Source organism: Rhizobium sp. BR 249, assembly GCF_047445895.1.
Taxonomy (GTDB): Bacteria; Pseudomonadota; Alphaproteobacteria; order Rhizobiales; family Rhizobiaceae; genus Rhizobium.
The window spans coordinates 111,226-211,151 of sequence record NZ_JARWKX010000007.1 but is presented as its reverse complement, the minus strand read 5'-3'; the positions used below and the strand labels follow the sequence as shown (position 1 = coordinate 211,151).

Sequence of the window (99,926 nt, the reverse complement as noted above, 5' to 3'; positions counted from 1 at the left end):
GTCTCTTTCAATGAAACATCAAGCCCGATATATTGGTCCATGGTTGCCTCCATTCGATGTTTGGGCCCGGTTCCTATCGTGAGCCCGTATTGCCATCTTACCGGGGGCAACCACCCCAGCCAGCCATCATCTGATAAATATGACATGGGGTGATCGCGCCGCGATTACCCCATGTTTTGCGTTCGGAATTGCTCTAGTATCAGGCTGCTGCGTGGACGCCGCGGCGTGCGTCGATCGAATAGGCACCGGCGCCGACGGTGGCGAGCAGGATGTACGCGCCGGCCAGCGTGATGTTCTTCATGACCATGATCTGGTTGAGAATGTTCACGAGTTCCGTGCCATTTGCGTAGGGCAGGTGGAAGGCAAGGCCCGTGAAGACACAGAAGGCGGCGAGCAGCCAGCCGGCAATGCGGACCTGGAAGCCTGTGAGAACCGCAAGGCCGGCCAGCAGTTCGAAAAGGCCTGCGACGTAGGCCAACAGGGTTGCTGCCGGCAGGCCGGCACCGGCGATCATGCCCGCGGTACCGGCAGGATCGGTGAGCTTCATGAAGCCGGAAAGGATGAACATGAAGGAAAGAAGAATGCGGGCAATCAGGATGATGGCGTTCGACATGGATGTTGTCTCCGTTTGAAGGACCTGTGGAGATCTTGGTGCCCCGGCACCGGATGGACCTCGGATACCGCCTATGTCGCCTTTTTTTGCCGTCATGGAAAGATAAACGGGAGTAGATGCTTCGTTCAATAATATGAAACGATGAGATGGTCGCCGCTGCTTGCCTTTGCCGCGCACGGTCTTTTATGGTCGGCTGATAACATGGAGAATCCGATGGCAGATCTTTCCGCATTTCCGATCACGACGCGTTGGCCGGCGAAGAATTCCGACATCATCCAGCTCTATTCCCTGCAGACGCCGAACGGAGTCAAGGTATCCGTTGCCCTCGAAGAGCTCGGGCTCGCCTATGAGCCGCATTATATTTCCTTCGCCGCCAACGAGCAGAAATCGCCGGAATTCGAATCTCTCAATCCGAATGGCCGCATTCCGGCGATCATCGACCCGAACGGACCGGGCGGTAAGCCGATCGGCTTGTTCGAATCCGGCGCGATCCTGCTTTATCTCGCGGAAAAGACCGGCAGGCTGATCCCCGAAGATGCCGCCGGCCGCTATGAATGCATCCAATGGGTGTTCTTCCAGATGGCAGGCATCGGCCCGATGTTCGGACAATTCGGGCATTTCCACAAATTCGCCGCCGACAAGGTCGCCAACAATTCCTATCCGGTGGAACGCTATCGCGACGAGTCCAAGCGCCTGCTCGGCGTGCTCGAAGGCCGCTTGAAGGGCCGGCAGTGGATCATGGGCGATCAATACACGATCGCCGACATCACCACCTTCACCTGGGTTCGCGGCGCCGATATCTTCTATGGCGGCCGCGAGATTCTCGAATATGCGAAATTCCCCGCCGTCTCGGATTGGCTGGAGCGCTGCATCGCCCGTCCGGCCAGCGAAAGGGGTCTTAACATTCCGGTCAAGCCGGAATAACAGGCGGTCAGCCGGAAATACGAAAGGCCGCCCTCGCGAGCGGCCTTTTCTTTTCACTGCCGGCTTTATCGCCTGCTTGTGATCCGGTTTGCGCCTTCCAGCTTGAAGCGCGGGAAGACGAAGACACCTGACATGCTGCCGCTGTATTTTTCCTCGAGCCCGTTCGATTCGCCCATGCAGAAGAGCGGCTGCCGGAAGCCGTTCGGCATGATGATCGTCGTCGAAAAGCAGAAGGAAGAGCAGAGCGTCGCCGCCTGTTCGAACAGTTCCAGCACGTGGCTGCGATCTCTAGTGTCGTAGCAACGGACCAGGCTCAGCAGCCCGCATTCCGGTGTGGAGAGGCCGTGCAGCATCGCGCTCCAGTCGCCGAGGCGAAGCAGGCCGCTCGAAAGATCTCCGGCCCACGGCTCGGAAACGGAAAACTGCGCCAGCATGTCCTGATTTCGATTGTTGTCGTTCAGCGAGGCGGGCATCAAAGGCAAGGCGGCATTGGCTTTGGCGATCTTAAACAAGGCGTTCCCCAGTTCGGATGCGGCTCCCGCCGCACGCTCGGCAAACACAAAGAAACAGGATCATGTAGCCGCGGACATTATGCCCGCGCATCCGGCGATCGTTGCCTCGGCTATCAGGCTTGGGAACCCGATGTCGAAGCCGAATATATACGTATCGCCTTTTCGCACACCGGCTTTGTCTGAAGGGGTTGTTGCTGGCGTGCGTCAATTGCAGCGCGGATTTATAGGAGCTTTTTGACAAACGGCAACGGCTTTTTGAGGGGCGGTTGGGCCTTTGTCTTCTCTGATGCCCCCACATTCTCCCGGCCGTTTCGCCAGAAAATCAGCAAAAATCACCTCTTTTGGCGGTTTAAAAACGTTTTTAATCCCCGGCATGCGGCAGATGGCGCCATTTGCCGCCCATTTCCTCGGACGGGAAAACAGCGGTGACGCAAGCCTGACGAAAGCTTCGAGACCGGCTGACGCACTGCACGGCATAAAATAGTGCGCAACGGATCGAATCGTTTTTGGCCAAAAGAAAAGGGCGACCCGAGGGCCGCCCTTCCTATTCCCGCCGGAATGGGTAGTCAGTGAAGGCTTTCGCCTATCACATCATGTTCATACCGCCAGTTCAGCGCGCTTGACGCGCTGAACCATCTTGGATGATGGGCGGTTTCATGGACGATGCTGTGAGAGGCCGTTGGCCTATCACATCATGTCCATACCGCCCATGCCGCCCATGCCGCCCGGCATAGCCGGAGCGTCCTTCTTCGGCAGCTCGGCGATCATGGCTTCGGTGGTGATCAGCAGCGATGCAACGGAAGCGGCATCCTGCAGAGCGGTGCGAACGACCTTGACCGGGTCGATGATGCCCATGCCGATCATGTCGCCATATTCGCCGGTCTGGGCGTTGTAGCCGTAGTTGTCGCGATCCTTGTCGAGGATCTTGCCGACGACGATCGAAGCTTCGTCACCAGCGTTTTCAGCGATCTGGCGGGCCGGAGCCTGCAGAGCGCGGCGAACGATGTTGATGCCGGCTTCCTGGTCGTCGTTGACACCCTTGGAGGTGATCTTGACGGAGGAACGGAGCAGGGCAACGCCGCCGCCCGGTACGATGCCTTCCTGAACGGCAGCGCGCGTCGCGTTGAGAGCGTCGTCGATGCGGTCCTTCTTTTCCTTCACTTCGACTTCAGTCGAGCCGCCGACGCGGATGACGGCAACGCCGCCTGCGAGCTTGGCAAGGCGTTCCTGCAGCTTCTCGCGGTCGTAGTCGGAGGTGGTTTCTTCGATCTGGGCCTTGATCTGGGCAACACGGCCTTCGATGTCGGACTTGGCGCCCGAACCGTCGACGATCGTGGTGTTTTCCTTGGAGATCGAAACCTTCTTGGCGCGGCCGAGCATGTCGAGCGTGACGCTTTCGAGCTTGATGCCGAGGTCTTCGGAGATGACGGTGCCGCCGGTCAGGATGGCGATGTCTTCGAGCATGGCCTTGCGGCGGTCGCCGAAGCCGGGAGCCTTGACGGCAGCGATCTTCAGGCCGCCGCGCAGCTTGTTGACGACGAGCGTTGCAAGAGCTTCGCCTTCGACGTCTTCAGCGATGATGAGGAGCGGCTTGCCGGTCTGGACGACGGCTTCGAGAACCGGGAGCATGGACTGCAGGTTCGAGAGCTTCTTCTCGTGAAGGAGAATGAAGACGTCTTCGAGGTCGGCGACCATCTTTTCCGGGTTGGTCACGAAGTAGGGGCTGAGGTAGCCACGGTCGAACTGCATGCCTTCGACGACTTCGAGTTCGGTTTCGGCGGTCTTGGCTTCTTCAACGGTGATGACGCCTTCGTTGCCGACCTTCTGCATGGCTTCGGCAATGTCGAGACCGACCTGGCGTTCGCCGTTTGCGGAGATCGTGCCGACCTGGGCGACTTCTTCCGAGGTGTTGATCTTCTTGGCCTTGGCCTGGAGATCCTTGACGACTTCGGCGACGGCGAGATCGATGCCGCGCTTCAGGTCCATCGGGTTCATGCCGGCTGCAACGGCCTTAGCGCCTTCGCGAACGATCGCCTGGGCAAGAACGGTTGCGGTCGTCGTGCCGTCGCCGGCGATGTCGTTGGTCTTCGAAGCGACTTCGCGGACCATCTGGGCGCCCATGTTTTCGAACTTGTCTTCGAGTTCGATTTCCTTGGCGACCGAGACGCCGTCCTTGGTGATGCGCGGAGCGCCGAAGGACTTGTCGATGATGACGTTACGGCCCTTCGGGCCGAGCGTGACCTTCACTGCATCGGCGAGAATGTCGACGCCGCGCAGCATCTTTTCGCGCGCGGTGCGGCCAAACTTGATTTCTTTAGCTGCCATGTTTGTGACTCCTGAATTCGATTTGTTCGGGCAAAGGCCCGTCAGTCATTTCGGGAAAGCGGATCGGCCGATCAGCCGATGATGCCCATGATGTCGGCTTCCTTCATGATCAGAAGGTCTTCGCCGTTGATCTTGACTTCGGTGCCGGACCACTTGCCGAACAGGACGCGGTCGCCAGCCTTGACGTCGAGCGCGACGACCTTGCCGGACTCGTCACGAGCGCCGGAACCGACGGCGACGATTTCGCCTTCCTGGGGCTTTTCCTTGGCGGTATCGGGAATGATGATGCCGCCTTTGGTCTTCTCTTCGGACTCGACGCGACGAACGACGACGCGGTCGTGAAGCGGACGGAAATTGGTGCTTGCCATTGTCTAATCCCTCGATCGAATGACATTCGCGAGCCGGAGCGGCCCACATGGATAAATGTTAGCACTCCTCTGTGATGAGTGCTAGCGCCGAGCATTTAGGGATGGCTCCGAAAGGAGTCAATGAGAGCAATCACGAATTTTTGTGCCGGAATTGTGAAGAGGCCGGAGAATTGTCGGAGATTCCAGCCGAAACCTTCATGAGGTCGACCCTCGCCGCGGCCGTTCGCCATCCGTGATTGCCTGCGGCGAAGAAAATGCCTTGCCATCCCCCTGCGCCTTTGCAATGTCACCGGGGACTGAAAGCAAATCGGGAATTGGGAATGGCCAGGCGGATAGAAAACTTCTCTGAGATCACCGATCACTATGATGTGGTGCTCTGCGATGTCTGGGGCGTCGTGCATAACGGCGTCGATCCGTTCCCGAAGGCCGCCGCAGCGCTGGAAGCCGCCCGCAAGAGCGGTCTTGCCGTCGTGCTCATCACCAATTCGCCGCGCCTGTCCTGGCAGGTGGTCGAGCAGCTGCGCCATATCGGCGTTCCCGACAGCGCCTATGACAGGATCGTCACCTCGGGCGACGTCACGCGCAAATTGATCGCCGAAGGGCCGAAGACCGCCTTTCTGCTCGGTCCCGAGCGCGACAAGGCGCTTCTCGAAGGCATCGGCGTCGAGCGTCGGCCGGCGGGCGAAGCGCAATCGCTCGTCTGCACCGGCTTCTTCGACGACGAGACCGAGAAGCCGGAAGACTACACCGACATGCTTCTGGATTTCCAGGCGCGCGATGTGCCGATGATCTGCGCCAATCCCGACCTCGTCGTCGAGCGCGGCCATCGCATCATCCCCTGCGCCGGCGCCATGGCCGCCTATTACGAGCAGCTCGGCGGCAAGACCCGCATCGCCGGCAAGCCGCACCGGCCGATCTACGAGGCGACGCTTTCGGCCGCCCGCGAGCTTCGCGGCGATTTCCCGGTCGAGCGCGTGCTGGCGATCGGCGACGGCATGCCGACCGATGTGCGCGGCGCCTTGAATTACGGGCTCGACCTCCTCTACATCAGCGGCGGCATCCACGCCAAGGAATACACCCTCAACGGCGAGACCGACGAGGCGATCCTCAACGCCTATCTCGAACGGGAAAAGGCGGCGCCGAAGTGGTGGATGCCGCGCCTTGCATGAAGAGAAGCCAGCCGATGACCGTCTTCCACCGCAATGAAACCCGGGAACCTCTACCCGCCCATCTCAGAGGCGGAGTGATTGCCATCGGCAATTTCGATGGTGTCCACCGCGGCCACCAGTCGGTGCTGAATCGCGCATTGGAAATCTCCAAGGCGCGGGGCATTCCGGCTCTGGTGCTGACCTTCGAGCCGCATCCGCGCACTGTCTTCAGGCCGCAGGCACCGGTCTTCCGGCTGACGCCCGCGCCGCTGAAAGCCCGCATTCTGGAGACGCTCGGTTTCAACGCCGTCATCGAATATCCCTTCGACTATGAATTCTCGCAGCGCTCGCCAGACGATTTCATTCATTCGATCCTGAAGGATTGGCTCGGCGCCTCCGAAGTCGTCACAGGCTTCGATTTCCATTTCGGCCGCGGCCGCGAGGGCGGTCCGGCTTTCCTGATGAATGCCGGCCAGACCTATGGTTTCGGCGTCACGCTGATCGATGCCTTCCGCGACGAAAACGCCGATGTCGTCTCGTCGAGCCATATCCGCGCACTCCTCACGGACGGCAATGTCAGCGAAGTCGCCGGCATGCTCGGCTATCGCTATACTGTCGAAGCCGAGGTGATCGACGGAGAAAAACTCGGCCGCCAGCTCGGTTTCCCCACGGCCAACATGCGCCTGCCGCCCGAGGTCGAACTCGCTCCCGGCATCTATGCCGTCCGCTTCCGCCGCCAGGACGGAACACTCCACGATGCCGTCGCCAGCTACGGCCGCCGCCCGACGGTGACGGAAAACGGCGCCCCGCTGCTCGAAACCTATCTCTTCGACTTCAGCGGCGATCTCTATGGCCAGCTCTGCTCGGTCTCCTTCTTCGGTTATTTGAGACCCGAATTGAAATTCGACGGCCTCGATCCGCTCGTCGCCCAGATCAAGCGCGATGAGGAAGAGGCGAGGGCGCTGCTGGCGGGCGTCGTGCCGCTCGGTGAACTCGATCGGAAACTCTGCTTTTCCTGAGACGACATCAGGCAGGGGATTATCTCAGGCATCAGTAAGAACTCGGCCCGCCTTGGGATCGAATGCGGCGATTTCTTCTCTTCCTTTTCCCGGCAAAAACGCCTATGAACCGGCGCTATGACGAAACTTCGGCTGGCGATCACGATGCGAATTATCGGCCCGGCCTTCCCAGCGCGCTAAGCGGCCGGGAGGTCCGGGTTTTCGGCGCTTGCGAGCAGGCGCTTCCGCCGCCACCTATTTTCACGTCCGTTGCGCCCCTTCCTGGGCCGCCAGAAACGATTGTCACACATGACCGAAACAGCCGAAAAGATCGATTACTCGAAGACCCTCTATCTGCCTGAAACCGATTTCCCGATGCGCGCCGGCTTGCCGCAGAAGGAGCCGGAACTCGTTGCCCGCTGGCAGCAGATGGATCTTTACAAGAAGCTGCGCGCATCCGCCGCCGGCCGCGAAAAATTCGTCCTGCACGACGGCCCGCCCTATGCCAACGGCAACATCCATATCGGCCACGCGCTGAACAAGATCCTCAAGGACGTCATCACCCGCTCCTTCCAGATGCGCGGTTACGACTCCAACTATGTTCCGGGCTGGGACTGCCACGGCCTGCCGATCGAATGGAAGATCGAGGAAGAAAACTATCGCGCCAAGGGCAAGGCCAAGCCTGACCTGACCGAGCCGTCGGCGATGATCGAGTTCCGCCGCGAGTGCCGCGCCTATGCTGAAAAGTGGATCGCCATCCAGGGCGGCGAATTCCAGCGCCTCGGCATCATCGGCGATTTCGAAAACCCGTATCTGACGATGAACTTCCATGCGGAAAGCCGCATCGCCGGCGAACTCTTGAAGATCGCCAAGTCAGGCCAGCTCTATCGCGGCTCCAAGCCGATCATGTGGTCGGTCGTGGAGCGCACGGCGCTGGCGGAAGCCGAAGTCGAGTATCATGACTATGAGAGCGACACCATCTGGGTGAAATTCCCGGTGAAATTCGTCGTGCGTGATGGCGCGGAAGCGAAGTTTCATCTGTTGGATGCATCTGTTGTCATCTGGACTACCACGCCCTGGACGATCCCCGGCAACCGGGCGATCGCCTATTCCTCGCGCGTTGCCTACGGCCTTTACGAAGTCACGGCTGCCGAGAACGATTTTGGCCCGCGTCCGGGTGAAAAGCTCATCTTCGCCGACAAACTCGCCGAAGAATCTTTCGCCAAGGCAAAGCTGCAGTACAAGCGCCTTGCTGACGTGACCGCTGCCGATCTCGCCGGCATCACCTGTGCCCATCCGTTGAAGGGTGTCGGCGGCGGCTATGAATTTGCCGTGCCGCTGCTCGATGGCGACCACGTCACCGACGATGCCGGTACGGGCTTCGTGCACACCGCACCCAGCCACGGCCGCGAAGACTTTGACGTCTGGATGGCGCATGCCCGCCAGATCGAGGCACGCGGTATCGAGACCAAGATCCCGTTCCCGGTCGACGACGGCGGCTTCTACACGTCAGACGCTCCCGGCCTCGAAGGCGCGCGCGTCATCGACGACAACGGCAAGAAGGGCGATGCCAATGATCGCGTCATCAAGGCGCTGATCGAACTCAACGCGCTCTTTGCCCGCGGCCGCCTGAAGCACCAGTATCCGCATTCCTGGCGCTCCAAGAAGCCGGTGATCTTCCGCAACACGCCACAGTGGTTCGTCTATATGGACAAGACGCTGTCGGACGGAACGACGCTGCGCACCCGTGCGCTGAAGGCGATCGACGATACCCGCTTCGTGCCGGCTGCCGGCCAGAACCGTCTGCGCGCCATGATCGAGCAGCGCCCGGACTGGGTTCTCTCACGTCAGCGCGCCTGGGGCGTGCCGATCTGCGTCTTCGTCGACGAGCAGGGCGCAGTACTGCAGGATGACGCCGTCAACCAGCGCATCCTCGACGCTTTCGACGCCGAAGGCGCCGATGCCTGGTTCGCCGAGGGCGCCAAGGAACGGTTCCTTGGCAACGAGCATGATCCGGCCAAGTGGTCGCAGGTCATGGACATCCTCGACGTCTGGTTCGATTCTGGCTCGACCCATACCTTCACTCTGGAGGACCGTCCGGACCTGAAGTGGCCGGCCGATCTCTATCTCGAAGGCTCCGACCAGCATCGCGGCTGGTTCCATTCCTCGCTGCTGGAATCGGCTGCCACCCGCGGCCGCGCGCCTTACGACACCGTTCTCACCCATGGCTTCACCATGGACGAGAAGGGCGAGAAGATGTCGAAGTCGAAGGGCAACGTCACCGCGCCGCAGGAAGTGATGAAGGATGCCGGCGCCGACATTCTGCGCCTCTGGGTCATGACCTCGGACTATGCGGACGACCTGCGCGTCGGCAAGACGATCATCCAGACCAATGTCGATGCCTATCGCAAGCTGCGCAACACCATCCGCTGGATGCTCGGCACGCTGGCGCATGACAAGGGCGAGGTCATCGCGCTCGCCGATCTGCCGGAGCTGGAACAGCTGATGCTGCACCGCCTCTCCGAGCTCGATCAGCTCGTGCGCGAAAACTACGACGCCTTCGACTTCAAGAAGATCGCCCGCGCGCTGATCGACTTCGCCAATGTCGAGCTTTCGGCCTTCTACTTCGATATCCGCAAGGATGCGCTCTACTGCGATGCGCCGTCGAGCCTTCGCCGCCGCTCGGCGCTCTATGTCATCCGCATGATCTTCGATTGCATGGTGACCTGGCTTGCGCCGATGCTGCCCTTCACGACCGAAGAGGCATGGCTTTCGCGCAATCCGTCGGCCGTCTCGGTGCACCTGGAGCAATTTGCCCCGGTGGCCAAGGAATGGCGCAACGATGCGCTGGCCGACAAGTGGAAAAAGATCCGCGCGATCCGCAGCGTCGTGACCGGCGCGCTCGAAATCGAGCGCAAGGACAAGCGCATCGGTTCTTCGCTGGAAGCTGCTCCCGTCGTGCATATCGCCGATGCGGGCCTGCGCAGGGCGCTCGAAGGCCAGGATTTCAGCGAAGTCTGCATCACCTCGGGTATCACGATCGAGACGGATGCCGGCCCGGCCGAAGCCTTCCGCCTGTCCGAAGTGCCTGACGTCGCCGTCGTTCCGAAGCTTGCCGAAGGTGTGAAATGCGCCCGGTCCTGGCGCATCACCACCGATGTCGGCTCCGATCCGGAATATCCCGACGTCTCGGCGCGTGACGCCGCGGCATTGCGCGAACTCGGCATCCACGCCTGAAGATATTTGCCGGGTGAATTGCCTTTATGGCGTTCATCCGGTAAAAGCTGCCTGAAAATGGCCGGATTTTTGCGTCAGGGGGACGGTTGTCCGGTTGGGCAACGATTGCACCGGTGGCTGGAAGGGTTTTCATGTTCGCAACGCATTGGTTCCGTATGGGCGCCTGCCTGTCTGTTGTCGTGGCGGGATGCTCCTTGGTGTCCAGTTGCGCCAGCAGCCCGACCTACGGCACCGACAAGACCGCCATGGAGCAGTTGACCGACGATCTCGGTCAGTCGGTATCGCTGACAGGACCGGACCCGAAGAACAAGGGCGTCAAATATACGCCGCGTCCGACGCTGGTGCTGCCGGCCCAGGGGCAGCGCGAGACCCTCATCGCGCCGCAGCCGACCGTGGCGAATAAGGACAATCCGCAATGGCTTGAATCGCCGGAGGAGACCCGCGCACGTCTCGTTTCCGAGGCCGACGCCAATTCGGACAATTCGAGTTACCGCTCGCCGCTGGCGAGCTCTGCGATCGAAGGCGGCCGGCGCACGACGGAAGCCCAGACCCAAGCCTATCGCGAAGCCCGCGCCCTGCAGAAGGGCTCCTATATCGACCAGCGCCGTTCCATCTCCGATCCGCCGCCCGGCTACCGCACCGTCGACGATCCGGCAAAGCTCGACGATGTCGGCGAGCCCGAGCTCAAGAAGCAGAAGAAGCGCAAGAAGGATGCGGCGATCGCCAATTCCGGCAAGCAGTGGTGGAACCTGCTGCAGTAGCAGCTTTTCCCGGCGTGTAGCCATTGCTTGGTTGCTCAAGTTCATCGACATCACCGGACCAGCCCCTCATCCGCCTGCCGGCACCTTCTCCCCGTAAACGGGGCGAAGGGGAATCGCCGCAGCCTCTCCGTTCCCACCGATCTCTCGCAGGGCACGTCCCCTCGCCCCGTTTACGGGGAGAGGGTTAGGGTGAGGGGCAGCCGTCGGCGCAAGCCGGACGGTAGTGGCTCAAGCAGGGATGACGGTATTGTGCGCAGGCCCTGAGGATTACGGCGTTTCCCTCTTTTGCGAAAAGAACCGTCGTAGCATCACGGCCGATTGGACCTCGTTGATGCCCGAATAGACCTCGGGAACGTGATGGCAGGTGGGCTGCGCATAGAATCGCACGCCGTTGTCGACGGCGCCGCCTTTTGGATCTTCGGCGCCGTAATAAAGCCGCCGGATACGCGCAAATGAGATGGCTGCCGCGCACATGGTGCAAGGCTCCAGCGTCACGTAGAGATCCGCGCCGGCAAGGCGTTCCTGCCCGAGCGCTTCGCAAGCGAGCCGGATCGCGACGATTTCGGCGTGCGCGGTGATGTCTTTCAGCTCTCTCGTACGGTTTCCGGCCCGGGAAACGGCGATATCGTCGACCACGACGACAGCGCCGATCGGCACCTCGCCGCGCTCTTCGGCGGCGCGTGCTTCCTCAAGCGCCATCTCCATGAAACGATTTGTCTTCACGATCGCAAGAATTTCCACTTAACCGCAGATGCGTGACCTGATAGACAGGCCCAAAAGGCAGGCAAACAACAAATGACACCCAAAGACAAGCCAAAACGCCCGGGCGTAAAGCCCTTTTCACGGGATGACAGGCCGAAGGCCGGTTCCAGGACGGGCAGTGCGAAGCCGGCAAAGGCTGCCGCCGCAAACTCGATCGCGGCCGAGGCCGATGGCGAGGCCAAGGCCGAACGCATCTCCAAGGTGATGGCGCGCGCAGGCGTCGCCTCCCGGCGCGACATCGAACGCATGATCATGGAAGGTCGTGTGACGCTGAACGGCACGGTTCTCGAAACCCCCGTCGTCAACGTCACGCTCGCCGACCGGATCGAAGTCGACGGTGTGCCGATCCGCGGCATCGAGCGCACCAGACTGTGGCTCTATCACAAGCCCGCGGGCCTCGTGACCACCAATGCCGACCCGGAAGGCCGGCCGACCGTTTTCGACAACCTGCCGGAAGAACTGCCGCGCGTCATGTCGATCGGCCGCCTCGACATCAACACCGAAGGCCTGCTGCTGTTGACCAATGACGGCGGCCTTGCCCGCGCGCTCGAACTGCCGGCGACCGGCTGGCTGCGACGCTACCGCGTCCGCGCCCATGGCGAGATCAATCAGGAAGCGCTCGACAAGCTGAAGGACGGCATCGCCGTAGACGGCGTGCTCTACGGTTCGATCGAGGCGACGCTCGACCGCACCCAAGGCTCGAACGTCTGGATCACCATGGGTCTGCGCGAAGGCAAGAACCGCGAAATCAAGAACGTGCTTGGCGCGCTCGGCCTCGACGTCAACCGCCTCATCCGCATTTCCTATGGCCCGTTCCAGCTCGGCGACTTGCCGGAAGGCCAGGTCATCGAAGTGCGCGGCCGCACGCTACGCGATCAGCTCGGCCCGCGCCTCATCGAGGAAGCCAAGGCGAATTTCGACGCGCCGATCTACAATGCGCCGGCTGTCGCCGCCGAGGAAGAGGCTGAGCCCGCAGTCCCGGAAAAACGCGAGCGTCCGCGCCGCGAGGTGGACAAGCGCGAACGGGCGCTGAGCCGCCTCGACACCAAGCGCGATGACCGCCGTGGTGGGGCGCGCAAGGATGACGACCGCCGCGACGGCGGCAGGGATGACGACAAGCCGAAGCGCGCCCAGCCGCTCGGCCAGCGCCGCAGCGCCAATGTCTGGATGGCGCCAGGCGCCCGGCCGCTCGGCGAAAAGGCGGCAGCCAAAGCCGCCAAGAATGCGCAGACCGCACGCCGGCGCGGCGAGCAGCCGCAGGCAAAGAGCAATGCTTTCGATCGCATCGAAGATCGTCCGCGCACGCAGATCAACCGCGTACGCGAAGAAGACGGCGAATGGATTCGTTCGAGCGAAGAGCCTCGCCGTAAGGATGAGGGCGAGGGCTTCGGCCGCAAGCGCTCCTTCGGGGATCGCCCCGCCCGCGAAGACCGCGGTTTTGGCGATCGCCCGGCGCGCGGTGAACGCCGCCCCCGGGAACAGGGTGACGAGCGCCCGCGCGGTGATCGTCCTTCGCGCGGGGATCGGCCTTTCGGCGATAAGCCGCGTGGCGACCGCAGGCCGCGTACGGATGGTGACGAGCGTCCTCGTGCTGCCAGAGCCTCAGCCGGAGAAGGCCGTTCGGAGCGTCCGCGCGGCGACCGTCCTTCACGCGGAGATCGGCCCTTCGGCGATAAGCCGCGCGGTGATCGCAGGCCGCGCGAGGATGGCGATGAACGTCCGCGGGCAGCCAGAAGCTTTGCCGGCGAGGGCCGCTCCGAGCGTCCCCGCGACGAAAGATCCTTCGGCGACAAGCCTTCGGGTGACAAGCCGCGTGGCAAGGGTTTTGGGGCCAAGCCCGGCGGGGCCAAGAATTTTTCCGGCAAGCCGAAAGGCGCCAAGTCGGGCGGAGACAGGCCGGGCGGCGACAGGCCTGCGGGCGGGCCGTCCAGAGGTGGTGCGAAAGGAAAGGGAATGACGCGCGGTGCGGATCGTCGGCGGTGAGTTTCGCGGACGGCCTCTCGCCGTGCCAAAATCCAACGATATCCGGCCGACTGCCGACCGGACGCGCGAGAGCCTGTTCAACATCTTGAGTCATGCCTATCCGGAATGCGTCGACGGCACCCGGATTCTCGACCTTTTCGCCGGGACGGGCGCTGTCGGCCTCGAAGCCGTCTCGCGCGGCTGTCGCCACGCGCTCTTCGTCGAAAACAGCGTCGAGGGCAGGGCGCTGCTCTGGGAGAACATCGATGCGCTCGGCCTGCACGGCCGCACGCGCATCCTGCGCCGGGATGCGACCGATCTCGGCAGCGTCGGTAATCTCGAACCCTTCGACGTGCTCTTCGCCGACCCGCCCTATGGCAAGGGCCTGGGGGAGAAGGCGATGGCCGCCGCAGCCGAGGGCGGCTGGCTCCGTTCCGGCGCGATTGCCGTGCTCGAAGAGCGTGCCGACGTTGTGGTTTCCGTTCATCCTTCCTATGTTTTCCTCGAAAGCCGCATCTTTGGCGATACGAGGGTGCATTTCTTCCGGTATCAGCCGCAATAGCGCGGGGGCGGGCGTGCAGCAGCAGGCAGAGATCATCAGTCCGAAACAGCCTGCGGTCAGCGATCTTCCGACGGTCGCGGTTGCCTTCGGCGGCGGCGGCGCGCGCGGGCTTTCTCATATCCATATCATCGAGACGCTCGACGAACTCGGCATTCGCCCGGTGGCGATTTCAGGTTCCTCGATCGGGTCGATCATGGGAGCCGGCATGGCTGCCGGCATGTCCGGCGCTGAGATCCGCGAACATGCGCTGGCGACCGTCGGCAACAAGACGGCCGTGGTCAGCCGCATCTGGGGCCTGAGGCCGGCGACGGTGCGCGATGCCGTGGCGAAGGGTATCCGCATCGGCCAGTTCAATCTGGAGCGGATTCTCAAGGCCTTCCTGCCGTCCGAACTGCCGGCCCGTTTCGAGGACCTGCTGGTCCCGATGAAGGTCATCACGACGGATTATTACGGGCAGAGCGAGGTCATCATCGAAGAGGGCGAGCTGTTTCCCGCACTTGCCGCCTCTTCCGCCATCCCCGCCGTCTTCATGCCGGTGCGCCTGCGCGGCCGGGTGATGATCGATGGCGGCATCAGCAATCCGGTGCCCTATGAACACTTGATGGATCTTGCCGACATCGTCGTCGGCATCGATGTCGTCGGCGCGCCGGAAGGCGACGGCACCCATATTCCGAACCGCATGGAGAGCATCTTCGGTTCCGGCCAGCTGATGATGCAGACCGCCATCACGTTGAAGCTGAAGCTCCGCGAGCCGCACATCTTCCTGCGCCCGACGGTCGGCCGCACCGGCGTCATGGATTTCCTCAAGGCCCGCGAAGTGCTCGCCATGTCCGTCGGCGTCAAGGACGACCTGAAATTCGCCCTCGACCGGGAAATTGAAGCGCGGTTAAAACGCTAAAGAACCTTGCACCGGAGCCATCGTACGCGTCCGGGCGACAGGCACGAGCGGTTCACTGTGCATCGTTTCGGCTATGAGATCGGCATCGTCATTGTCGATTTCGAAGAGACCGAAGCGCAGCCTATAGCCCCAGTTCGATCGATCGCTCGTGAAAGACAGCCGGCCGAGGAGCGGCCGGATCGGTGTTTCTGCGGCTCGCCACCAGGCGACATCTCGTCTCCAGGGGCGGAAGCCGGGGTGAACTTCCACCTGATATGCCTCCGTTTCCTCAACCACGCCAATTGCCGTGAACGCCTGAAGGCGATCCTTGCCGCCAAATGTTTCGGTCGGCGAATAATAGATCACGCGATCGCCAGGCGCGCTTCGCTTAAGCGGAGCGGCCTTGCCATGACAGACTTGCATGAACCCGGCTTCGCGGCCGATGCGAACGTGATTTGCCGATGCGACAGCAATCCAGCTGCGGGACATGTGTCAGTCCTCCGCGACGTTGTAAACGCGCAGGCGATGCCCGTCGGGATCGGCTGCAACAAAGGTACGGCCGAAATCGAGATCGGTCGGCGGCAAAAGGATGGTTGCGCCCTTGCCTTGCCATTCGGCATGAAGCGTATCGACCATATCAGCTGCCGCAACCTTGAAACCGACATCGCAGCCCCCGCCCGTTGCAGCCGGCGCCGGCTCGACGCCCGCCTTACCCCACAGTCCGAGCGCCAGACCGGAGGGCAGGATGAACATGGCGAAGGTCGGGCTGGCCTCAACGGGATCCTGCCCGAGCAGTTGGCTATAGAAGCTGGTGCTTTTCGGCGCGTCTGCTACGAAAAGTAGAATGCTGTTGCTGTCGATCACGGTTCGTCTCCTGTGTGTCGCTCAAGACGACATCTACGGAGACCTGCTGACAGATTCTGGCAGTAGCCTTTTCCCCTTCCGCCTTTCGATCCTCTCAATCTTCCTGGAGTTGATTTAGGCATCCGCCGTTACATCGGCGGTAATCGCCAACGGATCGTCCTCGAAAGGATCGGCGGCGCGTTTCGGCTTGACCAGCGGTTCGGGGCGGACAGGGTGGGAAAACAGCATGTCGCGCCCGGCCTGCAGCCCTTCGGAAACCTGCAGCACCAAACGCGCCTCGTCGCGCTTTCGGATATCCTCGCCGATTTCATAGGCATCGACCTCGGAAACGCCGAGCGCCTCCAGCGTTCGCCGCCCGAAGAGCAGGCCCGATTCCAGCGTTTCGCGCAGCTCGTAGTCGACGCCCTTGTTGCGCAGTTCGATCGAGTGGATGCGGTCGTAGGAGCGCACGTAGAGCCTGGTGTGCGGATAATCCGCCTGCACCAGTTCCACCACCTTGTCGGTGATCTCCTTCTTCTGCGTGCAGACGAGCACGATCTTTGCCCGGTCGATGCCGGCCGAGCGCAGCACGTCCTTGCGGGCGCCGTCGCCGAAATAGATGCGGAAACCGAAAGAGGAGGCCTGGCGGATGCGGTCCGCCGAAAAATCGATGACGGTGACGCTGCGCCCGCCCGCCAGCAGGATCTGGGCGGCGATCTGGCCGAAACGCGAGAAGCCGACCATCAGCACGTCGGCGCCCGCACCTTCGAAATCTTCGTCCAGCTCTTCCTGTTCGTCGCCGCTGAGAAGCCGCTTGGAAAGTGCGGCCCCGATCGGCGTCAGCGCCATGGAAAGCGTCACGACCGCGACCAGCAGCGATGCCGTGCTCGTCGACATCAGTCTGACCGTGCCCGCCGCGGTGAACAGCACGAAGCCGAATTCGCCGCCCTGCGGCAGCAAGAAGGCGATGCGGATTGCATCATTGTGCGCAGAGCCCGAGATCCGGCAGAGCCCGTAGATGATGATCGCCTTGACCGCCATGACGATCGGCACGGCGATGACAACGAAGAGGGCGTTGTCGAAGAGCACATCGAGTTCCAGCGACAGGCCGACGGCGATGAAGAAGATGGCGAGCAGTACGCCGCGGAAGGGCTCGATATCCGCTTCCAGCTCGTGCCTGTAGGAGGACTCGGCCAGCATGACGCCGGAAAGGAAGGCGCCCATCGCCATCGAAAGCCCGGCAAGCTGCATCAGGCTCGCCGATCCCATGACGACGAAGAGCGCGGCCGCGATCATCGCTTCGCGCGCGCCGGTGCGGGCGATGACCTGGAAGAGCGGCGTCAGCAGGTAGCGCCCCATGACGATCATCGCCGCGACCGCGCCGACGGCGACGGCGAAATCGGTAAGCGGCGCATTGCTGCCCTTGTCGCCGCCGTCGAGAATGGTGATCAGCGCCAAGAGCGGCACGATCGCCAGGTCCTGAAAGAGCAGCATCGAGAAGGAGCGCTGCCCGTATTTCGTGTTGACGTCGCCGTCACCTTCGAGGATCTGCATGGCGAAGGCCGTCGATGACAGCGCCAGGCCGAACCCGGCAACGATGCTGCCGCGCCAATCGACGACATGGGAAAACCAGGCGAGCGCGGTCAGCGCCAGCCCCGTCAGCACCACTTGCGCGGTGCCGAGGCCGAAAATGTCGCGCCGCATCTGCCAGAGGCGGCTGGGCTTGAGCTCCAGCCCGATGATGAAGAGCAGGAAGACGACGCCGAGTTCAGCCACGGCGAGGATCTGTTCGCCGTCCGTAATGCCGTGGAAGATCGGGCCGATGACGATGCCGGCGGCGAGATAGCCGAGCACCGTGCCGAGCCCGAGCTTCTTGAAGATCGGAGCAGCGACCACCGCGCCCCCGAGCAGCAGGATCGTTTCGGAAAAGAGGTCGTTTGGCGCGGACATGCTGGCGATTTCTTTCACTGGCGGCGAGCATGCGGGCAGCCCCGAGAAAGAATCGGTCGCGGCGGCCTTGATGCCTGGGAGAGTGCACAATAAATGGAAGCCGAAGGAAAGGCCAAATCATGTCCTCTAAAATCGATTCCTCGACACTTCTTTCCCGCGCAAGTCAATTGATCGATCTGGCAAGGAAGGCCGGGGCCGACGCAGCCGACGCCGTCGTCGTCCGGTCGCGCTCGCAATCGGTCAGCGTGCGTCTCGGTAAGGTCGAGGGAACGGAATCCTCCGAAAGCGACGATTTTTCGCTGCGCGTCTTCATCGGCAAGCGCGTCGCCAGCGTTTCGGCCAATCCGGGTTTCGATCTGCAGGCGCTTGCCGAACGCGCTGTCGCCATGGCGAAGGTTTCGCCGGAAGACCCCTTCGCCTGCCTGGCGGATGAGGCAAACCTTTCGAAATCCTATCCCGACCTGCAACTGCTCGACACCACGGAGGTTTCCTCCGAGATGCTGCGCGAGGCGGCTCTTGCCGCCGAGGCGGCGGCGCTTGCGGTCGAGGGCGTCACCAATTCCTCCGGCGCCGGCGCATCCGCCGGCATGGGCGGCCTCGTTCTTGCCACCTCGCACGGCTTCGAAGGCAGCTACATGGCCTCCCGTTTCGGCCATTCCGTCAGCGTCATCGCGGGCGAAGGCACCGGCATGGAGCGCGACTATGATTTCGACAGCCGCCTCTACTACGCCGATCTCGACGATCCCTCCGAAATCGGCCGCCGCGCCGGCGAGCGGGTGGTCAAACGCATCAATCCGCGCCAGGTGCCGACCGGCAAGAACGTCACCGTCGTCTTCGATCCGCGCGTTGCCCGCGGCTTCGTCGGCCATATCGCCGGTGCGATCAACGGCGCCGCCGTCGCCCGCAAGACCAGTTTCCTGCGCGACAAGATGGGCCAGCAGGTGCTGAAATCAGGCCTGTCGATCACCGACGATCCGCTGATCGTGCGCGGCCCTTCCTCACGCCCCTTCGACGGCGAGGGCGTGTCCGGCGAGCGGCTTGTCATGATCGAGGACGGTGTTCTCAAGCATTGGTTCCTCTCGACCTCGACCGGCCGTGAACTCGGTCTCGAAACCAATGGCCGCGGCGTGCGCGGCGGCACCGCCGTTTCGCCTTCCTCCAGCAACCTTGCCCTGGAACCCGGCGACGTCTCGCCGGAGGAGTTGATCCGCAGCATCGGCACCGGTTTTTATGTCACCGAACTGATCGGCCACGGCGTCAACATGATCACCGGCGAATACAGCCGCGGCGCCACCGGCTTCTGGATCGAGAACGGCGAACTCACCTTCCCGGTTTCCGAGGTGACGATCGCCTCGAACCTCAAGGACATGTTCATGCGCCTGACGCTCGCAAACGACATCGACCGCAAGTTCGGCGTCGCGGCCCCCACCTTCGCGATCGAAGGCATGACGCTGGCAGGGCGATAAGGAACGAGTAGACGGATGAGCGATACGGAAAAGGCTCGCTGGCAGAGCGATCTCGCGTTGATCGTCGAGGCGGCGAGAGAGGCGGGCGCGGTCGCTTTCGGTTTCTTCAACCAGTCCCCGGAGGTCTGGTGGAAGAACGAGGACCGTTCTCCCGTCAGCGCCGCCGATTTCGCCGCCAACAAGACGCTTGAAACGATCCTGCGCAAGGCCCGCCCGGATTATGGCTGGCTGTCTGAGGAAACCGAGGACGATGCCGACCGCCTCTCGCGCGAGACGCTGTTCATCGTCGATCCGATCGACGGCACGCGCGCCTTCCTCGGCGGCCAGAACGTCTGGTGCGTCAGCGTCGCCGTCGTTCATCGCGGCCGGCCGGTCGCCGGCGTGCTCTATGCGCCGGCGCTGGAAGAGCTTTATGAAGCCGTCGAAGGCGGCGCGGCGCTGAAAAACGGCTTGCCTTTCACGGTCTCCGACGCCGGTCCGGAGGAGACGAGCCGCATTGCGATCGGCGAAGACCTGCTGAAAACCTTTCCGCCGGCGTTTCGCGACCGGGTCATGCGCCATAAACACGTTCCCTCGCTTGCCTATCGCATCGCCATGGTGGCGGATGCCCGTCTCGAAGGCACCTTCGTCAAGGGCAATTCGCACGATTGGGATCTTGCCGCCGCCGATCTGATCCTTAGCCGCGCCGGCGGCGGTCTCGTCGATCTCGCCGGCAGGCCGATCCTTTACAATCGCGCCGACGTCACCCACAAGGTCCTCTGCGCGGCCCCGATCCCCCGCATCCGTGAATTCCTCGCCGCCTTTGCGGAACGACGAGACAGTTGACGTTTCCGTCAAAATCCCGCAGATGGAGTGGCGGAGGAGACTAGGCAGAAAGAGAACAAGAAAATGACTGACTCCGATGACAAGAAGCAGCTTTTGCACCTCGTTTTTGGCGGCGAGCTGGAAAACCTCGATGACGTCCAGTTCCGTGATCTGAGCGGTCTCGATATCGTCGGCATTTTCCCCGATTACGCCACGGCGCTGACCGCCTGGAAGGCGAAGGCGCAGCAGACGGTCGACAATGCGCATATGCGCTATTTCATCGTCCACATGCATCGTTTGCTCGATCCGCAGGAAAAGGCCAAGGGCAACTGATCTCAGCAGATGCTGCCGGCCAACCGCTCCTCAAGCGGGGATTTCGTGCACCGGCCGTCGGACGGTCGGGTTGTTTGACGCATTCTGAACAAAATGATCGGCCATTCCGGCCGCAACGATAATTGGGGAATGGGGTTGATGTCGATCGCTTTGGATCGGAGGCTGGCGCAATGAGCTCCCGGATGGCGCGGTTCGGTCTGAGCGCATATCGTCTGGCGGGAACCGTGGCCTCCCCGGTCGTCGGCCTCTATCTCACCTACCGCACGGCCAAGGGCAAGGAAGACCGCGCCCGTCGCCTGGAGCGCTTCGGCTATCCGAGCGCCAACCGGCCGCAAGGCCCGCTCGTCTGGTTCCACGCCGCAAGCGTCGGTGAAACCAACGCAGTCATCCCGCTGATCCGGGAAATCCGCCGCCGCGATATCCATGTCATCCTGACGACAGGCACGATCACATCGGCCAGGCTCGCCGCCGAGCGCATCGGCAGCGAAGCGATCCATCAATATGTGCCGCTCGACCTGAAACCCTCCGTCAGCCGCTTTCTCGATTATTGGCAGCCCGATTGCGCCATCATCGCCGAATCCGAGATCTGGCCGGCAACGGTGCTGGAACTCGGCCGCCGCCGCATTCCTCAGATCCTGGTCAATGCCCGTATGTCGGACCGCTCCTTCGCCCGCTGGCGCCGCCGCCCGGCGATCGCCGAGGCCCTCTTCGAGAACCTCGCCCTTGTCATCGCCCAGTCGGACGTCGATGCCGAACGTTTCCGCGATCTCGGCGCCGTCCCGGTCATCACCTCGGGCAATCTGAAGGTCGATACCGACGCACCGCCCTATGACAGCGCTGTCTTCGCCCGCTACAAGAAGCAGATCGGCGAGCGCAAGACCTGGGCGGCGATCTCGACCTTCGACGGCGAGGAGAATGCCGCCGGCATCGTCCATCGCGCGCTGAAGGAGCGCGATCGCCAGTTGACGATCATCGTGCCGCGCCATCCCGAGCGCAGCGACGAGATCGAAGCGGCTCTCGTCAAGCAGGGACTGAAGGTCGCCCGCCGCACCCGCGACGATGTGTTGTCGGCCGATGTCGATATCTTCCTCGGCGATACGATCGGCGAAATGGGCCTCTATTTGAGACTGACGGAAATCGCTTTCGTCGGCCGCTCGCTCTTTGCCGAAGGCGGTCAGAATCCGTTGGAACCGGCCATGCTCGGCTGCGCCGTCCTCTCCGGCGGCAATGTGCAGAATTTCCGCGAGGCCTATCAGAAGCTTGCCCGCAGCGGCAGCGCCCGCATGGTGCGCGATACCGAAATGCTGGCCAAGGGCGTGCACTACCTGCTGACCAATGACGAAGCCCGTCGCAGCATGATCGAGGCCGGCATTACCGCCGTGCACGACATGCGAGGCGCCTTGTCTGCGACGGTGAGGGGGCTGGAGCCCTATATCAATCCGCTCACCGTCAAGGCGCGGCTGTTGCCGAAGGCCATGGCTCAGGTCTGAGGAGGCACGATGTCGGCCGCAACTGGTATCAAAGGCATTCTCTTCGACAAGGACGGCACGCTGCTCGATTATGACGAGAGCTGGCTGCCGGTAAACCGGGAGCTCGCCCGCATCGCAGCCAAAGGCGATCAGGCTCTCGCCGACCAGCTGCTTGCCGCCTGCGGCATGAATCCCGAGACCGGCCATATCGTTCCCGACAGCCTGCTCGCGGCCGGCAATACGAGACAGATCGCCGAAGGCCTCGTGGCCGCAGGTTCCATGGTCGATGTCGACGAACTGACGGTCCGCCTCGACGACCTCTTTTCCAGCGCCGCCCAGTTTTCCGTGCCTGTGACCGACCTGGCAGGCTTCTTCGCCCGGCTGCATCGGCGCGGCTTCCGGCTCGGCGTCGCCTCCAGCGATAATGAACGTTCGATCCGCCAGACGGCCGATCGTTTCGGTTTTGCCCAGTATGTCGATTACATCGCCGGCTACGACAGCGGATTCGGCACCAAGCCGGAGCCGGGAATGCTGCTCGGCTTCTGTGCGGCGACCGGCCTCTCGCCTGAAGAGATCGCCATGGTCGGCGATAACAACCACGATCTCCACATGGGGCTGAATGCCGGCGCCGGGTTGAGGATCGCGGTGCTGACGGGCACCGGCTCCCGGGATTCGCTCGCGGCGGCGGCCCATCATGTGCTCGACGATATCACCGGTATCGAGACGCTGCTGCCGGACCTGCAGCCGGCCTGATCGTAAGGGCTTGCATTTTCATCGATTTTGACCTCTCAATCCGGTCGGAAAACGGAAATTCTGCCGGCAGGGGAGCGGGACGGCAAAATGATATCAGAAGCGCCGCCGTTCTGGTGGAGGAAAGCCGATTGGCGGGCCTGGCTGCTATCGCCGCTTTCTTTTCTGTACGGCCGTATCGCCGGCCACCGCATGGCCCATGCGCGGCGCGCCTCCGTTCCCATTCCGGTCATCTGTGTCGGTAATTTCACCGTCGGCGGCGCCGGCAAGACGCCGACGGCGCTCGCGATCGCCCGCGCCGCCAAGGCGAAGGGTCTGAAGCCCGGTTTTCTCAGCAGGGGCTATGGCGGTTCGCTCGATGTGACGACGGTGGTCGATCCCGATCATCACCGGGCGGTCGCCGTCGGCGACGAGCCATTGCTGCTTGCTCAGGAGGCATTGACGGTGATTTCCCGCAAGCGTGCCGACGGCGCCCGGCGCCTGGTGGCGGAGGGCGCCGATCTCATCATCATGGATGACGGTTTCCAGAGCGCCCGGCTGGCGATCGACTATGCCCTGCTCGTCATCGATGCGACCCGCGGCCTCGGCAACGGCCATATCGTGCCGGGCGGGCCGGTGCGCGCGCCGATCCGCCAGCAATTGCGGCATGCGACGGCCCTGCTGAAGGTGGGAGGGGGCAATGCCGCCGATGGGATCGTGCGCATGGCGGCGCGGGCAGCCAAACCCTATTTCACCGCATCGCTGAAGGTGCGCGGCGACAATACGCTTGCGGGCGTCAAGGTGCTCGCCTTCGCCGGCATCGCCGATCCCGCCAAATTCTTCCGTACGGTCGAATCGCGCGGCGCCGAGATCATGGTCGCCAAACGCTTCGGCGATCACGAGCACCTGACCGAGGAGGAGATCGACGATATCCTGACGACCGCCGAAAGCCAGGGCCTGCTGATCGTCACCACCTCCAAGGATTTCGTCCGCCTCTCCGGTCATCCCGGCAAGGCGAAGCGGCTCGCGGAAAAAAGCCGGGTGATCGAGGTCGACATGGTGTTCGAGGATCACCTCGCTGCAGGCCTGATCATCGATCGGGCGATCGTCGCCTGCCGCGAGCGGCGCCTGCGGGAAATGAAAGCCGGGAGCAAGCCCAGCAAGAGCGCATAGCGGTTTGCGTCCGGACTGCGTTAACGCCGCTGGTTCGGCAGCACCCCGGCGCGTTTGTCGGCCTCGAGCGAGGCGCTCACGTCGGCATAGGGCTCCTGCCGGGCGACGCTCCAGTAGCGCAACTCGTCGAGCGGGACATGTTTCCCGGTCATTGCGCAGACGACATAGGAGCCGGGCGAGAGAATCTGGAAGTCGCCATCGAGATACCGGATCTTCGCTTCGCGGTTTCCGTGTCCTTCGAACAAATTCATGCGCTCCGTTCCCTGCAGTCTTTCATCAATCTGCCATACTCCCGGCAAGGCCATTTTTCCAGCTTTTTCAGCTCCGGCCGAAAAGCCGTTCGATATCGCTGAGCTTCAACTCGATATAGGTCGGCCGGCCGTGATTGCACTGGCCGGAGCCGGGCGTCACTTCCATTTCTCTCAGCAGCGCGTTCATCTCCTCCGGCCGCAGCCGCCGTCCGGAGCGCACCGACCCATGGCAGGCCATGGTCGCCGCCACATATTCGAGCTTGGCCGAGAGGCCCGAGGCCGTATCCCATTCGGCGATCTCGTCGGCAAGCTGGCGGATGAGGCCGTGCGCATCGACCTCGCCGAGCATTGCTGGCGTCTCGCGCACGGCAATCGCCCCGGGGCCGAAACGTTCGATCGCAAGGCCAAGCTCGGCAAGCTCCGCCGCATGCGGCATCAGCCGGTCGCAATCCTCTTCGGGAAGATCGATGATCTCGGGGATGAGCAGCACTTGCGAGGCCAGCCGCTTGGAATGCAGCGCCTTGCGCATCGCCTCGAAGACTAGCCGCTCATGTGCGGCATGCTGGTCGACGATGACCAGGCCGTCTTCGGTCTGGGCGACGATATAGTTGGCGTGGATCTGCGCCCGTGCAGCGCCGAGCGGATATCGGGTGACTGTTTCGGGGGCTGCCGGCGCGGCGGCAGGCTGCGGCTCAGTCCGTGCCGTCGGCGTCGTAAGCCCGTCGAAGGAGGCTTGAGGCCGTTCGGCGAAACCGGTTACCGGCTGATAGGGACGGGAAGGTGAGGTCTCGGCCGACCATGGCGCCGACGGCCGCTGCACATGCGGCTGGAAGCCGGGGCGGAAGGAGCGCAGCATGTCGCTCGCCCCGGTCGTTGCCGCACGGCTGCCGTCGCGCGCCAGGGCCTCGCGGACCGCGCCGACGATCAGGCCGCGCACGAGGCCCGGGTCGCGGAAGCGCACGTCGGATTTCGCCGGATGCACGTTGACATCGACCAGCGCCGGATCGAGCGTGATCGACAGCACCGCGACCGGATAGCGCCCTGATGGAATCGTTTCGGCATAGGCGCCGCGGATCGCCGAGAGGATCAGCTTGTCCTGCACCGGCCGGCCGTTGACGAAGGCATATTGGTGGGCGGAGTTGCCGCGATTGAAGGTCGGCACGCCGGCAAAGCCGGTCAGCGAGACCTCCTCGCGCACGGCGTCGAGCGCGATGGCGTTGTCGCGGAATTCCTTGCCGAGCACCTGCGCCATGCGCGCCAGATGATCCTCGCCGGTCGCGGGAAATTCCAGTGTCGTCCGATCCGAGCCGGAGAGTACGAAGCGCACGGCAGGAAAGGCGATCGCCATGCGTTTGACGATCTCGGTGATGGCGCCGGCCTCGGCTTTTTCCGTTTTCAGGAATTTCAGCCGGGCGGGCGTGGCGAAGAACAGGTCGCGCACTTCGACGGTCGTGCCGGGATTGGCTGCTGCCGGCCTCAAATGCATGATCTTGCCGCCGGCAATGGCGATCTCATTGCCGCCTGCGCTGTCGCGCCTGCGGCTTGCGATGCTGAGCCTTGCAACGGAGCCGATCGAGGGCAGCGCCTCGCCGCGGAAGCCGAGCGTGCGGATATCCTCGAGCGTCTCCGATATTTTCGAGGTGCAATGGCGCCGGACCGCCAGTTCCAGATCGGCCGCATCCATGCCGGAGCCGTTGTCGCTGACGCGCAACAACGCCTTTCCGCCGCCTGCCGTGGCGATCTCGATGCGCGTCGCACCGGCATCGAGCGCGTTTTCGATCAGTTCCTTGGCAGCACTCGCCGGCCGTTCGATGACTTCGCCGGCGGCGATCTGGTTGATGAGCGTTTCGGAGAGCTGTCTGATGGCCATGGGCTATTTTCGGGGATTCGCGGGCTGGAGGGAAGGGGTCTCGGATCGCTTTGCCAAACTGCGATTCCCCAGCTTTCTCAAATTTGGGGATTGGTAGTGTTAAGCCGGTTTTAACATAAAAATGGCATTTCTAATCACACACCTCCGGAAGCCGCGAAATCGAACAGATGTGGGACGAAATGGAATGAGTGCCGGCTTCGAAAAGGCGGACACGTCATCAGAAACCGACGGGACTCTCGCCGGGGCCGATCTCCAGACGGCGCTTTTCGATGCGGTGTGCGACAGCCTTTCGGCGGCCTTCATCATCTACGACAAGAACGATCATCTGATCTTCGCAAGCCGCCAGACCCTCGAATTCTTCCCGCTGCCGCCCGAGATGCTGAAACCGGGCACGCGGCTTCGCGATTTCCTCGGCGCGGTTTACGACACTGGCATCCGCCAGCAGTATGATGTCAGGCAGGGCGGTTCGTTGAGCCGCGAGGACTGGCTGTCGCAGAAGATCGCCTCACATTGGCGCGAGCGCTTCGATGCCGTCGAGCGCCATGGTCCCGACAGCTGGGTTCGCTTCGTCAAACGCAGGCTGCCGAGCGGTTACGGCGTCACCGTGATCTCAGACATGTCGGAGGACAAGAAGCGCGAACAGCAATGGCGCTCGGACCTGGAGCGTGTGCAGCTGACCGAGGACATTCTCGACAATCTGCCGTTCCCGCTTTTCGTCAAAGACCGCAACCTTACCTACGTCGCCGTGAACCTCGCCTTCTGCGAGAAATATCAGACGAGCGCCGACGAGGTGCTCGGCCGCAAGAGCGGTGATCTCTTTTCGCCTGAGATCGCCAAGCGGTTCGAGGAAAGCGATCGTCACGTGCTGGAAACCGGCGAGATGTCCGTCGCCCGCCAGCGCCAGATTTCCCGCGACGGCACCGAGCGCGACATCGTCAGCCGCAAGCATCGCATCGGCAAGCCCGGCCGCTACTTCCTGGTCTCCACCACGCAGGACCTGCCGCGCGACGGCGCCGATCTCGATGAGTTCGATCGGGCGTCCGCAATCACCACGTCAAGCAATCAGAGCTACCGCCGGGCCTATCTGCCTGCGCCGAGCGCGGCCGAGCGGCGCGAGCCGGCGGCGATGGAAGCGATCGTGCCGGAGAATTTCTCCGGCCGGAAGATTCTCGTCGTCACCGCCGATCTCGCCGCCGAGACCGCCGCCTTGCGCACATTGTCGAAATACGGCTTCGAATCCTGCGCGGTGCGCGGCGAGGACGAGGAGGAGCGGTTCCTGGAAATCGCCACTTCCTCCGGCATTTCGCTCGATCTTCTGATCATCGACAACCAGATGGGAATGCGCTGCCTCGAACTCGCCGAGCAATACGGCATCCCGACGCTCGTCATGGACGGGTTCCAGATCGCCAACGAACTCACCTTCCAGATCGCCCGCCATTTCAACCGCAACAGCCGGGGCGCCGGCGGTTCGGATACGGATTGGGAAATCAGCATTTCCGACGAAGTCACGGGGCTGCAGGTTCTCGTGGCCGAAGACAATGATATCAACCAGATCGTTTTTTCGCAGATCCTCGAAGGGCTCGGTTACCGCCACATGATCGCGGCGACCGGCGACGAGGCCGTGCGCCTCTGGGCCGAACATCGGCCGCAGATCGTACTGATGGATATTTCTCTGCCGGGTTTCAACGGCTTCGAGGCCGCGCGTCTCATCCGGCAGATGGAGGAAACCGGCGGCGGGATACGCACGCCGATCATCGGCGTTCTCACCCAGGCCTTCGAGCGCGACCGCGCCGAATGCGTCAAGGCAGGCATGGACGACGTCATCATGAAGCCGGTCAGCCCCGATATGCTCGAAATGGTATTTCAAAACTATCTGATGGAAGAGGCTGCACGGGCGCGAAACTGACGAACATCCGTCAACTCCCCAGATTTTGGGGCGCTCCGCGCCGCGACGGCCGCTGATTTACTATCGAATTGTTAAGATATGGCGGTCATTCTTTATGCGGCTGCGGAGGAAAAGCTCAGGTTTGGATGATGAAGTCGGCGGAAACAGCTTCTTTCCTGACCGTGAGTCAGAACGAGCTTCAGGCAATGGCCTATACCGATCCGCTGACCGGATTGGGAAACAGCAACCGTATGCGGGAGAAGGTCCTGCAGATTTCCGCCGAGCGCGCCAGCGACCCGGCCCCTTTTACCATCGGCATTGCCAATCTCGACAGCTTCAAGCCGATCAATGATCTTTTCGGCTCTGCGGCGGGTGACGAGATCCTTTGCCAGGTGGCGCATCGCCTCAAGGCCTGCATTCCCGACGGTGCGCTGGTCACGCGCCATGATGGCGATGAATTCGCCTTCGTGCTGCCGCTGATCTTCGAGCGGGCGAGTGCCGAGAAATTCGGCCAGATGATCCGCGAGGTGCTGTCGGCGCCCTATGACCTCGGCGACCGCAACGTCCGCCTTTCCGCTTCCTTCGGCTTCGCCATCTATCCCTTCGCCGGAGAAGATTGCGAAGAGTTGCTGAAGAGCGCTGAAACCGCGCTCTACCGCTCCAAGCGCCGCGGCCGCGGCCAGATCACCGTCTATTCGCGCGAAATCGCACAGGAAATGAAGCGAGCGACGCAGTTGGAGCAGGCGCTCAGAAACGCCATCATATCAGACGCGATCGACGTGCATTTCCAGCCAATCGTCTCGCTGTCCAACAATCAGGTCCTGGGCTTCGAGGCGCTTGCCCGCTGGAACGATCCCGATCTCGGCTTCGTCTCGCCCGGCGTCTTCGTACCGCTCGCCGAAGAGCGCGGCTTCATCGATGCGCTGTCGGAGGCGCTCTTGCGCAAGGCTGCGGAAGCGGCGCTTTCCTGGCCGCGCGAACTCTTCCTGTCGTTCAATCTCTCCTCCGCGCAGCTGATGGATCCGGGCACGAGCAGCAGCGTCCTGTCGATCCTCGGCCGCGTCGGCTTTGATCCGCATCGCCTGGAGCTGGAGATCACCGAGACCGCGGTGATGGGCTCGGCCGACACCGCTCACCGCATCATCGCCGATCTGCGCGCCGCCGGCGTGCGCATCTCGCTTGATGATTTCGGAACCGGCCAGTCGAGCCTCGGGCGCCTGCGTGACTTCATCTTCGACAAGATCAAGATCGATCGCGCCTTCGTCTCGCGTATCAATTCCGACCGCGCCTCCGAACACATCATCAAGGCGATCCTCGCCATGTGCGAGGGTCTGGAGCTGGAAGTCGTGGCGGAAGGCATCGAGGATTATACAGAAGCAGTGAAATTGCGCACGCTCGGCTGTGGCATGGGCCAGGGCTATCACTTCGGCCGTCCAGCGGATGGTATCGCCACGCTGCGCTTCCTGCACGAAAACTATTACGACGCAACGCTCGCGGAGCGTGCCAGCGCATAAGGCCAACTTTCACATAAATAAAACGATGGCGCCCCTAGGAGCGCCATCGTCTACGCTATACTACCGTGCACGGGTTACTTAGGCGTGGTCGAGCCGGTCGCCGTGGTGTCGGTGCCCGTCGCGGCCGGAGCCTTCTCAGCCGACTGCATTGCCAGCGTCTTGAACTCAGGTGCGGCCTTCAGCGATTCAGCCGTTTCATCGGTCGTCAGCTTGACGCTGCCATCCTGGGTGTTCTGGGCGATGGTGATCTTCTCCATCGGGACGGCGACGTCCTTTTCGCCGATACCGAGGAAGCCACCGACGCCGACGATCGCGGCAACGATGCCGCCGTCCTTCTTGAGGATCAGGTCGTTGACGCTGCCGATGCTTTCATTGTTGGCATTATAGACCGACTGGCCGATATAGGTGTTGGCGCTGACCTGGTCGGGCGCCTGTTCGGTCAGATAAGCGGCCTGAGCGGTGTCGGCCGTCGGTGCCGGGGCCGGAGCCTGTGCGGCATCACCTGCGGGTTTCGTTACGTCAGGTGTCACCGGCGGTTTCGGTGCTGCCGGATCGGCGGGAGCTGCCTGCGTCGGAGCGGCAGGATCCGCCGGCTGGGGGGCCGCCTGCGAGAATGCCGCCGGTGCGAAAGCCGTGGCAAACAATGCGCCAGCGGCAACGGTCGTCAGAAGTTTGCGTGTCATTTCGAACCTACTTTCATTTCCCTGGAGTGATGGCTGGCCCGGCAATGCATGTTTGGAAGACCATGCTTGCCGCGCCGGTTCGAAGAGGAAATGACTGGTGCGCTTATTGGTTCCGGTTGAAAACACGGAAAATTTCTCGATTCTCACGGAACATTTATCGAAGAACGGCTGCCCAAACGCGAAAAAGGCGCCTCGTCGGAAGCGCCTTTCGTCTCTGCGAGCAAACAGTCTCAGACCACGTAGACGGGATCGAATATGCCTTTGACCTGGATGCCGAGCTCCAACAGCGCACCGGCGCTGGGCTGCGCCGAACGGGCATCCTCGTCGAGCCCTTCCCAGGCGGTCGTCACCGCCAGCCGGTCGGCATTGGCGCCGATGAAGGCAGGGCACGAGGGCTGGACGGCGGGAACCTTATAGCGTGAGATGCGCAGGCCGTCCGGATTGTACCGGTCGACGACGCCGGCGCCCCAGCGCGCATTCCAGATATAGCCGTCGGCATCGACCACCGAACCGTCGATACCGCCGGGCTCGTTCATGCTGTCGACGAGCACGATCGGCTCGCCGGCGGGCAGACCCGTCTGCGGATCGACCAGGACGCGCATCAGCCGGTTGATGCGGGAATCCGTGTAGTAGCCGATCGTGCCGTCCGGGGAAAAGCAGATCGAATTCGGAATGCTGATGCCGTTGAAGATCTTCGTCACCTTGCCGCCGGCGACGTGATAGATGGCGCCGGCCTGGTTTTCCGCCCGCTTGCTCATCGTGCCGATCCAGAGTGAGCCGGAGGGATGGGTGCGGCCGTCGTTCGAGCGGTTTTCCGGCCTGTCGTTTTCGAGCGCGGCATAGAAGGTGAGGTTGCCGCTGCCCACGTCGCGCACGAAAAGCCCCTCCTCGGTCGCGATCAGCTGCCGTCCGGCGTCGATGCGGGCCAGCACGCTTGCCATGACCGGCAGCGCATGGACCTTTTTGGCGCGTGTCGAAAGGTTGAGCTCGTGCAGCTCCTTGCCGAGGATGTTAAACCACCAGACGGTATCGCTGTCCGGATCATAGGTCGGACCTTCGCCGAGAACGGAATTGGTGTTGCAAAGGGTCTTGCCCTCGAACTCGTAGATGTCGGTCATACGTTCACGCTCCCATAGCTGCATCATAGGCGTAAATGGTCGCCTTGGCGCGCTCGGCAACCTCTGCCGCGGTCATTGCCGGTTTGTAGATGCTGGTGCCGAGGCCGAAGGCGAAGATGCCGGCTTTGGTGTAATCCGCGAAATTCTTGTCCGATACGCCGCCGACGGCGGCGATCGTGAGCTCCGGCGGCAGGATGGCGCGGATCGCGGTGATGCCGGAAGGACCGAGCACGCTGGCGGGAAAGAATTTGAGACCGGTGGCGCCGGCGCGCGCGGCGGCGAGCGCCTCGGTCGGCGTAAAGACGCCAGGCATCGTCACCATGCCGTATTCACGTGCCCTGATGATCACCTCGGGCTCGACATTCGGTGTGACGAGCAGCTTGCCGCCGGCCGCATCGAGGCTGTCGACCGCTTCGACGGTTAGCACCGTGCCGGCGCCGATCAGCACCTCGGCCGGCGCCATTTTCGCGGCGATCTCGATGGACTTGAACGGCTCCGGCGAATTGAGCGGGATCTCGATCGCCGTCAGGCCGTTTTCGATCAGGGCGCCGACGACGCTTTCGGTCTCGTCGGGCCTGATGCCGCGAAGGATGGCGATCAGCGGACGCTTCATGTCGGGGAAGGGGATGCGGTTCATCGTGTCGGCTTTCTCAATTCGGCCAGATGGCTTCGGCAGCGGCCGAAAGCCCGCGGCGCACGGCGGCGTCCGCATCGATGGCGGTGAAGTCAAGGGAGAGAGTTCTGAAGGCTTGCTCGTAGAGCGCCTGCAGCCGCCCGGAGGCGACGAGGGTAATGCCGGTGCCGTTTGCCGCATCCTGCAGCGCGCCGGCGATTTCGAGGCCGACCAGCGTGCCGGAAAGCCGGGCTTGGGCGGCAGCAGCGGAGATCCCGTGCAGGAGCTGGCCGGAGCGAGCGGTAAAAAGCAGATTGGAGGCAAGTGCGGGATGCGCGAAGGCCGCCGATACGGCCGCCTCGAAGGCCGCCGCATCCGCCGGCTGCTCCTCGACGCCCGCAACGGCATGCGACAGGATCGTGTGTTTGCTGACCGCGTCGAAAAGCTCGCCGGTCATGAAGGTCGAAAAGCCCGTGACCTTGCCGTCCGCGACATGCACCCATTTCGAATGCGTGCCGGGCATGCAGACCGCCTGGGCCCCGGATCTTGCGCGGCCGAGTGCGCCGAGAAGCTGGGTTTCCTCGCCGCGCATGACGTCGGGTCTTGCCGCGTCGCGCTGAGCAAGGCCCGGCAGGATACGGATGTCACGGCTTTCCCCAGGCACGGAAACCGCCCCGGTCAGGATCGAGGCGAGGGGCGCCGGCACGTCGATATAGCCGGCTTCGACCCACCCCTGTCTTGCGCCGGCCATGCCGCAGACGATCACCGGCAGGTTTTCCGGCGCTTCGATGGCGGCAAGATGGGCTGACAGCACTTGGGAAAAGCCGGTCTTTGCCGCGCTCGTCATGCCTTCGCCGCTGCGGCGTTCGGCCAGGATGCTGCCGTCCTTGCCGATCAGCCAGAGCCGGAAGCTGCTGGTGCCCCAGTCCACCGCGACATAAGCGGGATTTGCCATTACAGAATGCCTCCATCGACGATCAGGGACTGGGCGGTCATCGCAGCCGCGCAGTCGGATGCAAGAAACAGGCAGGGCCCGACGATCGCCTCGGGCTTGAGCGCTTTTTTCAGGCATTGCTGCTCCACCGAGCGCGCAATGCTCTCCTCGGTCAGCCAGAGCTGCATCTGCCGTTCGGTGACGACCATGCCGGGCAGGATGCAGTTGACCCGGATATTTTCCGGCCCGAGCCTGCCCGCCATGCTCTTCGTCAGCCCGACGACCGCCGCCTTCGCCGCCGCATAGGAGGGAAAACCGCCCATGTTCAGCTTGAAGGCGATCGACGACATATTGACGATCGCGCCGCCGCCGGCGGCTCGCATCGACGGCGCCACCGCCTGCGAGGTGAAGAACACATGGCGCAGGTTGACTGCCTGGTTGTTGTCCCAATAGGCCTCAGTCACCTCGTCGAATTCGTGGCGGTCGTCCCAGGCGGCATTGTTGACGAGTACCCGGATCGGCCCGGAAGCGGCAACGACGCTATCGACCGTGCGCCGGATCGCCTCGATATCGCGCAGGTCGGCATGATAGAAGGTAACGGGATGGGCCGTTTCGCGCGACAGCTTTTCGGCAAGCCTGCTGCCGGCGGCCTCTGCGATATCGATGAAGGAGACCTTGGCGCCCTGCCGTGCGAAACCTTCGACGATCGCAGCGCCGATGCCCGATCCGCCGCCGGTCACGAGCACGGCTCGGTCTTTGAACTCGGGAAACTGTGCTGGCATGTGCGGTCCCATTTCCTCCCGATATTTTTGTTCCATTATTTGGAACTTAATTTGACTATATGGAATTATCGAATTAGGCTGCCCTGTCTGTCAAGGGCGGAAGAGATGATGAATTCAAACGGCGATGGTATCACGCAGGCACGCGAAACCGGCACGCTCGGCAAACTGATGGTTCTGCTCGATCTCGTGACCCATGCCGATGCGCCGCTGCGTTTCACCGATATCCTGTCGCTGGCCGGCCAGCCGCGCGGCACGCTGCATCGCCAGTTGAGCCATCTTGTGGAGGAGGGGCTGCTCGAACTCGACGGCGACGGTCGTTACTCCCCCGGCCTGCGCCTGCTCGATTTTGCGGCGCGCAGCTGGGCGCGCAACGAATTCCGGCTGATTGCCGAACCGCACCTTGCCGCTCTGCAGCAGGCGACCGGAGAGACGGTGCATCTCGGTGTCCTCAGGGGATCGTCGATCATCTATCTCGACAAGGTGGAAGGCCGCCAGTCGGTGCGCATGTACTCGCAGATCGGCAATGCCTCCCCCTGTTACTGCACCGGCGTCGGCAAGGCCGCGCTTTCCTTGCTTGCGCCCGAAAGTCTGAGAGGCCTTGTCGCCGGCTTGAGCTTCACCAGGTTCACGGCCTCGACGCATGTTTCGGCTGAAACGCTGCTAGCCGAAATCCGCGAGATTGCCGATCGGGGCTATGCCTTCGACTGCGAGGAACATGAGGCCGGTATCCGCTGCGTTGCCGCGCCTGTCTGGTCCGAGGACCGGACTTTTATCGGCGGAATATCGATTACCGGCCCGGCCTATCGACTGTCGATGGAACTTTTGCGCGAATGGGCCGTTCCAGTTCAGCTGGCGGCTGAGAGGATCATGGAGGGCATGCGTATCCGCCTCGGTCCACGCCGCTGACGGAACAAACGACATTTGCCTCTTTGCTGGGACGCGATCGCAGAGCATGCTTATGATGAGCGCGATATTGAGATTTGGCGGCGAATCACCACAACTGAAACCGTCCGCGAAATCTCAATCATTCACCGGCCGAACGCTTCACGCCGAGGCCCATTCCATTTGATCCAACCAGCGATCGTCATTGCCCGATGCATTGAACCGGCCGTGGGGCGGGTTTTGCAAGCGGTTTGCCGGTCGCTGCGACGAAGATGAAGAAATGTGATGGCACCCTTGGCGCAAACATCCCCGGAAGAAGACGACTATGTCGAGGAAATAGCGGGTCTGAAGACCCAGTTCGATATTTTCCGCTTCATGAAACGCGTGACGGAAGATTATCGCTGCCGTGCCTTCATGGTTCTCAATCTGCCGCCGATCACCTCCTTCGACCTGCAGGGCAGCACCGTCATCACCAGCTGGCCGGCCGAGCTTCTGGCGATTTACGACCAGGAGGCCTTGATGGTGAACAGCCCCGTTCTCAGGCGGCTCAGAACCTCCACGCGGCCTTTCCTTTATGACATGACGCGGCCGGACTGGTCGCGCGACGACGGCAAATCCGCCCTCGTCGCCGGGCTGTTCGAACGTTTCAAGATGATGCGCTGCGCCTATTTCCCGACGCATGAGCCGTCCGGTCTGCGCGGCGCCGTCTCCTTCGCCGGCGATCGCGAACCTTTCAGCCCGGCGGAAATGCGCGAACTTTGCTACATCGCCATCCATGTCTTCGACAGGCTCGCCGAGATCCGCAACCTCGACACGCGCATGACCGATACACTGACCGACCGCGAGATCGATTGCCTCAACTGGACGGCGGCCGGCAAGACTAGCGCCGAAATCGCTGAAATCCTCACGCTGTCCGAGCACACGGTCAATCACTACCTCAACCGCGCCACCAAGAAGCTCGATACGGTCAACCGCACCCAGGCGGTCGCCAAGGCGCTGCGGATCGGCCTGATCAAATAAGGTGCAAAAAACAACGGTCCGCTGCGCCGGCCGCCCAGCGCATAGGCACGCTCCTCCCGAAAAGGGATGATCGCGAGCGTATTTGCGCTGTTTCTCCTGTTTTTTCATCTGGCACGCTTTCTGCATCTCTTCGGTCAGAGGTCCAGAGGGGACTTTGGTGACAGCGCCAGGAAATGGCGCGCCCGACACACCGCTGTCCGATGCCGATACCGCTTCTCTCCGGTTCTTCGGCGTCGGCAGCGGTTGTTGCGTTTTGGCACCGCCTTTTGCGCAGCTGTTCAGGTTTCCCGCTTCCTCCACCATTTTTTGCTGGCCTTTTTTCCAGCTTACTCTAGTTCGCCCGCATTGCGCCGGTTCCAGGGGAGGCCGTTGCGGCCATCAGGGCGAAAGCCCGGCGGACTTGATGGCCGCAACGGATTCCGAATTTCTCTTCCCGCTTTGCACAAGCCCGTAGATCCATTCCCGCCCAATGATTTTGATTGGCGAAGACGTGCGCCTCCACTATCTCTACCGCATGATTTGAGGTGCTACGGCGTCGTTTGCGCGTCTTGAAAGACGCGACGCCCCGTAGTCTGAAAGAAGAAGCAGTGAGGGTGGAATGACCGACGTCACCAAGGAACAGGTTCTCGAAACGCTGAAGACCGTGCGTGGGCCCGATCTCGAGCACGATATCGTCGAGCTCGGCATGGTCTCCGACGTCTTCATCTCCGACGGCAAGGTCTATTTCTCCATCACCGTTCCGGCCGAACGCGCCAAGGAGCTGGAGCCGATGCGGCTCGCTGCCGAGCGCGTGATCAAGGAAATGCCGGGCGTCAAGGGCGCGCTCGTGACGCTGACCGCGGACAAGAAAGCCGCCGCCGCTGCTCCCGCCGCCCGTCCGGCGCAGAACCCGTCCCATGGCCATGCCGGCCACGACCACGCGCACGATCATCGGGGCCACGCGCATGCGCACCAGCAGCAGCCTCCGCGCGCCGGCAAGATCGGCGTTCCCGGCATCGGCGCCATCATCGCGGTCGCCTCCGGCAAGGGTGGGGTCGGCAAGTCGACCACGGCCGTCAACCTGGCGCTCGGGCTGCTCGCCAACGGTCTTCGCGTCGGCATTCTCGACGCCGATATCTACGGCCCCTCCATGCCGCGGCTATTGAAGATATCCGGCCGCCCGACGCAGATCGACGGCCGCATCATCAATCCGATGGAGAATTACGGCCTCAAGGTCATGTCGATGGGCTTCCTCGTTGACGAGGAGACGGCAATGATCTGGCGCGGGCCGATGGTCCAGTCGGCGCTTTTGCAGATGCTGCGCGAAGTGGCCTGGAGGGAACTCGACGTCCTCGTCGTCGACATGCCGCCCGGCACCGGCGACGCACAGCTGACCATGGCGCAGCAGGTGCCGCTTGCCGGCGCCGTCATCGTCTCCACGCCGCAGGATCTCGCCTTGATCGATGCCCGCAAGGGCCTCAACATGTTCCGCAAGGTCGAAGTGCCGGTCCTCGGCATCGTCGAGAACATGAGTTATTTCATCGCCCCCGATACCGGCACCCGTTACGATATCTTCGGCCATGGCGGCGCCCGCAAGGAAGCCGAGCGCATCGGCGTGCCCTTCCTTGGCGAAGTACCGCTGACGATGAATATTCGCGAAACTTCCGACGCCGGCACGCCGCTCGTCGCCTCCGAGCCGAACGGCATCGTCGCCGGCATCTATCGCGGCATCGCCGCCAAGGTCTGGGAACAGGTTGGCGGCCAGCCGCAGCGTCCGGCGCCGGCGATCGTTTTCGACTGATGCGGTTCGGTGATAACGACATGCATGAAACAAGGAGCTGAAGCGAGGCCGAATCGGCGTGGGCCAATACCCCAAATTGTGGGGGAAGCGTGGTGAAAAGCCGCTCTTCACGGAAGATGTCTTGATTATTTCACGGCTTTGCTTCATATGCCCCGGCGCCATGATGGCGTTTGCTGCAGATGCTCACTGACGGCCGTCTTCGTTTCGAAGCTTGCCGCCCGCCTGCAAGTTCGGAGTTGTCTTGTCGATCGAAGGATTGGTAACCGCGATGCGGTGGAGCACGACACGCATGCCGGCCACTCAGGTTGGATGCAGCCGGAGTTGCATGAGCTTTCTTGACCCGCTTTCGTTTCGATCCATGACGAGCGATCTTCGCGCCGCCGCGCTTGCGGCGGCATGGAAGGGCTTGCAATGAAGAGGGTTGTGGCCGCGAAGCGGCGCGAACAGCGGAGACCGTGCCGGTGATCACCGCCTACTGTTCCAATTGCAGGTCGGTTGAGATCCGCGATATCTCGCACAGGGCCCCCTTTCCCGAGGATGTCGTCTGGATCGACATGGTCGACCCGACCCGTGAGGAGGAGCTCTATGTCGAGAAGGTGCTCGGCATCGAGGTTCCGACCCGCGACGACCTCAAGGATATCGAGCCCTCCGCCCGTCTCTATGTCGAACGCGACGCCGTCTTCATGACCGCTTCGCTCCTCTGGAAGGCTGATACCGACGCGCCGACGCTGACCGACGTCGCTTTCATTCTGGCCGGAAACCGCCTGGTCACCATCCGCTACGCCCATCCCAAATCCTTTGCGCTGTTCATCGCCGCCCTTCACCGGCTGCCGGAAAGCTGGCGCAGCGGCGCTGCCCTTCTCGCCAAGCTCTTGGAAACGATCGTCGACCGCACTGCCGAGATCCTCGAGATCTCGGTCTCGCGCATCGACATCCTGTCGATGCATGTCTTCGGCGACCGGGCAAAGAAGGTGCGCAAGCCTTCGAACTATCTCGAGGAGAAGCTGAGGGATATTGCCGGCCATCACCGGATGATCAGCAAGCTGCGCGACAGCCTCGGTTCGCTTTCGCGCCTCCTGACCTTCTTTCACACGATCCCGGCGATCCAGCAGGACCGCGAGGCGAAGGAACTCTGCCGCACCGTCTCGCGCGATATCCAGTCGCTGTCGGAGCATGCCTCCTTCGTCGCCGCCAACATCACCTTCCTGCTCGACGCTTCGCTCGGGTTGATCAACATCGAGCAGAACTCGATCATCAAGATTTTCTCGATCGCATCGGTGGTGTTCCTGCCGCCGACGTTGGTCGCCTCCATCTATGGCATGAACTTTCAGGTCATGCCGGAGCTGACCTGGGCCGCGGGTTATCCCTATTCGCTGGCCCTGATGGTGATATCAGCCGTCGTCCCCTTTTTCTTTTTCCGCTGGAAAGGCTGGCTCTGAGGAGCCTGTTGAAACTTCATGTCTGAAGAGAGCCATCCGAACGAATCCCAGATGACGCCGCGAAAGCTGTTTTATCTTGCGCTGGGTTCCGTCGGCGTCGTCTACGGCGACATCGGTACGAGCCCGCTCTATGCCTTTCGCGAGGCGCTGAAGCCGGTGGCCCATGACGGTCTCACCCGTTTCGAGGTCATCAGCCTGATCTCGCTGATGATCTGGGCGCTGACGATCATCGTCACCATCAAATATGTGCTCTTCCTGCTGCGCGCCGACAACGACGGGGAAGGCGGCACGCTGTCGCTGCTCGCCCTTCTGATGAAGACCGCCAACGGCCATACCGCCTTGCTGATGCTGCTTGGGCTGATGGGCGCCGCCCTCTTCCTCGGCGACGCGATGATCACGCCGGCGCTGTCGGTGCTGTCGGCCGTCGAGGGCCTGAAACTCGTCACGCCGAGCCTTTCGGAATATATCGTGCCGATCTCGGTGGTGATCCTGGCGCTGCTCTTCGTCGTGCAGTCGCGCGGCACCGGCGCCGTCGCAAAGTTCTTCGGTCCGATTACCGCCCTCTGGTTCATCGTCATGGCGGCCGCCGGCATTTCCCATATCTCGGACGATTTCGGCATCCTTGCCGCTTTCAACCCCTATTATGCCGTCAGCTTCCTGCTGCATGAAGGCTTCTACGGTGTTGTCGTGCTTGGCGCCGTCTTCCTGACGGTGACGGGTGCGGAAGCGCTTTATGCCGATCTCGGCCATTTCGGCCGCCGGCCGATCCAGTGGGCCTGGTTCCTGCTGGTCTTCCCGGCGCTGACGCTGAACTATCTCGGGCAGGGTGCCCTCGTTCTCGGCAAGCCGGAAACGATGTCCGATCCCTTCTATCTGATGTATCCGCAATGGGCGTTGCTGCCGGTCGTCATCCTTGCGACCGCCGCGACGATCATCGCCAGCCAGGCGGTCATAACGGGCGCCTTCTCGATGGTGCGCCAGGGCATCAACCTCGGTTTCCTGCCGCGCATGGAAATCCTCTTCACCTCGGAAACCAATACCGGGCAGATCTTCGTGCCTTCCGTCAACGCCGTGCTGTTCATCGGCGTCATCTTCCTGGTCCTGAGTTTCCAGACGTCCGACGCGCTGGCGACCGCCTACGGCATCTCCGTCACCGGCGCCATGGTCGTCACCTCGATCATGGCCTTCGAATTCGTCCGTGCCCGCTGGAACTGGTCGATTCCGGTCGCCATCATCGCGCTCGCGCCGCTGGTCTTGCTCGAGTTGATCTTCCTCGGTGCCAACCTTTTGAAGATCCACGACGGCGGCTATATCCCGATCCTGATCGCCACGGCCTTCACCGTCATCATGTGGACCTGGCGCCGCGGCACGGCGATCCTGATGGAAAAGACCCGCCATACCGACATTCCGCTCGCCTCCTTCGTCAGCTCAATCGAGCGCAAGAGCGAGCATTCCCCGGCCCAGGTTCCGGGCACGGCGATCTTCCTGACCAGCGATCCGGAATCGGCGCCCGCCGCCTTGCTGCACAATCTCAAGCACAACCACGTGCTTCACGACCGCAACGTCATCCTGACGATCCGCACGGTCAACAAGCCGCGCGTGCCGAGCCAGGACCGCTACAAGGTCGAGCAGATTTCCGAGCGTTTCTCCCGCGTCGAGCTGCTCTTCGGCTTCATGGAATCGCAGAACGTCTCGCAGGCCTTGGCGACGCTCCGCAAAACCGGGCTGAAGTTCGACATCATGTCGACCTCCTTTTATCTCGGCCGCCGCAAGCTGGTGCCGGACGCCAAATCGGGCATGCCCTACTGGCAGGACCGGCTCTACATCGCGCTCGCCAACGCCGCCGCCAATCCCTCCGATTACTTCCGCCTGCCGGCCAACCGCGTGGTGGAGCTGGGGTCTCACGTCATTATTTGAGTGTTCCCTTCTCCCCAGCGGGGAGAAGGTGGCCCGAAGGGTCGGATGAGGGGGCCACACGGCACGCCCTTCATTGCCCTTCGCTTGCGCTCAGCGCATCGCTCCTGTCGTCGCTCACCCCCTCATCTGCCTGCCGGCATCTTCTCCCCGCTGGGGAGAAGGGAGTTGCCGTAGCGCCTTCGTCCCCTTTCTCCTGAGCCAGAGTAAGAGATTGGACGAAGTTGCTGTTTGGTCCGACACCACCAGCATCAGAATATCCCAAACCGCGCATGGCCACATTCCGGCACGCTCCGTTAACCAGACATCAAGGTTAATGCGGGATTTATAGGGGAATGTTCCCGCGTCCCATGCCCGGAGTTCGTGTTGCGTCGAAAGAGCTCTTCCCGTAGCAAGCTGCGTCTTCTTCCCGAGAACTGGGTGTCGCCTGTCATCTTCGGGCTCGCCGGTTGGCTGATTTTCCCGAGCGTCGCATCCCATGCCGATCTCGCCGCCATGCTTGCCGGTCTCGACCGGGAAGGGGAGAACTGGCGCATGGTGCTGACCAATTCGCCGGCCGGCTCCATCCATCAGGCCGAATTGGCTTTTGCCGATCCGGCGGTGACGGGTTCGATCTCTTCAGGCGCCGGCATGGTGCTGCCGGATGGCCGCAAGGTTGCTTTTACTGCCAAGGACAAGGGCCACGAGGCGACGCCGGACGAGGATCGCGTCAACCGCGGCACCAAGAAAGGCCGCGTCGTCGCAGTCGAGAAGATGCAGCCGCCGAAGGATTTTTCCGCCGGCTCCATTCTCGAGCGTACGAAGATGCTCTTCACCCCGAGCTTCGATCTCAAGGACAGGTCGGCTTTCGTCAAGCCGAAGATCCAGGGCAAGGAAATCGAGATCGCCACATCCTTCTATAAGAAGCAGCCTGTTGTGACCGATAGGGGCGTGCCGGCGATGCTCGCAAGCCTCGTGACCAGCAGTAAGGCCGATGTGCTCGCCACCGCCTATGCGCCGGCAGCGCCGGACTATTCCCGGCAGTCGCCCTTCGATTCGATCCTGACCGAACGGGACAGTGGCCGCTTCGTGCCGGAGATCGGCCCGCGCGATCACGCCTGGGCGGCAAGCGTGCTGTCGCCGGACGTCTTTTCCGCCCGCGAGCAGCAGTGCCTTGCCTCCGGCATCTATTTCGAGGCTCGCGGCGAATCGGTCAAAGGGCAGGCGGCGGTCGCCCAGGTGATCCTCAACCGTGTTCGCAACCCCGCCTATCCCAAAACGATCTGCGGCGTCGTCTATCAGAACGAGGACTGGCGCAACCGCTGCCAGTTTTCTTTCGCCTGCGACAGCATCAAGGACCGGGTGAATTCGGAATATCACTGGCGGGTCGCCCGCGATGTGGCGATGGCGGTGACGGCAGGCAAGATCTGGCTGCCGCAGGTGGGCTCGGCGACGCACTACCACGCCGTTTACGTTCGCCCGAAATGGGCAAAGACCATGGAAAAGGTCGGCCGCATCGGTCTCCACGTCTTCTATCGCACCTATGGCGGCGGCTGGAGCTGAGAAAAACCGCCTGGCCAAGCCGTTTTTCGGCCGGGAAAAGCGGATTCTTTCAATCGAATTTGCACGTTCGATCGGAAATCGACTTAACATCTTGATTCGACGGAATTATTTTCTGGCTGGACAGAAGCTGTCTACGCCTTGACTATACTAATCCCTAAAACTATGTTGCGCGCGACTTCAGAACGGGCCGGAAGGTTCTCAACCTTCGCGTCCAGAGTCCGAATGACCGGGGTAGCGGGAGTGCGGGCGACGGGCAGGCGAGGAGAGATCCATGGCGGACGACCGCGAGGAAAGTCTTGAAAAGCGCCGTGCGCAACTGGGAGCGGAACTCGCGACCAAGCGTGTCGAGGCAGGAGAGGACAGGGCCAGGGAAGCCAACGCCGAGGAAAGCCGTAAAGGTTATGCCCAGGCGATGAAGCTTTCCAGCGAGTTCATTTCCGCCATCGTCGTCGGTGCCTTGCTTGGCTATGTCCTCGACCGTTTTGTCGGCACGGCGCCTTGGGGTTTGATTGTTCTTCTGCTTCTCGGATTCTGTGCCGGCGTTCTGAACGTGTTGCGTTCTGCGGGAAAGGTGTCTCACCCCCTGGACCGCGAGGACGGCAAGAAATAAGGACCGGTTCCCGGTCCAGTGCAATGATCCCGCGTCCTGCGGGCCAAAAAGAGAGAACCTGCGGTGTCTAACGATCCGACTCATCAGTTCCTGATCCAGAAGATTGTGCCGATCGAAATCGGCGGAATTGATTTCTCGTTCACCAACGCATCCCTCTTCATGGCCGCTTCGGCAGCTGTCGCCGCCGGCTTCCTGTATTTCTCGACCTCGAATCGGGCCATCGTGCCGGGTCGTTCGCAGTCGGTCGCGGAAATGTCCTATGAATTCATCGCCGGCATGCTGAAGGAAGGCGCGGGCAAGCAGGGAATGAAGTTCTTCCCGCTGGTCTTCTCGCTCTTCATGTTCGTCCTGACGGCGAACCTGCTCGGCATGTTCCCCTATTTCTTCACGATCACCAGCCAGATCATCGTCACCTTCGCGCTGGCAATCCTCGTGATCGGCACGGTTCTCGTCTACGGTTTCTATAAGCACGGCTTCCACTTCCTGAATGTCTTCGTGCCCTCGGGCGTGCCGGGCATTCTGCTGCCGCTGGTCGTCGCGATCGAAATCATTTCTTTCCTGTCCCGCCCGATATCGCTCTCCGTTCGTCTCTTCGCAAACATGCTCGCCGGTCACATTACGCTGAAGGTGTTCGCAGGCTTCGTAGTCTCGCTTGGAGCTCTCGGTACAGTCGGCGTCGGCGGAGCCGTTCTTCCCCTCATCATGACCGTCGCCCTGACCGGTCTCGAGTTCCTCGTCGCCTTCCTTCAGGCTTACGTCTTTGCGGTGCTGACTTGCATGTACCTCAACGACGCAATCCACCCGGGCGGGCACTAAGGATAACGACATCGACGTCTCCAGGGCGTCAGTCATTCGCCGCAACAACCATTTCAAAGGAGTTCAACATGGAAGCGGAAGCAGCAAAGTACATCGGTGCAGGCCTGGCTTGCTTTGGTATGGCCGGTACGGCTCTCGGCCTCGGCAACATCTTCGGCAACTACCTGTCCGGCGCACTGCGCAATCCGTCTGCCGCTGACAGCCAGTTCGGCCGTCTGGTATTCGGCTTCGCCGTTACGGAAGCTCTGGGCATCTTCTCGCTGCTCGTTGCTCTCCTCCTCCTCTTCGCCGTCTGATATCGGCGAATAGATGGATCACGGCCTGCTGACCGCAAGCCGTGATCCTTTGCATTTGCAGTCCACCTGGAGGTGAGCATGTTTTTTGTGACCCCGGCTTACGCTGAAGAAGCACCGGCGGCAGCGACCGGCACGGATGCGCATGCCGCTCCGGCCGCAGGCGAGGTCCATACCGAGACCGGCGTTGCCGAAGGCGAACACGCCCGCGGCCCGTTCCCGCCCTTTGATTCGACGACCTACGCATCCCAGCTGCTTTGGCTGGTGATCACGTTCGGCGTCTTCTACCTCCTTATGCAAAAGGTCATCGCGCCGCGCATCGGGGCCATCCTCGATCAGCGCCACACGCGCATCTCCCAGGATCTGGAAGAAGCAGGCCGCCTGAAGGCGGAAGCCGATGCTGCCGTCGAGACCTATGAAGGCGAACTGGCCGCTGCCCGCGCCAAGTCGAATGCGATCGGCGCTGCCGCGCGCGACGCCGCCAAGGCCAAGGCCGACGAGGATCGCCGTACTGTCGAAGCCAGCCTGTCGGAAAAGATCAAGGCTGCCGAAGCCCGTATCGCCGAGATCAAGGCGAAGGCTTTCGCCGACGTCGGCACCATTGCCGAGGAAACGGCGGCTGCCGTCGTCGAACAGCTGATTGGTGGCACCGCCGCCAAGGCAGATGTCGCCGCCGCCGTCGCGGCCGCCAAGAAGGAGGCTTGATCGATGGAATTTCACTTTGACGCGACTTTCTTCGCCTTCGTCGGCCTCGTCCTGTTCCTGGCCCTGGTCGTTTATCTGAAGGTTCCGGGCATGATGGCACGGTCGCTCGACGACCGCGCCGATCAGATTCGCAATGAGTTGGCGGAAGCCAAGCGTCTGCGCGAGGAAGCCCAGCATCTGCTTGCCGAATACCAGCGCAAGCGCAAGGAAGCGGAAGCCGAAGCGGCCCACATCGTTGCCGCCGCCGAGCGCGAAGCCGAAATGCTGACTGCCGAAGCGAAGAAGAAGACGGAAGAATTCGTCGCCAACCGCACGGCGCTTTCCGAGCAGAAGATCAAGCAGGCCGAAGCCGATGCGATGAAGGCGGTCCGTTCCGCCGCAGTCGATCTGGCGATCGCAGCCGCCGAAACGGTGCTTGCCAAGCAGGCGGACGGCAAGGTCCAGTCCGAACTCTTCGGCAACGCCGTCGGCCAGGTCAAGACCCGGCTCAACTGAGCGGTATTGAATGGAATGAAGGAAAGGCCGGGCATGTCCCGGCCTTTTGTCTTTGTGGAAGAGTTTGTCCTTTACTCGGCCGCGTGCGGCGCCTTGATCCGCCGAGCTGCCCCATCCGCCTGCACCGGCACCTTCGGCCCGCATGCGGGGAGAAGGTGCCGGCAGGCGGATGAGGGGCTGATCGCCAATTTAAAGGTGGGATATGCCGATCTTTTCTTGACGACTTATTCCGAGATCAGCTCGTCCATCTCAGGACCGCCCTCGACTTTCCGCAATGGCCTAAAACTCATCCGGTGCAGGGAGCAGGGGCCGTGTTTCTCGATGCCGGCGCGATGCTGCGCGGTGCCGTAGCCCGCATGCGCGGCAAAACCGTAGTCGGGAAACACGGCATGCGCCCGCGCCATCATCCGGTCGCGCGTCACCTTGGCGACGATCGAGGCGGCGGCGATAGAGACCGAGCGGGCGTCGCCCTTGACCACGGCCTGTCCCGGGCAGTCGAGGCCGGGCGGCACGTCGAGCCCATCCGTCAGCACGTAGCTTGCCGGAATGGCGAGGCTGCAGATGGCGCGGCGCATGGCGTCGAGGCTCGCCTTGCGAATGTCCGTCTCATCGATGCGTGTCGAGCTGGAGGAGGCGATGGAGACGGTCGCCGTCGCAAGGATCTGCACGAACAGTTCCTCGCGCCGCTGCGCGGAAAGCTGCTTGGAATCGTTGAGACCTTCAGGGATGCGCTTGGGATCGAGGATGACGGCAGCGGCCACAACAGGCCCGGCCAGCGGCCCGCGGCCTGCCTCGTCGGCTCCGGCGACCGGCCAGTGGCCGGCCTTGCGGGCTTTGAGCTCGAGCTTGAAATCCGGCACGAGCGGGACCGTGTCGAAAAGCAGGGGAGAATCGGGTGGCGTGCGACGTTTCATGCGGCTGAACCTCGCACGCCAACCCGATTTCCCGCAAGTCCCCGGATCAGGGCGGCGGCCGGGGACGGTCCGGCGGATGGTGGCGGTCAGGGCCATCCGCGGGAATTGCGCTCGGGCTCGAAAACAGGGCGGTTTTATCGAGAAGCCGATGCGCAAGCCTGAAAAATCAGAGCAGCGACAATTGTACCCCGCTGCCATCAGGCGGCACGAACAGATCGTCGCGCAACGGCACGCTGCGCCGCGTCAGTTCGAAGCGTCTCGCCGCCATTTCGAAGCGGCGCGCGATCTGCCAGGCATAAGGGCCGGCGCCCTTCATGCGTTTGCCGAATTCGGCATCGTAATCCTTGCCGCCGCGCATCGAACGCACCAGCGACATCACATGCCGGTAACGATCGGGATAATGCTGCAGCAGCCAGTCGCGGAAGAGCGGGCTGACTTCCAGAGGGAGCCTGAGGATGACGTAGCTCGCCTCGGCAGCGCCGGCCGCTTTCGCCGATTCGAGGATGCGCTCCAATTCGTGATCGTTCAGCGCCGGGATGAGCGGGGCGGCCATGACAGCCGTCTGGATACCGGCTTCGGCAAGCGCATGGATCGTCTCCAGGCGCCGCGGCGGCGTGGCGGCGCGCGGCTCCATTGCCCGGGCGAGCTTGCGGTCGAGCGTCGTCACCGAGATGCCGACGCGCACCAGGTTCTTAGCCGCCATCTCCTGTAGAATGTCGAGGTCGCGCAGGATCATTGCCGATTTGGTGACGATCGACACCGGATGGTTCGCCTTGTTCAGGACTTCGAGGATGCCGCGCATGATGCGCCATTCTTTCTCGATCGGCTGATAGGGGTCGGTATTGGTGCCGATCGCGATCACCCGCACCTTGTAGCCCGGCTTGGCGAGTTCCCGCTCCAGCAGCTTTGCCGCATCCGGCTTGGCAAAGAGCTTCGTCTCGAAGTCGAGCCCCGCGGAGAGCCCCATATAGGCGTGGGTCGGCCGGGCGAAGCAATAGATGCAGCCGTGCTCGCAGCCGCGATAGGGATTGATCGAGCGATCGAAGGAAATATCGGGCGATTCATTGCGGGTGATGGCCGTGCGGGGTTTTTCGACCTGCACGTCCGTCTTGAAAGGAGGCAGTTCTTCCAGCGTCTGCCAGCCGTCGTCGAAGGTCTCCCGCTGCAGCGCCTCGAACCGCCCTGTCGGGTTCAAGCCCGCGCCACGGCCGCGCCGGCGATCGACCTCGATCCTGAGGCCGGAGGAAACGATCATCGCATCGGCAATATCTGCCGTATTGGCAGGCGCGAATGCGGCCTGCCCTGCCAGGGACTGCTCTCTCATCGGATTCTCCCGCGGCGGAAGAGCCATTGCCTCCGCCCGTTTTGATGATTAAATTCCTATCGTCAAAACGAGAACAATGCAAGAACAAAATGCGGAAAAGGGTGCTGGAAAAAAATTGTGCGGCGCATTATGAATAGTCGATGTTGACTGTTGTTCTCGAATGCCAGGATCAGGAATCCGAACTGGCGCAGACTTTATCGGTGCTCGTGGCAGGCGCGGTGGAAGGGCTCGTCAGCGATGTGATCGTGCTCGACCATGGTTCGCGCGACGGCACTTCACGGGTGGCGGATGCGGCCGGTTGCCGTTTCCATTCACAATGGGATATCAAGGACATCGTTCGCTCGGCCCGCGGTGAATGGCTGCTCTTCGTCGAGCCGGGGGCAAGGCCGCAGGCCGGCTGGATCGATGAGATCGCCGAGTATGTGGCGCTGAACAAGACGCCGGCCCGCTTTACCGCCTCACGTGGTTATCGACGCCCGTTCTTCCAGCGCGTCGCGCGCGCCCGGCCGCCACTGGAACTTGGTTTATTGATGCCGAAGAACCATGCGCTCGCCGCCGCCAGAAGCGGCATGCCACTTGCCGACTTCGTCAAGGGTCAGAAGCCGCGCAAGCTCGTGAGCGAATTGATTCCTTCCTGGGTCGCCCGCGCAGCGCGATAGACGTCGCGTAAAGATGGCGCCCAATACGATTTCGCGCTATAATTTCGCCATGGCGCCGCCGAAGCGCCTCGCTTCGTAACGGATGGCCATGGAATGCCGGTGGACGGCAGAACAGGTCAGCGGAAATCTCCTCTTCTGCCGGGGTCCCGGCGAAAGGAGGTGCGTCGTGGTACGCGGTATGATTTACGGCCTGCTGGCCGTCATAGTGCCGATATCGATGATCGCGCATCCGCATCCGGCAGCATCGCAGACGATGCTCAGTTGCGCAGGCCGATCCGATGTCGTCAGTTTCCTCGACAGGAATTTTGCTGAAAAACTGACAGCGGTCGGGCTGGTCAACCAGAACGCCGTTCTCGAGGTCTATGCCGCCGAAAGCGGTACCTGGACGCTCGTCGTAACGGATGTTCACGGCATAAGCTGCATTCTGCTGTCGGGTGACAGCTGGGAAACGATGCCCACCTTGCCGGGCCTTGCAACATAGAGCCTTCTATTTCGCCGCGCCGCGTTTCAGGTGTTCATCCAGGCGCGGCATGATCTCGACGAAATTGCACGGCATGTTGCGATAGTCGAGCTGAGCTTTCAGGATGCCGTCCCAGGCATCGCGGCAGGCGCCGGGCGAACCCGGCAGCGCGAAGATGAAGGTGGAGTTGGCAACACCCGCCGTCGCCCGCGACTGGATCGTCGCCGTGCCGATCTTCTCATAGGAGATGCGGTGGAAGACGGCCGAAAAACCGTCCATGCGCTTTTCGAACAGCGGCTCCAGCGCCTCGGGCGTCACGTCGCGGCCGGTAAAGCCGGTGCCTCCCGTGGTGATGACGACGTCGATCTCGTCACGCTCGGTCCAGGCGTTGACCTTTGCGGCGATCTTTTCCCGGTCGTCAGGCACGATCGCCCGGTCGACAAGCCTATGGCCCGCCTCGGCGATTCGCGCTGCCAGCGTATCACCCGACTTGTCGGTCTCCGGCGTGCGCGTATCCGAGACGGTGAGAACCGCGATGCCGACCGCGATAAAGGGCCGCTTTTCGTCCAGACCTGCCATCACGCGCCTCCCGGGATCGTTTCCGTCGCCTGGAAATACCAGTCGGGCCGCTCGCTGTGAAGACCCGCCGCCGCGTCCTTCGCCTCGGCCATGGTTGCAAAGATCCCGAAACAGGTGGCGCCCGAGCCGGACATCCGGGCCATGAGTGCGCCGCGGGCTTGCAGCATCGCCGAGATTTCGGCGATTTCAGGCACGAGTTCGCGCGCCGGCGGCTCCAGGTCGTTGCGGGCATCGGCAATTGCCGCGAGCCAGCCGGCGGTTCGCGTGAGTTTCAGGGCCGGATTGTTCTTCGTTGTCAGCCGCTGGAAAACCTCGGGCGTCGAGACGCCTTTCAGCGGATTGGCAAGCACCATGGCAAAGGCTGGCAGATCGGGTATGGGCTCGATATCCTCGCCGATGCCGCGGGCAATCAGCGGCCGGCTCTCAAGGCACATCGGCACATCGGCGCCGAGCTTCAGCGCCAGCGCGGCAAGCGTCTCGACCGGCAGCCTCGTGCCCCAGAGGCGCATCAGCCCGCGCAGCGTCGCAGCCGCATCGGCCGAGCCGCCGCCGATGCCGGAAGCGATTGGCAGGTTCTTTTGCAGGTGGATGTGGACGGGGAAGGCAAGGGCGCCGACCGCTTCGCGCAGGAGATCGCGCGCTCTGAGTACCAGGTTGGCGCCGCCGTCGCCGGCAAGCGTTTCGCCGAAACGGCCCGACAGGGTGAAGGCATCGGCCTGCGCAGGCAGGAAACCCAGCCGGTCGCCGCAATCCGCGAATGTCACCAGCATATCGAGCAGGTGATAGCCGTCCGGCCGCTGGCCCGTCACATGCAGGGCCAGGTTGATCTTCGCGCGCGCCTCTTCGGTGACGCCGAAAGCGTCGGCCAAGCCTTCCTCAGGCATGCGTCGGGTCCGTCAGGATTTCTTGTCGACCGGCGGCGGGGTGACGGGCGCCGGGTCCGGCTGCTTCTTGTCGGCCGCCTTGGCATCGTCGCTGACGGGAGGCAGGCCGTTGGCGATCTTGTCCTTGATCTTGGGGATCTCGGCGGCTTCAGGCTCGGAGCTCAGCGCCCGGTTCCACTGGTAGGCGGCCTCGAGCTTGCGCCCGACACGCCAGTAGGCATCACCGAGATGGTCGTTGATCGTCGGGTCGCCGGCCTTGATCTGCGCCGCCCGCTCCAATTCGTCGACGGCATCGTCGAAGCGGTTGAGGCGGAAATAGGCCCAGCCGAGCGAATCGATGATGTAGCCGTCGTCAGGGCGGAGGTCGACGGCCTTCTTGATCATGCCGAGACCTTCGTCGAGGTTCCTGTTCATGTCGATCCAGGAATAGCCGAGATAGTTCAGCACCTGCGGCTGATCGGGGTTGAGTTCCAACGCCTTGCGGAAATTCGGTTCCGCCTGATCCCACTTCTTCAGCCGCTCATAGGCGATGCCGCGCTGGAAGAAGACGCTCCAATTGGGGCGGCCGGGGAAGGGGCCGATCATTTCGACGGCCTTGTCGTAGTTGGCAGCCATCGCCTCGTAGTCCTTGGCGTCGGAGAGAACGCTGCCATAGGCGAGGTAGCTGCGGATGTCCTTCGGGTCGGAGGCGATCAGCGCCTGCAGATGCTTGCGCGCCTCGTCCACCTTGCCGCCCTGGGCAAGGGCAAGGCCGAGCTGCAGCTCGGAGATGCGCCGCATCGGCGAATTCTCCGGCACTTTCTTGTAGAGCGCGATGGCGCGGTCCATCTGGTTCTGCTTTTCGGCGATGCCGCCGAGCAGCACCAGCGTATCGGCGCTGTTCGGATCGAGCGCATTGGCCGTCTGCAGATAGAGCGAGACGATGTCCTCGGCGCCGTCGCGGTTCAGCGCGCCACCGACGGAGAAGAGCACGCCGGCAGCCCCTTCTTCGGCCGTCTTGACCTGCTGTTCCTGCTTCTCGCCCTTCTCGATGCTGTCGCGCAGCGCGTTCAGCGGCGCATAGTTCGGCAGCAGGTTGTCGCCGACGGAAACGGCGTCGAGCGCCTTCTGCTTGTTGCCCTGCGCGGCTTCCAGGCGGGCAAGCGCCATGACAGCACGCATGAAGGTGTCGGGCGCCGTTGCGCCGCCTTCCTTGTCGAGCACGGCATCGTTCAGATGCTGGCGGGCGGATTTCACGTCGCCGGCGACGATGGCGATCGCACCGGCATTGTAGTTCTGGAAGATGCGGAACCAGTCCGGCCCCTTCATCTTCTCGACCATGGCGAGCGCGTCCTTGCCGCGGCCGGCGCCGACGCGGGCCCAGGCGAGCAGAAGGTCGTTCATCATCCGGTCGAGATCGTTCGGACCCTTATATTTCAGGATCGCCTCGGCGGTCTTGTAGTCGCCGCGGCGCACGGCATCCATGCCGCGCACGATCGTTGTTATGCGCTCGACGGATGGATCGCCTTTCAGGTCGTTGGCATAAGTGACGCCATCCTTGATGTCGCCGTTGAGCAGCAGCGAAATCATCAGCCGCTGGCGAATCTCCGGATTGCCGGGCTCGATCTGCAGCGCCTTCTTATAGAGTTCGATCGCCGTTTCGTAATCGTGATCGACATCGGCCGTGCGCGCGGCAAGGAAGGCGCCGGAAAAGGTGGTGACGCTGTCGGCATCGAAGCTTTCGGCCTTGGCGGCATCGCCCACCTTGGCCGCATCCTCGGCACTCACGCCGCCGACACCGCCGAGCGAAAGAACCGCCGCCAGCGCTGCGCTCGTAAGAAGACGGATGGCCAGTCTCTGCCGCATTAGGAAACCTTTCTTCGAGAGCGTCCCGGCCAAGGCGCCGGTCGCAAAATCAGTTGCGATCACTGATTCATAACAGGATGGCTTTTTTGAAGCGGCGCCGCAAGAAAATCAGACTTCGATCGAGGACGTTTGATCAGTTGACGCGCTCGATGCAGAAATCGATCACTTCCATCAGGGCGGATTTCCATACCGTGTCGGGAAGCGGTGCGAGCGCGTCCCGCGCGATCGTGCCGTAATGAACGGCCCGGCCGATCGTATCGCTGAGCGTGCCGTATTTGGTGATCAGCCCCAGTGCCTTTTCCAGGTTGGCGTCGGTGCTGTTGCCGGCTTCGATCGCATCGCGCCAGAAGGCGCGCTCGTCCTCGGTGCCGCGGCGATAGGCGAGAATGACCGGCAGGGTGATCTTACCCTCGCGGAAATCGTCGCCGACATTCTTGCCGAGATCGGCTGCCTTGCCGCCGTAATCAAGCGCGTCGTCGACGAGCTGAAAGGCGAGGCCGAGATTCATGCCATAGGATTTCAGTGCGTTGCGGCCGGATTTGCCGGCCTCGGCGACGATCGGCCCGACTTCCGCGGCGGCGGCAAAGAGTGCGGCGGTCTTGGCGCGGATGACGGCGAGGTAATCATCCTCGGTCGTCTCCATGTTCTTGGCGACGGAGAGCTGCAGCACCTCGCCTTCGGCGATCACGCAAGCCGCAGAGGACAGAACGTCGAGGGCATCGAGCGAGCCGACATCGACCATCATGCGGAAGGCCTGGCCGAGCAGGAAGTCGCCGACCAGCACGCTAGCCTGGTTGCCCCAGATCATGCGCGCCGTCGATTTGCCGCGGCGAAGGTCGCTTTCATCGACGACGTCGTCATGCAGCAGCGTCGCCGTGTGCATGAATTCGACCGATGTGGCGAGTTTGACGTGATTTTCGCCCTTGTAATCGAACAGCGAGGCGCTAGCCAGCGTCAGCATCGGCCGCAGCCGCTTGCCGCCTGATGAGATCAGATGGTTGGCGACCTCCGGGATCATCTGCACGTCGGAGCCGGCCTTGGATAGAATGAGCTGGTTCACCCGCTCCATGTCGGCCTTGGTGAGATCGACCAATGGCTTTATGGATGCCAGTTTGTTTTTGCTTTCTTCAAGCGGTATGACCACGCCCAACGACCCGGACTCCTGTTCATTCATTACGGCTGACAATAGAAAGGGGCGATGGGCGCGGCAAGGGGTGAATTGTCGCGCTGGGCGAAATTGGAAGGAAAACGACGGCAAATGCATGAACTTATCCGCGCCAACGACGCTGTTCTTCTCTCTTTTGCCGAGAGCTTGATGAAGGATGCGGGAATTCACTGCTTCATCGCCGATCAGGGCATGAGCGTGCTCGAAGGCTCGCTCGGCATGCTGCCGCGCCGCCTCCTGGTGGACGAGGAGATGGCCGATCAGGCGCGCCGCATCCTGATCGACGCCGGTCTCGGCGGCGAACTGCGCGAGAAGAAGTGAGCGTAATGACCGGGAAGCCTGCCGAAACCATCGATGCCTTCCATCGCGGCGCCTTCCATCTGGTGCAGCCGAAGGGCAGGGGGCATCGCTCCGGCATGGATGCGATGCTGCTGGCCGCCCTCGTCGCCGACGATCGCCCGGTCCGGGTTGCCGATCTCGGCGCCGGCGCAGGTGCAGCCGGCCTTGCCGTCGCCTCGCGCCTTGCCAACGCGCAAGTGGTGCTGTTCGAGCGCTCGGCCGAGATGGCCGATTATGCCCGTCGCAGCATCCTCCTGCCCGAAAACGCTCATGTCGCCGGCCGCGTCAGCGTCATCGAAGCCGATGTGACGCTGACCGCCAAGGCGCGCAACGATGCCGGCCTCATCGACGAGAGCTTCCACCACGTCATCATGAACCCGCCCTTCAACGATGCCGGCGACCGGCGCACGCCGGATGCGCTGAAGGCCGAAGCCCATGCGATGACCGACGGCCTGTTCGAAAGCTGGATCCGCACGGCGGGCGCCATCATGATCCCGGGAGGGCAATTGTCGCTGATCGCGAGGCCCCAATCGATCGCCGAGATCATCGATGCCTGCGGCCGGCGCTTCGGCGGCATCGAGATTACATCAATCCATCCGCGCCCCGGTGAGAATGCCGTCCGTATCCTGGTGACGGCGATCAAGGGTTCGCGGGCGCGGCTGTCGCTGCGCGCGGCCCTCATCATGCACGAAGAGGGGAGCCACAAGTTCTCCCCTCTCGTCGATGATTTCAACAATGGCCGGGCGGCCTATGCCAGGCTTTAGCCGGTGACGAAGTCGAGAAGCAGCTTGACGTTCAGGCCGGCGATGACGACCGCGATCAGATAGGCGATGCCGCTCAACCAGCGTGGCGCCACGAGTTCGCCCATCTTGGCACGGTTGGCGGTGAACATGACCAGCGGGAAGACGGCGAAGGAAAGCTGCAGGCTGAGCACCACCTGGGTGAGGATCAAAAGCTCCGCCGTGCCCTTGTCGCCATACCAGATGGTGACGATCGCCGCCGGCACGATGGCGATGGCGCGGGTGATCAGGCGGCGCATCCACGGTTTCAGCCTGATCTTGAGGAAGCCCTCCATGACGATCTGGCCGGCAAGCGTTGCCGTCACCGTCGAGTTGAGGCCGCAGCAGAGCAGCGCGATGCCGAAGAGCGTCGGCGCGATCGCCAGACCCAGCAGCGGCGAAAGCAGCGAATAGGCATTGCCGAGCTCGACGACATCGGTCCTGCCGTGCGCATTGAAAGCGGCGGCGGCAAGGATCAGGATCGAGGCGTTGATCAGCAGCGCAAAGCAGAGCGCGACGGTCGAGTCGATCGTCGCATAGGTCAGCGCTTCCTTCTTTTCGGGCACCGTATGGCCGTAGGCCCGCGTCTGCACGATGCCGGAATGAAGGTAGAGATTGTGCGGCATGACGGTCGCGCCGAGAATGCCGAGCGCCAGATAGAGCATCTCCGGATTGGTGACGATTTCGGTTGTCGGGAAGAAACCGGTGATGACGGCGCCCCATTGCGGATCGGCAAGGAAGATCTGCACGCCGAAGCAGAGCGCGATGACGCCGAGCAGCGCGATGATGAAGGCCTCCACCCAGCGGAATCCGAGCTTCTGCAGGAAGAGGATCAGGAAAACGTCGAGCGCGGTGATGAGGACGCCGAGTTCCAGCGGGATGCCGAAGAGCAGGTTGAGGCCGATCGCCGTGCCGATCACTTCGGCGATATCGGTGGCAATGATGGCGATTTCCGCGAATGCCCAGAGCGGCACCGAGACATATTTCGGAAAGGCGTCGCGGCAGGCCTGCGCGAGATCGCGGCCGGAGGCGATCGCAAGGCGCGCGCAAAGCGATTGCAGCACGATCGCCATCAGGTTGGAAAGCAGCGCGACGGTGAGCAGCGTATAGCCGAATTTCGAGCCGCCGGCGAGCGAGGTCGCCCAGTTGCCGGGGTCCATGTAGCCGACGGCGACCATATAGCCGGGGCCGGCGAAGGCCGCAGCCCTTCTCCATCTCGAGCTGTGACGCCCGGTTCCGACGGTGCGGTAGACATCCGACAGCGACGCCTCTCCGCGTTCGTGCCGCCAGCCGCTTGTTACATTCGGATTAAGGGCGTCCATGCGATTTCCACCTGTTTTACTGTCAGCGCACTATGACGGATTAGAATGATAATGCAAGTCATTCGCAACAAGAAAATCATCTTGAGGTTTCAGGAACGCGGCCATTGCGTTTGTCGTTCCAGCGCATACATGGATGGCGATCGCGCGACAGCGATGGTGCGACCTGAAGCGAAGGGTGAGAAATGGCCGGATTCTTGAGAAAGCTGCTGCCGAAACGGTTCCGCAAGGACGGCGTCGTCATTCCGGTCGTCAGATTGCAGGGCGCCATCATGAGCGGCGGCGGCCAGTTCCGGCCGACCCTCAATCTCGCCAACGTCGCGCCGGTTCTGGAAAAGGCCTTCGCCATGAAGGACTCGCCGGCGGTCGCCATATCGGTCAATTCGCCGGGCGGCTCGCCCGTCCAGTCCCGCCTGATCTTCACCCGCATCCGTGAGCTTGCCCGTGAGAAGCAGAAGAAGGTTCTGGTCTTCGTCGAGGATGTCGCCGCGTCCGGCGGCTACATGATCGCGCTTGCCGGCGACGAGATCATCGCCGACGCCACCTCCATCGTCGGCTCGATCGGCGTCGTTTCCGGCGGTTTCGGCTTTCCGGAACTCCTGAAGAAGATCGGCGTCGAGCGCCGCGTCTATACGGCCGGCGAAAACAAGGTGATCCTCGATCCTTTCCAGCCGGAGAAGGAAAAGGACATCGAGTATCTGAAGAGCCTGCAGCTCGAAATCCACCAGGTCTTCATATCGATGGTGCGCGAGCGTCGTGCCGGCAAGCTGAGGGACGATGCGACTGTCTTCTCCGGCCTGTTCTGGAGCGGCACGCGCGGCCTGGAACTCGGCCTCATCGATGGCCTCGGCGACATGCGCCAGGAATTGAAGCGGCGCTACGGCCAGAAGGCGAAGCTGCAACTCGTCACCGCCGGCCGCGGCCTGTTCGGCCGCCGTATTCCCGGCATCTCGCCGGTCTCGCTCGACGGCGCCGCATCGGGTCTCGCGACGGGGCTTGTCGAAGCGGCGGAAGAGAGAGCATTGTGGAGCCGGTTCGGGCTTTGAGAGGAGCAAGAGAGGGGCATGCCGCAACTTATCACCATCCTGATCCTGGTCTTCTCAGCCTGGTGGCTCTACCGCCGCTTCGTCTCCGACGCCCGCAGGCTCGCCGAAAAATCGCGCCGCGCTGAAAAGGAGCGCCAGACCGGCGCGGTCGGCACGCTGGTCAAGGACCCGGCGACAGGGGAATACCGGCTGAAGCGGGAGGAGGAATAAAATCAAGAGCACGAATTAAAATGCATCCAAGACCCCTCCCCAACCCCTCCCCACAAGGGGGAGGGGCTTAACCTGCCGAACCCCTTTCCAGATATTCGACGTTTCGGGAGGAGCGAGGCGGGCGCTCCGGATTAGTCCCTCCCCCTTGTGGGGAGGGGTTGGGGAGGGGTCTTGAATCTCCCGCCCGCCGCAAAACCCTTGACCCCTGCCGCCCTCCATGGCACCTGTCGCGCCGATAATTCCCAAGCCAGCGGTGCCATCCCATGTCAGCTCTCCCCGACCATATGAACCCGAAGCGCTCTTTCCAGGCGCTGATCCTGACCCTGCATAGCTACTGGGCGGACAAGGGTTGCGCGGTGCTGCAGCCCTACGACATGGAAGTCGGCGCGGGCACCTTCCACCCGGCCACGACTTTGCGCGCCCTCGGCCCCAAGCCCTGGAAGGCCGCTTACGTCCAGCCCTCCCGCCGCCCGTCGGATGGCCGCTATGGCGAAAACCCGAACCGGCTGCAGCATTATTACCAGTACCAGGTCATCCTGAAGCCCAATCCGCCTAACCTGCAGGAGCTCTATCTCGGCTCGCTGGCTGCGATCGGTCTCGATCCGCTGCTGCACGACATCCGTTTCGTCGAGGACGATTGGGAAAGCCCGACGCTCGGCGCATGGGGCCTCGGCTGGGAATGCTGGTGCGACGGCATGGAAGTGTCGCAGTTCACCTATTTCCAGCAGGTCTGCGGCATCGAATGCTCGCCGGTCGCGGGCGAACTGACCTATGGTCTCGAACGCCTCGCCATGTATGTCCAGGGCGTCGACAATGTCTACGACCTGAATTTCAACGGCCGCGAGGGCGATGAGAAGATCAGCTACGGCGACGTCTTTCTGCAGGCCGAGCAGGAATATTCGCGCCACAATTTCGAATTCGCCAACACAGAGATGCTGCATCGCCACTTCGTCGATGCCGAGAAGGAATGCCGGGCGCTGCTCGACGCCGGCGCCCCCGGCGACAACGCCAACCAGCGCCTGCACAAATGCGTCTTCCCCGCCTATGACCAGTGCATCAAGGCAAGCCACGTCTTCAACCTGCTCGATGCCCGCGGCGTGATCTCGGTTACTGAGCGCCAGAGCTACATCCTGCGCGTGCGCACGCTCGCCAAAGCCTGCGGCGAAGCTTTCCTGCTGACCGACGCCGGGGGCGTGAACCTCTCGAACGAGGCGGCATGACGCAAAAACTTGCCAGCCGTATTGTCCATATCAACGGCTGGCCAGGCACTGGGAAACTGACCGTCGGCCGTTTGCTGGCAAAAAGGCTCGACGCGCGGCTCATCGATAATCACACGCTGCTTAATCCAGCCGAAGCCCTTTTCGCCCGCAGCAACCCTCTGCATGGATCACTGCGCGGGCAGATTCGGCGAGCGGTTTTCGACCATGCCGTACACGCCGATCCGGCTGAAAGTTTCGTCTTTACCGATGCTCTTTCGGATGACGAGCATGATAGCGCGATGTTCTCCTGGTATCTCGATCTGGCTGCGGCCAGAGGCGCGGATCTGGTCGCGGTTCTCCTCGATTGCGCGCCGGAGGAGAATGCCAGGCGCCTCATCTCTCCCGGCCGATCCGAGGCGCTCAAGCTGACGGATACGGCGAAGCTGCAACAACTCCGGGCAAACTATAGACTGTTACGCGGACTGGTCGAACACACAGTCGAAATCGATACGACGGACCTTTCGCCGGAGCGGACGGCGGACCGAATTCTCGCGCATATCGGTGTTTGACGACAGCCGGGTATCCTGCGTAGTCTTTGCGCAAACATTACTTCGTTGCAGGGGATTATCGATGGATGTTGCGCTCGGCGTCATCGTTTTGATCGCACCGACCGCGACAGCTTGCTGCTGACCGATGCTGGCGCCGTCAATCTGAAGAGCGTGGCGGCGTAAGAGCCGTCTCGAAAAATTCGGTCGCTTCCGGCGCTACGCATCTTTTGTATTGCACAAACCGCACCCACATAGTCTTGTCGGGTGCTGCGATCAGTTATGGCTTTGGTATCTCTTTTGAAGAGCGGTTTTCTTTACTTTAAATTTTCATATGAGAATGCCGGCCCCGGGATGTTGCGCCTTTTGTCATGGCCGATCTTATGCGTCATGCTGGCTGTTCTGACTTCGTGCAGCAATTTCGACCAGGAGTTCACGGTCCAGTCGGCAAACAGTACGATCGAAGTCTATACCGATGGCACTGCCTTTGTGTTGGAAAACTTCGATATCTTGGTCAAAAAGGCGCGAAATTACGGCGGCGTTTACGTTGATATCCCTGAACGTTTCAAGGATGTGTCAGGTGGTGTTCACTGGCGAGATTTCGAACTGGCCGCAGCCGGGCGTGATGGGCAAGACGAATATTATTTCAAAGAAAACAATGTGCCGGGCCACTCGATCTATATCGGAAATGAGCACTGCAAAGGCTGCTCTTCAGACCTGCCGACGGGTGTTACAAAGATCCAGATCGCTTATTGGCTCGGCCGCTTGGTTCGTCACGAAAGTGATCGCGAGGTTCTCTTCCTGCCGGCCTATATGGGCCGCGTCCATGGCCAGGGTGCCAAGAAAACGCTTACTCTGAAGCTGCCGCCGGGCGGAACGGTACGGCCTTCGCAACAGGGTCAGGAGGTGGCCTATGATATCATGCGGAGCGCATCGAATGAGATCTTGGTGTCTATTCCAGCAGGTAAAGGGGATAGGGTCCTACCCGACATCGAGATCGAATATCCCGTAGGGACCTTTTTGACCATAACGAGCGGCGAGCGGGTACAGTGGTGGCTCTCCGATCACTTTCTCCCATTCATAAGCATTTTGGGGCCGCTTATCGCTGGTCTGTTTGTCCTCACTCGATTGGGGCAGGGCTGGCGATTGCCCGCACCTTTAATTGCTGTCGATAGCAAGAAGAGCGAGAGCACATCGCCTGCTTTGGCGGCCTATCTGTTTTCGAACTGGAAGCCGGATGCCGCAAAGCCAGCCTTCATGGCGTCTGCCTGTCATCTCGCAATGAAGAGATTGCTTCGCCTTTCCAGCCTTGGCGAGGAATGCGAAGCTTCGGATTTGTCTGCCAGGCAGGTGCGCAAGAAAGGCAAGGTGGAGCGCGCCAGATGGTATGGTCTTCCAGCGGTGACGCGTTCGGTTTTTGGCCGAATTGAAGGGGAGCGGCCTGTCAATGACCGGCGGACGGTCGTAAATGCCCTGTATGGTTTCGAACCTCACTTACGCCAGTTGGTCGCTGAGGAATATTGGAAAGCCAGAGGCGGCGTAGATCGAGCACGGCTTGCGACTGCAACCAGCATTCTGGCTCTTGGCGTTGCTGTCGCGTATTTCTCGGGCCTCTTGATCTTTTCCGGAGCTATCTGCGGGGTATTATTGATTGTTTTCGTGGCTGTGACGATGTTCCGCCACCCGGAGCGGTTTCCCGGAGCAGCTGGCAGCTTCGAGCAATTCAAGCAGGCAATGGCTCTGCTTGTGGGTTTTCCGGCCATGTTGAGTTTTGCACTTTACTATATCGGTACGACTGAGATTATCAGCGAACAGTGGCCATATCTGATGGCGATTTTATTGGATATCGCCGGCATTGTGACTGTTCTGGCGATGCTGCGCTTGCTCACGCCGAAGCAGCGGAAGATTCACAATAACATTCTCATTTTGAATCGCTATTTCCTCGGAGAAATCGAAGGTCCGGCAATGTCGGTGGAATGCTATGAACACTACCTTCCTTTCGCAGTTGCCCTTAACCTCGAACAACGCTGGACCGAGCGCTTCAATCTGTGGCGAGAAAGCGAAAAGATGGAGACCTATGCTCCGGATTGGCGGAGCAGTTCTTAAAGGGACGGCGACATAAAGAGTCTCATCGAAATCGACCGAAGAACGGCTGCGCCAAGATGACTTTGGCCTGCGGAATCACTAACGTGCGATCATCAAATCGGGGAGCTTATCTGCATGTATGTGATACTCGCTATTATCGCGGTCATCGCGTTTTACATCGTCTTCATCTACAACGGCCTGGTTCGCTCCCGGCAGATGGCGGAGGAAGCCTGGTCGGGTATCGATGTCCAGCTGAAGCGGCGCGCCGATCTGATCCCGAACCTGATCGAGACGGTCAAGGGCTACGCCGCCCACGAAAAGTCGACGCTGGAAGAGGTCGTTTCGCTCCGCAACAAGGCGCAGGCCTTGCCATCGGGCGATGTCGCGGGCAGGGCGCAGGCGGAGGGCCTGCTTGGCCAGGCGCTCGGCCGGGTCATTGCGCTTGCCGAGGCCTACCCGGACCTCAAGGCGAACCAGAACTTCGCCGAACTCCAGGCTTCGCTCGAAACCATGGAAGGCGAACTGCAGATGGCGCGGCGTTATTACAATGGCGCTGCGCGCGACCTGAACGTCAAGGTCGAGAGCTTCCCTTCCAATCTCGTCGCAGGCCAGTTCGGTTTTGCCAAGCGGGACTATTTCGAAATCACCAACGAGGCCGATCGCGCCGTCCCCAGCGTGAAATTCTGACGATCCGGCATTTTGCCTTTGCAAGAAAGCGGTTAAGAGCAAGGGCAGATTGCGACGCGTTTTTAGGCTCGCCCATGGACGGAAGAACAGCATGACACGCATAGCCAAACTCACGATCATTCCGCCGGGCGGGCCGCTTTCGGGCCGCGCCATGCCGCCGGGTTCCAAGTCGATCACCAATCGCGCTTTGCTGCTCGCCGGCCTTGCCAAGGGCACGAGCCGGCTGACCGGCGCGCTGAAGAGCGACGATACGCGTTATATGGCCGATGCGCTGCGTGCGATGGGTGTTGCGATCGACGAGCCCGACGACACCACCTTCGTCGTCACCGGCAGCGGCAAGCTCCAGCCTCCGAAAGCACCGCTCTTCCTCGGCAATGCGGGCACGGCGACACGCTTCCTGACGGCGGCCGCCGCCCTGGTCGACGGCACCGTCGTCGTCGACGGCGATGAACATATGCGCAAGCGCCCGATCGGCCCGCTGGTCGAGGCGATGCGCACGCTCGGCATCGACGTAACAGCCGAGACAGGCTGCCCGCCGGTCACTGTCAGAGGCACCGGCCGCTTTGAGGCCGACCGAATCCTGATCGATGGCGGGCTGTCCAGCCAATATGTTTCGGCGCTGCTGATGATGGCGGCCGGCGGCGATCGCCCGGTCGACATCGAACTCGTCGGCGAGGATATCGGCGCGCTCGGCTATATCGATCTCACCACGGCGGCGATGAAGGCCTTCGGCGCCAGGGTCGAAAAGACCAGTCCCGTCACCTGGCGCGTCGAGCCGACCGGCTACCACGCCGCCGATTTCGTCATCGAGCCGGATGCATCCGCCGCGACTTATCTCTGGGCGGCCGAAGTGCTGAGCGGCGGCAAGATCGATCTCGGCGTGCCGAATGAGGCCTTCACCCAGCCGGACGCAAAGGCTTACGAAACCATCGCCAAATTTCCGCATCTGCCGGCTGAAATCGATGGCTCGCAGATGCAGGATGCCGTTCCGACGATCGCTGTGCTTGCCGCCTTCAACGAAACGCCGGTCCGCTTCGTCGGGATCGCCAATCTGCGCGTCAAGGAATGCGACCGCATCCGCGCCCTTTCCACGGGGCTCAACAACATCCGGGAAGGCCTGGCCGTCGAGGAGGGTGACGATCTGATCGTTCATTCCGACCCCGCTCTCGCTGGTCAGACGCTGCCGGCCGAGATCGATACCTTTGCCGATCACCGCATCGCCATGAGCTTTGCGCTCGCCGGCCTCAAGATCGAGGGCATCACGATTCTCGATCCCGATTGCGTCGGCAAGACCTTCCCCGCCTATTGGCGGACACTCGCCGCCCTCGGCGTGGCATATCGCGACAAGAATTGAGGCAAGGCGCGGCCAAGGCTGCCGGCGGGAGACAGGGATGGAGCGTCGGTTTTTCGGATTTTGCCTGGCGCTGCTCCTGATGCTCGCCGCACCGGCGGCCTTCGCCGCCGAGGTCATCGACAGTTTCGCCTCCGACATTACGCTCGAAAAGAGCGGCGCGATGACGGTGGCGGAAACCATCACTGTCAATGCCGAGGGCAACCGGATCAATCACGGCATCTTCCGTGACTTCCCGCTCTATTTCACCGATGCCGGAGGCCGCCGCCGCAGCGTCGATTTCGACGTGGTGTCGGTCGAGCGCGACGGTGAAAACGAGCCTTGGCATACCGAGTCGATTACAGGCGGCATCCGCATCTATGCCGGCTCGGCCGACGTGACGGTGACGCCGGGCCGCCACCGCTATGTCTTCACCTACCGGACCAACCGACAGATCCGCTATTTCGACGATCACGATGAACTCTATTGGAATGTCACCGGCAACGGCTGGATCTTCCCGATCCGCTCTGCCATGGCCACGGTGAAGCTGCCGCCGGGTGTCGCTGCCACCGAGACGACCTTCTTCACTGGCCCGCAGGATGCGACCGAGAAGAATGCCCGTGTCAGCGAAACAGGCGCCGGCCTTGTATTTTCCACGACCGCGCCGCTTGATGCCAATGAGGGCCTGACCTTCGCGATCCGCATGCCGAAAGGTTCGATCGATTCGCCGAGCGCGGACATGGAAAGCTCCTGGTGGCTGAAGGACAACCGCAACTATTTCATCGGTTTCGGCGGCCTGATCCTGGTTTTCGCCTATTATCTCCGATCATGGCTGAAGGTCGGTCGCGATCCTGCCCGTGGCGTCGTCGTACCGCGCTGGGACGCGCCCGACGGCATCTCGCCGGCGCTGGTCAACTACATCGACAATAAGGGCTTCTCCCGTGGAGGATGGACGGCGCTTGCATCAAGCGCGCTCAATCTTGCCGTCCGCGGTTACGTCAAGCTCGACGACCTCAAGGATTCGATCATCATCCGCGGCACCGGCAAGCCGCTCGGCCAGGAGAAATTCCAGGCCGGCGAAGCCGAATTGCTGAAGGTCGCCGGTGGCGCGGGCGCGACGCTGAGGATCGACAAGGCGAATGGCGAGCGGGTGAAATCCGTCGGCCAGAACTTCCGCTCGGCGATCGAGAAGGAACATCGCGGCAAATATTACAATTCGAACCTCGGCTATACCACCGGCGGCATCGCGCTGAGCGCTGCCGCCCTGGTGGTGCTGTTCGTTTATGGCTCGCTGGAGCCGGACACGATCGCGCTGATGCTGATCCCGATCGCCATCTCGGTCTTTGTCGCCGTCTTCGCCGCCGGCCTGGTCAAGTCGCTGCATCATGGCGCGTCGCTGTTCGGCAAGATCATGGCGGTCATCGCCGCAGCGATCGGCGTTTTCGTCGGCATCAGCATCCTGGCGGCCATGGTTCTCGCGCTCGCCTCCTCGCTGGTGGAACTGCACGAAACGCCGATGCTGTTTGCCGTCGGCGGCATCGTGCTGCTCAACATCCTTTATTTCTTCATCATGGGCGCGCCGACCCCGCTCGGCGCCAGGATGATGGACGGCATTGACGGGCTGCGCCAATATCTGACGCTGGCCGAGAAGGACCGCATGAACATGGCGGGCGCACCTGCCATGTCGCCGCAGCATTTCGAGATACTGCTGCCCTATGCGGTGGCGCTCGGTGTCGAAAAGCCCTGGTCGCGCACCTTCGAAACCTGGCTTGCGGCAGCTGCTGCCGGTGCGGCCGCGGCCTATGCGCCGTCCTGGTACTCCGGCAATTTTGATGGCGACAGCTTTTCCGATCGTGTCGGCGGCTTTTCCTCCTCGATGGCCTCGACCATTGCCTCGACGATTCCCTCGCCGCCGCCATCGAGCTCATCCTCCGGTTTTTCCGGTGGCGGTTCGTCCGGCGGAGGGGGCGGCGGTGGTGGAGGCGGAGGCTGGTAAGCTTTCCCGCTTGACCTTTCGGGCCTTGGCCCTTAACCGCCAGAGGCAAAAGGAAAGGGTGGCGCATGAAGGTTCTGTTGATCGGATCGGGCGGGCGCGAGCATGCGCTCGCCTGGAAGCTGGGGCAATCGCCGTTGATGAGCGAATTCTATGCCGCCCCCGGCAATCCCGGCATTGCCGAACATGCCGTGCTTGCGCCTCTGAACATCGAGGATCACGAAGCTGTCGCCGCCTTCTGCCGGGAGAAGGCGATCGATTTCGTCGTCGTCGGCCCCGAGGCGCCGCTCGTCGCCGGCCTCGCCGACCGGCTGCGCGCCGATGGCCTTTCGGTCTTCGGTCCCTCGGCCGGCGCCGCCCAGCTCGAGGGTTCCAAGGGCTTCACCAAGGATATCTGCGCCCGCTACGGCATTCCCACGGGCGCCTATCAGCGCTTCAACAACGCGCCGAAGGCGAAAGCCTATATTCGTGCCCAGGGCGCGCCGATCGTCGTCAAGGCCGACGGTCTTGCCGCCGGCAAGGGCGTGACGGTCGCGATGACGCTGGATGAGGCGCTCGATGCCGTCGACGACTGCTTCGAGGGCGCCTTTGGCGCGGCCGGCGCCGAAGTCGTCGTCGAAGCCTATCTCGATGGCGAAGAGGCGAGCTTCTTCTGCCTCTGCGACGGAAAAAATGCGCTGCCGCTCGCAACCGCCCAGGATCACAAGCGGGTGGGCGAGGGCGATACCGGCGTCAATACCGGCGGCATGGGCGCCTATTCGCCGGCGCCCGTCATGACGGCCGAAATGGTCGAGCGCACGATGAAGGAGATCATCGAGCCGACGATCCGCGGCATGGCGGAGAGCGGTCATCCCTTCTCCGGCGTCTTTTTTGCCGGGCTGATGATCACCAAGAAGGGGCCGGAACTCATCGAATACAATGTCCGCTTCGGCGATCCCGAATGCCAGGTGATGATGATGCGGCTGCAGAGCGATCTCCTGCCGCTGCTGCTTGCCACTGCCAACGGTACGCTCGATCAGGCCACCGCCGAATGGAGCGACGATCCGGCCCTGACGGTGGTCATGGCCTCCAAGGGTTATCCCGGCGCCTATGAGAAAAACACCCCGATCCAATCCCTGCCCGAGGCGGGCGAGCGCGAGAAGGTGTTTCATGCCGGCACGGGTCTGAAGGACGGCGTGCTGGTCGCGACCGGTGGCCGCGTGCTCAACGTCACGGCGTCAGGCGGCACGGTTGCCGAGGCGAAGGACCGCGCCTACGCCCTGCTCGACAGGGTTCGGTGGGAAAACGGCTTCTGCCGGCGCGACATCGGCTGGCGCGCGATCGAGCGCGAAACGGCTTCGGATATCGCATAAACCGCCATCTTCTTTAAACTTTTACCTTTTCCCCTGACGGGATGGAAACAAAGCTGCGTTATTCTGCTCCTATTGTGAGACGGAGTAGCCTTGATGCGTCAGATTTTCCTCGGTGCGGCAATCCTGCTGATGGCAGGCTCGGCGATGGCATCCTCGATAGAGGTGATCGGCGCGGCCCCCCCGCGTGCTGACGGCAGCATCCTCACCGAATCCTGCGCCAATTGCCCGCCGCTCCAGGCCGACGTGACCAAGAAGGATTACACGGTGCCGGAGCTGAAGCCCGGTGCGGTGCAGGCAAGCGAGATCCGTGATGTCGGCGGCGAGAAGAAGATCTATCGCACCGAAGGCTGGATGGGCGGTTCGCCCGTCCTCTTCGTCAGCAAGGCAACCCCTGAAGCCTTGGCTGCGGCCGAGCCTTCCGCTCCGTCTGCCGACGGAATCGACATGACCGCGAAGACCGCGGCGGTGATCGGCGGCGATGCGAAGCCCGTGTCGGCCGGCATGGCGCAACAGCCGAAGTCTCTCGACGTCTCCGAATTCAACCTGCGTTTCTAAGGACGTTTGAAGCGGCTTTCCCGCGCAAACAAAAGTTCCCTGCCCCTGCCCGATCAAGGTTTCGATCGTTGGGGTTCCACCACGGTGGACCGGATGCACCCTCGAAGAGAAGCGGGGGTGCATTCCTGCTTTGATGTTCCAGACGCTCCGACATCCAAAAGAAGTGATGCGCAATCACACGCCATGCCAGGTAACGGCATCCCTTGATTTTTAGGGAAACTCACGTCGAGTTTAATAAAGTTAAAGCTTTTTTATAAAGTACGCATCAATTGTTACTCGCCGGTCGCAGCATGTTGTTTCAGCAGCGGTAGAGGCGTCGTCCCGTTCGGCGCGCTCGCACAGGCGGTAGAAGACCGCGCCGGAATGTACCTTCCCTTTCCCGTTGCGAGGCAACATGAAGAATTTGAAGATATCGAAGCAGCTCATATTGCTGGTCGTCGGCTTGATGGCGGCGTTTGCGATCGCCACCTCCCTGCAGATCCGCTCCTCGGTCGATGCGATTTACAAGGAGCGTTACGACATGCTCCGCGCCGAGGTTCAGTCGGCGGTTTCCGTTCTCAAACTCTACCAGGCCAAGGTAACCGCCGGCGAAATGACGCTCGAGGATGCCCAGAAGCAGGCCTACACCACCGTCAACGGGATGAAATACGATCCGGACGGTTATTTCTTCGGCTATAGCTACGACGTCCAGATGTTGTTCCACTACGATGCCTCGAAGGTTGGGCAAAACCTGAAGGGGCAGCCGGACAGCAAGGGCAAGCTCTATCGCGAAGAGCTGGTCAAGCTCGGACAGCAGGGCGGCGGTCTCGTCGAATTTTATTCCACCAGCAAACCGGGACAGCCGGCCGGCGATTACCGCAAGACCGCCTATGGCCAGGCTTTCGAGCCCTGGAAGGTCGTCGTCGTCACCGGCGTCTACATGGATGATCTCGATGCGCAGGTGAACAGCACGATCCTGACCGCTCTCTCCGGCAGCATCATTCTGTTCTTCCTCGCCATGGCGGCCGCCTACGTCGTCATCCGCGGCATATCGGGACCTCTCAACAACGTTCATGCCGCCTTGAAGGCCGTCTCCCAAGAGGACGTTTCCATCGCTATCCCGCATACCGGCATGAACAACGAAGTCGGCATGATGGCGAAGGCGACGCAGTCGCTGCAGGAAAAGATCAGGGAGCGCCATGCGATGTCGGATCGCGAAGCGGCCCAGCAGTTGGCTCTGGAAAACGAGCGTGAAAACAATCAGCGTCAGCAGCAGGACGAGACAGCGCTCCAGGCCCGCGTGGTGGCGACGATCGGCCAGGCGCTGGAGATGATCGCCCGCGGCGATCTTACCGTCCGCTGCGCCGATCTCGGCCAGAAATATGCCGCCCTTCGCGACAACTTCAACGAGGCGCTGTCGCATCTCGAAGCAGCGATGGCCAAGGTCAGCGCCAAGGGCAGCGATATCGGCACCAGCAAGGAAGAGATCCGCCGCGCCTCCAATGAGCTGTCGCAGCGCACCGAGCGCCAGGCCGCGAGCCTTGAGGAAGCCTCGGCTGCGCTCGACGAACTCACCGTCGCCGTCCGCCAGACGGCCGATGGCGCTCACGAGGCGAGCAAGCGCGTCCATTCCGTCAGTACCGAGGCAACCCACAGCGACGCGATCGTCGGCCAGGCGATCGAGGCGATGAGCGGCATCGAGAAATCGTCCTCGGAGATATCAAAGATCATCGGCGTCATCGACGAAATCGCCTTCCAGACCAACCTGCTTGCGCTGAATGCCGGCGTCGAGGCGGCCCGCGCCGGCGAATCCGGCAAGGGTTTTGCGGTCGTCGCCCAGGAAGTGCGCGAACTCGCCCAGCGTTCCGCCGCCGCGGCCAAGGAAATCAAGGACCAGATCGCCCGCTCCTCCACCCAGGTGGATCACGGCGTCCGCCTGGTCGGCGAGGCGGGCGAAGCCTTGAAGCGCATCTCCGACCAGATCAAGGCCGCCAACGAGATCGTCGCCAAGATCGCCCACAGCGCCTCCGAACAGGACACGACGCTGCGCTCGATCTCGTCGTCGGTGAACCAGCTAGACGCCGCCACCCAACAGAACGCGGCCATGGCCGAGGAGACCACGGCATCGGCCGAAACGCTGGCCAGCGATACCGACGAGCTGATCGGCCTCATCCGCGGCTTCCGCGTCAGTGGTGAAAACGTTGCCTCGGTCGTCAATCAAGGTCGCCGTGCCGCTTAAACGGCGCTGACAATCAGAGTTTTCAGTACCCAAATCTTAGCGGCCGTCGGTTTTTCCGGCGGCCGTGTCATTTGAAGGCCTATTGCGCGATACGGTCGATCAGTCGCTCGATCTCCCGATCGGAAAACACCTCGACGCCGGCCGCTTTCAGCGCCGCCGCCGTCACACCGTTGCCGGCCTGCTTGCGGCCGGAAAATGTGCCGTCATAGATGAATCCGGACCCGCAGGACGGGCTGCCGTCGATGAGCAGCGCATAGCGGCAGCCGGTTTGCCGTGCGAGCGCCACGGCGTTTTCCGCCGCCCGCAGGAACTCCTCCGTCACGTCGGCGCCCGTCAGCTCGACGACCCGCGCCCTGGCGGCCAGCACGTCCTTACCGGTCGCGCCGTTTGCAATCTCCGCCGGCGGTCGCGGCACCTGCATGCCCGCCGACATCTCCGGACAGATCGTCACCAGCCGCCCTTCGGCCCGCCATCTCTCGATTGCCGGATGAAGCAACGGCTTCGCTCGCCCGTCATACCGGACGGCCTGACCCATGAGACAGGCACTGACGAGAATTCTGTTTTGCATGCGTGATGAATAGCGCCTCGGCGGCCGCAATGCCAGGCCGCCGATGGTACTCATTCTCACTCAGCCCGAGATCTTCGAGAAATCAGCAACCGTTCCCGTCGCTTCGCGGATCAGCCGCAGCATAGCGAGGCGGTTGGCGCGGATCGCGGCGTCCTCGTCGTTGACGAGAACGTCTTCGAAGAAGCGGTCGACCGGGCCGCGCAGCTTGGAAAGCGCTGCCATTGCCGATCGGAAATCCTCTCCGGCGACGGCATCCGCCGCATCCTTCGATGCGCTCGATATCGCGGCGAACAGCTCTCTTTCGGCATCGAGCTTGAAGAGCGCTGCCGAAACGCCGTCGGCGATCACGGTGCCCTTCTTTTCCTCGGCGGCGAGCAACTGGGTGGCGCGCTTGGTGCCGGCGAGCAGGTTCTTGCCGTCTTCAGACGTGATGAAGGCCGTCAGCGCTTCGACGCGGCGCGCCACCATCAAGAGGTCGTCGGCTTCAGGCGTCAGCACGGCGTCGATGAGATCGTGACGGGCGCCCTGATCGCGCAGATAGACCTTGAGGCGGTCGTGGAAGAAGGAGAGGAGATCGGAGTCCTTTGATGTCGCCAGGAGCGGCAGGCGAACCCTGCGCTCCAGCAGGATTCGGACGACACCGAGCGCGGCGCGGCGCAGGGCGAAGGGATCTTTCGAGCCTGTCGGCTTTTCATCGATCGCCCAGAAGCCGATCAGCGTATCGAGCTTGTCCGCAAGAGCGACCGTGATCGCCACCTTGTCCTCCGGCACACGGTCCGATGGGCCTTGCGGCTTGTAGTGATCCTCGATGGCGGCGGCAACGGAGGCATTCTCGCCCTGCAGTACCGCATATTTGCGACCCATCAACCCCTGCAGTTCCGGGAATTCTCCCACGGCTTCGGTGCGCAGGTCGGCTTTGGCCAGAACGGCGGCACGATCGACGAGAGCCGTGTCCGCGCCGGTGATATCAGCGAGCTCCGATGCCAGCGCCCGAATGCGGGCGACGCGCGCGCCCTGCGTGCCAAGCTTGGCATGGAAGGTCACATCGAGCGCGTCGAGCTTGGCCATGCGCTGATCGAGCGGCTTCTTCAGGTCGAGGCCGATTTTTTTGGCCGAAGCTTCCAGCGTCTCGAGATCCGGCAGGTTGCCCTGGTCGCGCTTCCAGAAATGCAGCGCGTCCGAAAGGCGGGCGCGCACGACCTTGCCGTTGCCGTGAATGATTTCCTTGCCGCCATCCGTTGCCTGGATGTTGGAGATGAGGATGAACTTGTTGGACAGCGTTTCCTCGCCCTGCCTGCGGGTGACGAAGCACTTCTGGTTGGTTTTGATGGTGAGGCGGATGATCTCTGATGGGATCGAGAGGTAATCCTCTTCGAAGCTGCCCATCAGCACCTGCGGCCATTCGACGAGGCCGGAGACTTCCTCCAGCAGGCCTTCGTCCTCCACCAGTTCGAGCCCGTTGGCAAAGGCGATGTCGCGGGCGTCGTGCAGGATGATGTCCTTGCGCCGCTCGGCGTCGAGGATCACCTTCGCCTTTTCGAGGTTTGCGACGTAGTCGTCGAAGCGCCGGACGGTGATGGCCTCGGGCGCATGGAAGCGGTGGCCGTAGGTGATGTTGGAGGCGGTGATGCCGTCGATCTCGAAGGGAATGACGACCGTCTCTTCATGCTCAGGGCCGAAGGTGCAGACGATCGACTGCAGCGGCCGCACCCAGCGCAAGGCGCCGGGCTTGGAGGAAGCCTTGCCCCAGCGCATGGATTTCGGCCAGGGAAAATCGCGGATGATGCCGGGCATCACCTCGGCGATGATCTCTTCGGCCGCGCGGCCAGGCTTGGAGATGACCGCGACGTAGAAATCGCCCTTCTTCGGATCGCTCACCACCTGCGCCTCGGCGACCGAGGAAAGGCCAGCGCCGCGCAGGAACCCCTCGATCGCCTTTTCGTTGGCGTCGGTGCGCGGTCCCTTGCGCTCCTCGCGCACATCGGCCGAGCGCGCCGTCAGGCCGTGGATGTCGAGCGCAAGCCGGCGCGGCGTCCAATATTCGCGCGCGCCTTCATAGGACAGACCCGCTTCGACAAGCGCATCGGTGACGAGCTTCTTCAGGTCGCCGGCAGCCTTGCGCTGCATGCGGGCCGGAATCTCTTCGGAGCGGAGTTCGAGAAGAAGGTTTGGCATGTCACTCTTTTCCTTGCGCCCGCGGGCAGGGCGATCCAAAAACGTTGCTTCTGCTATCAAAGAATGCCGCATCTGCACAACCGCAAAAACGGAAGCGGGTGATGGGGCGGGGACACCCAATCCATCAACTTCCGCTGTGGAAACCACGGTCGGGCATTGCCTTGCCGTTTTTCGCCGCTATGGTCCCGCAACTTTCGTCGGAACAGGAAATCCCATGGCCGCTGATCTTCGCTTTCTCGCAGCCCGTATCTCGGCCGAAATCAATGCCCGGCCCGATCAGGCCAAGGCCGCCATCGAGTTGCTGGATGAAGGCGCTACCGTGCCTTTCATCGCCCGCTACCGCAAGGAGGTGACGGGCGGGCTCGATGACACGCAGCTTCGCGATCTCGCCGAGCGGCTGGTCTATCTGCGCGAGCTCGAAGCCCGGCGCGACACGATCGTCGAATCGATCACCGGCCAGGGCAAGATGACCGACGAGCTGATGGCCAAGGTCGCTGCTGCCGCAACCAAGGCCGAACTCGAGGATCTCTATCTGCCCTATAAGCCGAAGCGTCGCACCCGCGCCGAGATCGCTCGGGAACGCGGCCTTGGCCCGCTTGCCGAGGCGATCCTTGCCGAGCGCGGCCGAGAGCCGGCGGTGCTCGCCGAGGGCTTCGTCACGGCTGATGTGGCCGATGTGAAGACGGCGCTCGAAGGCGCGCGTGACATCATCGCCGAAGCCATTGCCGAAAACGCCGACCTTCTCGGAAAACTGCGTGCCCATATGCGTCAGGCCGCGCTTTTGAAGGCCAAGGTCGTCGACGGCAAGCAGGCGGCGGGCGAGAAGTTTTCCGATTATTTCGACCATTCCGAACGCTGGGCGACCGCCCCCGGCCATCGCGCGCTCGCCATGCTGCGCGGCTGGAACGAGGAAGTGCTGACGCTGACGATCGAAGCGGATGCCGAGACCCTTTCGCCGAACAAGCCCGTCGAACGCATGATCGCTGCCGCCTACGAGATCGGCACGAGCCGTCCCGGCGATCGTTGGCTGATGGAAGTCGCAAGCTGGACCTGGCGCGTGAAGCTCTCCATGTCGCTCTCGCTCGACCTGATGCGCGAACTGCGCGAAAGGGCCGAAGAGGAGGCGATCCATGTCTTCGCCCGCAATCTCAAGGATCTGCTGCTGGCGGCACCCGCCGGCTCGCGCGCGACGATGGGGCTTGATCCCGGCATCCGCACCGGCGTCAAGGTCGCCGTCGTCGACGGCACCGGCAAGGTGGTTGCGACATCGACCGTCTATCCCTTCCAGCCGAGGAACGATGTGCGCGGAGCCCAGATCGAACTCGCATCACTGATCCGCAAGCACAATGTCGAGCTGATCTCGATCGGCAACGGCACCGGCAGCCGCGAAACGGAAAAGCTGGTGGCCGACATGCTGGCCGAGCTTCCGGCCCCGAAGCCGACCAAGGTCATCGTTTCTGAAGCGGGCGCTTCGGTCTATTCCGCCTCGGCGACTGCAGCCGCCGAATTCCCCGATCTCGACGTGTCCTTGCGCGGCGCCGTCTCCATCGCGCGGCGTCTGCAAGATCCCTTGGCCGAACTCGTCAAGATCGAGCCGAAATCGATCGGCGTCGGCCAGTATCAGCACGACGTTGACCAGCAGAAGCTGTCGCGTTCGCTCGATGCCGTCGTGGAAGATGCGGTGAATGCCGTCGGTGTCGATCTCAACACGGCGTCAGCGCCGCTGCTATCGCGCGTCTCCGGCCTCGGTCCGTCGATCGCAGATGCGATCGTCCGCCACCGCGACAGCGAGGGCCGTTTCGAGACGCGTCGCGATCTCCTGAAGGTCGCCCGGCTCGGCGGCCGCACCTTCGAGCAGTGCGCCGGCTTCCTGCGCATCCCCAACGGCAAGGAGCCGCTCGATTCCTCTTCGGTCCATCCGGAAGCCTATGGCGTCGCCAAGAAGATCGTTGCTGCCTGCGGCCGCGATCTCAGGGCGCTGATGGGCGGCAGCGCCGTGCTGAAATCGATCGATCCGCGTCAGTTCATCGACGAGAAATTCGGTCTGCCGACGGTGAGGGACATCATCTCGGAACTGGAAAAGCCCGGTCGTGACCCGCGCCCGAGCTTCAAGACGGCGACTTTCGCCGAGGGCATCAACGAAATTTCCGACCTGAAGCCCGGCATGGTGCTGGAAGGCACGGTGACCAACGTCGCCGCCTTCGGCGCTTTCGTCGATATCGGCGTGCACCAGGATGGCCTGGTGCACGTGTCCCAACTTGCCGACCGCTTCGTCAAAGATCCGCATGAGGTCGTCAAGGCGGGCGACGTCGTCAAGGTGCGGGTCGTCGAGGTCGACGCCAAGCGCAAGCGCATCGGTCTCTCCATGCGGCGAGACGATGGTTCTTCAGCGTCTCAGCCGCGTGGTGATTCTCGCGGAAATACTGGTTCGCGACCGCAGAACGAGCGCCGGCCCGCCGCCCCGAAGCAGGAAAGCCAGGGCGCTTTCGGCGTGGCACTTGCCGAAGCCATGAAGCGAAAATAAGGGCTTAACGGGCTTTTGGGCAAAAATGCAACAGTTTGGCAGCGTTCTTTACGGAGTGCTAAATCCCGCGCTTGTAAGGCGAAGGAGACTTATTAAGTTGATGTGACCATCCTGTCACATTTGCGAGGCGTCCATGGCGTCGGCATTTCTAGCGATTATCCAGCAAATCATCCGCAAGGGGTCCTTGAAACTCACCCTTGCCAATGGCGAAACCCACACGATCGGCGACGGTACCGGTGAAACGGTTGTCGCTCGCGTTGCCGATCAGGAGGCGGAGGATGCCATCCGGCGTGACCCGACGCTGAAGCTCGGCGAAATGTACATGCAAGGCCGGTTCATTCTCGAACAGGGCAATATCTATGATTTCCTGTCGCTGGTGAAGCAGAACACCACCAACGAGATCTTCGATTTCAAGATGGCCGCGCTCCTCGTCGGGCGCATTGCCTTGCAGCAGCTGAAGAGCCGCATGCCCGTCAACCGCAACAAGCACAACGTCGCCCATCACTACGACCTGTCTGCCAAGCTCTTCGACCTGTTTCTCGACGAGGACTGGCAATATTCCTGCGCCTATTTCGAGCCGCCGGGCATCGGCCTCGACGAGGCGCAGCTTGCCAAGAAACGCCATATCGCCGCCAAGCTTCTGCTCGAGCCCAACCAGCGCATCCTGGAGATCGGTTCCGGCTGGGGCGGCATGGGCATGTATCTGGCGGAGGCGGCGGAGGGATCTGATTTCACCGGCATTACGCTCAGCGAAGAACAGCTCAAGGTCTCCCGCACCCGCGCCGAAAAGCGCGGCCTTACCGACCGCGTGCGTTTCGAGCTGCAGGATTACCGCAGCATGACCGGCAGGAAGTTCGACCGCATCGTCTCGGTCGGCATGTTCGAACATGTCGGCATCGGCAATTACGGCAATTTCTTCCGCAAGGTGTGGGACCTGCTCGACGATAACGGCGTCATGGTCCTGCATTCGATCGCCCGCCCGAAGCCGAGCTTTGCCACCAACGCCTTCATCGAGAAATATATCTTCCCTGGCGGCTACATTCCCTCGGTCGGCGAGGTTCTGCCGCCGCTTGAAAAGGCGGGGTTGCTGGTCAGGGATGTTGAAATCCTGCCGATGCACTATGCCTATACGCTGCGCCATTGGCGCGAGCGTTTCGTGGCGCGCAAGGCCGAAGCGGTGGCCCTTTACGACGAGCAGTTCTTCCGCATGTGGGAATTCTATCTGGCCGGTTCCGAAATGGGCTTTCGCTGGGATGAGCTCTTCATCCTGCAGATTCAGATCGCCAAGAACCAGTTCACGGTTCCCGACAATCGCAGTTACATCGCTGGGAATGAAGCGAAGCTGAAGCAGTTCGAGGCGGCGCGCTCACCGCTGGAGAAGGTGACGTTCTGATCCGGGGAGAGACGCCGCCGCTGACGAAAGGACATTCCGATGAGCAGTGCATTTCCCGAGATCCACCTGGTCCGGCACGGCGAAACCGAATGGAGCCTTTCCGGGCGCCACACCGGGCGAAGCGATATTCCGCTGACGGCGAACGGCGAGGCCGCCGCCCGCAAGCTTGCCGACCGTCTGGCGGGACTTTCCGTCTCCGCCGTCTGGTCGAGCCCCTCCGGGCGTGCCCGCAAGACCTGCACGCTTGCGGGATTCGGGGCAGGGGCCGTGATCCGGGAGGATCTCGCCGAATGGGATTACGGCGCTTATGAAGGTGTCACCACGAAGGCGATCCTTGCGGACCGCCCCGGTTGGCAGCTCTTTCGCGACGGCTGCCCGAACGGCGAAACGGCCGCCGATGTCGGCGCCCGCGCAGACACCGTCATCCATGCGCTTCGCCAGGCGGCCGATAATATCCTGATCTTTTCGAGCTCGCATTTCCTGCGCGTGCTCGCCGCCCGCTGGCTCGGCCTGCCACCGGAGGGCGGCGCGCATTTCGTGCTGGATACCGCTGGTATCAGCGTGCTCGGTTATGAGCACGATTTAACCGAACCGGTCATCCGCCGGTGGAATCAGAGATAAGGAACTGCGGAAGGGTTTTGCTGAATTCTACAACTGATGGCATAGGCCGTGGCTCGCCCCGGTCGGTGCCCGTAGGGCGGATGAGGGGCCACACGGCACGCCTTTCATGAGCGCCCTTGTTTCACCGTGGTTAACACTGGCGTAACGACCTCACGATAAATGTAGCCACCGCCGCCCTCCGCGGCTTTGTTTTGCGTTTTTCTGGAGTGCGGACGTGTCTCATCGATCAGTCGTATCGATTTCGTTGCTTATTGCCTTTTCATCCTTTGGTTCGGCCGCCGCGCAGGAAAGCGACCAGCATTTCTGGTCCGGCGACTGGTATCTGAGCGTCGGCGTCACCGGCTTCTCCGCGCCGAAGTTCGAGGGCTCGTCGCGTTACGAATTCAGGTTCAGCCCGCTGATCTCGGCCGGCCGGCAAGGCTCGGCGCCGCGCTTTTCCTCGCGCAATGACAATCCGTCTCTCGCCCTCATGGACAACGGCACTTTCCGCGCCGGCATCGTCGGCAAATTCGTGCCCTCGCGCGATGAAGGCGACGGCCATGAGTTGAAGGGCATGAAGAAAGTCAAATGGGGTGCGGAAGCCGGCGGCTTCGTCGAAGTCTACCCGACCGATTTCCTGCGCGCCCGCGCCGAAGTCCGCCAGGGCATCCGCTCGCATGATGGCGTCGTTGCCGATCTCGCCGTCGATGCCTTCACCGATATTGCGCCCGACCTGCAACTGTCAGGCGGCCCGCGCGCGACATTCGCCACCAGCGGCTATTACGATGCCTATTACGGCGTCAACGCCAAGCAGGCTGCGGCAAGCGGCCTTGATCCCTACAAGCCGTCATCGGGCATCCAATCCTACGGCGCCGGTGCGGCTTTGACATGGAAGGCGACGGAAAACCTGTCGGCAAGTTCCTTCCTCGAATATAAGCGGCTTGCCGGTCCTGCCGCCGACAGCAGTCTCGTACGGGAGCGGGGTTCGAAGAACCAGGTTCTGATCGGCGTCTCGGCGACCTACAGGTTCAATTTCTCGCTCCAGTGATGCGCCGCCGCGATCGCTTCTTGACCGGATCGCCGGCCCGCCGCTAGATGAGCGGTATGCAAGATACCGGTCATTTCAACGATCGCGTCTCCGACGCACCTTCCGATAACTGGGTCTACAAGATCCTGCCGCCATGGCTTTGGCCTTATGCGCAGCTCGCGCGCTGGGATCGGCCCATCGGCTGGCAGCTCCTGATGTGGCCGTGCTTCTGGTCGGCCACGCTGGCCGCCAATGCGGCGATCGGTGAGGGACGGTATTCCGGCAGCCTGCTGGTCTCCCATCTCTTCCTCTATTTCATCGGCGCGGTCGCCATGCGCGGCGCCGGCTGCACCTACAACGATCTGGTCGACCACGAGATCGACATGGAAGTGGCGCGTACGCGTTCGCGCCCGCTCCCTTCCGGCCGTGTCACACGCGCCCACGCAAAGATTTTCATCGGCCTCCAGGCGCTTGTCGGCCTTTTCGTGCTGCTGCAGTTCAACTGGCTGACCGTCTTTCTCGGCGTTCTCTCGCTGGGGATCGTGGCGCTTTACCCCTTCGCCAAACGCTTCACCGACTGGCCCCAATTCTACCTGGGGCTTGCCTTTTCCTGGGGCGCGCTGATGGGGTGGGCCGGCATATCCGGCGGCCTCTCCTTCGCAGCGATCCTGCTTTATGCCGCCTCCGTCGCGTGGACGATCGGTTACGATACGATCTACGCCCATCAGGACAAGGAGGACGACGAACTGATCGGCGTGCGCTCCACAGCCCGGCTCTTCGGCGACAGGACGAGGCTTTGGCTGATCGGCCTTTACGGGCTGACGCTGGTGCTGATGTTTGCCGCTTTCCTTCTCGGCGACGCCAATCTCATCGCTTTCTTGGCGCTCATCGGTGCCGCCGGCATGTTCGCCTGGCAGATCGTCCGGCTCGATATCGATGATCCTGCCCAATGCCTGGCGCTCTTCAAGTCGAACAACCGCGTCGGCCTGATCATCTTCTTCGGCCTTTTCGTCTCGCTGCTGTTTGCCATTCCCTGAATGGAACGATAAACCCGGCGCGAGCGCCGGGTTTCAAAATGGTTCTAAAGCGGCATTGCCGAATGGCGCTGTCGCGATTTCGCTCAGTTGCGGGCGATGATTTCCTTGCCTTCGATCTTCATGGCAACGCCCAGCCGGCCGGTCGTGCGGCGGACAAGGAAGCGCGGACGGCGATTGGCGAAGTAGGAATGGCGGCGGCGCGGCTTGAGATCGCCGGTGCGAAGGCTCCCGATATGGTCTTCGAGCGGCCGCGCGACACCATCGGCCTCGACCATCAGCATCGGAATGCGGAAGGCTTCCGACCAGCTGCGCCAGTCGGCGGCGATATCGCTGAGATCATGGGCGACGAGCAGTGGAATGCAGAGTTCCGGGTCCGCATGGTGGAGTTCGAGCGTCACCGTCACTTCGCCGTCGCCGTGGTCTATGGCGCGGGCCGCGACACCCTGAAAGACGCGTTTCGGCAAGGCAATCGACAGCGGCAGGCCGCTGGAGGGAAGGATCTTGCGCAGGACCGCGCCGCGCTCGTCTATCGTGATACTGACGTCATCCGAACAATCATGGATGGCGTAGCTGACCTGCTGGGGAAAGCGGGACGGATCGAGGCGCAGCGTCGTGCCAGCCCAGGCGGGCTTCATAACGGGATTGATCATTTCATTCTACCCTTGTCTTACCTGAGAGCCGGTTTCCGGTCTTCTCCTCGGGACTTTTCGTCCTCTATGGCCGACAATAGGCGGCTGCCCTTCCGTACAGCTTAAAAATTGCGGTTAAGAAAACTTTGCCTCCTACGATGGTTATCAAAACCGAATCCGGCAGGGTTTCCGGAAGGTGAACGGTGCGCTGTGCTGAAATGATGCAAGCCTCGGGTAAGCCTCGGGTAAGTTTTGCGTGGCAAAATGGGGCCACCTGCAGTTCGTCGTTCTTTAGAGATTTTGCCAAAAGGGCGCTTTTTATGATCACGGCTTCCCTCGCTTACACGATCCTGTCGAAGGATATGACGTCGAGCCTCAACAAGGTTGCGGCGCAGTCGACGGTCAAGAAGGATGCCCAGTACTACGCGGACAATATCAACAAGGTCACCTCGGTCGACGACTTCCTCGGCGACTACAAGCTCTACAGCTATGCGATGAAGGCCTACGGCCTTGAGGACATGACCTACGCCAAGGCCTTCATGAAGAAGGTTCTCGAGAGCGATCTCACCGACCCCAACAGCTACGCCAACAAGCTCTCCGATACGCGCTACCGCGAATTTGCCGCCGCCTTCAACTTCAACGCGCCTGAAAAGGACGTGCAGACGGATGCGCAGGAGGATGATCTCATCGGCCTCTACAAGCAGTCCTTCATCGATGCCGACAAGGCGGCGAGCGCCGAGAGCACCTATTACAGCAACAATATCGACGCCGTGCAGACCGTCGACGATCTGGTCAACAACACAAGGCTGCGCACCTATGTGCTGAAGACTTTCAAGATCGATCCGACCTATGCGTCGACGGATTTTCTGCGGCAGGTGCTGACGAGCGATCTCAGCGACCCCACGAGCTTCGTCAACACGCAAGGCGGCGACAAGTACAAGGCGCTTGCCGCCCAGTTCAGCTTCAACGCCGACGGCACCGTCAATGGCACCGCCCAGACCGCCGCTCAGAAGGCTTCGGTCATCGAGACCTACACGCTGAACTCCCAGTCCGTCATCATCGACAATTCGGTCGGTTCGGATGTCGTCTACGTCAGCAAGACGGCGGCCGACTACAACAAGGCCTATTACACAGCTAAGATCGGCACGATCACCAATGTCGACGATCTGGTCGCCGACAGCCGCCTGACCTCCTATATCAAGACGGCCTACAGCATGGGCGCCGATTTCACCGCGGCCGCGCTGAAGACGGTGCTGACCGATCCCGGCTATGCCCAGCTGATGGGCTTTACCAATGTCTATAACGCTTTCAACTTCAATGCTGATGGTTCGACCTCGAACACGGTGCGGGCGCAGTCGATCGATCAGGCGAACAAGCTGACATCGGCGGCGTCGAGCACCACCAATTATTACACCCTCACCTCGCGATCGAGCAGCATCACCAATGTCGACGACCTGCTCGCTGACGGCGTGATGGCGCGCTACATCAAGGATGCCTACGGCCTCGGCGTAAACTTCAGCAATGCCGAGCTGAAGAGCATTTTGACGGATTCGGCCTATGCTGCGGCCCAAGGGAAGGCCGGCCTCAATGCCGACTTCAACTTCAATGCCGATGGCTCGATCAACGGTTCGCTGATCCAGACCGATACGCAGCTCAAGTCGACCACCGACAAGTCTGCGGCGAATGCAACGCACTTCAACGGCATGATCGGCAGCGTCAACAACGTCGACGACATCATGTCCGATCCCGTTGCCGTCAGCTATATCAGAACCAGCATGCAGATCGCGGACAGCGTCTCCGATGCGACCTTGAGGACATTCCTCGTCGATCCGGCGGCTGCCAGCGCTCAAGGCTACAGCGACGTTCACGAGCTCTTTAATTTCAAGACGGACGGGTCGGTCGCTACCCTCTATGCTTCGCAGAGTGCCGCACAAAGCGCGAGCACCGCCAGCAAGGCCGATAATGCTGCGGTCTATTACCAGTCGACGATCGCGGGCATCTCAAATGTCGATCAGCTGCTGGCGGACCAAAAGTTGAACAATTTCGTCCGCAACGCCTATGGCGTCCCATCGACGGTCAGTGACGTCGATCTTCGTGCCATCCTCACCGATCAGAGCGGCACCGGCACCTATGCCGACGTCGCCGCCGCCTTCAACTTCCAGGTGGACGGTTCGCTCGAGGATGGCATGGCGGCGCAGACGGCCACCCAGATCAGCAACACGAAATTTGCAGCCGCCGCACGCACGGATGACTATTCCTCCCGGATGGCGACGATTACCAACGTCGATGATCTCATTGCCGATCCTGCCATCACCAATTTCCTGAAGAGCACCTACAACCTGCCGACCAATATCTCGGACGCCGACCTGAGGAGCATCCTGACCGATCCGGCGGCCGCTTCCGCAGCCGGCTACGCCGATCTGAATGCCGATTTCAACTTCGCCGCCGACGGGTCGCTTCCGGTTGTCAGCTCGGTCCAGACCGCCGCCCAGGCGCAGACCACCAACGACAATTATGCAGCGCGCTATGACGACGAGCGCGATGAGGCGATCGACGAGGTCGCGGACAATTACAAGAGCATGATGGCCGACAGCACCAGTCTGCTCGATTTCTCCGAGATCAAGAGCGTCAACGATTTCCTGCGCACCAATTCGGCGGCGGACTTCACCAAGAGCAACGACAATCTGCCGGATCTCTTTCATGTGGCGCTGCAGGCCTTTGGCCTGACCGATCAGGAGGTATCGCGCTCGATGATGCGCAAGATCCTGACGAGCGACGCATACGACCCGAACGGCTATATCGCCTCCCTCAAGGACGAGCGCATCACCAACCTTGCTCGCGCCTTCAATTTCGGCCCCGACGGCAAGGCGGCGTCGCCCTTCCAGGCGCTTCCGGACGCCACCATGGCCAAATACGCCACCGACTACAAGTCGCATGTCACCATGCTGCTGAAGGACGGTCCGGTGAAGGACAAGGCAGCCAAGGATGCGACGGCCGAGGTCGATTATTTCGCAAAGGGCATGGCGAAGGTGAAGTCGCTCGACGATTTCCTCGACGACAGCCGGCTGACCGACCTGGTGCTGAAGGCGAACAATCTCGACCCGAAGGATTACGACAAGGCCACGCTGAAGAAGATCTTCACCTCGGACCCCGACGACAAGAAGAGCTATCTGAACGACAAGGCCGATGCGCGCTTCAAGGATATCGTCGCCGCCTTCAACTTCGACAAGGACGGCAATCTGACCCGCGCCAAGATTGGCGCCGTCCAGAACAAGGCGGCCGAGGATCGCACGCAGCAGCTCTACCTGCAGCAGACGCTGGAAACCCAGGAGGGCGAAACCAACGACGGTGTGCGCCTGGCGCTCTACTTCAGCCGCAAGGCTTCGAGCATCACCTCGATCTATTCGATCCTCGGCGATAAGGCGCTCTACCAGGTCATCACGACCGCCTACAGCCTGCCGTCGCAGATTTCAGGCATGGATGTCGCCAAGCAGGCCGATCTCATCAACCGCTTCGTCAAGCTGGAGGATCTTCAGGATCCGAAAAAGGTCGACAAGCTGCTGAAACGCTTCACCGCTATGTACGACGTCCAGAACACCTCGCAGCAGTCGCCGGCGCTGATGATCCTGACCGGCGGTGGCACGCAGCAGGCCTGATGGCGCTGACGGTCAGCCTCGCGGATCGAGGCTGACAACCTTCCCCGGATTCATGATATCAGCCGGATCGAAGGCGCGCTTGATGCGGCGCATCAGTTCGATCTCGATTGCCGGGCGGATCGCTGCCAGTTCGTCGCGCTTCAGCTGGCCGATCCCGTGCTCGGCCGAGATCGAGCCGCCATGAGCAAGCACCAGCCCATGCACGATATGGTTCATTTCGCGCCAGCGGGCGATGAAGGCCGCCTTGTCGGCGCCGACCGGCTGCGAAATATTGTAATGGATATTGCCGTCGCCCATATGGCCGAAGGCGCAGATGCGGGCGCCCGGCATTGCCTTCATCACTGCCGCTTCCGCCTCGGCCATGAAATGCGGGATCTTCGACACCGGCACCGAAACATCGTGCTTGATCGACCCGCCTTCCGGCTTCTGAGCATCCGACATGCTTTCGCGCATGTGCCAGATGGCTTTCTGCTGTGCCACGGATGCGGCGATTGCGGCATCCAGCACCAGCCCGGCCCCGAAACCCTGTTCCAACAGGCCGTTCATCATCCGCTCCGCGGTCTCGGCCGAGTCCGAGGTCGAGATGTCGATCAGCACGTACCAGGGATAGGCCGCATTGAGGGGATCGCGCACACCCTCGATATGACGGGTGGTGATCTCGACGCCGAAACGCGGCATCAGTTCGAAACCGGTGAGCGAGGCGCCGCAGAGGCTTGAGGCAAGGTTGAAAAGGGCAAGCGCATCTTCGACCGAATTCACGCCGGCAAATGCCACCTGATGGCCGAGCGGCTGCGGGAAGAGTTTCAGCACAGCGCCGGTGATGATGCCGAGCGTGCCTTCGGCGCCGATGAAGAGGTCGCGCAGGTCGTAGCCGGTATTGTCCTTCTTCAGGCGACGTAACCCGTCCCAGATCTCGCCGGTCGGCAGCACCACTTCGAGGCCGAGGCAGAGCTGGCGCATATTGCCGTAGGCAAGCACGGCCGTGCCGCCGGCATTGGTCGAAAGGTTGCCGCCGATGCGGCAGGAGCCCTCCGAGCCGAGCGACAGCGGAAAGAGCCGCCCATGCGCCTCGGCCGCCTTCTGCACTTCGGCCAGGATGGCGCCGCCATCGGCCACCAGCACGTTCGCCACCGGATCGACATCACGGATACGGTTCATGCGCTCGAGCGAGAGGATGATATCGCACTTGCCCTCGCGCGGCGTCTGGCCGCCGACGAGACCGGTATTGCCGGTCTGCGGCACGATCGCCGTTCCGGTTTCGGTCGCGAGCTTCATGATCGCGGAGACTTCCTCGACCGAACCGGGCTTCAACAGGAGAGGGGAGGAGCCGTGATAGAGCCCTCGGTTTTCGACCAGATGCGGCGCAAGATCAGCTTCGCTGCGAAGCGCGTGTCTGCCGCCGACGATGGCTGCGAAGCGGTCGAGATGTTCGGTGGAAATGCTGGGACTGCTCATCGGGCGATTCTCCATCCTCATTCTCGGCTTCAGTCGCGGGGGGCGGCAGCCCGCTGCAGGCGGTCGTTGATGGCCTCGCCCAACCCTTCTTCGGGAATGGGCGAAAAGGCGATGCTCGACGCGCCGCTGGCGTCGGCCCGCTTCATGTAGTCGAAAAGATTTGCCGCTGCCTCGGCAAGATCGCCGCGCGGGCTGAGATCGAGAACGATTCGCGCGCCGTCCGCGCCGGAGACGGCAGGGCCGCCGAAGGTGATCAGCGCTTCTCCGGGTTCCGCCGCCGTCGCGTTGAGACGCACCGACGCCCCCGGCGCGTAATGCGAGGCGAGCATGCCAGGCGCCTCGATCGCCGCCGATGCCGTCCTCGGCCGCAGCAGCCGCTGGCCTGCGACGCGCTCGATCTCGCGTGCCGCCAACCCGCCGGGGCGCAGCAGCCTCAGCCGGCCTTCCTCTACTTTGACGATCGTCGATTCGACGCCGACCGCACTTGGACCCGCGTCGAGGATCAACGGGATTTTCGTCCCCAGATCGGCTTCGACATGGGCGGCGCTCGTCGCGCTGATCCCGCCCGAGGTGTTGGCGCTGGGTGCGGCAAGCGGATGTCCCAAAGCGCCGATCAAGGCACCCGCGAAACCCATCGGCACACGCACGCCGACGCTGTCGAGCCCGGCGGTCGCCAGCGAGTGGATCGGGCTGTCAGGCTTCAGCGGCAGCACGAGCGTCAGCGGCCCGGGCCAGAAGGCGATGGCGAGCGCCCGCGAGACCGGGTCGAATTCGGCATGCTCTTCAGCCATCTCAAGATCGGCCATATGGCAGATCAGCGGGTTGAAGCGCGGCCGTCCCTTGGTCTCATAGATGCGGGTGATCGCCGCCGGATTGGTGGCGTCGGCAGCGAGGCCATAAACGGTCTCCGTCGGGATGGCGATGGCGAAGCCGTCGGCCAGCGCGGCCGAGCCCGCTTCGAGCGCTGCCTGCCGATCCGTCCTGATGTCGATGATGCGTGCCATATGCTGCCCGTGTCTGGTTCCGGCAGTCATTAGGCTTTCCGCCGCCCGCGATCAATCGCCTTGTTCGCCTAGAGTTGGCGGATGATTTCGCGCAGTTGTTCGTTGCGGGCGCCAAGCAGCAGGATGTTGCGGATCGCCGCCTGCGGATCATGGGTGCGGAAGAGCAGCCCGTTGCCGCGCACCGACCGGTCGATGCTCATCTTTTCCGAGGAATCCTCGCCCGGTTTCATCGCGACGGCAAAATACATCCTGGAATAGCCGACATCGATGCGTTCGAAGAAGTTGTCGTTGTCGCCGATATCGGAATAGAAATTGGAGATGTAGAAGGCCCAGCTCACCTCTTCATAATGAGCGAACTTCGTGCGTGAGGCGGTGACGTGGCAATAGCCGAGATGCGGGCTGTCCTCCAGCGTCCGGTGGAAGATCATTTTCGGAAACTGGATCGAGTGGTGAAAGCCGTTGATGTGCTGATGCGTCTTCTCGCCGGCCACCTGCAGCTTGCGGCCGGTTTTTGCGGCGACCTCGTCATGGGTGAGGTAACGCCTTTCCTCCGCCAGCCAGTGCCGCCGCTCGCGGGGGATGCGGCCGGTGCGCAAGAATTCGGAATGGGCGGCAATCGGCTGCCGTTCCTGGAATCTGGTCGGGTCTTTCGCATCGAAATAACGGAGTTTGACCATGGTTCGCGTTCTCCGGTCGGCCTGCAATCGTGAAGAAGATAGGACGGTATGCTTAAGGCGGTGTTAAGAAGCGGCCGGGGCTTTTTCAGGAACAGGGCAAGCGCCGTCAGATGTCGCAAATAAGACAAATATCGATATCCCGCACCTGATCTCCTCGCGGAACCGGCCTTTACGCCGCGTCTTAACTGGCGATAATTGCCGGGAGAGTCGGGCGATACGATCGACCGGGATGAGCCGCTTGCGCCTTGCTGCATCCTGTCGCCAATTTCGAAGCCGATGTCGCATTGTAACCAAGCGGCGGTCATAGCAGGTGATTAAATGACCCCATGAACAATTCTCCTGATGGAGAGGAAGCGGTCTCGCTTCCGCCGGCCTTCTCTCTCGAAGGCGGTAGCCCGGTGCACGAGGACATGAAGATGGATATTCGCAGCAACGTTTTACGTCAGCTCAAGAACCGCCGCGAGGGATTCAGCCTCGAGCAGCCGTTCTACACCGACGAGGATTATTTCCAGCTCGACATGGAGATGATCTATTATCGCGACTGGCTGTTCATCGGCCATGATTGCGAACTGCCGAAGGCGGGAGCCTATTTCACCGTCCAGATCGGCAAATATCCGGTCGTCATCGTTCGCGGCCGCGACAATGTCATTCGCGCCTTCCACAATAGCTGTCGCCATCGCGGCTCGCGCGTCTGCACCAAGGAGCACGGCTCCTCCGTGCGTCTCGTCTGCCCCTATCACCAGTGGACCTATGATCTCGACGGCAAGCTCGCCTTCGCCCGTCACATGGGCGATGATTTCGACAAATCGGGCTTCAACCTGAAGCCGGTGCATTGCGAGAGCGTGGCAGGCTACATTTTCATCTGCCTCGCCAACACCGCTCCGGATTTCCAGCCGGTGCGCGACAAGATCGAGCCCTATATGGCGCCGCACGGGATCGGCGAAACCAAGGTCGCCTTCCAGAGCACGATCATCGAGAAGGGCAACTGGAAACTCGTCTGGGAGAATAACCGCGAGTGCTATCACTGCGCCGCCAATCACCCCGAACTCTGCCGCACCTATCCCGAAGCGCCGAGCGTGACGGGCACGGATGGCGGCGCCGATGATCCCGAAATCGCCGGCCATTGGGCGCGCTGCGAGGCCGCCGGCCTGCCGAGCAAGTTCCAGATTTCGCCGGACGGTCAGTTCCGCACCGCCCGCATGCCGCTGATCGAGGATGCCGAAAGCTACACCATGTCGGGCAAGCCCGCCGTCAAGCGCCGGATTTCCGACGATATCTCGATCAACCGTATCGGCACCATGCTGCTCTTCCACTATCCGACGACGTGGAACCACCTGCTCGGCGACCACGCCATCTCCTTCCGCGTGCTGCCTCTCAATGCCAACGAGACGGCGGTGACGACCAAGTGGCTCGTCCACAAGGATGCGGTCGAAGGCGTGGATTACAATCTGGAAGAGCTGACCCACGTCTGGACCGAGACCAACGATCAGGACCGCCGCATCGTCGAAGAAAACGCTTTCGGCATTCACTCGCCCGCCTATGAGCCCGGCCCCTATTCTGCCGTGCATGAAGGCGGCGTCATGCAGTTCCTCGAATGGTATTCGAACTTCATGGTGAACCGTCTGCAGGGCGATCAGGCGAAAATCTCTGCCGTGGCGTAGAGCGCTGACCGGTTAATGTCCGGTTCAGTTCGACTTCTCTAAAAGGGAAAGCAGCCGGTTCCCGGCTGCTTTCGGAACCATTCGGGCGCGAAAGCGTTGCTGAGCAGGCGGTGTCCGCTGTTGAATGGGAGAGAGAAATGATCGGGCTGAGAAACAAGATCGCGACCGCAGTTCTGGCTGCCGCCGTCGTTCTGACAGGCTTCGTGCCGTCGCAGGCAATGCAGATGCCCACCGCCCCGCAGATGGAAAAACCTTCCGCGGTCGAGAACGTCCAGTACCGCCGCTACTATCGCGGCGATTATTACCGGCCCGGCTATCGCCCCGGCGCCTACTATCGCCCTGGCTATTACGGCGGCTATCGCGGATATAGCTACTACCGCCCGGGCTATCGCCGCTATAATGGCTACTGGTATCCGCTCGCCGCCTTCGGCGCAGGCGCCGTGATCGGCGGCGCTATCGTCGCCCAGCCGCGTTACGTCGAGCCCGCGCCTCGCATGGGGTCAAGCCATGTCGCCTGGTGCGCCAACCGCTACCGGTCTTATCGCGCTTACGACAATACCTTCCAGCCCTATAACGGCCCGCGCCAGCAGTGCTATTCGCCGTATTGATAGGTCCCGAATACTGCTTCTCACCCTGACCCTCTCCCCGAAAAAAAACGGGAGAGGGGACGTGTCAGACGCGAAACAAGCGGCCGTCCTGCGAAACTCAGTGAACGACGGTGATCACCGAAATGCCAGCTTCGTCGGCGGCACGGATAAGCGCTGTGCGCGCGACCTGAGCCGGAATTTCCCCATGAATGGCATCCCGGCACGCCCTGATCGCAATAAGATATTCCTCTCCATCGTCGATCGGCCAGCCAACCGTCAGCATCTCGGCAGCCTGCCCGAGGGTTGCAACAAGCTTGTATTTTTCCGGCCCACTCACAACGAGCATCAGAGGGGCAAACTCTCCGGATGTGCACCATTTCATGACATTAGGTCTCCCCACGGTAAATACATTAGTAACCGTGCAAGAACCGTTCCGGGCGATGCGGCTGGCGCTGCGTGGACAGAGATGGCGTCCAACTGCAGGGAATTTATTGAAGCCGCGGGCTTGGTTGTGGTCCCAGGGTCAAGCCCTGGGATGGCGGAGTGTGAGGTGAGCCCTGTGGGAAACGTCGCACCTCATGGCAGAACGGAGTTGCCCAGCGCTTACTCCTCCGTTCACCCTCAAAGAATATCCACCCGCCTCAGCAGCCACCAGGCAAAGACGATCGATCCTATGATGAGGATGACGGCATATTCCGTGCCGTAGTCGCCGATGGCGAAGGGCAGGTTGGCCGTGTTCATGCCGAAGAAACCCGTCACGAGGGTCGGCGGCAGCAGGAACGCCGTCATGATCGACAGCAAGTAGAGGTGGCGGTTGGTCTCGGAGGACTGCTTCGAGTCGATTTCTTCGTGCAGCAGGCGCGCCCGGTCCTGCAGGGCATAGATGTCGTGATCCACCGTCTCCAGTCGGCTCGTTAGCCGCCGGGCGACATCGTCGAAGCCGAAGGGCATCTCATCCTCGTCGGCTGCCGCCGCCCGGCGCATCAGCGCCAGCACGGTGCGCAGATGCCGATGCAGCCGGACCACGGTTCGCCGCACTGGCGCCAGGCGCCGGCGCTCGTCGCGCGGTGCGTTGTCGTAGACGATATCCTCGATCAGGTTCAGCTCTTCCGTCAACTCGATGACGATCGCGATCAGCGTGCGCTGGAACTCGATCACCAGCAGTTCGAAAAGATCGACCGGAAGCGCGAACTTGCCCGGATTTTTTTCGATCAGCGCGCGCGCCCGTTCGACGCTGCGCAGCGGCTGCAGCCGGGTGGTGATGATGAAGCGGTCGGACATGGCGAAGTGCAGCCAGCCGAGATTGTTGGTGTCCTGGGCGAAATCCCGCTGACAGTCGATGAGCGTGCCGTAGAGCATCTGCTCGTCGACGGTGATTGTCGCATGCGTGTCACGCGTTGTCAGCGCCGATTTCGCGTCCTCCGTCAGCCCGTCGAGCGTGTCGAGCAGGGCCGGCACGCGCGCATCGGCAAGGTTGAGGTGCAGCCAGTAGAAACAGTTATCGCCGGTCAGTTCCGCCACCGTGGCACTGTTCGTCAGCCGCACCGCGGTCTTTTCGGTGGGTGAAAAGCGATAGGCCCAGACGAAACCGGGTATGTTGACGGGCAATGTGTCCATTGTTCGCCGGTCCTTTGCGAAGGCGATTCATTCCTGAGCGCATCGCATCGAACTCGATTCACGCGACGGGCTTTAGCCGTTTGTCTTGTCATGTCTTTACCCCGGAACCGCTGCGCGCTTCCAGGCGACATGCTTTAGAGATTCTCCATGACGTGCATTTGTGCAAGGGTGCAAGAGCAAAGCGCCATGTCAGCTGATTTATCGCATGGGGCTTCAAGAAATCGAAATTGACGTTTACGTAAAAATCAATTAGCCGTGGCGCTGGAGAGGTCTGTCATGCGCAGGCCGGTCTGCGGAGGAGAAAAGCATGTACAAGGCGCCCGTCGAGGAAATCGCGTTCACGTTGAAGCATGTAGCGGGCATGGGCGAGGCGATTTCGAAAGGGCTTCTCGGCGATCTCGGCGAAGACCTCGTCGACGCCATCCTGGCCGAGGCGGGACGTTTTGCCACAGAGGAAGTGGCCCCGCTCGCCGACATCGGCGACCGCCAGGGCGCCCGCCTGACCGATGGCGAGGTCAGGCTGCCGGATGGCTGGCGCGATCTCTATCGCAATTGGATCGCCGGCGGCTGGAACGGCCTGACGGCGCCCGAAGCATTCGGCGGCCAGGCCTTGCCGCATATGCTGAATGTCGCAGCCCTCGAAATGTGGAATTCCGGCTCCATGGCCTTTGCGCTCGCCCCGACCCTGACGATGGGCGCGATCGAAGCGGTCAGCACCCATGGCAGCGACGCGCTGAAAGACAAATATCTGGAAAAAATGGTGTCGGGCGAATGGAGCGGCACCATGAACCTGACCGAACCGCATGCCGGCTCCGATCTCGGCGTCCTGAAGGCGCGCGCCGAGCGCCGCGCCGATGGCAGCTACCGCATCTTTGGCCAGAAGATCTTCATCACCTGGGGCGAGCATGACGCGGCCGACAACATCATCCATCTGGTGCTGGCCCGCCTTCCGGATGCGCCGGCCGGCACACGCGGCATCTCGCTTTTCCTGGTGCCGAAATTCCTGGTGAACGACGACGGTTCGCTTGGAGCCCGCAATGATCTGTTCTGCCACTCGCTGGAGCACAAGCTCGGCATCCACGGCTCGCCGACCTGCACGATGATCTACGGCGACGGCAAATTCGGCGACGAAAAGGGTGCTGTCGGATGGCTGGTCGGCGAGGAGAACAAGGGGCTCGCCTGCATGTTCACGATGATGAACAATGCTCGTCTTGCCGTCGGCATGCAGGGTGTTGCGGTCTCGGAGGCCGCCACCCAGAAGGCCGTCGCCTTTGCCAGGGAGCGCACGCAGGGCAGGGCGCCCGGCTGGACCGGCGCCGGCATGAGCCCGATCGTCGAACATCCTGACGTCGCCCGCATGCTGCTGACCATGAAGGCGCTGACGCAGGGCGCGCGCGCCATCTCCTATGCCTGCGCCCATGCCATCGACATGTCTCACCGGGCAAGCGAGGGCCGCCATCATTGGCAGGAGCGCGCCGCCCTGCTGACGCCGATCGCCAAGTCCTTCTCGACGGATGCCGGCGTCGAGGTCGCCTCGCTCGGCATTCAGGTGCATGGCGGCATGGGCTTCATCGAGGAGACGGGTGCAGCGCGTTATCTTCGCGACGCCCGCATTGCCCCGATCTACGAAGGCACCAACGGCATTCAGGCGATCGATCTCGTCACCCGCAAGCTGCCGCTCTCCGGCGGCGATCAGGTGAGAGGCTTCATCGCCGAGCTCAGGACGGTCGCCGATGATGTGCGTCACTCCAATCTCGATGGTTTCGGTCAAACGGCTGCAAGGCTCGACGCTGCCATCGCCGACCTCGACGAGACCACTGCCTGGCTGTTGAAGATGCTTGCCGATGGCAGGGCCGCCGAGGCGCTCTCGGGCGCCACGCCCTATCAGCGCCTGTTCGGGCTCGCGCTTACCGGTTGCTACCTCGCCAAGGGCGCTCTCGCCGGGAGTGCCGATGGCGCAGGCGAAGGCCGAATCGTACTTTGCCGTTTCGCCGCCGAAAATCTGCTGGCGGAAACCGCAGCCCTTCGCGACCGGGTCGTCAATGGCGCAGCCAGTCTCGCCGCCGCCCGCATCCTGCTTGCCTGAGGAAACACAATGACCGATCATATCGTCGTCGAACAGCCTTCCGCCCATCCCGGCGTCCAGCTCATCCGCTTCAACCGGCCGGAAAAGAAGAACGCCATCACGCGGGCCATGTACCGTGTGATGACCGATGCGCTGAATGCGGCGAACGCCAATCCCGAGATCCGCGCCACTGCCTTCCTCGGCACCGAAGGCTCTTTCTCGGCCGGCAACGACATGGGCGATTTTCTCGCCGCGGCGATGGGCGGCGGCCTGGGGGAGGAACTCCTCGATTTCCTCTATGCGCTGGTGAATGCCGAAAAACCCATTGTTTCAGGCGTCGACGGACTTGCGATCGGCATCGGCACCACGATGCATCTCCATTGCGACCTGACCATCGCCTCGGATCGAAGCCAGTTCCGCACTCCCTTCGTCGATCTGGCGCTGGTGCCGGAGGCGGCCTCGAGCCTCATCGCGCCGCGCCTGATGGGGCATCAGCGCGCCTTCGCCCTGCTTGCGGCGGGCGAAGCCTTTTCGGCTGAAGAGGCGAAGGAAGCCGGTCTGGTCTGGAAAGTCGTCGAACCGGGTGAAGTCGATGCCCTGACGCTTGCCACCGCAGCCCGCCTCGCGGCCAAACCGCCGGAAGCGCTGCGCATTGCCCGCGATCTCATCCGCGGCGAGCGCAGCGAAATCATCGCCCGCATCGACGAGGAGGCCCGACATTTCTCGGCGCGTCTCAAGAGCGCCGAGGCCCGGGCGGCGTTCGAAGCCTTCATGCGTCGCTGACGCCGGCGGCCTCGACGCCTATTTTTCCAGCGTCGCCACCACCTCGACATGCGAGGTCCAGAGGAACTGGTCGATCGGCGTCACCTTGGTGATCCGGTAGCCGCCCTCGACGAGGATCGCGAGATCGCGCGCCAGCGTCAATGGATTGCAGCTGACGGCCGCGATCTTCTTCACCGCCGAGCGCGCCAGTTCCTTGCACTGGAACTCAGCGCCCGCACGCGGCGGATCGAAGACGACGGCATCGAAAGGCTTGAACTCCTGCGTCATCAAAGGACGGCGGAAAAGATCGCGCTTCTCGATGGTGACGGGTTTCAGTCCCTGCGTGTTGCGTGCGGCGTGGTCGAGCGCGGCGAGCGCCGTGCCCTCCGCCTCGACGGCGTGCACGCGGCCGATCCGCGCCAGCCGCAGCGAAAACGTGCCGGCGCCGGCAAAGAGATCGGCGATCCGCTTCGCCTTGCCGGCATGGGCAAGCACCAGCTCCGCCATCGCCTCTTCCGCCGGTTTCGTCGCCTGGGCAAAGCCGCCCGGCGGCGGGGAAACCTGGACACCGCCGAAATCGATGAGCGGCTTCGAGGGTTCGACCAGGATCTCGCCATTCACGGTCACGCGGGCAATGCCGCGCAGGCTGAGTACGGTCTCGATCGCCTTTCGCCGCTGCTGGTCGGAAAGTTTCTTCACCTCGTCGGCAGCGACATCGAGGCCGGAGAGAGTTTCGAGCACCGCGACCCGGAAAGGTTCGGCATTGGTTGCCAGCGAGGCCGCAATCGCCTTGATCGCCGGCAGCCGGGCGATGATCCCTGCCGACGAGATCGGACATTCCTCGATCGCGACGATGTGGTGGCTTTCGGCCTGGTTGAAACCGATCAGCATGTCCTTCTCGGTCTTACGCGCCGCAAACACCACGCGCCGGCGTTCGCCCGGCCGGGCCGGAACCACCTCGCCGACTTCAGGCGTCAAACCCTTGGATTTCAGCGCATCGATGACCAGTTGGCGCTTGAAGGCGCGGTAGGGGCCGTCTGTCAGATGCTGCAACGTGCAGCCGCCGCAGGTGCCGTTGACGCCGTCAGGACCGAAATGCCGGCAGGGCGGTTCCTGCCGCTCGGTTGAAGGCGTCGTGATCGACATGATCGTGCCCTGGTTCCTGACGCGGGCGATTGCCACCGTTTCCCCGGGAAGGGAGAAGGGCACATAAACAGGTCCGCCGGCATTGCTTGCGATGCCGTCGCCCTGGGCGCCGAGTTTTTCGATCGTGACGGTTTCGGTGCTCACGGTTTCAATCCTGCCAGAAGGAATTCCTGATTGCCGTCGCCGCCGGAAATCGGGGAGGGGATGAGGCCATGGCTTTTCCAGCCCATGTCCTCGATGAACCAGCGCTCCAATTCCGAGGCGACGGCCGGAGCGGAAGCGGGATCTTTCAGCAAGCCGCCCTTGCCGATCGCCTCGCGCCCGGCCTCGAACTGCGGCTTGACCAGCAGGACGGCTGTCGCGCCCGGCTCGGCGATATCGAGCGCCGGCGCCAATGCGAGCTTCAGCGAGATGAAGGAAACGTCGGAAACGATGAAGGTGGCGGAATGGCCGATATCGTCTGCCGTCAGGTTGCGGGCGTTGAGGCCTTCCTTGTTCGTCACGCGCGGATCGCCCGATATGCGCGGATGCATCTGCCCATGGCCGACATCGATCGCGGTGACGTGCGCAGCACCCCGCTGCAGCAGCACCTCGGTGAAGCCGCCTGTGGAAGCGCCGATATCGAGACAGTGATGGCCGCCAGGGTCGAGGCGGAAATGATCGAGGGCTGCGGCAAGCTTCAGCGCTGCGCGCGAGACATAGTCCTGCGCGGGATCATCGATCTCTATTGCCGCGTCTTCGCCAAAGAGCGCGCCGGCTTTCGTTATCACCTGGCCGCCGATCCTGACCGTGCCGCGCTGCACGGCGTCGCGGGCCCGCGAGCGGCTGGAAAAGAGGCCGCGGGAAACGAGAAGCTGGTCGAGGCGGTGGCTGTTTTGATCGGACATCGGCTGTGAATGACCGGCAAAGCGGCTGCTTGCAAGCATTTTGTTCCCGAGAGCGTCATTGACCCTCAAAAGCTTTCGGCGATAATCCTGCCGCGGCAATCGCGGGGCGGCCGCAGGCAAGGGGGTGTTTCATGATGAAGCTCTTCACTCTTCTAGTCGCGGCGGCGGCGATTGCTTCGCCCGCGCTTGCGAACGATACGATGGCCGAGGTCAAGACCGGCGGGCTGATTTTCGCCCAATCCGACGATGTCAGCATGGCGGAGGAGGATCTTTTCATCTCCGCCTCGGAAGTGCGCGTCGGCTACGTCTTCGAGAATATGTCCGACAAGGACGTCGAGAGCCTGGTTGCCTTCCCGATGCCTGACATAACAGGCCAGGTGGACAACAATTCAGCCATATCGGACTATGACAGCGATAATTTCCTGCATTTTTCCACCGTGCAGGACGGCAGGCCGATCACCGCCAAGCTGCAGCAGCGCGTCATCTCGCTTGGCATCGACGTGACGGACGAGTTTGCCAAATACGCCATTCCCGTCCTGCCCTACAGCCAGAAGACCGCCCAGGCGCTTGCCCGGCTTCCTGAAGCCGTCCGGAAGGACTGGATCGCCCGCGGCCTGATCTATCCCATGAGTGGCGGCGATGCTGCCGGCACTGGTGGGAGCGATCTCGTGCCGCTCTGGACGCTGCGCTCGACCTATTGGTGGCGCACTACTTTTCCGGCGAAGAAGAAGGTCAGCGTCGAACATCGCTACCAGCCTGCCGTCGGCGGCACGGTGGCCATCAGCTTCCTCGAAAATGGCGAGCCGAAGGGCGAGCGCTTCCGGGAATATTCCCGCAAATACTGCCTGGACGGAGATTTCGTCAGGATCGCCCAGCAGCGCGCCGGGGAGGCCGAGGCCGGCGGCGCCAATTATACCGAAAGCTGGATCTCCTACGTGCTGTCGACCGGCGCCAACTGGGTGGGGCCGATCAGGCGCTTCCAGCTGACGATCGACAAAGGCAAACCTGGCAACATCATCAGCTTCTGCGGCAGCAACGTTCAGAAGATCGGTCCGACGACCTTCCGGATGACAGCGGAGGATTTCGATCCCGAGAGGGATTTCGATATTCTGATCCTCAATTCGCCGGAAGCGGAACCGAAGACGCCTTGATTTAAGCAACTTTAATCATGACTTGGGCCGCTGCTGCTCCGCCTAATTTAAACAAATCTAAAGCTCGCCCGCATAGGTTCGGTTCGATTGCAGCGGTTCGTTTGAACCGCTTCGTGCCATGAAGGCGCAAGGCGTCTCCCCGCCGATCATGTTCCTAATTCAGAAGGTCCTGCGGTTGCGCTTCAGGCGCGACCCGCCTTCGCCGCGTTGACTGTCGTCAGGAGAAATTCACCGATGTCCGCTAAAAACATATCCTTGAACGGGAAGCTTGCGGCCACGTTCGCAGCCCTCATCCTCATCTTCGTGTCCGTTTCCGCCTTCGTTTATTCCAAGGCGACGGCATCGGCGGCCGCTTCCGCCGAGCAGGAAAAGTCCGAGCTGCTGGTCAACCAGATCGACGATGCGCTGCAGGCGATGCTCGAGCAGGCCGTCAATCTGCGCGGCTTCATTCTCTTCCGCAGCGATAGCACCTACGGCGATATCTTCGCTAACCGCGAGCGCATGCTGAAGGCGATCGCCGCCGCCAAGCAGACGGCCGCAGCCGAACCGCCACTGGTCGAAATGATCGACGGCATGCAGAAGGCTGCCGACCTTTATTTCCATGAGCTCGCCGAGCCGCAGACCAAGGCGCGCAAGGAAACCGACATGCCGATCGAGGAAGTCGTCAAGATCGGCGTCAACGCCACCAAGGGCCAGCTCGACGGTTTCCGCCAGGCTTCCGCCAAGATCAAGGCCACCGCACGCGAAAAGTCGAATGCGCTCGCTGCGCTTCGGGCCGATGCCAACAGCGATCTGGCGACGACGCTGCTTGCCGGTGGCATCCTTGCCTCGCTTGCCGCCGCCGTTCTCGCCTGGCTCATGTCGCGCACCATCGTCCGCCCGATCGTCGGCATGACGGCTGCCATGGATCGCCTGGCCGGCGGTGAAAACGATATCGAGGTTCCGGCCACGGACCGCGGCGACGAAGTCGGCCGCATGGCCCAGTCGGTGTTGGTCTTCAAGCAGGCCGCGATCGAGAAGCTGCGCCTTTCCGGCGAGACCGACCGCATGCGCGACGACGCCGAGCGCCAGCGCCGGGCAACCGACGAACAGAAGGCTCGCGAGGAGGGCGAACTCCGCTTTGCCATCGACGCTCTGGCTGGCGGCTTGGCCGGCCTTGCCGAGGGCGATGTCGCCGCGCGCATCCACACGCCGTTCGCGTCGCAGTATGATAGCCTGCGCAACGACTTCAACCATGCCGTCGAAAAGCTGCAGGCGGCTCTTCAGTCGGTCGGCCACAACGCCTCGGCGATCAACGCCGGCGCCGGCGAGATCCGCTCCGCCGCCGACGATCTTGCCCACCGCACCGAGCAGCAGGCTGCCGCCGTCGAAGAAACCGCAGCAGCGCTCGAGGAAGTGACCACGACGGTCCGCGACAGCGCCAAGCGCGCCGAGGATGTCGGCAATCTCGTCGAGCGTACCCGCGTCGGCGCCGAAAAATCCGGCGAAGTCGTCCGCAAGGCCGTCTCCGCCATGGAGCAGATCGAGAAATCCTCGGGCGAAATCTCCAACATCATCGGCGTTATCGACGACATTGCCTTCCAGACCAATTTGCTTGCTCTCAACGCAGGCGTCGAAGCAGCGCGCGCCGGTGAAGCCGGCAAGGGCTTTGCCGTCGTCGCCCAGGAAGTGCGCGAGCTCGCCCAGCGCTCGGCCAATGCCGCCAAGGAGATCAAGGCGCTGATCACCAATTCCGGCACCCACGTCCAGACCGGGGTGTCGCTGGTCGGCGAAACCGGCAAGGCCTTGGAAGCGATCGTCGCCGAAGTGCAGGAAATCAACCACCACGTCAACGCGATCGTCACCGCCACGCGCGAACAGTCGATCGGCCTTCAGGAAATCAACACCGCCGTCAACAATATGGACCAGGGCACGCAGCAGAACGCTGCAATGGTCGAAGAACAGACCGCGGCAAGCCATGCGCTCGCCCAGGAAGCAAACGCCCTCGACGAGTTGCTGCATCAGTTCAAGTTGGGCCAGGTGAGCGCCGCTGCCGCCGCACCGCGCGCCGCCGCCGCCACCTCCCGCCCGGTCGCCTCACCTGCCCGCGCGCTGACCCGCACCGTCGCCAAGGCTTTCGGCGGCAGGCAGGCAAGTGCTGCGGCTGCGGTTCAGGAGGAGTGGACGGAATTCTGAGAGCGTCGCTTTCGGAAGGGGCGTAAAATGCAGAGGGCGGCGCAGAGATGTGCCGCCCATTTTAATTGAGGGATCTGCTCGGCGGCCCCCTCATCCGCCCTACCGGGCACCTTCTCCCCACTGGGTAGAAGGGGGAATCGAGACGTTGCCGCAAGTCCCTTCTCCCCAGCGGGGGTCCGAAGGACGGGCGAGACCCGTGGCTCGCCCCGGTCGGTGCTCGTAGGGCGGATGAGGGGGCCACACGGCACACCTCACATAATCTTATCCCGCCACGCCCACAGCAACACCACGCCCCAGCGCCCTGAACACCGTCGACACAATCCCGGCGCGATCAAGCCCCGCATGAGCGTGCATAGCCTCGGGCTTGGCCTGCTCCATCCAGATGTCGGGCATGACGAGCGAGCGGATCTTGAGCCCATTGTCGAGCAGGCCTTCGCCGGCGAGGAATTGCATCACCTGGCTGCCGAAGCCGCCGACCGAGCCTTCCTCGACGGTGATCAGCATCTCGTGGTGACGGGCGAGCTGGCGGATCAGGTCGTGGTCGAGCGGCTTGGCGAAGCGCGCATCGGCGACCGTCGTCGAAAGCCCGGCCGCGTCGAGATCTTCGGCGGCAAGCAGACAGTCGGCAAGCCGCGTGCCGAAGGAGAGCAGCGCCACCTTGGCGCCTTCCTTGACGATGCGGCCCTTGCCGATCTGCAGGATTTCGCCGCGCACCGGCATCTCGACGCCGACACCTTCGCCGCGCGGATAACGGAACGAGATCGGCCCGGCATCATAGGCGGCGGCTGTACGCACCATATGCTTGAGTTCCGCCTCGTCGGCAGCCGCCATCACCACGAAGCCGGGCAGGGTGGCGAGGAAGGCGGTGTCGAACGAACCGGCATGTGTCGGTCCATCGGCGCCGACGAAACCGGCACGGTCGATCGGGAAGCGCACCGGCAGGCCCTGGATCGCGACATCGTGCACGACCTGGTCATAGGCGCGCTGCAGGAAGGTGGAATAGAGCGCCGCGAACGGCTTGTAGCCTTCGGCCGCAAGGCCGGCGGCGAAGGTCACGGCATGCTGTTCGGCAATGCCGACGTCGAAGCAGCGTGACGGAAAGGCTTCGGCGAGCTTGTCGAGGCCGGTGCCATTCGGCATGGCGGCGGTGATGCCGACGATCTTGTCGTCGAGGGTCGCTTCCTGCACCAGCGCTTCGGCAAAGACGCTGGTATAGCTCGGCGCGTTCGGCTTGACCCGCGCCTGGGCGCCGGTGATGACGTCGAACTTGTTGACCCCGTGATATTTATCGGCTGCGGCTTCCGCCGGCGGATAGCCCTTGCCCTTCTGCGTGACGACATGGATCAGCACCGGCCCGCGCCCATTGTCGCGCACGTTTCGCAGCACCGGCAGAAGGTGTTCGAAGGAATGCCCGTCGATCGGCCCGATATGATAAAAGCCCATCTCCTCGAACATCGTGCCGCCGGTGACGTAGCCGCGCGCATGTTCCACGGCGCGGGTGATGGCTCGGTCGATATTCTTGCCGAGATAGGCGGTCAGCTTCTTGCCGAAGTCGCGGAAGCCCATATAGGTGCGCCCCGAAGCGAGGCGGGCGAGATAGGCGCTCATTGCACCCGTCGGCGGCGCGATCGACATGTCGTTGTCGTTGAGGATGACGATGAGGCGGGCATCGAGCGCGCCGGCATTGTTCAGCGCCTCATAGGCCATGCCGGCCGACATCGCCCCGTCGCCGATGACGGCGATGACGCGGCGGTCGTTCTTGTCGAGATCGGCGGCGATCGCCATGCCGAGGCCGGCCGAGATCGAGGTCGAAGAGTGCGCCGCCCCGAAGGGATCATATTCGCTCTCTGCCCGGCGGGTGAAGCCGGAAAGACCGTTTTCCTGGCGCAGCGTCCGGATGCGGTCGCGTCGGCCGGTCAGAATCTTGTGCGGATAGCATTGATGGCCGACATCGAAAATCAGCCGGTCGTTCGGCGTGTCGAAGACACTGTGGATGGCGATCGTCAGCTCGACCACGCCGAGGCCGGCGCCGAGATGGCCGCCGGTGCGCGATACCGCATCGATCATTTCATCCCGGACTTCGCGGGCAAGCTGCGGCAGGTCGCGATCCTCGAGCTTGCGCAGGTCGGCGGGATAGATGACCTGGTCGAGCAGAGGGGTCTTCGGCAGTTGTGTCACGGGCGGGCGCTCTTTCTTGCTTTTCCTTATTCCGCTTTATTCGATTAGAATGCGGCAAAACAAGTGCATTTCAGGAACCGAAGGTTTGCACCTTAGAGCATGATGCCGAAAAGTGTGAACGGTTTTCGGGCAACATCATGCTCCCACTATTAAAGCATGATGCCGAAAAGTGTGAACGGTTTTCGAAGGATATCCTGCTCTATTTCTTTGAAATGGATGGTTCAGCTTTCCGGCAAAGGCACGAATTCCTCTTCATCCCCGGGAACGATATCGAAGCGGCCGGTACGCCATTCTTCTTTGGCCTTTTCAATCCGCTCTTTCGAGGAAGAAACGAAATTCCACCAGATATAGCGTTTCGAATTCAGCGCCGCGCCGCCGAAGAGCATCAGGTGACAGCCGTCGCTGCCCGCTTCGAGCGTGATCGCATCGCCGGGCCGGAAGACCAGCAACTGATCGGCGGCGAAACGGTCGCCCGCGATGACGACCTCGCCCGACAGCACGTA

Annotated in this window: 88 protein-coding genes (1 of these 88 running past the window's edge); 54 read left to right on the top strand and 34 right to left on the bottom strand. The window is 62.3% G+C overall.

Annotated elements, in window-relative coordinates; all coding sequences use genetic code 11:
* Positions 1-199: 199 nt before the first annotated feature.
* Positions 200-613, bottom strand: coding sequence for a DoxX family protein (locus QD408_RS09475; protein WP_088680586.1), 414 nt, complete (start codon positions 611-613; stop codon positions 200-202).
* 213 nt (positions 614-826) lie between these two features.
* On the opposite strand from QD408_RS09475, the gene QD408_RS09470 reads away from it, so the two are divergent.
* Complete coding sequence (locus QD408_RS09470; protein ID WP_088680587.1) at positions 827-1,537, top strand: glutathione binding-like protein; 711 nt, start codon at positions 827-829, stop codon at positions 1,535-1,537.
* 65 nt (positions 1,538-1,602) lie between these two features.
* On the opposite strand, the gene QD408_RS09465 is transcribed toward QD408_RS09470, so the two are convergent.
* The 3 genes from QD408_RS09465 to groES form a co-directional block, all read right to left on the bottom strand.
* Positions 1,603-2,049: a hypothetical protein gene (locus QD408_RS09465; protein WP_414139116.1), complete on the bottom strand. Its 447-nt coding sequence runs from the start codon at positions 2,047-2,049 to the stop codon at positions 1,603-1,605.
* Between the two features lie 687 nt (positions 2,050-2,736).
* The gene (groL, locus tag QD408_RS09460; RefSeq protein WP_414139115.1) at positions 2,737-4,374 is read right to left on the bottom strand and encodes a chaperonin GroEL; all 1,638 of its coding nucleotides are present in this window, start codon (positions 4,372-4,374) and stop codon (positions 2,737-2,739) included.
* Positions 4,375-4,445: 71 nt separating this feature from the next.
* Entirely contained in the window at positions 4,446-4,742 is a 297-nt protein-coding gene (groES, locus tag QD408_RS09455; protein ID WP_004675403.1) for a co-chaperone GroES, read from the bottom strand.
* A 320-nt stretch (positions 4,743-5,062) separates the two neighbouring features.
* On the opposite strand from groES, the gene QD408_RS09450 reads away from it, so the two are divergent.
* The 4 genes from QD408_RS09450 (at position 5,063) to QD408_RS09435 (ending at position 10,886) form a co-directional block, all read left to right on the top strand.
* The gene (locus QD408_RS09450) at positions 5,063-5,911 is read left to right on the top strand and encodes a TIGR01459 family HAD-type hydrolase (protein WP_414139114.1); all 849 of its coding nucleotides are present in this window, start codon (positions 5,063-5,065) and stop codon (positions 5,909-5,911) included.
* A 14-nt stretch (positions 5,912-5,925) separates the two neighbouring features.
* On the top strand, positions 5,926-6,909 hold the full coding sequence (locus QD408_RS09445; protein WP_088680831.1) for a bifunctional riboflavin kinase/FAD synthetase: 984 nt from the start codon (positions 5,926-5,928) through the stop codon (positions 6,907-6,909).
* 288 nt (positions 6,910-7,197) lie between these two features.
* Complete coding sequence (ileS, locus tag QD408_RS09440) at positions 7,198-10,125, top strand: isoleucine--tRNA ligase (RefSeq protein WP_414139113.1); 2,928 nt, start codon at positions 7,198-7,200, stop codon at positions 10,123-10,125.
* Between the two features lie 131 nt (positions 10,126-10,256).
* Positions 10,257-10,886: a hypothetical protein gene (locus tag QD408_RS09435; protein WP_414139112.1), complete on the top strand. Its 630-nt coding sequence runs from the start codon at positions 10,257-10,259 to the stop codon at positions 10,884-10,886.
* Between the two features lie 267 nt (positions 10,887-11,153).
* Here QD408_RS09435 and QD408_RS09430 read toward each other — a convergent pair whose 3' ends face one another.
* On the bottom strand, positions 11,154-11,591 hold the full coding sequence (locus QD408_RS09430; protein ID WP_088680592.1) for a nucleoside deaminase: 438 nt from the start codon (positions 11,589-11,591) through the stop codon (positions 11,154-11,156).
* A 90-nt stretch (positions 11,592-11,681) separates the two neighbouring features.
* Here QD408_RS09430 and QD408_RS09425 point away from each other — a divergent pair, with 90 nt between their 5' ends.
* Genes QD408_RS09425 through QD408_RS09415 form a run of 3 tightly spaced genes read left to right on the top strand, consistent with a single transcriptional unit; the run spans position 11,682 to position 15,070 of the window.
* A complete protein-coding gene (locus QD408_RS09425) occupies positions 11,682-13,631 on the top strand; it encodes a pseudouridine synthase (protein WP_414139111.1) in 1,950 nt (649 codons plus the stop codon).
* A complete protein-coding gene (gene rsmD / locus QD408_RS09420) occupies positions 13,612-14,172 on the top strand; it encodes a 16S rRNA (guanine(966)-N(2))-methyltransferase RsmD (protein WP_088680594.1) in 561 nt (186 codons plus the stop codon). Before QD408_RS09425 ends, rsmD begins: the two co-directional genes overlap by 20 nt.
* 13 nt (positions 14,173-14,185) lie before the next feature.
* Complete coding sequence (locus QD408_RS09415; protein ID WP_414139110.1) at positions 14,186-15,070, top strand: patatin-like phospholipase family protein; 885 nt, start codon at positions 14,186-14,188, stop codon at positions 15,068-15,070.
* On the opposite strand, the gene QD408_RS09410 is transcribed toward QD408_RS09415, so the two are convergent.
* From QD408_RS09410 to QD408_RS09400, 3 genes are all read right to left on the bottom strand, one after another.
* Positions 15,059-15,538 carry an EVE domain-containing protein gene (locus tag QD408_RS09410; RefSeq protein WP_414139109.1) on the bottom strand — a complete coding sequence of 160 codons (480 nt, stop codon included), beginning with the start codon at positions 15,536-15,538 and terminating at the stop codon, positions 15,059-15,061. The genes QD408_RS09415 and QD408_RS09410 overlap by 12 nt on opposite strands.
* A gap of 3 nt (positions 15,539-15,541) precedes the next feature.
* A complete protein-coding gene (locus QD408_RS09405; protein ID WP_414139108.1) occupies positions 15,542-15,913 on the bottom strand; it encodes a VOC family protein in 372 nt (123 codons plus the stop codon).
* Positions 15,914-16,027: 114 nt separating this feature from the next.
* Positions 16,028-17,842, bottom strand: a complete 1,815-nt coding sequence (locus QD408_RS09400) for a monovalent cation:proton antiporter-2 (CPA2) family protein (RefSeq protein ID WP_414139107.1) — start codon at positions 17,840-17,842, stop codon at positions 16,028-16,030.
* 119 nt (positions 17,843-17,961) lie between these two features.
* On the opposite strand from QD408_RS09400, the gene QD408_RS09395 reads away from it, so the two are divergent.
* From QD408_RS09395 to lpxK, 6 genes are all read left to right on the top strand, one after another.
* The gene (locus tag QD408_RS09395) at positions 17,962-19,308 is read left to right on the top strand and encodes a TldD/PmbA family protein (protein ID WP_414139106.1); all 1,347 of its coding nucleotides are present in this window, start codon (positions 17,962-17,964) and stop codon (positions 19,306-19,308) included.
* A gap of 15 nt (positions 19,309-19,323) precedes the next feature.
* On the top strand, positions 19,324-20,133 hold the full coding sequence (locus tag QD408_RS09390) for a 3'(2'),5'-bisphosphate nucleotidase CysQ (protein WP_414139105.1): 810 nt from the start codon (positions 19,324-19,326) through the stop codon (positions 20,131-20,133).
* Between the two features lie 63 nt (positions 20,134-20,196).
* A complete protein-coding gene (locus QD408_RS09385; protein ID WP_088680601.1) occupies positions 20,197-20,445 on the top strand; it encodes a DUF4170 domain-containing protein in 249 nt (82 codons plus the stop codon).
* A 170-nt stretch (positions 20,446-20,615) separates the two neighbouring features.
* Positions 20,616-21,935: a lipid IV(A) 3-deoxy-D-manno-octulosonic acid transferase gene (gene waaA, locus QD408_RS09380; RefSeq protein WP_414139104.1), complete on the top strand. Its 1,320-nt coding sequence runs from the start codon at positions 20,616-20,618 to the stop codon at positions 21,933-21,935.
* Positions 21,936-21,944: 9 nt separating this feature from the next.
* Positions 21,945-22,667 (top strand): HAD family hydrolase, encoded by a 723-nt coding sequence (locus tag QD408_RS09375; protein ID WP_414139103.1) that lies wholly within the window; start codon positions 21,945-21,947, stop codon positions 22,665-22,667.
* 87 nt (positions 22,668-22,754) lie between these two features.
* Complete coding sequence (gene lpxK / locus QD408_RS09370; RefSeq protein WP_414139102.1) at positions 22,755-23,816, top strand: tetraacyldisaccharide 4'-kinase; 1,062 nt, start codon at positions 22,755-22,757, stop codon at positions 23,814-23,816.
* 20 nt (positions 23,817-23,836) lie between these two features.
* On the opposite strand, the gene QD408_RS09365 is transcribed toward lpxK, so the two are convergent.
* A complete protein-coding gene (locus QD408_RS09365) occupies positions 23,837-24,067 on the bottom strand; it encodes a DUF2093 domain-containing protein (protein WP_088680832.1) in 231 nt (76 codons plus the stop codon).
* A gap of 67 nt (positions 24,068-24,134) precedes the next feature.
* Positions 24,135-25,937, bottom strand: a complete 1,803-nt coding sequence (gene mutL / locus QD408_RS09360; protein ID WP_414139101.1) for a DNA mismatch repair endonuclease MutL — start codon at positions 25,935-25,937, stop codon at positions 24,135-24,137.
* 184 nt (positions 25,938-26,121) lie between these two features.
* Between mutL and QD408_RS09355 the strand changes: the two genes are divergently transcribed.
* Entirely contained in the window at positions 26,122-27,843 is a 1,722-nt protein-coding gene (locus QD408_RS09355) for a response regulator (protein WP_414139100.1), read from the top strand.
* Positions 27,844-27,968: 125 nt separating this feature from the next.
* Positions 27,969-29,336 (top strand): putative bifunctional diguanylate cyclase/phosphodiesterase, encoded by a 1,368-nt coding sequence (locus QD408_RS09350; protein WP_414139099.1) that lies wholly within the window; start codon positions 27,969-27,971, stop codon positions 29,334-29,336.
* A 74-nt stretch (positions 29,337-29,410) separates the two neighbouring features.
* Here QD408_RS09350 and QD408_RS09345 read toward each other — a convergent pair whose 3' ends face one another.
* From QD408_RS09345 to QD408_RS09325, 5 genes are all read right to left on the bottom strand, one after another.
* Entirely contained in the window at positions 29,411-30,019 is a 609-nt protein-coding gene (locus tag QD408_RS09345; RefSeq protein ID WP_414139098.1) for a PRC-barrel domain-containing protein, read from the bottom strand.
* A 230-nt stretch (positions 30,020-30,249) separates the two neighbouring features.
* Positions 30,250-31,137: an SMP-30/gluconolactonase/LRE family protein gene (locus tag QD408_RS09340; protein WP_414139097.1), complete on the bottom strand. Its 888-nt coding sequence runs from the start codon at positions 31,135-31,137 to the stop codon at positions 30,250-30,252.
* Positions 31,138-31,141: 4 nt separating this feature from the next.
* On the bottom strand, positions 31,142-31,774 hold the full coding sequence (locus QD408_RS09335; RefSeq protein WP_414139096.1) for a 2-dehydro-3-deoxy-6-phosphogalactonate aldolase: 633 nt from the start codon (positions 31,772-31,774) through the stop codon (positions 31,142-31,144).
* Between the two features lie 13 nt (positions 31,775-31,787).
* On the bottom strand, positions 31,788-32,705 hold the full coding sequence (locus QD408_RS09330) for a 2-dehydro-3-deoxygalactonokinase (protein WP_414139095.1): 918 nt from the start codon (positions 32,703-32,705) through the stop codon (positions 31,788-31,790).
* Complete coding sequence (locus tag QD408_RS09325; RefSeq protein ID WP_088680611.1) at positions 32,705-33,466, bottom strand: SDR family NAD(P)-dependent oxidoreductase; 762 nt, start codon at positions 33,464-33,466, stop codon at positions 32,705-32,707. Before QD408_RS09325 ends, QD408_RS09330 begins: the two co-directional genes overlap by 1 nt.
* 108 nt (positions 33,467-33,574) lie before the next feature.
* On the opposite strand from QD408_RS09325, the gene QD408_RS09320 reads away from it, so the two are divergent.
* The 11 genes from QD408_RS09320 to QD408_RS09270 all read left to right on the top strand — a co-directional run bounded on the left by QD408_RS09320 (position 33,575) and on the right by QD408_RS09270 (position 44,962).
* On the top strand, positions 33,575-34,372 hold the full coding sequence (locus tag QD408_RS09320; protein ID WP_088680834.1) for an IclR family transcriptional regulator: 798 nt from the start codon (positions 33,575-33,577) through the stop codon (positions 34,370-34,372).
* A gap of 261 nt (positions 34,373-34,633) precedes the next feature.
* A complete protein-coding gene (locus tag QD408_RS09315) occupies positions 34,634-35,368 on the top strand; it encodes a helix-turn-helix transcriptional regulator (protein ID WP_088680612.1) in 735 nt (244 codons plus the stop codon).
* A gap of 598 nt (positions 35,369-35,966) precedes the next feature.
* Entirely contained in the window at positions 35,967-37,148 is a 1,182-nt protein-coding gene (locus QD408_RS09310) for an Mrp/NBP35 family ATP-binding protein (protein WP_414139094.1), read from the top strand.
* Between the two features lie 461 nt (positions 37,149-37,609).
* Entirely contained in the window at positions 37,610-38,587 is a 978-nt protein-coding gene (locus QD408_RS09305) for a magnesium transporter CorA family protein (RefSeq protein ID WP_414139122.1), read from the top strand.
* 18 nt (positions 38,588-38,605) lie between these two features.
* Positions 38,606-40,504 (top strand): potassium transporter Kup, encoded by a 1,899-nt coding sequence (locus QD408_RS09300; protein ID WP_088680615.1) that lies wholly within the window; start codon positions 38,606-38,608, stop codon positions 40,502-40,504.
* A 363-nt stretch (positions 40,505-40,867) separates the two neighbouring features.
* Positions 40,868-42,043 carry a cell wall hydrolase gene (locus QD408_RS09295; RefSeq protein ID WP_414139093.1) on the top strand — a complete coding sequence of 392 codons (1,176 nt, stop codon included), beginning with the start codon at positions 40,868-40,870 and terminating at the stop codon, positions 42,041-42,043.
* 271 nt (positions 42,044-42,314) lie between these two features.
* Complete coding sequence (locus tag QD408_RS09290) at positions 42,315-42,653, top strand: AtpZ/AtpI family protein (RefSeq protein ID WP_088680618.1); 339 nt, start codon at positions 42,315-42,317, stop codon at positions 42,651-42,653.
* Positions 42,654-42,716: 63 nt separating this feature from the next.
* Complete coding sequence (locus QD408_RS09285; RefSeq protein WP_088680619.1) at positions 42,717-43,469, top strand: F0F1 ATP synthase subunit A; 753 nt, start codon at positions 42,717-42,719, stop codon at positions 43,467-43,469.
* A gap of 68 nt (positions 43,470-43,537) precedes the next feature.
* Positions 43,538-43,765 carry a F0F1 ATP synthase subunit C gene (locus tag QD408_RS09280; protein WP_088680620.1) on the top strand — a complete coding sequence of 76 codons (228 nt, stop codon included), beginning with the start codon at positions 43,538-43,540 and terminating at the stop codon, positions 43,763-43,765.
* A gap of 78 nt (positions 43,766-43,843) precedes the next feature.
* Positions 43,844-44,467, top strand: coding sequence for a F0F1 ATP synthase subunit B (locus tag QD408_RS09275; RefSeq protein ID WP_088680621.1), 624 nt, complete (start codon positions 43,844-43,846; stop codon positions 44,465-44,467).
* A gap of 3 nt (positions 44,468-44,470) precedes the next feature.
* Positions 44,471-44,962 carry a F0F1 ATP synthase subunit B gene (locus QD408_RS09270; protein ID WP_088678525.1) on the top strand — a complete coding sequence of 164 codons (492 nt, stop codon included), beginning with the start codon at positions 44,471-44,473 and terminating at the stop codon, positions 44,960-44,962.
* 224 nt (positions 44,963-45,186) lie between these two features.
* On the opposite strand, the gene QD408_RS09265 is transcribed toward QD408_RS09270, so the two are convergent.
* Positions 45,187-45,876, bottom strand: coding sequence for a ribonuclease HII (locus QD408_RS09265; RefSeq protein ID WP_088680623.1), 690 nt, complete (start codon positions 45,874-45,876; stop codon positions 45,187-45,189).
* Between the two features lie 166 nt (positions 45,877-46,042).
* Positions 46,043-47,200, bottom strand: coding sequence for a PA0069 family radical SAM protein (locus QD408_RS09260; protein ID WP_088680624.1), 1,158 nt, complete (start codon positions 47,198-47,200; stop codon positions 46,043-46,045).
* A 140-nt stretch (positions 47,201-47,340) separates the two neighbouring features.
* On the opposite strand from QD408_RS09260, the gene QD408_RS09255 reads away from it, so the two are divergent.
* A complete protein-coding gene (locus tag QD408_RS09255; RefSeq protein ID WP_088680625.1) occupies positions 47,341-47,859 on the top strand; it encodes a glycosyltransferase family A protein in 519 nt (172 codons plus the stop codon).
* A 166-nt stretch (positions 47,860-48,025) separates the two neighbouring features.
* The gene (locus QD408_RS09250; RefSeq protein ID WP_088680626.1) at positions 48,026-48,340 is read left to right on the top strand and encodes a hypothetical protein; all 315 of its coding nucleotides are present in this window, start codon (positions 48,026-48,028) and stop codon (positions 48,338-48,340) included.
* Between the two features lie 6 nt (positions 48,341-48,346).
* Here QD408_RS09250 and moaB read toward each other — a convergent pair whose 3' ends face one another.
* The 4 genes from moaB to QD408_RS09230 form a co-directional block, all read right to left on the bottom strand.
* On the bottom strand, positions 48,347-48,898 hold the full coding sequence (gene moaB / locus QD408_RS09245; protein WP_088680627.1) for a molybdenum cofactor biosynthesis protein B: 552 nt from the start codon (positions 48,896-48,898) through the stop codon (positions 48,347-48,349).
* Positions 48,898-49,782 (bottom strand): 4-(cytidine 5'-diphospho)-2-C-methyl-D-erythritol kinase, encoded by an 885-nt coding sequence (locus QD408_RS09240; RefSeq protein WP_414139092.1) that lies wholly within the window; start codon positions 49,780-49,782, stop codon positions 48,898-48,900. Before QD408_RS09240 ends, moaB begins: the two co-directional genes overlap by 1 nt.
* A gap of 12 nt (positions 49,783-49,794) precedes the next feature.
* Positions 49,795-51,627, bottom strand: coding sequence for a tetratricopeptide repeat protein (locus QD408_RS09235; RefSeq protein WP_088680629.1), 1,833 nt, complete (start codon positions 51,625-51,627; stop codon positions 49,795-49,797).
* 133 nt (positions 51,628-51,760) lie between these two features.
* Complete coding sequence (locus QD408_RS09230; RefSeq protein ID WP_088680630.1) at positions 51,761-52,777, bottom strand: polyprenyl synthetase family protein; 1,017 nt, start codon at positions 52,775-52,777, stop codon at positions 51,761-51,763.
* 108 nt (positions 52,778-52,885) lie between these two features.
* Here QD408_RS09230 and QD408_RS09225 point away from each other — a divergent pair, with 108 nt between their 5' ends.
* The gene (locus tag QD408_RS09225) at positions 52,886-53,113 is read left to right on the top strand and encodes a DUF2007 domain-containing protein (RefSeq protein ID WP_088680631.1); all 228 of its coding nucleotides are present in this window, start codon (positions 52,886-52,888) and stop codon (positions 53,111-53,113) included.
* A 5-nt stretch (positions 53,114-53,118) separates the two neighbouring features.
* Positions 53,119-53,895, top strand: coding sequence for a tRNA1(Val) (adenine(37)-N6)-methyltransferase (locus tag QD408_RS09220; protein ID WP_088680632.1), 777 nt, complete (start codon positions 53,119-53,121; stop codon positions 53,893-53,895).
* On the opposite strand, the gene QD408_RS09215 is transcribed toward QD408_RS09220, so the two are convergent.
* Entirely contained in the window at positions 53,892-55,232 is a 1,341-nt protein-coding gene (locus tag QD408_RS09215) for an Nramp family divalent metal transporter (protein ID WP_088680633.1), read from the bottom strand. The genes QD408_RS09220 and QD408_RS09215 overlap by 4 nt on opposite strands.
* A 182-nt stretch (positions 55,233-55,414) precedes the next feature.
* Here QD408_RS09215 and QD408_RS09210 point away from each other — a divergent pair, with 182 nt between their 5' ends.
* The 11 genes from QD408_RS09210 to QD408_RS09160 all read left to right on the top strand — a co-directional run bounded on the left by QD408_RS09210 (position 55,415) and on the right by QD408_RS09160 (position 68,449).
* Positions 55,415-56,275 carry a S49 family peptidase gene (locus QD408_RS09210; RefSeq protein WP_088680634.1) on the top strand — a complete coding sequence of 287 codons (861 nt, stop codon included), beginning with the start codon at positions 55,415-55,417 and terminating at the stop codon, positions 56,273-56,275.
* Positions 56,276-56,293: 18 nt separating this feature from the next.
* A complete protein-coding gene (locus QD408_RS09205) occupies positions 56,294-56,485 on the top strand; it encodes a hypothetical protein (protein WP_088680635.1) in 192 nt (63 codons plus the stop codon).
* Positions 56,486-56,748: 263 nt separating this feature from the next.
* Positions 56,749-57,705 carry a glycine--tRNA ligase subunit alpha gene (locus QD408_RS09200; protein WP_088680636.1) on the top strand — a complete coding sequence of 319 codons (957 nt, stop codon included), beginning with the start codon at positions 56,749-56,751 and terminating at the stop codon, positions 57,703-57,705.
* Entirely contained in the window at positions 57,702-58,253 is a 552-nt protein-coding gene (locus QD408_RS09195) for an AAA family ATPase (RefSeq protein ID WP_088680637.1), read from the top strand. Before QD408_RS09200 ends, QD408_RS09195 begins: the two co-directional genes overlap by 4 nt.
* A gap of 258 nt (positions 58,254-58,511) precedes the next feature.
* On the top strand, positions 58,512-60,335 hold the full coding sequence (locus tag QD408_RS09190; RefSeq protein ID WP_088680638.1) for a DUF2207 family protein: 1,824 nt from the start codon (positions 58,512-58,514) through the stop codon (positions 60,333-60,335).
* Positions 60,336-60,449: 114 nt separating this feature from the next.
* Positions 60,450-61,001 carry a LemA family protein gene (locus QD408_RS09185; protein ID WP_414139091.1) on the top strand — a complete coding sequence of 184 codons (552 nt, stop codon included), beginning with the start codon at positions 60,450-60,452 and terminating at the stop codon, positions 60,999-61,001.
* A gap of 91 nt (positions 61,002-61,092) precedes the next feature.
* Positions 61,093-62,355 carry a 3-phosphoshikimate 1-carboxyvinyltransferase gene (gene aroA, locus QD408_RS09180; protein ID WP_414139090.1) on the top strand — a complete coding sequence of 421 codons (1,263 nt, stop codon included), beginning with the start codon at positions 61,093-61,095 and terminating at the stop codon, positions 62,353-62,355.
* A gap of 37 nt (positions 62,356-62,392) precedes the next feature.
* Entirely contained in the window at positions 62,393-64,327 is a 1,935-nt protein-coding gene (locus tag QD408_RS09175) for a DUF2207 domain-containing protein (protein ID WP_414139089.1), read from the top strand.
* A 65-nt stretch (positions 64,328-64,392) separates the two neighbouring features.
* On the top strand, positions 64,393-65,676 hold the full coding sequence (gene purD, locus QD408_RS09170) for a phosphoribosylamine--glycine ligase (RefSeq protein WP_414139088.1): 1,284 nt from the start codon (positions 64,393-64,395) through the stop codon (positions 65,674-65,676).
* Between the two features lie 93 nt (positions 65,677-65,769).
* Positions 65,770-66,231 carry a plant virulence effector HPE1-like domain-containing protein gene (locus tag QD408_RS09165; RefSeq protein ID WP_414139087.1) on the top strand — a complete coding sequence of 154 codons (462 nt, stop codon included), beginning with the start codon at positions 65,770-65,772 and terminating at the stop codon, positions 66,229-66,231.
* Positions 66,232-66,625: 394 nt separating this feature from the next.
* Positions 66,626-68,449 carry a methyl-accepting chemotaxis protein gene (locus QD408_RS09160; RefSeq protein ID WP_414139086.1) on the top strand — a complete coding sequence of 608 codons (1,824 nt, stop codon included), beginning with the start codon at positions 66,626-66,628 and terminating at the stop codon, positions 68,447-68,449.
* A 79-nt stretch (positions 68,450-68,528) separates the two neighbouring features.
* Here the strand turns inward: QD408_RS09160 and QD408_RS09155 are convergent, their stop codons facing one another.
* Positions 68,529-69,017 carry a DUF523 domain-containing protein gene (locus QD408_RS09155; RefSeq protein ID WP_414139085.1) on the bottom strand — a complete coding sequence of 163 codons (489 nt, stop codon included), beginning with the start codon at positions 69,015-69,017 and terminating at the stop codon, positions 68,529-68,531.
* Between the two features lie 60 nt (positions 69,018-69,077).
* On the bottom strand, positions 69,078-71,192 hold the full coding sequence (gene glyS / locus QD408_RS09150) for a glycine--tRNA ligase subunit beta (protein WP_414139084.1): 2,115 nt from the start codon (positions 71,190-71,192) through the stop codon (positions 69,078-69,080).
* A gap of 214 nt (positions 71,193-71,406) precedes the next feature.
* Here glyS and QD408_RS09145 point away from each other — a divergent pair, with 214 nt between their 5' ends.
* The 5 genes from QD408_RS09145 to ubiA all read left to right on the top strand — a co-directional run bounded on the left by QD408_RS09145 (position 71,407) and on the right by ubiA (position 77,773).
* On the top strand, positions 71,407-73,716 hold the full coding sequence (locus QD408_RS09145) for a Tex family protein (protein WP_414139083.1): 2,310 nt from the start codon (positions 71,407-71,409) through the stop codon (positions 73,714-73,716).
* A 133-nt stretch (positions 73,717-73,849) separates the two neighbouring features.
* Complete coding sequence (locus QD408_RS09140; protein WP_414139082.1) at positions 73,850-75,109, top strand: class I SAM-dependent methyltransferase; 1,260 nt, start codon at positions 73,850-73,852, stop codon at positions 75,107-75,109.
* Positions 75,110-75,148: 39 nt separating this feature from the next.
* Positions 75,149-75,730 (top strand): histidine phosphatase family protein, encoded by a 582-nt coding sequence (locus QD408_RS09135; RefSeq protein ID WP_414139081.1) that lies wholly within the window; start codon positions 75,149-75,151, stop codon positions 75,728-75,730.
* Between the two features lie 214 nt (positions 75,731-75,944).
* Positions 75,945-76,757 (top strand): MipA/OmpV family protein, encoded by an 813-nt coding sequence (locus QD408_RS09130; protein WP_414139080.1) that lies wholly within the window; start codon positions 75,945-75,947, stop codon positions 76,755-76,757.
* A gap of 56 nt (positions 76,758-76,813) precedes the next feature.
* Positions 76,814-77,773, top strand: coding sequence for a 4-hydroxybenzoate octaprenyltransferase (ubiA, locus tag QD408_RS09125; RefSeq protein WP_414139121.1), 960 nt, complete (start codon positions 76,814-76,816; stop codon positions 77,771-77,773).
* Between the two features lie 83 nt (positions 77,774-77,856).
* Here the strand turns inward: ubiA and QD408_RS09120 are convergent, their stop codons facing one another.
* A complete protein-coding gene (locus tag QD408_RS09120) occupies positions 77,857-78,423 on the bottom strand; it encodes a DUF6101 family protein (RefSeq protein ID WP_088680652.1) in 567 nt (188 codons plus the stop codon).
* Positions 78,424-78,722: 299 nt separating this feature from the next.
* On the opposite strand from QD408_RS09120, the gene QD408_RS09115 reads away from it, so the two are divergent.
* Complete coding sequence (locus QD408_RS09115) at positions 78,723-82,058, top strand: DUF1217 domain-containing protein (RefSeq protein ID WP_414139079.1); 3,336 nt, start codon at positions 78,723-78,725, stop codon at positions 82,056-82,058.
* A gap of 12 nt (positions 82,059-82,070) precedes the next feature.
* Here QD408_RS09115 and QD408_RS09110 read toward each other — a convergent pair whose 3' ends face one another.
* The 3 genes from QD408_RS09110 to QD408_RS09100 all read right to left on the bottom strand — a co-directional run bounded on the left by QD408_RS09110 (position 82,071) and on the right by QD408_RS09100 (position 85,194).
* The gene (locus tag QD408_RS09110; RefSeq protein WP_414139078.1) at positions 82,071-83,513 is read right to left on the bottom strand and encodes an FAD-binding oxidoreductase; all 1,443 of its coding nucleotides are present in this window, start codon (positions 83,511-83,513) and stop codon (positions 82,071-82,073) included.
* Positions 83,514-83,542: 29 nt separating this feature from the next.
* A complete protein-coding gene (locus QD408_RS09105) occupies positions 83,543-84,517 on the bottom strand; it encodes an L-threonylcarbamoyladenylate synthase (protein WP_088680654.1) in 975 nt (324 codons plus the stop codon).
* Positions 84,518-84,585: 68 nt separating this feature from the next.
* On the bottom strand, positions 84,586-85,194 hold the full coding sequence (locus QD408_RS09100) for a DUF6656 family protein (protein WP_414139077.1): 609 nt from the start codon (positions 85,192-85,194) through the stop codon (positions 84,586-84,588).
* A 416-nt stretch (positions 85,195-85,610) separates the two neighbouring features.
* Between QD408_RS09100 and QD408_RS09095 the strand changes: the two genes are divergently transcribed.
* Together QD408_RS09095 and QD408_RS09090 are read left to right on the top strand one after the other, a co-directional pair.
* Complete coding sequence (locus QD408_RS09095; protein ID WP_414139120.1) at positions 85,611-86,855, top strand: aromatic ring-hydroxylating oxygenase subunit alpha; 1,245 nt, start codon at positions 85,611-85,613, stop codon at positions 86,853-86,855.
* A 137-nt stretch (positions 86,856-86,992) separates the two neighbouring features.
* Positions 86,993-87,463, top strand: coding sequence for a BA14K family protein (locus QD408_RS09090; RefSeq protein ID WP_088680656.1), 471 nt, complete (start codon positions 86,993-86,995; stop codon positions 87,461-87,463).
* Positions 87,464-87,560: 97 nt separating this feature from the next.
* Here the strand turns inward: QD408_RS09090 and QD408_RS09085 are convergent, their stop codons facing one another.
* Both QD408_RS09085 and QD408_RS09080 read right to left on the bottom strand, forming a co-directional pair.
* Entirely contained in the window at positions 87,561-87,824 is a 264-nt protein-coding gene (locus QD408_RS09085) for a DUF982 domain-containing protein (protein ID WP_414139076.1), read from the bottom strand.
* Positions 87,825-88,063: 239 nt separating this feature from the next.
* Complete coding sequence (locus tag QD408_RS09080) at positions 88,064-89,059, bottom strand: transporter (protein ID WP_414139075.1); 996 nt, start codon at positions 89,057-89,059, stop codon at positions 88,064-88,066.
* A gap of 307 nt (positions 89,060-89,366) precedes the next feature.
* On the opposite strand from QD408_RS09080, the gene QD408_RS09075 reads away from it, so the two are divergent.
* Together QD408_RS09075 and QD408_RS09070 are read left to right on the top strand one after the other, a co-directional pair.
* On the top strand, positions 89,367-91,145 hold the full coding sequence (locus QD408_RS09075) for an acyl-CoA dehydrogenase (RefSeq protein ID WP_414139074.1): 1,779 nt from the start codon (positions 89,367-89,369) through the stop codon (positions 91,143-91,145).
* A 9-nt stretch (positions 91,146-91,154) separates the two neighbouring features.
* The gene (locus QD408_RS09070; RefSeq protein WP_414139073.1) at positions 91,155-91,907 is read left to right on the top strand and encodes a crotonase/enoyl-CoA hydratase family protein; all 753 of its coding nucleotides are present in this window, start codon (positions 91,155-91,157) and stop codon (positions 91,905-91,907) included.
* An 18-nt stretch (positions 91,908-91,925) separates the two neighbouring features.
* On the opposite strand, the gene QD408_RS09065 is transcribed toward QD408_RS09070, so the two are convergent.
* Positions 91,926-93,176 (bottom strand): class I SAM-dependent RNA methyltransferase, encoded by a 1,251-nt coding sequence (locus QD408_RS09065; protein WP_414139072.1) that lies wholly within the window; start codon positions 93,174-93,176, stop codon positions 91,926-91,928.
* Complete coding sequence (locus QD408_RS09060) at positions 93,173-93,958, bottom strand: TlyA family RNA methyltransferase (RefSeq protein ID WP_414139071.1); 786 nt, start codon at positions 93,956-93,958, stop codon at positions 93,173-93,175. Before QD408_RS09060 ends, QD408_RS09065 begins: the two co-directional genes overlap by 4 nt.
* A gap of 92 nt (positions 93,959-94,050) precedes the next feature.
* Here QD408_RS09060 and QD408_RS09055 point away from each other — a divergent pair, with 92 nt between their 5' ends.
* Both QD408_RS09055 and QD408_RS09050 read left to right on the top strand, forming a co-directional pair.
* On the top strand, positions 94,051-95,070 hold the full coding sequence (locus tag QD408_RS09055; RefSeq protein WP_414139070.1) for a DUF4424 domain-containing protein: 1,020 nt from the start codon (positions 94,051-94,053) through the stop codon (positions 95,068-95,070).
* Positions 95,071-95,304: 234 nt separating this feature from the next.
* Positions 95,305-97,245, top strand: coding sequence for a methyl-accepting chemotaxis protein (locus tag QD408_RS09050; RefSeq protein ID WP_414139069.1), 1,941 nt, complete (start codon positions 95,305-95,307; stop codon positions 97,243-97,245).
* A 261-nt stretch (positions 97,246-97,506) separates the two neighbouring features.
* Here QD408_RS09050 and dxs read toward each other — a convergent pair whose 3' ends face one another.
* Complete coding sequence (dxs, locus tag QD408_RS09045; RefSeq protein WP_088680664.1) at positions 97,507-99,423, bottom strand: 1-deoxy-D-xylulose-5-phosphate synthase; 1,917 nt, start codon at positions 99,421-99,423, stop codon at positions 97,507-97,509.
* Between the two features lie 221 nt (positions 99,424-99,644).
* On the bottom strand, positions 99,645-99,926 hold the 3' end of the coding sequence (locus QD408_RS09040) for a pirin family protein (protein ID WP_414139068.1). Its footprint extends 642 nt past the window's final position; the window shows 282 of its 924 coding nt (coding positions 643-924); its start codon lies off the right edge, out of view — the gene reads right to left on this strand; its stop codon occupies positions 99,645-99,647.

Excerpts from the sequence above, each read along its gene's own strand:
- QD408_RS09475 (WP_088680586.1), bottom strand. The coding sequence starts at position 613 with ATGTCGAACGCCATCATCCTGATTGCCCGCATTCTTCTTTCCTTCATG.
- QD408_RS09470 (WP_088680587.1), top strand. The coding sequence starts at position 827 with ATGGCAGATCTTTCCGCATTTCCGATCACGACGCGTTGGCCGGCGAAG.
- groL (WP_414139115.1), bottom strand. The coding sequence starts at position 4,374 with ATGGCAGCTAAAGAAATCAAGTTTGGCCGCACCGCGCGCGAAAAGATG.
- groES (WP_004675403.1), bottom strand. The coding sequence starts at position 4,742 with ATGGCAAGCACCAATTTCCGTCCGCTTCACGACCGCGTCGTCGTTCGT.
- QD408_RS09450 (WP_414139114.1), top strand. The coding sequence starts at position 5,063 with ATGGCCAGGCGGATAGAAAACTTCTCTGAGATCACCGATCACTATGAT.
- QD408_RS09445 (WP_088680831.1), top strand. The coding sequence starts at position 5,926 with ATGACCGTCTTCCACCGCAATGAAACCCGGGAACCTCTACCCGCCCAT.
- ileS (WP_414139113.1), top strand. The coding sequence starts at position 7,198 with ATGACCGAAACAGCCGAAAAGATCGATTACTCGAAGACCCTCTATCTG.
- QD408_RS09435 (WP_414139112.1), top strand. The coding sequence starts at position 10,257 with ATGTTCGCAACGCATTGGTTCCGTATGGGCGCCTGCCTGTCTGTTGTC.
- QD408_RS09430 (WP_088680592.1), bottom strand. The coding sequence starts at position 11,591 with ATGGAGATGGCGCTTGAGGAAGCACGCGCCGCCGAAGAGCGCGGCGAG.
- QD408_RS09425 (WP_414139111.1), top strand. The coding sequence starts at position 11,682 with ATGACACCCAAAGACAAGCCAAAACGCCCGGGCGTAAAGCCCTTTTCA.
- QD408_RS09410 (WP_414139109.1), bottom strand. The coding sequence starts at position 15,538 with ATGTCCCGCAGCTGGATTGCTGTCGCATCGGCAAATCACGTTCGCATC.
- QD408_RS09400 (WP_414139107.1), bottom strand. The coding sequence starts at position 17,842 with ATGTCCGCGCCAAACGACCTCTTTTCCGAAACGATCCTGCTGCTCGGG.
- QD408_RS09395 (WP_414139106.1), top strand. The coding sequence starts at position 17,962 with ATGTCCTCTAAAATCGATTCCTCGACACTTCTTTCCCGCGCAAGTCAA.
- QD408_RS09390 (WP_414139105.1), top strand. The coding sequence starts at position 19,324 with ATGAGCGATACGGAAAAGGCTCGCTGGCAGAGCGATCTCGCGTTGATC.
- QD408_RS09385 (WP_088680601.1), top strand. The coding sequence starts at position 20,197 with ATGACTGACTCCGATGACAAGAAGCAGCTTTTGCACCTCGTTTTTGGC.
- waaA (WP_414139104.1), top strand. The coding sequence starts at position 20,616 with ATGAGCTCCCGGATGGCGCGGTTCGGTCTGAGCGCATATCGTCTGGCG.
- QD408_RS09375 (WP_414139103.1), top strand. The coding sequence starts at position 21,945 with ATGTCGGCCGCAACTGGTATCAAAGGCATTCTCTTCGACAAGGACGGC.
- lpxK (WP_414139102.1), top strand. The coding sequence starts at position 22,755 with ATGATATCAGAAGCGCCGCCGTTCTGGTGGAGGAAAGCCGATTGGCGG.
- QD408_RS09365 (WP_088680832.1), bottom strand. The coding sequence starts at position 24,067 with ATGAATTTGTTCGAAGGACACGGAAACCGCGAAGCGAAGATCCGGTAT.
- mutL (WP_414139101.1), bottom strand. The coding sequence starts at position 25,937 with ATGGCCATCAGACAGCTCTCCGAAACGCTCATCAACCAGATCGCCGCC.
- QD408_RS09355 (WP_414139100.1), top strand. The coding sequence starts at position 26,122 with ATGAGTGCCGGCTTCGAAAAGGCGGACACGTCATCAGAAACCGACGGG.
- QD408_RS09350 (WP_414139099.1), top strand. The coding sequence starts at position 27,969 with ATGATGAAGTCGGCGGAAACAGCTTCTTTCCTGACCGTGAGTCAGAAC.
- QD408_RS09345 (WP_414139098.1), bottom strand. The coding sequence starts at position 30,019 with ATGACACGCAAACTTCTGACGACCGTTGCCGCTGGCGCATTGTTTGCC.
- QD408_RS09340 (WP_414139097.1), bottom strand. The coding sequence starts at position 31,137 with ATGACCGACATCTACGAGTTCGAGGGCAAGACCCTTTGCAACACCAAT.
- QD408_RS09335 (WP_414139096.1), bottom strand. The coding sequence starts at position 31,774 with ATGAACCGCATCCCCTTCCCCGACATGAAGCGTCCGCTGATCGCCATC.
- QD408_RS09330 (WP_414139095.1), bottom strand. The coding sequence starts at position 32,705 with ATGGCAAATCCCGCTTATGTCGCGGTGGACTGGGGCACCAGCAGCTTC.
- QD408_RS09325 (WP_088680611.1), bottom strand. The coding sequence starts at position 33,466 with ATGCCAGCACAGTTTCCCGAGTTCAAAGACCGAGCCGTGCTCGTGACC.
- QD408_RS09320 (WP_088680834.1), top strand. The coding sequence starts at position 33,575 with ATGAATTCAAACGGCGATGGTATCACGCAGGCACGCGAAACCGGCACG.
- QD408_RS09315 (WP_088680612.1), top strand. The coding sequence starts at position 34,634 with ATGGCACCCTTGGCGCAAACATCCCCGGAAGAAGACGACTATGTCGAG.
- QD408_RS09310 (WP_414139094.1), top strand. The coding sequence starts at position 35,967 with ATGACCGACGTCACCAAGGAACAGGTTCTCGAAACGCTGAAGACCGTG.
- QD408_RS09300 (WP_088680615.1), top strand. The coding sequence starts at position 38,606 with ATGTCTGAAGAGAGCCATCCGAACGAATCCCAGATGACGCCGCGAAAG.
- QD408_RS09290 (WP_088680618.1), top strand. The coding sequence starts at position 42,315 with ATGGCGGACGACCGCGAGGAAAGTCTTGAAAAGCGCCGTGCGCAACTG.
- QD408_RS09280 (WP_088680620.1), top strand. The coding sequence starts at position 43,538 with ATGGAAGCGGAAGCAGCAAAGTACATCGGTGCAGGCCTGGCTTGCTTT.
- QD408_RS09275 (WP_088680621.1), top strand. The coding sequence starts at position 43,844 with ATGTTTTTTGTGACCCCGGCTTACGCTGAAGAAGCACCGGCGGCAGCG.
- QD408_RS09270 (WP_088678525.1), top strand. The coding sequence starts at position 44,471 with ATGGAATTTCACTTTGACGCGACTTTCTTCGCCTTCGTCGGCCTCGTC.
- QD408_RS09265 (WP_088680623.1), bottom strand. The coding sequence starts at position 45,876 with ATGAAACGTCGCACGCCACCCGATTCTCCCCTGCTTTTCGACACGGTC.
- QD408_RS09260 (WP_088680624.1), bottom strand. The coding sequence starts at position 47,200 with ATGAGAGAGCAGTCCCTGGCAGGGCAGGCCGCATTCGCGCCTGCCAAT.
- QD408_RS09255 (WP_088680625.1), top strand. The coding sequence starts at position 47,341 with ATGTTGACTGTTGTTCTCGAATGCCAGGATCAGGAATCCGAACTGGCG.
- moaB (WP_088680627.1), bottom strand. The coding sequence starts at position 48,898 with ATGGCAGGTCTGGACGAAAAGCGGCCCTTTATCGCGGTCGGCATCGCG.
- QD408_RS09240 (WP_414139092.1), bottom strand. The coding sequence starts at position 49,782 with ATGCCTGAGGAAGGCTTGGCCGACGCTTTCGGCGTCACCGAAGAGGCG.
- QD408_RS09235 (WP_088680629.1), bottom strand. The coding sequence starts at position 51,627 with ATGCGGCAGAGACTGGCCATCCGTCTTCTTACGAGCGCAGCGCTGGCG.
- QD408_RS09225 (WP_088680631.1), top strand. The coding sequence starts at position 52,886 with ATGCATGAACTTATCCGCGCCAACGACGCTGTTCTTCTCTCTTTTGCC.
- QD408_RS09220 (WP_088680632.1), top strand. The coding sequence starts at position 53,119 with ATGACCGGGAAGCCTGCCGAAACCATCGATGCCTTCCATCGCGGCGCC.
- QD408_RS09215 (WP_088680633.1), bottom strand. The coding sequence starts at position 55,232 with ATGGACGCCCTTAATCCGAATGTAACAAGCGGCTGGCGGCACGAACGC.
- QD408_RS09210 (WP_088680634.1), top strand. The coding sequence starts at position 55,415 with ATGGCCGGATTCTTGAGAAAGCTGCTGCCGAAACGGTTCCGCAAGGAC.
- QD408_RS09205 (WP_088680635.1), top strand. The coding sequence starts at position 56,294 with ATGCCGCAACTTATCACCATCCTGATCCTGGTCTTCTCAGCCTGGTGG.
- QD408_RS09200 (WP_088680636.1), top strand. The coding sequence starts at position 56,749 with ATGTCAGCTCTCCCCGACCATATGAACCCGAAGCGCTCTTTCCAGGCG.
- QD408_RS09195 (WP_088680637.1), top strand. The coding sequence starts at position 57,702 with ATGACGCAAAAACTTGCCAGCCGTATTGTCCATATCAACGGCTGGCCA.
- QD408_RS09190 (WP_088680638.1), top strand. The coding sequence starts at position 58,512 with ATGGCTTTGGTATCTCTTTTGAAGAGCGGTTTTCTTTACTTTAAATTT.
- QD408_RS09185 (WP_414139091.1), top strand. The coding sequence starts at position 60,450 with ATGTATGTGATACTCGCTATTATCGCGGTCATCGCGTTTTACATCGTC.
- aroA (WP_414139090.1), top strand. The coding sequence starts at position 61,093 with ATGACACGCATAGCCAAACTCACGATCATTCCGCCGGGCGGGCCGCTT.
- QD408_RS09175 (WP_414139089.1), top strand. The coding sequence starts at position 62,393 with ATGGAGCGTCGGTTTTTCGGATTTTGCCTGGCGCTGCTCCTGATGCTC.
- purD (WP_414139088.1), top strand. The coding sequence starts at position 64,393 with ATGAAGGTTCTGTTGATCGGATCGGGCGGGCGCGAGCATGCGCTCGCC.
- QD408_RS09165 (WP_414139087.1), top strand. The coding sequence starts at position 65,770 with ATGCGTCAGATTTTCCTCGGTGCGGCAATCCTGCTGATGGCAGGCTCG.
- QD408_RS09160 (WP_414139086.1), top strand. The coding sequence starts at position 66,626 with ATGAAGAATTTGAAGATATCGAAGCAGCTCATATTGCTGGTCGTCGGC.
- QD408_RS09155 (WP_414139085.1), bottom strand. The coding sequence starts at position 69,017 with ATGCAAAACAGAATTCTCGTCAGTGCCTGTCTCATGGGTCAGGCCGTC.
- glyS (WP_414139084.1), bottom strand. The coding sequence starts at position 71,192 with ATGCCAAACCTTCTTCTCGAACTCCGCTCCGAAGAGATTCCGGCCCGC.
- QD408_RS09145 (WP_414139083.1), top strand. The coding sequence starts at position 71,407 with ATGGCCGCTGATCTTCGCTTTCTCGCAGCCCGTATCTCGGCCGAAATC.
- QD408_RS09140 (WP_414139082.1), top strand. The coding sequence starts at position 73,850 with ATGGCGTCGGCATTTCTAGCGATTATCCAGCAAATCATCCGCAAGGGG.
- QD408_RS09135 (WP_414139081.1), top strand. The coding sequence starts at position 75,149 with ATGAGCAGTGCATTTCCCGAGATCCACCTGGTCCGGCACGGCGAAACC.
- ubiA (WP_414139121.1), top strand. The coding sequence starts at position 76,814 with ATGCAAGATACCGGTCATTTCAACGATCGCGTCTCCGACGCACCTTCC.
- QD408_RS09120 (WP_088680652.1), bottom strand. The coding sequence starts at position 78,423 with ATGATCAATCCCGTTATGAAGCCCGCCTGGGCTGGCACGACGCTGCGC.
- QD408_RS09115 (WP_414139079.1), top strand. The coding sequence starts at position 78,723 with ATGATCACGGCTTCCCTCGCTTACACGATCCTGTCGAAGGATATGACG.
- QD408_RS09110 (WP_414139078.1), bottom strand. The coding sequence starts at position 83,513 with ATGAGCAGTCCCAGCATTTCCACCGAACATCTCGACCGCTTCGCAGCC.
- QD408_RS09105 (WP_088680654.1), bottom strand. The coding sequence starts at position 84,517 with ATGGCACGCATCATCGACATCAGGACGGATCGGCAGGCAGCGCTCGAA.
- QD408_RS09100 (WP_414139077.1), bottom strand. The coding sequence starts at position 85,194 with ATGGTCAAACTCCGTTATTTCGATGCGAAAGACCCGACCAGATTCCAG.
- QD408_RS09095 (WP_414139120.1), top strand. The coding sequence starts at position 85,611 with ATGGATATTCGCAGCAACGTTTTACGTCAGCTCAAGAACCGCCGCGAG.
- QD408_RS09090 (WP_088680656.1), top strand. The coding sequence starts at position 86,993 with ATGATCGGGCTGAGAAACAAGATCGCGACCGCAGTTCTGGCTGCCGCC.
- QD408_RS09085 (WP_414139076.1), bottom strand. The coding sequence starts at position 87,824 with ATGAAATGGTGCACATCCGGAGAGTTTGCCCCTCTGATGCTCGTTGTG.
- QD408_RS09080 (WP_414139075.1), bottom strand. The coding sequence starts at position 89,059 with ATGGACACATTGCCCGTCAACATACCCGGTTTCGTCTGGGCCTATCGC.
- QD408_RS09075 (WP_414139074.1), top strand. The coding sequence starts at position 89,367 with ATGTACAAGGCGCCCGTCGAGGAAATCGCGTTCACGTTGAAGCATGTA.
- QD408_RS09070 (WP_414139073.1), top strand. The coding sequence starts at position 91,155 with ATGACCGATCATATCGTCGTCGAACAGCCTTCCGCCCATCCCGGCGTC.
- QD408_RS09060 (WP_414139071.1), bottom strand. The coding sequence starts at position 93,958 with ATGCTTGCAAGCAGCCGCTTTGCCGGTCATTCACAGCCGATGTCCGAT.
- QD408_RS09055 (WP_414139070.1), top strand. The coding sequence starts at position 94,051 with ATGATGAAGCTCTTCACTCTTCTAGTCGCGGCGGCGGCGATTGCTTCG.
- QD408_RS09050 (WP_414139069.1), top strand. The coding sequence starts at position 95,305 with ATGTCCGCTAAAAACATATCCTTGAACGGGAAGCTTGCGGCCACGTTC.